At 42.9% G+C, this 113,600-nt stretch carries 127 protein-coding genes and 1 pseudogene (1 of these 128 cut by a window edge); 63 read left to right on the forward strand and 65 right to left on the reverse strand.

What is annotated here, in order from left to right:
* The 3 genes and pseudogenes from PHI47_RS01035 to PHI47_RS01045 form a co-directional block, all read left to right on the forward strand.
* Window positions 1-1,604 (forward strand): annotated as a pseudogene (locus tag PHI47_RS01035) (hypothetical protein); the annotation flags it as partial.
* A 19-nt stretch (window positions 1,605-1,623) separates the two neighbouring features.
* On the forward strand, window positions 1,624-2,268 hold the full coding sequence (locus PHI47_RS01040) for a transglutaminase-like cysteine peptidase (RefSeq protein ID WP_299932654.1): 645 nt from the start codon (window positions 1,624-1,626) through the stop codon (window positions 2,266-2,268).
* Between the two features lie 2 nt (window positions 2,269-2,270).
* Window positions 2,271-4,232, forward strand: coding sequence for a LapD/MoxY N-terminal periplasmic domain-containing protein (locus PHI47_RS01045; protein WP_299932657.1), 1,962 nt, complete (start codon window positions 2,271-2,273; stop codon window positions 4,230-4,232).
* Window positions 4,233-4,306: 74 nt separating this feature from the next.
* Here the strand turns inward: PHI47_RS01045 and PHI47_RS01050 are convergent, their stop codons facing one another.
* Both PHI47_RS01050 and PHI47_RS01055 read right to left on the reverse strand, forming a co-directional pair.
* Entirely contained in the window at window positions 4,307-5,140 is an 834-nt protein-coding gene (locus PHI47_RS01050; protein ID WP_299932662.1) for an iron-binding protein, read from the reverse strand.
* Window positions 5,137-5,568 carry an iron-sulfur cluster assembly scaffold protein gene (locus PHI47_RS01055; RefSeq protein WP_299932665.1) on the reverse strand — a complete coding sequence of 144 codons (432 nt, stop codon included), beginning with the start codon at window positions 5,566-5,568 and terminating at the stop codon, window positions 5,137-5,139. Before PHI47_RS01055 ends, PHI47_RS01050 begins: the two co-directional genes overlap by 4 nt.
* A gap of 133 nt (window positions 5,569-5,701) precedes the next feature.
* Here PHI47_RS01055 and PHI47_RS01060 point away from each other — a divergent pair, with 133 nt between their 5' ends.
* The 7 genes from PHI47_RS01060 to PHI47_RS01090 all read left to right on the forward strand — a co-directional run bounded on the left by PHI47_RS01060 (window position 5,702) and on the right by PHI47_RS01090 (window position 11,905).
* A complete protein-coding gene (locus PHI47_RS01060) occupies window positions 5,702-7,441 on the forward strand; it encodes a YgiQ family radical SAM protein (protein WP_299932668.1) in 1,740 nt (579 codons plus the stop codon).
* A gap of 102 nt (window positions 7,442-7,543) precedes the next feature.
* A complete protein-coding gene (locus PHI47_RS01065; RefSeq protein ID WP_295042070.1) occupies window positions 7,544-7,792 on the forward strand; it encodes an RNA-binding S4 domain-containing protein in 249 nt (82 codons plus the stop codon).
* A complete protein-coding gene (trpD, locus tag PHI47_RS01070; protein WP_299932674.1) occupies window positions 7,789-8,769 on the forward strand; it encodes an anthranilate phosphoribosyltransferase in 981 nt (326 codons plus the stop codon). Before PHI47_RS01065 ends, trpD begins: the two co-directional genes overlap by 4 nt.
* Window positions 8,766-9,176: a tRNA (adenosine(37)-N6)-threonylcarbamoyltransferase complex ATPase subunit type 1 TsaE gene (gene tsaE / locus PHI47_RS01075; protein WP_299932677.1), complete on the forward strand. Its 411-nt coding sequence runs from the start codon at window positions 8,766-8,768 to the stop codon at window positions 9,174-9,176. Before trpD ends, tsaE begins: the two co-directional genes overlap by 4 nt.
* On the forward strand, window positions 9,169-9,891 hold the full coding sequence (gene lptB, locus PHI47_RS01080) for an LPS export ABC transporter ATP-binding protein (protein ID WP_299932680.1): 723 nt from the start codon (window positions 9,169-9,171) through the stop codon (window positions 9,889-9,891). The genes tsaE and lptB overlap by 8 nt, the downstream gene beginning before the upstream one ends.
* A gap of 5 nt (window positions 9,892-9,896) precedes the next feature.
* A complete protein-coding gene (locus PHI47_RS01085; protein ID WP_299932683.1) occupies window positions 9,897-11,162 on the forward strand; it encodes an RNA polymerase factor sigma-54 in 1,266 nt (421 codons plus the stop codon).
* Window positions 11,162-11,905, forward strand: coding sequence for a TIGR02757 family protein (locus PHI47_RS01090; RefSeq protein WP_299932685.1), 744 nt, complete (start codon window positions 11,162-11,164; stop codon window positions 11,903-11,905). The genes PHI47_RS01085 and PHI47_RS01090 overlap by 1 nt, the downstream gene beginning before the upstream one ends.
* Here PHI47_RS01090 and PHI47_RS01095 read toward each other — a convergent pair.
* The gene (locus tag PHI47_RS01095; protein WP_299932688.1) at window positions 11,902-13,851 is read right to left on the reverse strand and encodes a bifunctional diguanylate cyclase/phosphodiesterase; all 1,950 of its coding nucleotides are present in this window, start codon (window positions 13,849-13,851) and stop codon (window positions 11,902-11,904) included. The two genes, PHI47_RS01090 and PHI47_RS01095, sit on opposite strands and share 4 nt — an antisense overlap.
* Window positions 13,852-13,997: 146 nt before the next feature.
* Here PHI47_RS01095 and PHI47_RS01100 point away from each other — a divergent pair, with 146 nt between their 5' ends.
* The 9 genes from PHI47_RS01100 (at window position 13,998) to mog (ending at window position 24,255) form a co-directional block, all read left to right on the forward strand.
* Window positions 13,998-15,404, forward strand: coding sequence for a TrkA C-terminal domain-containing protein (locus tag PHI47_RS01100; RefSeq protein ID WP_299932692.1), 1,407 nt, complete (start codon window positions 13,998-14,000; stop codon window positions 15,402-15,404).
* A gap of 75 nt (window positions 15,405-15,479) precedes the next feature.
* The gene (aroB, locus tag PHI47_RS01105) at window positions 15,480-16,541 is read left to right on the forward strand and encodes a 3-dehydroquinate synthase (RefSeq protein ID WP_299932695.1); all 1,062 of its coding nucleotides are present in this window, start codon (window positions 15,480-15,482) and stop codon (window positions 16,539-16,541) included.
* A complete protein-coding gene (locus tag PHI47_RS01110; RefSeq protein WP_299932698.1) occupies window positions 16,538-18,178 on the forward strand; it encodes a mechanosensitive ion channel domain-containing protein in 1,641 nt (546 codons plus the stop codon). Before aroB ends, PHI47_RS01110 begins: the two co-directional genes overlap by 4 nt.
* Window positions 18,178-19,425 carry a tRNA (N(6)-L-threonylcarbamoyladenosine(37)-C(2))-methylthiotransferase MtaB gene (mtaB, locus tag PHI47_RS01115; protein WP_299932701.1) on the forward strand — a complete coding sequence of 416 codons (1,248 nt, stop codon included), beginning with the start codon at window positions 18,178-18,180 and terminating at the stop codon, window positions 19,423-19,425. The genes PHI47_RS01110 and mtaB overlap by 1 nt, the downstream gene beginning before the upstream one ends.
* Window positions 19,400-21,061 (forward strand): AAA family ATPase, encoded by a 1,662-nt coding sequence (locus PHI47_RS01120; RefSeq protein ID WP_299932704.1) that lies wholly within the window; start codon window positions 19,400-19,402, stop codon window positions 21,059-21,061. Before mtaB ends, PHI47_RS01120 begins: the two co-directional genes overlap by 26 nt.
* The gene (gene bioV, locus PHI47_RS01125; RefSeq protein WP_299932707.1) at window positions 21,048-21,563 is read left to right on the forward strand and encodes a pimelyl-ACP methyl ester esterase BioV; all 516 of its coding nucleotides are present in this window, start codon (window positions 21,048-21,050) and stop codon (window positions 21,561-21,563) included. The genes PHI47_RS01120 and bioV overlap by 14 nt, the downstream gene beginning before the upstream one ends.
* A gap of 1 nt (window position 21,564) precedes the next feature.
* The gene (locus PHI47_RS01130; protein ID WP_299932710.1) at window positions 21,565-22,881 is read left to right on the forward strand and encodes a hypothetical protein; all 1,317 of its coding nucleotides are present in this window, start codon (window positions 21,565-21,567) and stop codon (window positions 22,879-22,881) included.
* A 3-nt stretch (window positions 22,882-22,884) separates the two neighbouring features.
* Window positions 22,885-23,667: a transposase gene (locus PHI47_RS01135; protein ID WP_299932713.1), complete on the forward strand. Its 783-nt coding sequence runs from the start codon at window positions 22,885-22,887 to the stop codon at window positions 23,665-23,667.
* A gap of 63 nt (window positions 23,668-23,730) precedes the next feature.
* Entirely contained in the window at window positions 23,731-24,255 is a 525-nt protein-coding gene (gene mog, locus PHI47_RS01140) for a molybdopterin adenylyltransferase (RefSeq protein ID WP_299932716.1), read from the forward strand.
* Window positions 24,256-24,283: 28 nt separating this feature from the next.
* Here mog and PHI47_RS01145 read toward each other — a convergent pair whose 3' ends face one another.
* The 6 genes from PHI47_RS01145 to PHI47_RS01170 all read right to left on the reverse strand — a co-directional run bounded on the left by PHI47_RS01145 (window position 24,284) and on the right by PHI47_RS01170 (window position 30,857).
* A complete protein-coding gene (locus PHI47_RS01145; RefSeq protein ID WP_299932719.1) occupies window positions 24,284-24,592 on the reverse strand; it encodes a DUF167 family protein in 309 nt (102 codons plus the stop codon).
* On the reverse strand, window positions 24,589-25,761 hold the full coding sequence (locus PHI47_RS01150) for a hypothetical protein (protein WP_299932722.1): 1,173 nt from the start codon (window positions 25,759-25,761) through the stop codon (window positions 24,589-24,591). The genes PHI47_RS01145 and PHI47_RS01150 overlap by 4 nt, the downstream gene beginning before the upstream one ends.
* Window positions 25,762-25,898: 137 nt before the next feature.
* A complete protein-coding gene (locus PHI47_RS01155) occupies window positions 25,899-26,777 on the reverse strand; it encodes a CoB--CoM heterodisulfide reductase iron-sulfur subunit B family protein (protein ID WP_299932725.1) in 879 nt (292 codons plus the stop codon).
* Between the two features lie 9 nt (window positions 26,778-26,786).
* Window positions 26,787-27,764 carry a succinate dehydrogenase/fumarate reductase iron-sulfur subunit gene (gene sdhB, locus PHI47_RS01160; RefSeq protein ID WP_299932728.1) on the reverse strand — a complete coding sequence of 326 codons (978 nt, stop codon included), beginning with the start codon at window positions 27,762-27,764 and terminating at the stop codon, window positions 26,787-26,789.
* A gap of 11 nt (window positions 27,765-27,775) precedes the next feature.
* Window positions 27,776-29,488, reverse strand: a complete 1,713-nt coding sequence (gene sdhA / locus PHI47_RS01165; RefSeq protein WP_299932731.1) for a succinate dehydrogenase flavoprotein subunit — start codon at window positions 29,486-29,488, stop codon at window positions 27,776-27,778.
* Between the two features lie 199 nt (window positions 29,489-29,687).
* A complete protein-coding gene (locus PHI47_RS01170) occupies window positions 29,688-30,857 on the reverse strand; it encodes a diguanylate cyclase (RefSeq protein WP_299932734.1) in 1,170 nt (389 codons plus the stop codon).
* Between the two features lie 139 nt (window positions 30,858-30,996).
* Between PHI47_RS01170 and PHI47_RS01175 the strand changes: the two genes are divergently transcribed.
* Genes PHI47_RS01175 through PHI47_RS01185 form a run of 3 tightly spaced genes read left to right on the forward strand, consistent with a single transcriptional unit; the run spans window position 30,997 to window position 33,747 of the window.
* Complete coding sequence (locus PHI47_RS01175; protein WP_299932737.1) at window positions 30,997-31,821, forward strand: thiamine-phosphate kinase; 825 nt, start codon at window positions 30,997-30,999, stop codon at window positions 31,819-31,821.
* Between the two features lie 7 nt (window positions 31,822-31,828).
* Window positions 31,829-32,920 carry a tRNA pseudouridine(13) synthase TruD gene (truD, locus tag PHI47_RS01180; RefSeq protein ID WP_299932740.1) on the forward strand — a complete coding sequence of 364 codons (1,092 nt, stop codon included), beginning with the start codon at window positions 31,829-31,831 and terminating at the stop codon, window positions 32,918-32,920.
* A gap of 2 nt (window positions 32,921-32,922) precedes the next feature.
* Window positions 32,923-33,747 (forward strand): phosphatidylserine decarboxylase, encoded by an 825-nt coding sequence (locus PHI47_RS01185; RefSeq protein ID WP_299932743.1) that lies wholly within the window; start codon window positions 32,923-32,925, stop codon window positions 33,745-33,747.
* Here the strand turns inward: PHI47_RS01185 and PHI47_RS01190 are convergent.
* From PHI47_RS01190 to folD, 11 genes are all read right to left on the reverse strand, one after another.
* Window positions 33,731-34,333 (reverse strand): hypothetical protein, encoded by a 603-nt coding sequence (locus PHI47_RS01190; protein WP_299932746.1) that lies wholly within the window; start codon window positions 34,331-34,333, stop codon window positions 33,731-33,733. The genes PHI47_RS01185 and PHI47_RS01190 overlap by 17 nt on opposite strands.
* A 53-nt stretch (window positions 34,334-34,386) precedes the next feature.
* Window positions 34,387-35,487 carry a redox-regulated ATPase YchF gene (gene ychF / locus PHI47_RS01195; protein WP_299932750.1) on the reverse strand — a complete coding sequence of 367 codons (1,101 nt, stop codon included), beginning with the start codon at window positions 35,485-35,487 and terminating at the stop codon, window positions 34,387-34,389.
* Between the two features lie 169 nt (window positions 35,488-35,656).
* On the reverse strand, window positions 35,657-37,093 hold the full coding sequence (locus tag PHI47_RS01200) for a leucyl aminopeptidase (protein WP_299932753.1): 1,437 nt from the start codon (window positions 37,091-37,093) through the stop codon (window positions 35,657-35,659).
* Window positions 37,074-37,667 carry a DedA family protein gene (locus tag PHI47_RS01205; protein WP_299932756.1) on the reverse strand — a complete coding sequence of 198 codons (594 nt, stop codon included), beginning with the start codon at window positions 37,665-37,667 and terminating at the stop codon, window positions 37,074-37,076. Before PHI47_RS01205 ends, PHI47_RS01200 begins: the two co-directional genes overlap by 20 nt.
* An 8-nt stretch (window positions 37,668-37,675) precedes the next feature.
* On the reverse strand, window positions 37,676-38,875 hold the full coding sequence (gene trpB / locus PHI47_RS01210) for a tryptophan synthase subunit beta (protein WP_299932759.1): 1,200 nt from the start codon (window positions 38,873-38,875) through the stop codon (window positions 37,676-37,678).
* Complete coding sequence (locus tag PHI47_RS01215) at window positions 38,875-39,423, reverse strand: adenine phosphoribosyltransferase (protein ID WP_299932761.1); 549 nt, start codon at window positions 39,421-39,423, stop codon at window positions 38,875-38,877. Before PHI47_RS01215 ends, trpB begins: the two co-directional genes overlap by 1 nt.
* A gap of 20 nt (window positions 39,424-39,443) precedes the next feature.
* Window positions 39,444-39,776, reverse strand: coding sequence for a hypothetical protein (locus PHI47_RS01220; RefSeq protein ID WP_299932763.1), 333 nt, complete (start codon window positions 39,774-39,776; stop codon window positions 39,444-39,446).
* Between the two features lie 3 nt (window positions 39,777-39,779).
* Entirely contained in the window at window positions 39,780-40,217 is a 438-nt protein-coding gene (gene rpiB / locus PHI47_RS01225; protein WP_299932766.1) for a ribose 5-phosphate isomerase B, read from the reverse strand.
* Between the two features lie 8 nt (window positions 40,218-40,225).
* On the reverse strand, window positions 40,226-40,903 hold the full coding sequence (locus tag PHI47_RS01230; protein WP_299932768.1) for a site-2 protease family protein: 678 nt from the start codon (window positions 40,901-40,903) through the stop codon (window positions 40,226-40,228).
* Window positions 40,890-41,726 (reverse strand): signal peptidase I, encoded by an 837-nt coding sequence (gene lepB, locus PHI47_RS01235; RefSeq protein ID WP_299932771.1) that lies wholly within the window; start codon window positions 41,724-41,726, stop codon window positions 40,890-40,892. The genes PHI47_RS01230 and lepB overlap by 14 nt, the downstream gene beginning before the upstream one ends.
* Window positions 41,727-41,734: 8 nt before the next feature.
* Window positions 41,735-42,595, reverse strand: coding sequence for a bifunctional methylenetetrahydrofolate dehydrogenase/methenyltetrahydrofolate cyclohydrolase FolD (gene folD, locus PHI47_RS01240; RefSeq protein WP_299932774.1), 861 nt, complete (start codon window positions 42,593-42,595; stop codon window positions 41,735-41,737).
* Between the two features lie 68 nt (window positions 42,596-42,663).
* On the opposite strand from folD, the gene PHI47_RS01245 reads away from it, so the two are divergent.
* The gene (locus tag PHI47_RS01245) at window positions 42,664-43,026 is read left to right on the forward strand and encodes a cytochrome c (protein WP_299932777.1); all 363 of its coding nucleotides are present in this window, start codon (window positions 42,664-42,666) and stop codon (window positions 43,024-43,026) included.
* Entirely contained in the window at window positions 42,995-43,927 is a 933-nt protein-coding gene (locus PHI47_RS01250) for a CoA ester lyase (RefSeq protein ID WP_299932780.1), read from the forward strand. Before PHI47_RS01245 ends, PHI47_RS01250 begins: the two co-directional genes overlap by 32 nt.
* 1 nt (window position 43,928) lies before the next feature.
* Here the strand turns inward: PHI47_RS01250 and PHI47_RS01255 are convergent, their stop codons facing one another.
* From PHI47_RS01255 to PHI47_RS01290, 8 genes are all read right to left on the reverse strand, one after another.
* Window positions 43,929-44,618: a hypothetical protein gene (locus tag PHI47_RS01255; RefSeq protein WP_299932783.1), complete on the reverse strand. Its 690-nt coding sequence runs from the start codon at window positions 44,616-44,618 to the stop codon at window positions 43,929-43,931.
* An 8-nt stretch (window positions 44,619-44,626) separates the two neighbouring features.
* Complete coding sequence (locus tag PHI47_RS01260) at window positions 44,627-45,481, reverse strand: hypothetical protein (protein ID WP_299932786.1); 855 nt, start codon at window positions 45,479-45,481, stop codon at window positions 44,627-44,629.
* Window positions 45,482-45,636: 155 nt separating this feature from the next.
* Entirely contained in the window at window positions 45,637-46,761 is a 1,125-nt protein-coding gene (locus tag PHI47_RS01265) for a hypothetical protein (RefSeq protein ID WP_299932789.1), read from the reverse strand.
* Window positions 46,762-46,828: 67 nt separating this feature from the next.
* Window positions 46,829-47,056, reverse strand: coding sequence for a hypothetical protein (locus tag PHI47_RS01270; RefSeq protein ID WP_299932792.1), 228 nt, complete (start codon window positions 47,054-47,056; stop codon window positions 46,829-46,831).
* A complete protein-coding gene (locus tag PHI47_RS01275) occupies window positions 47,053-47,541 on the reverse strand; it encodes a hypothetical protein (RefSeq protein WP_299932795.1) in 489 nt (162 codons plus the stop codon). The genes PHI47_RS01270 and PHI47_RS01275 overlap by 4 nt, the downstream gene beginning before the upstream one ends.
* Before the next feature lie 17 nt (window positions 47,542-47,558).
* Complete coding sequence (locus tag PHI47_RS01280) at window positions 47,559-48,158, reverse strand: hypothetical protein (protein ID WP_299932798.1); 600 nt, start codon at window positions 48,156-48,158, stop codon at window positions 47,559-47,561.
* Window positions 48,155-48,382 carry a hypothetical protein gene (locus tag PHI47_RS01285; protein ID WP_299932801.1) on the reverse strand — a complete coding sequence of 76 codons (228 nt, stop codon included), beginning with the start codon at window positions 48,380-48,382 and terminating at the stop codon, window positions 48,155-48,157. Before PHI47_RS01285 ends, PHI47_RS01280 begins: the two co-directional genes overlap by 4 nt.
* A complete protein-coding gene (locus tag PHI47_RS01290) occupies window positions 48,375-48,770 on the reverse strand; it encodes a NifB/NifX family molybdenum-iron cluster-binding protein (protein WP_299932804.1) in 396 nt (131 codons plus the stop codon). Before PHI47_RS01290 ends, PHI47_RS01285 begins: the two co-directional genes overlap by 8 nt.
* 97 nt (window positions 48,771-48,867) lie before the next feature.
* On the opposite strand from PHI47_RS01290, the gene PHI47_RS01295 reads away from it, so the two are divergent.
* The 6 genes from PHI47_RS01295 to PHI47_RS01320 are packed head-to-tail and all read left to right on the forward strand — an operon-like array spanning window position 48,868 to window position 51,736.
* Entirely contained in the window at window positions 48,868-49,758 is an 891-nt protein-coding gene (locus tag PHI47_RS01295; protein WP_299932807.1) for a NifU family protein, read from the forward strand.
* A gap of 10 nt (window positions 49,759-49,768) precedes the next feature.
* Window positions 49,769-50,215, forward strand: coding sequence for a TOBE domain-containing protein (locus PHI47_RS01300; protein WP_299932810.1), 447 nt, complete (start codon window positions 49,769-49,771; stop codon window positions 50,213-50,215).
* Window positions 50,216-50,225: 10 nt separating this feature from the next.
* A complete protein-coding gene (locus tag PHI47_RS01305; protein ID WP_299932813.1) occupies window positions 50,226-50,600 on the forward strand; it encodes a 4Fe-4S dicluster domain-containing protein in 375 nt (124 codons plus the stop codon).
* Between the two features lie 10 nt (window positions 50,601-50,610).
* Window positions 50,611-50,994: a NifB/NifX family molybdenum-iron cluster-binding protein gene (locus PHI47_RS01310; protein WP_299932815.1), complete on the forward strand. Its 384-nt coding sequence runs from the start codon at window positions 50,611-50,613 to the stop codon at window positions 50,992-50,994.
* Window positions 50,994-51,389, forward strand: a complete 396-nt coding sequence (locus tag PHI47_RS01315) for a 4Fe-4S dicluster domain-containing protein (RefSeq protein WP_299932819.1) — start codon at window positions 50,994-50,996, stop codon at window positions 51,387-51,389. The genes PHI47_RS01310 and PHI47_RS01315 overlap by 1 nt, the downstream gene beginning before the upstream one ends.
* A gap of 2 nt (window positions 51,390-51,391) precedes the next feature.
* A complete protein-coding gene (locus PHI47_RS01320) occupies window positions 51,392-51,736 on the forward strand; it encodes a hypothetical protein (protein WP_299932823.1) in 345 nt (114 codons plus the stop codon).
* Window positions 51,737-51,753: 17 nt separating this feature from the next.
* On the opposite strand, the gene PHI47_RS01325 is transcribed toward PHI47_RS01320, so the two are convergent.
* The 7 genes from PHI47_RS01325 to PHI47_RS01355 are packed head-to-tail and all read right to left on the reverse strand — an operon-like array spanning window position 51,754 to window position 58,066.
* The gene (locus PHI47_RS01325) at window positions 51,754-52,599 is read right to left on the reverse strand and encodes a peptidylprolyl isomerase (protein WP_299932826.1); all 846 of its coding nucleotides are present in this window, start codon (window positions 52,597-52,599) and stop codon (window positions 51,754-51,756) included.
* A gap of 17 nt (window positions 52,600-52,616) precedes the next feature.
* On the reverse strand, window positions 52,617-52,913 hold the full coding sequence (locus tag PHI47_RS01330) for a hypothetical protein (protein WP_299932830.1): 297 nt from the start codon (window positions 52,911-52,913) through the stop codon (window positions 52,617-52,619).
* Between the two features lie 54 nt (window positions 52,914-52,967).
* A complete protein-coding gene (locus PHI47_RS01335) occupies window positions 52,968-53,873 on the reverse strand; it encodes a biotin/lipoyl-binding protein (protein WP_299932833.1) in 906 nt (301 codons plus the stop codon).
* Between the two features lie 9 nt (window positions 53,874-53,882).
* Window positions 53,883-54,083: a DUF1656 domain-containing protein gene (locus tag PHI47_RS01340; protein WP_299932835.1), complete on the reverse strand. Its 201-nt coding sequence runs from the start codon at window positions 54,081-54,083 to the stop codon at window positions 53,883-53,885.
* Complete coding sequence (locus PHI47_RS01345) at window positions 54,074-56,215, reverse strand: FUSC family protein (protein ID WP_299932838.1); 2,142 nt, start codon at window positions 56,213-56,215, stop codon at window positions 54,074-54,076. The genes PHI47_RS01340 and PHI47_RS01345 overlap by 10 nt, the downstream gene beginning before the upstream one ends.
* Window positions 56,202-57,632, reverse strand: a complete 1,431-nt coding sequence (locus tag PHI47_RS01350) for an efflux transporter outer membrane subunit (RefSeq protein ID WP_299932841.1) — start codon at window positions 57,630-57,632, stop codon at window positions 56,202-56,204. The genes PHI47_RS01345 and PHI47_RS01350 overlap by 14 nt, the downstream gene beginning before the upstream one ends.
* Window positions 57,632-58,066, reverse strand: a complete 435-nt coding sequence (locus tag PHI47_RS01355) for a MarR family transcriptional regulator (RefSeq protein WP_299932844.1) — start codon at window positions 58,064-58,066, stop codon at window positions 57,632-57,634. Before PHI47_RS01355 ends, PHI47_RS01350 begins: the two co-directional genes overlap by 1 nt.
* A 162-nt stretch (window positions 58,067-58,228) precedes the next feature.
* On the opposite strand from PHI47_RS01355, the gene PHI47_RS01360 reads away from it, so the two are divergent.
* A complete protein-coding gene (locus PHI47_RS01360; RefSeq protein ID WP_299932847.1) occupies window positions 58,229-58,537 on the forward strand; it encodes a hypothetical protein in 309 nt (102 codons plus the stop codon).
* 6 nt (window positions 58,538-58,543) lie between these two features.
* Here the strand turns inward: PHI47_RS01360 and PHI47_RS01365 are convergent, their stop codons facing one another.
* Window positions 58,544-59,425 carry a DMT family transporter gene (locus PHI47_RS01365; protein ID WP_299932850.1) on the reverse strand — a complete coding sequence of 294 codons (882 nt, stop codon included), beginning with the start codon at window positions 59,423-59,425 and terminating at the stop codon, window positions 58,544-58,546.
* 79 nt (window positions 59,426-59,504) lie between these two features.
* Here PHI47_RS01365 and PHI47_RS01370 point away from each other — a divergent pair, with 79 nt between their 5' ends.
* Entirely contained in the window at window positions 59,505-61,700 is a 2,196-nt protein-coding gene (locus PHI47_RS01370) for a SulP family inorganic anion transporter (RefSeq protein WP_299932853.1), read from the forward strand.
* A 78-nt stretch (window positions 61,701-61,778) separates the two neighbouring features.
* Here PHI47_RS01370 and PHI47_RS01375 read toward each other — a convergent pair whose 3' ends face one another.
* On the reverse strand, window positions 61,779-62,321 hold the full coding sequence (locus tag PHI47_RS01375) for a YbhB/YbcL family Raf kinase inhibitor-like protein (protein WP_299932856.1): 543 nt from the start codon (window positions 62,319-62,321) through the stop codon (window positions 61,779-61,781).
* 123 nt (window positions 62,322-62,444) lie between these two features.
* On the opposite strand from PHI47_RS01375, the gene PHI47_RS01380 reads away from it, so the two are divergent.
* Window positions 62,445-63,002: a hypothetical protein gene (locus PHI47_RS01380; protein ID WP_299932860.1), complete on the forward strand. Its 558-nt coding sequence runs from the start codon at window positions 62,445-62,447 to the stop codon at window positions 63,000-63,002.
* Here PHI47_RS01380 and PHI47_RS01385 read toward each other — a convergent pair whose 3' ends face one another.
* Together PHI47_RS01385 and PHI47_RS01390 are read right to left on the reverse strand one after the other, a co-directional pair.
* Window positions 63,003-63,521 carry a GNAT family N-acetyltransferase gene (locus PHI47_RS01385; protein WP_299932863.1) on the reverse strand — a complete coding sequence of 173 codons (519 nt, stop codon included), beginning with the start codon at window positions 63,519-63,521 and terminating at the stop codon, window positions 63,003-63,005.
* 22 nt (window positions 63,522-63,543) lie between these two features.
* Window positions 63,544-64,074 (reverse strand): hypothetical protein, encoded by a 531-nt coding sequence (locus PHI47_RS01390; protein ID WP_299932866.1) that lies wholly within the window; start codon window positions 64,072-64,074, stop codon window positions 63,544-63,546.
* A 94-nt stretch (window positions 64,075-64,168) separates the two neighbouring features.
* Here PHI47_RS01390 and PHI47_RS01395 point away from each other — a divergent pair, with 94 nt between their 5' ends.
* From PHI47_RS01395 to PHI47_RS01405, 3 genes are read left to right on the forward strand one after another with little or no spacing between them, the layout of a single operon-like run.
* Window positions 64,169-64,744, forward strand: coding sequence for a TetR/AcrR family transcriptional regulator (locus tag PHI47_RS01395; protein WP_299932869.1), 576 nt, complete (start codon window positions 64,169-64,171; stop codon window positions 64,742-64,744).
* Complete coding sequence (locus tag PHI47_RS01400; RefSeq protein WP_299932872.1) at window positions 64,737-65,630, forward strand: DMT family transporter; 894 nt, start codon at window positions 64,737-64,739, stop codon at window positions 65,628-65,630. Before PHI47_RS01395 ends, PHI47_RS01400 begins: the two co-directional genes overlap by 8 nt.
* Entirely contained in the window at window positions 65,627-66,040 is a 414-nt protein-coding gene (locus tag PHI47_RS01405) for a hypothetical protein (protein ID WP_299932878.1), read from the forward strand. The genes PHI47_RS01400 and PHI47_RS01405 overlap by 4 nt, the downstream gene beginning before the upstream one ends.
* A gap of 112 nt (window positions 66,041-66,152) precedes the next feature.
* Here the strand turns inward: PHI47_RS01405 and PHI47_RS01410 are convergent, their stop codons facing one another.
* The gene (locus tag PHI47_RS01410) at window positions 66,153-66,599 is read right to left on the reverse strand and encodes a hypothetical protein (RefSeq protein WP_299932881.1); all 447 of its coding nucleotides are present in this window, start codon (window positions 66,597-66,599) and stop codon (window positions 66,153-66,155) included.
* A gap of 137 nt (window positions 66,600-66,736) precedes the next feature.
* Between PHI47_RS01410 and PHI47_RS01415 the strand changes: the two genes are divergently transcribed.
* From PHI47_RS01415 to PHI47_RS01430, 4 genes are all read left to right on the forward strand, one after another.
* The gene (locus tag PHI47_RS01415) at window positions 66,737-67,495 is read left to right on the forward strand and encodes an arylamine N-acetyltransferase (RefSeq protein ID WP_299932883.1); all 759 of its coding nucleotides are present in this window, start codon (window positions 66,737-66,739) and stop codon (window positions 67,493-67,495) included.
* 60 nt (window positions 67,496-67,555) lie between these two features.
* Entirely contained in the window at window positions 67,556-67,945 is a 390-nt protein-coding gene (locus tag PHI47_RS01420; protein WP_299932886.1) for a VOC family protein, read from the forward strand.
* A gap of 17 nt (window positions 67,946-67,962) precedes the next feature.
* The gene (locus tag PHI47_RS01425) at window positions 67,963-68,580 is read left to right on the forward strand and encodes a hypothetical protein (protein WP_299932889.1); all 618 of its coding nucleotides are present in this window, start codon (window positions 67,963-67,965) and stop codon (window positions 68,578-68,580) included.
* 169 nt (window positions 68,581-68,749) lie between these two features.
* On the forward strand, window positions 68,750-70,420 hold the full coding sequence (locus PHI47_RS01430) for a sensor domain-containing diguanylate cyclase (RefSeq protein WP_299932892.1): 1,671 nt from the start codon (window positions 68,750-68,752) through the stop codon (window positions 70,418-70,420).
* A 91-nt stretch (window positions 70,421-70,511) separates the two neighbouring features.
* Here PHI47_RS01430 and PHI47_RS01435 read toward each other — a convergent pair whose 3' ends face one another.
* Window positions 70,512-71,198, reverse strand: coding sequence for a MerR family transcriptional regulator (locus PHI47_RS01435; RefSeq protein ID WP_299932895.1), 687 nt, complete (start codon window positions 71,196-71,198; stop codon window positions 70,512-70,514).
* 120 nt (window positions 71,199-71,318) lie between these two features.
* On the opposite strand from PHI47_RS01435, the gene PHI47_RS01440 reads away from it, so the two are divergent.
* Window positions 71,319-72,125, forward strand: a complete 807-nt coding sequence (locus PHI47_RS01440; RefSeq protein WP_299932898.1) for a peptide deformylase — start codon at window positions 71,319-71,321, stop codon at window positions 72,123-72,125.
* 35 nt (window positions 72,126-72,160) lie between these two features.
* Entirely contained in the window at window positions 72,161-72,691 is a 531-nt protein-coding gene (locus PHI47_RS01445; protein WP_299932901.1) for a carboxymuconolactone decarboxylase family protein, read from the forward strand.
* Between the two features lie 2 nt (window positions 72,692-72,693).
* On the opposite strand, the gene PHI47_RS01450 is transcribed toward PHI47_RS01445, so the two are convergent.
* On the reverse strand, window positions 72,694-73,122 hold the full coding sequence (locus tag PHI47_RS01450; RefSeq protein ID WP_299932904.1) for a methylated-DNA--[protein]-cysteine S-methyltransferase: 429 nt from the start codon (window positions 73,120-73,122) through the stop codon (window positions 72,694-72,696).
* A gap of 29 nt (window positions 73,123-73,151) precedes the next feature.
* Window positions 73,152-74,111 carry a 5'-nucleotidase gene (locus PHI47_RS01455; protein WP_299932907.1) on the reverse strand — a complete coding sequence of 320 codons (960 nt, stop codon included), beginning with the start codon at window positions 74,109-74,111 and terminating at the stop codon, window positions 73,152-73,154.
* 116 nt (window positions 74,112-74,227) lie between these two features.
* Between PHI47_RS01455 and PHI47_RS01460 the strand changes: the two genes are divergently transcribed.
* From PHI47_RS01460 to PHI47_RS01470, 3 genes are read left to right on the forward strand one after another with little or no spacing between them, the layout of a single operon-like run.
* On the forward strand, window positions 74,228-74,797 hold the full coding sequence (locus PHI47_RS01460; RefSeq protein WP_299932910.1) for a DNA-3-methyladenine glycosylase I: 570 nt from the start codon (window positions 74,228-74,230) through the stop codon (window positions 74,795-74,797).
* Between the two features lie 6 nt (window positions 74,798-74,803).
* On the forward strand, window positions 74,804-75,601 hold the full coding sequence (locus PHI47_RS01465; protein WP_299932913.1) for an ATP-binding cassette domain-containing protein: 798 nt from the start codon (window positions 74,804-74,806) through the stop codon (window positions 75,599-75,601).
* An 11-nt stretch (window positions 75,602-75,612) separates the two neighbouring features.
* Complete coding sequence (locus tag PHI47_RS01470; protein ID WP_299932916.1) at window positions 75,613-75,915, forward strand: helix-hairpin-helix domain-containing protein; 303 nt, start codon at window positions 75,613-75,615, stop codon at window positions 75,913-75,915.
* Window positions 75,916-75,942: 27 nt separating this feature from the next.
* Here PHI47_RS01470 and PHI47_RS01475 read toward each other — a convergent pair whose 3' ends face one another.
* From PHI47_RS01475 to PHI47_RS01485, 3 genes are read right to left on the reverse strand one after another with little or no spacing between them, the layout of a single operon-like run.
* Window positions 75,943-77,088, reverse strand: coding sequence for an iron-containing alcohol dehydrogenase (locus PHI47_RS01475; protein ID WP_299932919.1), 1,146 nt, complete (start codon window positions 77,086-77,088; stop codon window positions 75,943-75,945).
* Window positions 77,089-77,099: 11 nt separating this feature from the next.
* Window positions 77,100-77,705 carry an NAD(P)H-dependent oxidoreductase gene (locus PHI47_RS01480; RefSeq protein WP_299932922.1) on the reverse strand — a complete coding sequence of 202 codons (606 nt, stop codon included), beginning with the start codon at window positions 77,703-77,705 and terminating at the stop codon, window positions 77,100-77,102.
* Between the two features lie 9 nt (window positions 77,706-77,714).
* Complete coding sequence (locus tag PHI47_RS01485; protein WP_299932925.1) at window positions 77,715-78,305, reverse strand: NAD(P)H-dependent oxidoreductase; 591 nt, start codon at window positions 78,303-78,305, stop codon at window positions 77,715-77,717.
* 99 nt (window positions 78,306-78,404) lie between these two features.
* On the opposite strand from PHI47_RS01485, the gene PHI47_RS01490 reads away from it, so the two are divergent.
* The 3 genes from PHI47_RS01490 (at window position 78,405) to PHI47_RS01500 (ending at window position 80,175) form a co-directional block, all read left to right on the forward strand.
* Window positions 78,405-78,758: a helix-turn-helix domain-containing protein gene (locus PHI47_RS01490; RefSeq protein ID WP_299932928.1), complete on the forward strand. Its 354-nt coding sequence runs from the start codon at window positions 78,405-78,407 to the stop codon at window positions 78,756-78,758.
* A 10-nt stretch (window positions 78,759-78,768) separates the two neighbouring features.
* Window positions 78,769-78,996, forward strand: coding sequence for a DUF2798 domain-containing protein (locus PHI47_RS01495; protein ID WP_299932931.1), 228 nt, complete (start codon window positions 78,769-78,771; stop codon window positions 78,994-78,996).
* A gap of 102 nt (window positions 78,997-79,098) precedes the next feature.
* Window positions 79,099-80,175, forward strand: coding sequence for an alkene reductase (locus PHI47_RS01500; RefSeq protein ID WP_299932934.1), 1,077 nt, complete (start codon window positions 79,099-79,101; stop codon window positions 80,173-80,175).
* 9 nt (window positions 80,176-80,184) lie between these two features.
* Here PHI47_RS01500 and PHI47_RS01505 read toward each other — a convergent pair whose 3' ends face one another.
* The 6 genes from PHI47_RS01505 to PHI47_RS01530 all read right to left on the reverse strand — a co-directional run bounded on the left by PHI47_RS01505 (window position 80,185) and on the right by PHI47_RS01530 (window position 86,857).
* Window positions 80,185-81,099: a class I SAM-dependent methyltransferase gene (locus PHI47_RS01505; RefSeq protein WP_299932937.1), complete on the reverse strand. Its 915-nt coding sequence runs from the start codon at window positions 81,097-81,099 to the stop codon at window positions 80,185-80,187.
* 9 nt (window positions 81,100-81,108) lie between these two features.
* Window positions 81,109-81,462, reverse strand: a complete 354-nt coding sequence (locus PHI47_RS01510) for a DNA-binding protein (protein ID WP_299932940.1) — start codon at window positions 81,460-81,462, stop codon at window positions 81,109-81,111.
* A gap of 1 nt (window position 81,463) precedes the next feature.
* Window positions 81,464-81,757, reverse strand: coding sequence for a type II toxin-antitoxin system HigB family toxin (locus PHI47_RS01515; RefSeq protein ID WP_299932943.1), 294 nt, complete (start codon window positions 81,755-81,757; stop codon window positions 81,464-81,466).
* A gap of 95 nt (window positions 81,758-81,852) precedes the next feature.
* On the reverse strand, window positions 81,853-84,882 hold the full coding sequence (locus PHI47_RS01520) for an efflux RND transporter permease subunit (protein ID WP_299932945.1): 3,030 nt from the start codon (window positions 84,880-84,882) through the stop codon (window positions 81,853-81,855).
* Between the two features lie 8 nt (window positions 84,883-84,890).
* Window positions 84,891-85,625: an efflux RND transporter periplasmic adaptor subunit gene (locus tag PHI47_RS01525; protein ID WP_299932948.1), complete on the reverse strand. Its 735-nt coding sequence runs from the start codon at window positions 85,623-85,625 to the stop codon at window positions 84,891-84,893.
* Window positions 85,622-86,857, reverse strand: coding sequence for a TolC family protein (locus tag PHI47_RS01530; RefSeq protein ID WP_299932951.1), 1,236 nt, complete (start codon window positions 86,855-86,857; stop codon window positions 85,622-85,624). The genes PHI47_RS01525 and PHI47_RS01530 overlap by 4 nt, the downstream gene beginning before the upstream one ends.
* Before the next feature lie 102 nt (window positions 86,858-86,959).
* Here PHI47_RS01530 and PHI47_RS01535 point away from each other — a divergent pair, with 102 nt between their 5' ends.
* Together PHI47_RS01535 and PHI47_RS01540 are read left to right on the forward strand one after the other, a co-directional pair.
* On the forward strand, window positions 86,960-87,568 hold the full coding sequence (locus tag PHI47_RS01535) for a WHG domain-containing protein (RefSeq protein ID WP_299932954.1): 609 nt from the start codon (window positions 86,960-86,962) through the stop codon (window positions 87,566-87,568).
* Window positions 87,569-87,570: 2 nt separating this feature from the next.
* Window positions 87,571-88,794 (forward strand): coproporphyrinogen III oxidase family protein, encoded by a 1,224-nt coding sequence (locus PHI47_RS01540; protein ID WP_299932956.1) that lies wholly within the window; start codon window positions 87,571-87,573, stop codon window positions 88,792-88,794.
* Here the strand turns inward: PHI47_RS01540 and PHI47_RS01545 are convergent.
* The 6 genes from PHI47_RS01545 to PHI47_RS01570 all read right to left on the reverse strand — a co-directional run bounded on the left by PHI47_RS01545 (window position 88,784) and on the right by PHI47_RS01570 (window position 93,013).
* Window positions 88,784-89,101 (reverse strand): hypothetical protein, encoded by a 318-nt coding sequence (locus PHI47_RS01545; RefSeq protein WP_299932959.1) that lies wholly within the window; start codon window positions 89,099-89,101, stop codon window positions 88,784-88,786. The genes PHI47_RS01540 and PHI47_RS01545 overlap by 11 nt on opposite strands.
* A gap of 52 nt (window positions 89,102-89,153) precedes the next feature.
* A complete protein-coding gene (locus PHI47_RS01550; RefSeq protein ID WP_299932962.1) occupies window positions 89,154-90,035 on the reverse strand; it encodes a diguanylate cyclase in 882 nt (293 codons plus the stop codon).
* 78 nt (window positions 90,036-90,113) lie between these two features.
* On the reverse strand, window positions 90,114-91,304 hold the full coding sequence (locus PHI47_RS01555) for a NifS family cysteine desulfurase (protein WP_299932965.1): 1,191 nt from the start codon (window positions 91,302-91,304) through the stop codon (window positions 90,114-90,116).
* A 68-nt stretch (window positions 91,305-91,372) separates the two neighbouring features.
* Window positions 91,373-92,344 (reverse strand): hypothetical protein, encoded by a 972-nt coding sequence (locus PHI47_RS01560; protein ID WP_299932969.1) that lies wholly within the window; start codon window positions 92,342-92,344, stop codon window positions 91,373-91,375.
* Window positions 92,345-92,358: 14 nt separating this feature from the next.
* Entirely contained in the window at window positions 92,359-92,730 is a 372-nt protein-coding gene (locus PHI47_RS01565) for a DUF86 domain-containing protein (RefSeq protein WP_299932972.1), read from the reverse strand.
* Complete coding sequence (locus PHI47_RS01570) at window positions 92,723-93,013, reverse strand: nucleotidyltransferase domain-containing protein (protein ID WP_299932975.1); 291 nt, start codon at window positions 93,011-93,013, stop codon at window positions 92,723-92,725. The genes PHI47_RS01565 and PHI47_RS01570 overlap by 8 nt, the downstream gene beginning before the upstream one ends.
* Before the next feature lie 178 nt (window positions 93,014-93,191).
* On the opposite strand from PHI47_RS01570, the gene PHI47_RS01575 reads away from it, so the two are divergent.
* Window positions 93,192-95,453 carry a glutamine--tRNA ligase/YqeY domain fusion protein gene (locus PHI47_RS01575; protein WP_299932978.1) on the forward strand — a complete coding sequence of 754 codons (2,262 nt, stop codon included), beginning with the start codon at window positions 93,192-93,194 and terminating at the stop codon, window positions 95,451-95,453.
* A gap of 13 nt (window positions 95,454-95,466) precedes the next feature.
* On the opposite strand, the gene clpX is transcribed toward PHI47_RS01575, so the two are convergent.
* The 5 genes from clpX to PHI47_RS01600 all read right to left on the reverse strand — a co-directional run bounded on the left by clpX (window position 95,467) and on the right by PHI47_RS01600 (window position 99,272).
* Entirely contained in the window at window positions 95,467-96,690 is a 1,224-nt protein-coding gene (gene clpX, locus PHI47_RS01580) for an ATP-dependent Clp protease ATP-binding subunit ClpX (protein WP_299932981.1), read from the reverse strand.
* Window positions 96,690-97,286 (reverse strand): ATP-dependent Clp protease proteolytic subunit, encoded by a 597-nt coding sequence (locus PHI47_RS01585; RefSeq protein ID WP_015653760.1) that lies wholly within the window; start codon window positions 97,284-97,286, stop codon window positions 96,690-96,692. Before PHI47_RS01585 ends, clpX begins: the two co-directional genes overlap by 1 nt.
* 10 nt (window positions 97,287-97,296) lie before the next feature.
* A complete protein-coding gene (locus PHI47_RS01590; RefSeq protein ID WP_299932984.1) occupies window positions 97,297-98,127 on the reverse strand; it encodes an SIR2 family protein in 831 nt (276 codons plus the stop codon).
* Between the two features lie 129 nt (window positions 98,128-98,256).
* Window positions 98,257-98,763, reverse strand: coding sequence for a hypothetical protein (locus tag PHI47_RS01595; RefSeq protein WP_299932987.1), 507 nt, complete (start codon window positions 98,761-98,763; stop codon window positions 98,257-98,259).
* Window positions 98,764-98,828: 65 nt separating this feature from the next.
* Window positions 98,829-99,272, reverse strand: a complete 444-nt coding sequence (locus PHI47_RS01600) for a hypothetical protein (RefSeq protein ID WP_299932989.1) — start codon at window positions 99,270-99,272, stop codon at window positions 98,829-98,831.
* A gap of 138 nt (window positions 99,273-99,410) precedes the next feature.
* Here PHI47_RS01600 and PHI47_RS01605 point away from each other — a divergent pair, with 138 nt between their 5' ends.
* The 8 genes from PHI47_RS01605 (at window position 99,411) to PHI47_RS01640 (ending at window position 106,976) form a co-directional block, all read left to right on the forward strand.
* On the forward strand, window positions 99,411-102,200 hold the full coding sequence (locus tag PHI47_RS01605) for an EAL domain-containing protein (RefSeq protein WP_299932991.1): 2,790 nt from the start codon (window positions 99,411-99,413) through the stop codon (window positions 102,198-102,200).
* Window positions 102,201-102,358: 158 nt separating this feature from the next.
* Window positions 102,359-103,774 carry a nitrogenase cofactor biosynthesis protein NifB gene (gene nifB / locus PHI47_RS01610; RefSeq protein ID WP_299932993.1) on the forward strand — a complete coding sequence of 472 codons (1,416 nt, stop codon included), beginning with the start codon at window positions 102,359-102,361 and terminating at the stop codon, window positions 103,772-103,774.
* Window positions 103,775-103,784: 10 nt separating this feature from the next.
* Window positions 103,785-104,900: a homocitrate synthase gene (gene nifV, locus PHI47_RS01615; RefSeq protein WP_299932996.1), complete on the forward strand. Its 1,116-nt coding sequence runs from the start codon at window positions 103,785-103,787 to the stop codon at window positions 104,898-104,900.
* Entirely contained in the window at window positions 104,891-105,718 is an 828-nt protein-coding gene (locus tag PHI47_RS01620) for a GNAT family N-acetyltransferase (RefSeq protein WP_299932998.1), read from the forward strand. Before nifV ends, PHI47_RS01620 begins: the two co-directional genes overlap by 10 nt.
* A 10-nt stretch (window positions 105,719-105,728) precedes the next feature.
* On the forward strand, window positions 105,729-105,953 hold the full coding sequence (locus PHI47_RS01625; RefSeq protein ID WP_299933000.1) for a FeoA family protein: 225 nt from the start codon (window positions 105,729-105,731) through the stop codon (window positions 105,951-105,953).
* A gap of 94 nt (window positions 105,954-106,047) precedes the next feature.
* On the forward strand, window positions 106,048-106,245 hold the full coding sequence (locus PHI47_RS01630; protein ID WP_299933002.1) for a CCE_0567 family metalloprotein: 198 nt from the start codon (window positions 106,048-106,050) through the stop codon (window positions 106,243-106,245).
* Window positions 106,246-106,255: 10 nt separating this feature from the next.
* Window positions 106,256-106,534 carry a hypothetical protein gene (locus PHI47_RS01635; RefSeq protein WP_299933005.1) on the forward strand — a complete coding sequence of 93 codons (279 nt, stop codon included), beginning with the start codon at window positions 106,256-106,258 and terminating at the stop codon, window positions 106,532-106,534.
* Window positions 106,524-106,976, forward strand: a complete 453-nt coding sequence (locus tag PHI47_RS01640; RefSeq protein WP_299933008.1) for a GNAT family N-acetyltransferase — start codon at window positions 106,524-106,526, stop codon at window positions 106,974-106,976. The genes PHI47_RS01635 and PHI47_RS01640 overlap by 11 nt, the downstream gene beginning before the upstream one ends.
* A gap of 8 nt (window positions 106,977-106,984) precedes the next feature.
* On the opposite strand, the gene PHI47_RS01645 is transcribed toward PHI47_RS01640, so the two are convergent.
* Window positions 106,985-108,550: a diguanylate cyclase gene (locus PHI47_RS01645; protein WP_299933011.1), complete on the reverse strand. Its 1,566-nt coding sequence runs from the start codon at window positions 108,548-108,550 to the stop codon at window positions 106,985-106,987.
* A 119-nt stretch (window positions 108,551-108,669) separates the two neighbouring features.
* Window positions 108,670-109,233, reverse strand: a complete 564-nt coding sequence (locus tag PHI47_RS01650) for a hypothetical protein (RefSeq protein WP_299933014.1) — start codon at window positions 109,231-109,233, stop codon at window positions 108,670-108,672.
* A gap of 232 nt (window positions 109,234-109,465) precedes the next feature.
* Here PHI47_RS01650 and nifH point away from each other — a divergent pair, with 232 nt between their 5' ends.
* The 4 genes from nifH to nifK all read left to right on the forward strand — a co-directional run.
* Window positions 109,466-110,383: a nitrogenase iron protein gene (gene nifH, locus PHI47_RS01655; RefSeq protein WP_041192420.1), complete on the forward strand. Its 918-nt coding sequence runs from the start codon at window positions 109,466-109,468 to the stop codon at window positions 110,381-110,383.
* 110 nt (window positions 110,384-110,493) lie between these two features.
* Window positions 110,494-110,853, forward strand: coding sequence for a hypothetical protein (locus tag PHI47_RS01660; RefSeq protein ID WP_299933026.1), 360 nt, complete (start codon window positions 110,494-110,496; stop codon window positions 110,851-110,853).
* A 14-nt stretch (window positions 110,854-110,867) separates the two neighbouring features.
* Window positions 110,868-112,334, forward strand: coding sequence for a nitrogenase molybdenum-iron protein alpha chain (nifD, locus tag PHI47_RS01665; RefSeq protein WP_299933028.1), 1,467 nt, complete (start codon window positions 110,868-110,870; stop codon window positions 112,332-112,334).
* A 4-nt stretch (window positions 112,335-112,338) separates the two neighbouring features.
* Window positions 112,339-113,600: the 5' portion of a nitrogenase molybdenum-iron protein subunit beta gene (gene nifK, locus PHI47_RS01670; protein ID WP_299933030.1), read on the forward strand. Its footprint extends 283 nt past the window's final position; 1,262 of the gene's 1,545 nt are visible here — the first part of the coding sequence; it begins with the start codon at window positions 112,339-112,341; its stop codon lies off the right edge, out of view.

A 113,600-nucleotide genomic window follows, 5' to 3' on the forward strand; every position in this document is an offset into this window, starting at 1 on the left:
CGGTGAGCTTGACCCAAGCGGGAGCCGACCTGATCAACGGCGGCGGTAACTTGCCAAGCGTCAACGTGACGGTCACCGATCCTTCCAATGCGACCGGAACCGACAGTGAAGCCGTACCGGCAACCACAGCTGTTGCTGATATTCCTACTCTAAGCCCTATAGCTGGCATTAATGCACTAAATGAAGGTGCTACGGTTATTTCGACTGGGAATAGCGATATTGTTGTGACACAATACGATATGGGTGGTGGGGTAACTCAAGCTAATCTAGAATCTGAATTAGGTTTGGCAGCGGGTTCTTTGGATAATCGTTTTGATCCAACGGGTGCAAATGTAAATGACCCGGGATATGTTAATATTATTGACGGAAAAACAACGGAAGCTAGCTACGATATGAATTCGGGCATGACGGTAAGTTGGGATTACACATTCAAAAACGGAGAAAACCTGCAATCGGAAGTAGCAAACGGTTATAATGACCAGGTAATTCTTGTTGTAACAGATCCGAATGGGGTAAAATCCTATGTAATGGTTGATTCATCAGAAAATAAATTCCCTAATTTAACGATTAGTGATACCTATAGTTATACTGCAACAATGGATGGAAAATATACGTTTGATTGGTTAGTTCTCAATAGTGGTGATACCTATAAAGACTCTTCTTTATCCCTTTCGAATGCTAATTTTACTGTTGGTGGAATTGCGTATAGTGCACCAATTGCATTAACGGCGTTGGCTTTAGCTGCTTCTCTTAATGATACAGACGGATCAGAAACATTAAGTGTTACGATTTCCGGAATACCAAGCGGTGCAATTCTAACGAATGGAACACATAACGTTGATGGTAGTTGGACATTGACACCGGATCAGTTATCTAATTTATACATTTTGCCGCCGGATAATTATACAGGTACGATGAATCTTACTCTGACTGCTACTGCAACAGAAATAAGTAACGGCGATACGGCAAGTACAAGTGAAAATTTCAATATTACGGTGAGTGAAACAACATCAACTGTGACAACTGGTTCGGAAGCATCTCAAACGTTGAATGGAACGACTCAAAATGATTTAATTCGCGGATATGCCGGAGATGATACGATCAATGGCGGTAACGGTAATGACATGATCTTCGGTGGAGCTGGAAATGATACACTTGACGGTCAAGCGGGTAGTGATTCATTGTATGGAGGGGTCGGTAATGACACTATCGTGTACGATGCATTGGATATCGTCATCGATGGTGGTGCAGGTAGAGATACGTTGATTTTATTGAGTGGTACGAGTATCGACTTTAGTGCATTGGACAGTAGTAAGATTAGTAATATGGAAGTGATCAATCTAAGTCAAAATGGAAATCACACTCTAACAAATCTCTCTTATTCTGATGTTATTGATATGACAGACAGTAGCCATACACTAACAATTCTTGGTGACAGTGCAAACGATAAAGTGCAGTTAACACAGGCTGATGGTTGGTCTAATAGCGGGACAGTAACCGAATCCGGTCACACCTTTGATGTGTATACATCCAATGGCGTCAATGCCACGGATCCGACCGTAACGGTAAAAGTAGAAACTGTCATAACTGATACAGTTATTTAAAATTACGTTATTATAAGGGATGCAAAATATATTCACCCTTTTCTTCATTATGGCGGCAATTGCCGCCATTCTCCTCAGTTCACCAGAATTTTCTATTGCCAAAGTATTTTTAGATAAGATTGAAAAAGAGTATGGTGTATTCGCTAAGCGGCGGGCTTACGCATTGGTTTCCATGATGAACGACGTTAAGGATGCGGATGAAATGGAAAAAATGGAAAAAGTGAACGATTTTTTCAATCAAACCCCCTATGCATCGGATAAAGAGACATGGGGTGTAAGCGATTACTGGGCGACCCGATTGGAGTTTATCGGCAAGGATAAAGCCGATTGTGAAGACTTTGTTATTGCCAAATATTTTACCCTTAAAGAATTAGGGGTTCCCACTTCAAAACTCTATATGACTTATGCCAAATCGATCCGATATAAAAGTGCGCACATGGTACTTACCTACTATGCAACGCCAAAATCGGTACCTTTGGTACTGGATAATTACAACTACAAAATTCTTCCAGCATCGCAACGTGACGATTTGATTCCGATTTATAGTTTTAGAGGAGATGAACTTTTTAATGCTAAGCAAGCCCAAATCGGGAAGTTGGTTCCTGCCGCAACCCATCAAAAACGTCCGTGGGACGAACTTATTATCTCTCAACATAAGGAATAACGATGAGCTTATTTAAACAACTGGTGCTGATGCTCGGACTCTTTTTAGGAGTTATTTTGGTCTCGGTAATGATGCTAAATTTTAAAACAGCAACTGAATTTGTCCAAAATCAGCTCTATACCGATGCGAAAAATACAGCACATTCATTGGGGCTTTCGCTTTCGAAAGTTGCTGATCCTTCCGATACATCTACTATGGAAACGATGATCAACGCGATTTATGATAGCGGATATTATCAGCGTATTCGTTTGGTTGACATTGATGGTAAAGAGGTTTACAACCGCGAGAGTGATATGCGTGTTAGTAATGTACCTCAATGGTTTATCAAGATGGTTCCGATACATAATGCTATTGCAAAAAGTGATATTATGATAGGGTGGAACCGTTTCGGTACCCTTGAAGTGAGCGGTCATACAGGAAATGCGTATCGACAGCTTTACGATACAATGATCGATTTGGTAAAAACATTTTTAATGATAGGGACTGTTGTTTTTGTATTTCTCTATGTACTTCTTTCTCTTAGTCTCAAATCTCTTAAACGGATACGTGAGCAGGCCAAAGCGATTATTGACAATGAATTTATTATCGAGAAAAAGATCCCTTTTACCACCGAATTCCGTTCTGTTACAATCGCGATGAATGCAATGGTTGAAAAAGTAAAAGATATTTTTGATCGGGAAAATGAGACCTTACGCCGTTATCATGAACTTCTTTATAAAGATACGGAAACAGGTCTTTATAATCGCCGTTATCTCACTGCCAAACTTCCCGAGTATCTTCAATCAGATGTTTCATTATCTTCGGGAGTTTATCTCCTTGTGAGCATAGATGAGATTGACCGTTTCAAACGTGAGTGTGGATATGAACACTATAACCATCTTATCAATACATTAGCTGATGGACTAAATACAGGGTTGAGTCCCTTTCCATCGTCATTGATTGTACGCCTCAATGAGAGTGATTTTTTTGCAACTATTCCAGCTTCAGGAATTATATCTGTTCAGCTTTGTATTGAAAGTCTAATGGCACGGATGCGGACGCTCATAGAATCGATAGATAATCATCTTGTAGAATATTTAACAATTGGCTGTGGAGTAGGTATTTACAGTGAAAATGATACCCTTAAATCACTTTTATCGCGTGCGGATCATGCGGTAACACAAGCGAAACTGCAAGGGAATTTCACAGTCGATTTCAATCTAGAGGGAGATGAAACTTTAGTATTGGGTCGTGAAGAATGGCGTTCTGAATTGCTGAAAAGTTTGGATGAATCACGTATGCTTTTGGCATTTCAAAGTGTAGTAGAACAGCGTAGTGACCACTTGAACGTAATGCATGAAGAGATATTTTTACGTTTATTGGATCGTGACGGAGTTATCCATTCGGCGGGATATTTTATCCCTGTTGCTACGAGTTTGGGGCTTATCGATGTATTGGATCGCTATATGGTTGAAAAAGTGTTTAAACACATCAAAGAGCAAAATCCTGTTACTCCGTTGGCCTTGAATCTCAGCGGTGATTTTGTGAAAAAATACGTCAATATTCAGTGGTTACGAACTCAATTAGAGATATTTCATCGTCAAAGCAGTCTGATACTTTGGTTTGAAGTGAGTAATACGACGGCTTTGCATGAGCTCGAAGCGGTATCTGCGGTCAGTACCATGATAAAACAGTTCGGCTACCGTTTTGGAATTGACCATTTCACGATCCCCGAAGCAGGGGCATATTATCTTCAGGCAATTCGTCCTGATTATGTAAAAGCTAACGGTGCTTATTTGCAAGATATGATGTTTGATAAAGATACCGGTAAAAGCAGAGAGAGTTTTAATAATATTACCCGAAGCCTCGGTATTTCGATTATTGCGATTAACATCGAAGAAGCTCAGGATGTTGAACGCTTAAAAGCTCTCGGTATCGATTGCTTCCAAGGAACTTATATTGCTCCTGTCTCTTTATTACAATAACTCACCCCTTTTTACGGGTGAGAACAAACGCAAAAACAGCTATAACAGCCAATAAAATATAAATATTTCCCTGTTCAATCATACTTTTCTCCTAATAGTTTTTTCATAATTTCTATGTGGTAACTCTCTTGGTAATTGATAAACTCAAAAAATGCAGAGAGTTTTTCGTCTGTGATTGACGATGAGAGTTTACGACATTCTTCTTTGGCACTCTCCTCTTCGAGTATCCCGGAACGGAGAAATTTCCCCATATCGGTGATTTCATAGGTTCGTGGATGGAGTGTTCGAGGAAGTGCCAAAATGCCCATTTTTGCCATCATCTCTCCAAATGAGCGTAAATGAAAGTGTGATTCATCAATGAGATCTTGAAAATGGCTTACTTGGAGTGGAGTTGTGGCACGGATTTGTCGGTAAAAATAGACCATGATAAGTTCGTACTCTTTATACAGCTCTTCAAACAAAAAGAGGGTTAACGAATCGATTTCAGAAGCACTCAGCAGTGCATCCGGCCAATGACGGGAACGGTTAAATGCACTAAGCGGTTCATCCAATGAGAATTTGTTTAGATAAGCAGTTAGCGTAATAAGGATATACTCTTCATCATGGCGCATCCGCTCAGATAAGGGTGTTCCACTGTACAACAGATGAAGCGTTTTAATTTCATTGATCGTCGTCCGAAGAAGAGTAAAAAATGATTCACCCTCAATACTAAATTTTGAATCACGCTCATAGTCATATGCGGAATTGTTTTCATACAGTGACTGAGCAAGCCATTTGAGATGGCGAAATTCGATTTGGGAAAATTCGTAAAGACGATTTTTAACCCACGGATCCTTTACCGAAAAGGAGATAAAGGCCATACGCAGCCAAAGTTGGTGTTTGCGTCGAAAGAGTGTCGCATCAATCATTCTTCTACCTCACATTCCATATCGATTTCAATGGCATAAAGTTCTTCTGTTGAACCTTCGATGCAGTTGCGTTCATGAATTAAAGCCGCTTCAAACGCCGTAAGGACCATATCCGCACACGCTTGTTGTTTTGCGGGTCCAAATGATACTTTATCACGAAGTTTTATTGCCGCCTTTTGGGCATACTCAAGCGATTCTCCCTTAATCATTTCGGTAAACATTGATCCTAATACAACGGTATCCTGACAACCGTTGGTAGCATAACCGACTTCTTGAAGTATTTCGCCCTCTGTTTTGATATAAAACATGACAAATTCACCGCTTCGTTCACTGTGTCCAACCCCTATACCTGTGGGAGCTTTCAGCGGGCCATAGTTGCGCGGATGCATGAGATGCTCGATGATCTCTTGATTTAGATTATTTTCCATTTGATTATTATAACGCAGGTTTTCGTCATTCCCGCGAAAGCGGGAATCCAGCTAAAAAAAAGTTCATCTTAAGCACAAAAGATGGATCCCCGGATCAAGTCCGAGGATGACGACGTTGTGGTACAATCGCGTTATGAAAACAATTACCCCTGAACATCTTCGCTATTTACCCACTACCCGTGCCGAAATGGATGCACGCGGCTGGGATGAATGCGACATTATCCTCATCTCCGGTGATGCCTACATCGATTCTCCGTTTATCGGCGTAGCCGTTGTGGGACGGATATTGGAGCGAGAAGGGTACCGCGTCGGAATTATCGGACAGCCCGATATCACTATGGATGATGTGATGCGCTTGGGGGAGCCGAAACTTTTTTGGGGGGTGAGTGGCGGGAGCGTTGATTCGATGGTCTCCAACTATACTGCAACCAAAAAATTTCGCAACAGCGACGACTACACTCCGGGTGGTGTCAATAACGCACGACCTGACCGCGCGACGCTCGTATACACCAATCTTATCCGCAAACATTTCAAAAACACCGTCCCTATCGTACTGGGGGGAATTGAAGCGAGTTTGCGTCGCGTGAGCCATTATGACTACTGGACGAACAAACTCCGTAAGCCTATTTTATTCGATTCTAAAGCCGATTATCTCATTTATGGGATGGGGGAGGGGGCGATTGTCGCTCTTCCTAAAGCGTTAGCTTCCGGTGAATCCCCTCATAACATTCGAGGGGTGTGTTATATCGCCAAAGAGCCTCGTGAGGGGTATCTGACGTTGCCATCCCATGCAGAGTGTTTGGAAAACAAAGAGCGTTATATTGATCTCTTTGATATGTTTTACAACCATAACGATCCTATCTCTGCAAAGGGATTATGTCAGGAAGTGGATGGGCGTTACAGTATCCAAAATCCTCCCGCTGATTATCTGGATGAGAACGAGATGGACGCGGTTAGTGCGTTGCCTTTTACCCGTGAACTTCACCCTTATCATCGACCGAAGGGGACAGTAAAGTGTTTGGAAACAATCAAATTCTCTATCATGACCCATCAGGGGTGCTGGGGGGAGTGTAATTTTTGTGCGATCGGTGTTCATCAGGGGCGTACTATCCGCACCCGTAGTGAAGAGTCGATTGTAAAAGAGGCAACCCAGTTTACCGAGTACAAAGATTTCAAAGGGATCATCAGTGATGTAGGTGGTCCTACCGCCAACATGTATGGTTATGAGTGCAACAAAAAGCTCAAACACGGTACGTGCGATCATCAGAGGTGTGTCGATGATACCCATCTGTGCAAATCGATGAAAGTGGATCACACCCGTGTTATTAACCTCCTGCGCCGACTTCGGGAAGTGCGGGGGATTAAAAAAGCGTTTGTCGCTTCGGGGGTTCGCTACGATCTGATAAATGAGGATAAACGCCAAGGGTATGAGTATCTCAAAGAGATGGTGAAGCATCACATCTCAGGACAGATGAAAGTTGCCCCTGAGCATACCTCGGATCATGTTTTGCATCTGATGAACAAACCCGGCAAACAAACCCTCGTCGATTTTAAAAAGCTCTATGATAAATTGAATAAAGAAGAAGGTAAAAAGCAGTTCTTGACCTACTATCTTATCGCCGCCCATCCGGGATGCACCGAGAAAGATATGCACGATTTGAAGCGCTTTACGACCGATGAACTCAAGATGAATCCCGAACAGGCACAGGTCTTTACTCCGACTCCTGGAACCTATTCGGCGGTGATGTACTACACCGAGATGGATCCGCAAACGCGTAAAAAAATCTTTGTTGAAAAAGATACCGCGCGCAAAGAGAAACAAAAACAGATCGTTGTTGCCAAAGACTCTTTTAAAAGCGGTTTCGCGAGTTAAATAGTGAGCGTAAAAATAGTGGAACAATTTTTGCGCTCTTACCTCTCTTTTAGCTTTCATTACCTACAATAACCACTTCAAACTCAATACTACGGAACCTCTTTGCGAATCGATAAATTTTTAAATGCGGTCAATCTGACCAAACGCCGTGCCGTAGCTCAGGATATGATTGGCGAGGGTGTCGTCTACATCAACGATAAAGCGGTAAAACCCGCTAAAAACGTTGCGGTAGGGGACATTATCACTCTCGTGTATCTCGAAAAACAGATGCGTTATGAAGTGCTGGCGATCCCAACGATCAAATCGACCCCGAAATCACAGCAACATCTCTATGTCAAGGAACTCTCATGATCGCTACGAAATCCGATTTTGAAGCACTCTTTGAACATAGAATGGATGATAATGAGATGCGGGAGTTTTTACTCTCTCTTAGTCTCAATGAAGAGACCTCTTCGGAGATGATTGCAACGGCGGCAGAGGTGATGCGTACCCACTCGATCATCCTCGAAGTCCCTGCTGAACTCAAACCAAAACTCATCGATGTGGTCGGAACAGGGGGAGACAAGAGTGGGAGTTTTAATGTAAGCTCTACCGTCGCCCTCGTCCTCGCCGCATCGGGCGCATATGTCGCAAAACACGGTAATCGTTCTATTACTTCCAAATCGGGGAGTGCGGATGTGCTCGAATATTTGGGGGTGAAACTGGATCTGAGTTTAGAGCAGAGTTCGGCACTTCTCCAAGAGTGCGGATTTACCTTTTTATTCGCTCAATACCACCATCCGGCGATGAAGTTTATTATGCCGATACGCCGCTCGATCCCTGAAAAAACGATCTTTAATATCCTTGGACCGCTCACCAACCCTGTCGGACTCTCTAAAATCCTCTTGGGAGTATTTGATGAGGTATTCGTTCCTAAAATGGCGGAAGCGGCGCGAACGTTGGGGATGCACTCGGCGATTGTGGTGAGTTCGCGCGAAAAGATGGATGAAATCAGCATTAGCGACATCACCTATGCGGGACATTTGAAAAACGGTGTAATCGATTATTTCGAGATCGATCCGCAAATGGTTGGGATCAAAAAAGCTCCTTTTGAAGCGATTCTCGGAGGAGAAGCGGAACAAAATGCTCAGATTCTCACCAATATCTTGAATAACCGCGCTACCGATCCTCAACGGGATATGGTTTTGATTAATGCGGCTTACGCCCTTGTAGCAGAGGGGATGGCACGTGATGTTCAAGAGGGGCTTGAAATAGCCAAAGAGACCCTTCTAAGCGGGAAAGCGGCTAAAAAATTGGATCAAATCGTGTCGGTATCATCTAAACTATGAATAAGCTTACTTTAGAAGAGTTGCCGCAACTTTGTTCTGACATTACCGAATTACTTCCCAATGGGGGTGTTATTATTCTCCAAGGAGATTTGGCCAGTGGTAAAACGACCTTAACGCAGGCTTTTGCCCACTATCTTGGGATGAAAGATTCAGTCACTTCTCCGACTTTTTCTCTGCAACAGCGTTACGGCGAGAAGCTCTATCATTATGATCTCTATAACTACGGATTCGAGAAATTTTTAAGTCTGGGGATGATGGAAGAGTTGGAGAGGGATGGTTATCACTTGGTCGAGTGGGGCGATGGTGCTCTTATTGATTTAATTAAACGATGCGGAATCGATTGTCTTATTTTAAAAATTACCAAATGCGATGAGCAATCGCGATATTATGAGGTGCAGCGTGCATGAGTTAAAAGTCGATCATTTGGTCAAAACAATTAAAAATCATGAAATCGTTCGCGGTATCAGTATGGAACTGCGTACCGGAGAAGTAGTAGGGTTGCTCGGACCCAACGGCGCGGGTAAAACAACGACGTTTTATATGATTTGTGGATTGATCGAAGCGACAGGCGGTAAAGTTTATATCGACGGTGAAGATGTTTCCAACCTACCGCTTCATCAGCGTTCACGAATGGGGATTGGTTATCTCCCGCAAGAGGCTTCAATCTTTAAAGACCTTACGGTCGAGGAAAATCTTATTATTGCGGCTCAAGCAGGAAAACTGAGCAAAGAGATGGCGGATAAACGGATTGAAGAGCTATTAGAGATGTTTAACATTGAGCCGATCCGTAACCGTCGTGGGATCAATCTTAGCGGTGGAGAGCGTCGTCGAGCCGAAATTGCTCGTGCACTGGTAAATAAACCTCGTTTTTTACTTTTGGATGAACCGTTTGCCGGAGTAGACCCGATCGCAGTGATGGATATTCAAGGTGTAATTTCGCAGTTGGTGGAGTATGGAATCGGTGTGTTGATTACCGATCATAACGTTCGTGAGACGTTAGCGGTATGTGATCGGGCGTATGTTATTAAAAGCGGTGAGCTGCTGGCTTCGGGGACGAGTGATGAGATCGCCAATAATGCCGATGTTCGTCAACATTACCTCGGTGAATCGTTCAAGTTTTAGCGTCCATGTTACGGGTTAAAACAAGCGTCGAGCTAAAAAATAAGCTTTCCAATACCCTCCGTAACTGGTTGCCGATTTTGCAATCCAGCCTCAGCGACTTGGGTGAAGCGATGGCTCCGTTTGTTGAGGGAAATCCTCTCATCGATGTCAAATCGGGATACGAAGAGTCTTTTGAGTTAAGAATCCCGAAAAAAATCCAATACGGCTATGTCCAAAATTCGCACAGCGAGGCGATTGAAGCCCTAACCATTCAGCACAAAAGTTTGTATGAAGTACTTGAAGAACAGATGGATACTTCATTGTTTCCGACGCCGATATCGCGTGTAGTGGCGACTCATATTATCGAGAATCTGGATGAGGGGGGCTATTATGAGGGAGACTGTGATCTCTTTTGTGCCGAAAAAGGGATTACTCTCGATCAATTTGAAAAAATTCGTCTTCGATTCATCCATATGGAACCCGTTGGTATCGGTGCACGAAATGTCAGCGAGTCATTTTTATTTCAACTTGAATCCGCAGTAATCAGTGATGAAGGATATACCCTTGCACGAGAAATTATTACCCATTTAGAAGAACTCGGGCGTTACCGTAAAGAGTCTGCATTTGAGGAAGCGATGAGGATTATCGGAAGTTTCAAGAACCCTCCTGCAATCGACTATCTGGAAGATTCAATGCAGGTAATACCCGACCTAATGATTCATAACGATCCTGAAGAGGGGATTGAGGTACGGTTGAATGATCGTTACTATCCTGATATAACTATCGACGCGGCCTATGGGGTCGATCATCCGTTTGTCCGTGATAAGCTCAAAGAGGCAAAAAGCCTTATTGATGCATTGGAGATGCGTAAAGCGACATTGTATAAAGTAGGATTGATGATTGTCGAATATCAGTATGACTTTTTTACCGGAGGTGCCATCAAACCGCTGACGCTTAAAACATTAGCTGATGAATTCGGTCATAACCCTTCCACTATTTCCCGTGCAATTGCGAACAAATACATCGCGTGCGATCGCGGTATCTATCCGATGAAAGATTTCTTTACCACGGCTATCGATGAGGATGTTTCTAATGCTGCGATCAAAGAATATGTCGGAGAATTGGTCAAAAATGAATCCCATAAAAAACCGCTGAGCGATATGAAGCTTTTGGAAATGATCCAGGATAAATTTAAAATCACTATGGTTCGACGTACCATTGCCAAGTATCGCAAACAACTCAATATCGCCGGTTCAAGCGAGCGTAAGCAACTCTATCTTTTAGGTCGATAGTGAAAGAGATACAAGCGTATTTGGATGCTGAGGTAGAAGCTCGTAACTGTGTGGACGAATTGTGCGAAGAACGACCAGACCCTCTGATGATTGCGCGTAGAACAATGGATCAGCATCACGCCCTCACATGTGCTTTATTCGCCTATGGCAGTGCCAAGGCTATCGTTGCTCTTTTAGCTTCTTTTAACGATGATTTATATGATTTGGAAGAAACTTTTTTACGCAAAAGGCTGGAAGGCAAATATTATCGTTTCCAAAATACCGAAGATATTATTCAATGGTTTTGTACGTTACAAAAACTCAAAGCGGTTGGGGGGGCTGAAAAGGTCTTTATGCGAGGATACGGTGAAAATTCTCTATTAGAAGGGATAAATACCTTGATAGTAGCTCTTTATGAACTAAATCCGTACCGTTCCAGGGGATATGAATTTTTGATTGGCAAACCGATCGTAAGCATTGCCAAAGCTTCAGCGATGAAACGTTGGATGATGTATTTACGCTGGATGGTACGCCATGACAGTTTAGATATGGGATTATGGAGCGGCGTGAAAAAAAGTGATTTGATTATGCCTTTGGATACCCATACGTTTAATGTGTCTCATCGATTGGGGCTTTTAAATCGTAAACAGTGCGATATGAGAGCCGCACTCGAACTCACAGAGACGCTCAAGCGATTCGATCCCTCTGATCCCCTCAAATACGATTTTGCTCTTTATCGTATCGGGCAGGAAAAATTAGGTTAAAGGCTTAAAGCAGCAGGCTTACCGGTATAGTATCCTTGAGAATAGGTAATACCGATGGTTTTGACATGTTGAAATAACTCTTCGGAACTGACAAATTCAGCAATCGTTTTAATCCCGAGTTTAGAAGCAAAATCAGCGATTGATTCAAGGACTATTGCGTGTTTTGGATTGTTATTGATATTTTGTATCAGTGAACCGTCAATTTTAATGTAATCAATATCAAGGCGGAGAATATTTTCAAGACTGGAATAGCCTGTACCGTAATCATCAATAGCAATTTTGGCTCCCAATCTTTTCATACGATGGATAAAATGGATCACCGCATCAAAATTATCAATCCCCTCAGATTCTAATATTTCAAAGACAATACGATGTGCGGTATCAGTCTTTACTATCATCTCTTCGATAAAACGGACGGTATTGTGGTCCTCTATATCACGGATTGAGAGATTAACCGAGAATTCTTCATTTCTATCTTTAAACGTATTACAGGCATGCTCTATGACCGTGCGAGTAATTTGGGGATAAAGACGGGTTTTTTGTGCGGTTTTAAGAAAATCAAGTGGAGGAATAATATTGGCAGCTTCATCAATCATCCGGACCAGGGTCTCATACTTTTCGATTCGTCCGGTTTGGGTCGAGACAATAGGCTGGTAAAAACAGGTAATTCGTCCCGAATTGAGTGCTTTGTGAATGGTTGCCGTGAGCGCGATATTAGCTTGATATTGCTCTTCAACATGATTTTCACTGCTGTAGAATGCGATATGGTTACTCTTCTCTTTGGCTTGATGCAATGCGATATCGGCATGAGCGAGAGAAATTTCCGGTTCGGCATCAATTCCTATAGTGATACTAAGGGAGACGGTCTCTTCACCGACACTAAATGGGTGATCAATTAGACGGTTGAGCAGACGATGAGATAGTTCTATAAGTGCTTCTTGGGTCAATTCTTCGTCGATAAGGATGGCAAATTCATCCCCGCTCAGGCGGTACGGATTAAGATCAACTGTTTTAAGCCAATGCCCCATTTGCCGAAGGAGATCATCCCCGATCGAAAAGCCGAAAAAGTCGTTGATTTCTCGAAAATTATGGAGGTTGATAATAATTAAGGCATTGTAGGTATAGCGATCCATATCGTATTGGAGACGATGACGGTTCGGGAGTTCAGTGAGAGGATCTTCGAAACTTTGAGAGATCAGTTGTTTGGTCTTTTCTTCTACTTTGGTCTCGAGTATTTCATTTACTTCACGGAGTTCATCGGTGGCGGAACGGACTTTAGCTCGTAAAAATGTTGCAGTACCTTCCAATGTGTTGCGATAGATGAGCAAAAACGGTAATGCTCCTAAAAAAATAATGAGTGAAGTCGCGATTGCTTTAAAGGCCGCCGCGTTAGATAGTTTTTGAATAGAGCCTACTTCGATATCAGCACCGATGATGTAGCGATAGCCTGAAGGGGTGGTGTAAGGGATAAATAGACTGCGAAACTTCCCCCATTGATCCGATTTTTCTTTCATATCCCAGACAATCTGATTGGTTTTAAGGGCTTTGATCATATCGGAATTGGCCGGATAGATATCAAAAAATCGGGTTAAATTTTGACCGCTGACGAGTTCGTGATTTCGGGCACTGCTGGAGGTAAATCGAAGTTTTCCGGTATTATCTAAAACCAATGAATAAATATACTCAACCCCCTGGGCATGGGCTAAAGCGGTGAGAGCTTTGATGGTATCCGCATCTTCAACGGCAGAGGGAGATGTTGTTAGTACTCTATCGTGGTAATGATCCCCGATGACAACATTCGCTGATATAACAGCTTTTTCAAGAGTAGAATTTATATTTTGGTTAATCAGTTTTTGCTCATGATCAAAATGATAATAACCTAATGCGATCAAGGTTGCAATAAAAAAGAAAAATGCGAAAAAAAACTTTTTAGCATCAAGTTGCATTTAAACTCCTACTTCATAACAAAGAAGTGTATCATATTTAAATCAAAAAAAATAATAGGGCACATATTAAATTTTTTTTTTACGCAGTATGTAAATGTGGTACAATCTCATCCTAAAATTAAGCAATATAAGAAGTTTGCACGGTAATGAAAAAAATATTAATCATCAGTGACGGAGCTATCGGTCACCATTATATTGAACGCGTTATCGGTACTTATACCAGTGAAAATCTTTATTACATTGTCCAAACACAAGAGAATGATTTTCAAGGATTTAATCCTGCACGATTCAAGTTTTTTCAATTTGATACGACCAGTTTCTATAAAATTTCTAATCTTTTAAAAATGGATTTCTGGCAAGTTGTTTTGGTGATGGAAAACATAAACGATTTGGAACATACGATTAAAAATATCCGAACGTATAAACCCTCTATTCGAATTATTGCATTGGATCTGTGGAATGCAACCAGTCCCGATGATGATATTGAGTGGGTTAATATGCAAGAACTCATTGCCGCAAACTTGATCGATTATCTCCCAAATATCCCCGTTTTGGCCAAAAATATCGGTTTAGGCTCCGGGGAAATTATGGAAGTCCTGGTTCCCTTCGGGAGTTCGTTTGTCTATCGTCATATCGGTTCGATTGAACAAAAAAATTGGAAAATCGCCGCTATTTATCGTAATAGACAGTTAATCATTCCCAGTGACAATAAAATGATTCAGCCGAACGATACGTTGGTATTAGTTGGAGATCCTACGGTGCTACGATCGATTTATCGAGCGATTAAGCGTGAGCTTGGGCAGTTTCCGGCTCCTTTTGGATCTAAACTTTATCTTTATATTGATATGAGTATTGAAAAAGCATCTTCGATTATGGCGTTGGTTCGACGCAGTGTCTACATCCAAAAAAAGCTCCGTCAGCCTCTTATTATTAAGGTAATCAATCCGGGCGATATTGATGTTTTACGGATGATTAAAGCCTCCGTTCAGGGTAATGTAACGATTGAAATATGTTATGACGGAAAGCCGGATGAGGGGATGATTCTTAGCGATATTAAAAAATACCATATTGGTCTGTTTTTGGTTTCTCATAGAGCTTTCGGATCACTTTCCATCCGTAAAAAACTCTTTGCCGGAAATGTGCCGGTACTGAAACTCGCTGAACGTTCTTTCTCATCGTTGAGTGAAAGTGTCGTTATTTTGAGTGATGAAGGACATATTGAAAACATTTCAACAACCATTTTTGACGTTTCTTCGCAGTTTGGATTTAATTTGGAATTGATAGATTATACGAATGAAGAAGGCGCCCATAAGAGTGAAGTAATAGAGCATTTTAATAACCTTTCGGCAATTTTTTCAAAATCAATTCACGTATCGAAACAAGAGACAAATCCTATTCGGGAATTGCGTGATCGAGAAAATTTTCTCCATGTTTTGCCGTTCACCTCCAAAATGTTTATGAACCCTGTCAGTGCCTTTTTTTCGACTGATCCCGAGGTCCTTTATCGAAAATTAGGCCGCTACCATCAGCTTTTTATTCCTACACAAATTTAAAGCTTACAGAGGCTTTTAAGTCACATTTTTGTATCATTTAGCCATTACGTATAACTTTATTCAGCAGGTTTTTTCATGATGCTCTCTATCAATCTCAAACGTGTAATTGACGATTCATATTCTATATATATTGGCTCTTTGCCAACTATATCCCATGAGGGGAAGGTCGCTATCCTCACCAATCCTAAAGTTGCAGGTCTGCATCTGCAAACACTCCTTTCACGGTTACAGGCAAAAGAGATTTATATTATTACGATTCCCGATGGTGAACAGTACAAAACGCTTGAGACAATTGAGTTTATTTTAGACCGTATGTTCGATCACCGACTCAACCGTAAATCGCTTCTGATTGCATTCGGCGGCGGTGTTATCGGAGATATGGGCGGTTTTGCATCGAGTTTGTACAATCGCGGAATCGATTTTATCCAAGTCCCTACGACACTTCTTTCTCAAGTGGATGCGAGTGTCGGAGGGAAAACCGGAGTAAATAATCGATTTGGTAAAAACCTGATCGGTGCGTTCCATCAACCGCGTGCCGTCTATATTGATCCGAGTTTCTTAACTACTCTTCCTGCACGTGAATTCGGAGCGGGTGTTGCGGAGATCGTCAAAATGGCGGTAACCTTCAATGCATCGTTTTTCGAGTGGCTGGAGAAGAACGATTTGCGTGAAGGGGATAATCTTCAATATGCTATTACCAAAGCAGTCGAGACCAAAGCTGGTGTTGTTGAAGAGGATGAAAAAGAACAAGGCCTTCGTGCCGCACTCAATTACGGGCATACCTTTGGTCATGTGATTGAAAACGAAACAAAATACGAAACGTATTTACACGGTGAGAGCGTTGCAATCGGTATGGTAATGGCCAATGATCTAGCCTGTGAAGCAGGACTGATGAGTCAAAATGAAGCGACACGAGTAAAAGAGCTTCTTATGAAATACGGCTTGCCGCTTTCGTATGACATTGCAGATGTCGAAAAATTTTATCAAGCCTTTTTCTTGGACAAAAAAAGTGCGGACACTGTTATCACGTTCATCCTCCCGTGTGGAATCGGCGATGTTGAGATTACGGATGCTGTTAAACCTGAAATAGTAAAAAAAGTTCTTTCAACTTATCATCGTGTGAACCAGAACGCATGAAATTAGCATTATCCTTCCTGCTCATATTTTTTACCTTTACGACAGCGTTACATGCTGTGACAAAACAAGAACAATTGAAACAAAAAGAGGAAAAAGCACTCCAGGCTGAGCTCGACGCTTCGGCAAAAAAGGCTGAGTTACAAAATACGCAGGACGAACTTAAAAAAATCCAGAAAGAACTTGCACGTGACAGCAGTATCTGGATAAAAAGCTACAACTCGTATATGGCGTATCAAGAGACACGTAAAAGTCTTCGCGACGTTAAATTTCGCATTGAACAGCTTCAAGACCGTGCCCCGAGTGTCGAGCGCAAATTAGAGACGGAAGCGCTTCAGGCTAAACAAAAGATTTTAACCGATCAGGTGGAACTTCTCAAAGCACAGGGAACATCACCTTTCGTCTCCTTGCTTAAACCTGATGAAGCAGGTACACTCCCCTCGATTACAAACCCTTTTCAAATTGTTACCGGCCTTTCGTATATCAAACGGCTGAACAGTCAGTACCATGATTATGTCTTACGCGAAGAGGAACTGCAAGAGCTTATTTCCCTTTTAGAACGCCAAGTTGCTTTGTACAAAGATATGATCCGTCTGAACACAGCCGGGGATTACGAAGTGGAGTTGGAAGCAACGCTGCTTCAGGTAGAGAAATTCAAACTTGCTCTTGATACGTTGATTTCCACCGCCGATGTGTACGAAAAACGGATTGAATCAACCGAAGCAAAAATCAACAAAGAGATCAAAGACCAAATCTACAAACTGCTCAATATCGGATTGATCATCCTTATCTTGTTTGTACTATCGTTTTTACTCAAACGGGTTATCAAACGCTATATCGTTGATAATGAACGGTTTTATACGGCGAATAAGATACTGACCTTTGTCAATGTTACTCTCATCGTCTTAATTTTGATGTTCAGTTACATTGAAAACGTTGGTTATTTGGCTACAGTACTCGGATTTGCTTCTGCAGGTCTTGCTATCGCGATGCGCGACTGGTTTATGTCCATTTTAGGATGGCTGGTTATTGTCGTCGGCGGAACGATACATGTCGGTGATCGTGTCCGTTTCGAGAAAGACGGAATGATTTATTTGGGGGATGTATTAGACGTCTCATTGCAGCGTATTACTCTCATGGAAGATGTTACGTTCACGACGCTTGAAACGAATCGCCGTGCAGGTAGGATTATTTTTGTTCCGAACAACTACATTTTTACCTCGATGATTGCCAACTATACCCACGGTTCGCTCAAGACGGTGTGGGACGGGATCGACATCATCATTACCTTTGATTCCAACCACAAAAAAGCGGCACATCTTGTCAAAGAGATCTGCCGAAAATACTCCAAAGGCTACACCGATATTACCCGTAAGCAGATCAATAAACTTCGCGATCGCTACAGTCTTAAGAACAGCAATGTTGAACCTCGGGTATTCACCTTTATCGAGCCAAACGGAATGAAAGTGAGTGCATGGTATCTAACCAATGCCTATGCGACATTAACGCTTCGAAGTACTATTTCGGGGGAAATTATTGATGCCTTTAATGCCGAGTCGGATATTACCATCGCTTATCCGACACAAATGATTTATACCTCGCAAGCTTCCCCTAAATCTCCTATGCCGATTGAAGAATAATGAAACAAAAAGTCTATTTTAAAACCTTTGGTTGTCGAACCAATCTGTTTGATTCGCAAGTAATGATGAGTGCTTTGAGTGATTATGAAGTGACAGAAGATGAAACTCAGGCCGATATCGTTGTCGTTAACTCCTGTACCGTGACCAATGGAGCCGATGTCAGTGTACGCGGCTACATTAACCAAATCGAGAAGCAGGGTAAAAAACTCTTTTTGACCGGGTGCGGCGCTCATACCAAAGGGGAGAGTCTTTTTAATACCGGAAAAGTGCAGGGGGTTTTCGGACCATCCGAAAAGATGAAAATCAATACACTCCTTTCACAAGAGAGCCGGTTTTATGAGATAGGGGATTTGAACTACATCGATGATGCGATTGTTGATGAATTTGTCGGAAAATCACGGGCGTTTATCAAAATCCAAGAGGGGTGTAACTTCCGATGCAGTTACTGCATTATTCCCTTTGTGCGTGGTGATGCCCGAAGCATGGATGAAGCTAAAATACTTGAGCAAGTATCACGACTTGCCTCCAACGGATTCGGTGAGTTCGTCCTGACCGGAACCAATGTCGGCAGTTACGGACAGGGTGAGGGACGTAATATTGCAGAACTCATGAAAAAAATGTCATTGATCCGAGGGGTTCGACGAATACGGGTCGGATCATTGGAACCGATACAAATCAATGAGTCGTTTCGGGAGATTCTGGATGAGCCGTGGTTGGAACGTCATTTACACATTGCAATTCAACACAGCTCGGATGCAATGCTTCGCATTATGAACCGTCGTAACCGATTTGCCAACGATGTAGAATTATTCGGTATACTCAATGCTAAAGGCTTTGCCCTCGGAACTGATTTTATTGTCGGTCATCCCGGAGAGAGTGATACGATTTGGGAAGAAGCGATGAAAAATGTTAGAGAACTTCATCTTACCCATATTCACCCATTCACCTATTCCAAGCGTGATGGAACCCCGAGTGCAACCATGAAACCTGAAGTAAACGGAACGGTTTCGGCCAAAAGAATGAGCGAGCTAACGGGCATTATCGAAACGAATAATCGTGCTTTTCGTGATAAGATGAGTTCTGTACCTTTGGAAGTATTGGTTGAGTCGAGTGAAGCGGGCAGAAATGTCGGATATGATCAATTTTACAACAAAGTCATAATTAAAAGCAGTGAAGATCTCAGCGGTGACTGGATCACACTGGATACATATGAGGTAGACGATGAATGTAACATGGCCAAATTTTAATCGTAATCAACTTATTCTCGCGGCATCCGGCGGGATTGTTATCGTCCTGCTTCTTTTTGCATTATTGCGTGATAGCGCAGATGTAGTCACCCTTGATCAAGCTAGCAAACTAATTGAAAATAACCAAATCGAAAAAGCGTTTAGTGAGGGAGAATATACCTATTTTGCAACAAAAGATAATGGGGTCGTAAAAATTGCTTCATCGCAGTTGCCCCGTGAGCTGACATCTCATCTCATCATTGAACCCAAAGGGGGGAGCGGATGGGGTTGGTTTTTCGCCTTTTTCGTTCTAATCGGTGGAGCAGGGTATTGGGCTTGGAAAAGCAAACTCGGATTTGAGGATGATGTACCGACAGAGACGACCGTTGTAAAAGCGGTATCTGAGCCTGAAGCGACATCTTCCAATGTCACTCCGGTTAAATCAACCGTACGATTCAGCGATATCGGAGGTATAGGCGATGTTAAAGAGGAACTCGAAGAAATTATCGACTTTTTACGCAATCCGAAACGCTATTACAGTTTCGGTGCACGTATGCCGCGTGGAGTTTTACTTGTAGGACCTCCTGGCGTGGGTAAAACGATGATCGCCAAAGCGGTTGCTGCCGAAGCGGATGTGCCGTTTTTCTATCAAAGCGGTGCCTCATTTGTACAGATTTATGTTGGTATGGGAGCTAAACGGGTGAGTGAGCTTTTTAACGCCGCCAAGAAAAATGCTCCATCCATCATTTTTATCGATGAAATCGATGCTGTCGGTAAAAAGCGGGGCGGTGATCGTAACGACGAACGCGAAGGGACACTCAATCAACTCCTTACCGAGATGGACGGGTTTGAAGATACGAGCGGGATTGTCGTAATCGCAGCAACCAATAACATCGATGTTATGGATGCCGCGTTGCTCCGCGCCGGACGGTTTGATCGCCGTATTTTTGTAGAACTTCCCACCGCATCAGAGCGTGAAGCGATTTTGAACAAATATCTCCGTACGATCCCTCATGAACTCTCTATTAGTGATGTTGCGAAAATGACCGTCGGATTTAACGGGGCTTCACTTGCGGCATTGGTGAATGAAGCGGCATTGTTGTGTATGCGACAAAACGAGATTCAGGTGAAGCAGGAACACTTTTTAGCGGTGAAAGACAAAGTGATGTTCGGGAAAAAGAAAATCGCAATGCTGAGTGATGAACAACGACGCTATCAAGTCCGTTATCAGGCCGGAAAAGTTTTTGCCGCGACATGGTTTGATCTTCCATACGAGAAAATTACGCTCACTAATGATGCGATCACCCCTCCTACCGCTGAGCCGCAGTTGCGTCATGAGATCGAGGCACATGTACGAGTACATCTTGCAGGGATTGCAGCATCGCATTTACGCTTTGGGGAACATGCGAGTAATGCTTCTCACGACCTTGGTGTGGCAAAAGAATTGATACATGCGATGGTATATGACTACGGGATGGGAAGTACTATCCAACCTACTCATGAGGATGAAGCAAATCTTACTGAGCGTCTTTATAATGAGATGAGTGCTTTGTTAGAGCGGCATGAAAAAGTAGTTTCAAAATTTGAAACAATTTTAGATGAGTATGAGCATATATCCAAAGCTCTTGCGAAAGCAACGATGAATGAGATTTTATAGCGGATTTGCCCTCACAAATGATCAGAGTTTTTTCGAAAACTATCTGAAACACAGTGAGTATACGGTAGCCGGATTCAGCTATGGAGCAATTAAGGCCGCGCAGTATGCAGCAGAAGCTTACGAGCGGATCGATACGCTACAACTTTTTTCTCCCGCTTTTTTCCAAACCAAAAAAGAGTCGTTCAAACGGCTTCAGATGGGGGGATACCTCAAAGATCCCGAACACTATCTGGAAAATTTTGTAACCAGATGTTTTGCACCGTATCCTATAGCGCCGATGAACTTGGGTGATAATGATGCCGAATCGTTGAGAGAGCTGCTCTATTTTGAGTGGACTCACGATCTGATGGATAGGATATGTGCCAAAGGGACAGCAATAGAAGTTTATTTGGGAGTTAATGATGAGGTGATCGATGTTTCAGGGGCACGGGACTTTTTCCTTCCGTATGCCACGGTTACCTCGATTAAAAGAGCCAACCATTTTTTACAGGAGGGGCTGTGAAATGGATGAAAATCTGAAAAATGAAGTCATTGAAATAATTCAAAAACAATCTAATTGTTCAAAATTGAATTTTGATATAAATATATTTGATCAAGTACCGCTAAATGCTCATCAGTTTCCAACTATAGATTCTACTTTCAAAAAAATTGATATTATTTGTTCAAATACTAATTTTGATTCTTTTATTTCTATCAATGATGAAATTAAAAATATATATTCTGAAATAGAGAAAATAAACAGTACATATTTCGTAAGCTTTATCTTTGACAAATGTCATATAAAGTTTTGGAATGAAAATGTTAACTTAGATTGGCATATACTCTTTAATGAGTGTAAGCTAAACGTTTATATAGAAAATTCAAAGATCTATCATATTCATTTGTTAGCTAGAAATTTTCAAAATTGTGAATTTGAACAAATTAGTTTGTTAAATGATATTACAATTATCCATATTGATTTAAATTTAACTTCCATAAAGATGTTACAGTTGGTAAAAACAGAAATTTTGGATAACGAAATTAATAAAATTGAGCTAAATAATTGTGAAATTAATGAAATGACGATTATAGACTCTACCTTTAAAAGAGACTTTACAATTTATAAGACTAAAATAAATATCATAGCAATCAAAAATGTTGATTTTGAAGTATTGTCAGAATTTAATGAGGTTACTTTTCAAGAAGAGTTTGATTTAAGTGAAATAACCTATAAAGGCTTTGCATTATTTGACAAGTGTATTTTTAATACAAAAGCTAAATTTGAATACATTATATTTGAAAAGTTTGTCTCATTTAGAGGCTCAATATTTAATAAAGGATTGAATTTAGATTATACGAGCGGCGATAAAGAGATTAATTTTTTTGGAATAAATGGGCTTGAAAGTAAAGAATCCAGAAAAAATACATCACGGGAAACATATCGTATTATCAAATATAATTTCGAAAAGATTGGTAATAAAATAGAAGCAAATTATTATCATACATTAGAACTAGCAAGATATAGAAATGATATTTGGAAACACTCGTTACTTGACGGTATTGTGTCATTTTTTCATTGGCTCAGTTCTAATTATTCAACTAATTGGTTTTTATCATTATTTTGGATCTTCATAATTAGTATTTGTACGAATTTATCTCTTGGAAATGATTTAATAATTCTCAATAAAATTCAATTTGAGTGCATTTTTAAATACATTAATATTTTATCAAGTATCAATGATTTTAATAATTCATACATAATTATGGTATTAAATAAGGTGTCTTTAGGATATTTATATTATCAATTTTTGACAGCAGTTAGAAAAGATACGAGAAAATAGGCAATGATGAAAAACGGAAGTGAGGCTTTAGCCTCGCAAAAAGAGATGCAAGAGGAAGCTTATGCGGGACTAAAGTTCCACCTCCGAAGTGACAACAATATAGGCGGGACTGAAGTCTCACATACAATTGGAACTGACACTTCAATGTCGGAAAGTCATGTAGTAGGCGGGGTTAAAACCCCACTTCCGAGAAAATTTACTCATTTGCCACATATTGATTTGAAAGGGTATTATCAGTTTGTGACATTTAGAACATTTGAGAGTGTTGATGAATTTGTGCGGAAGTGGGACTTTAGTCCCGCTATGAGCAATAAAGAAAAACAACAAAAGATCGATGAATATTTGGATATATCTATCAAAGGAGCTTACCTTAAAGATGATGTTTTGAAATATTTATTTGACTTTCTAATCAGTAATGATAAAAGGCTGTATGAGCTTGTTGCATTTTGTATTATGAATAATCATGTGCATATTCTTTTTAAACCATTGGAAAATTTGAGTAAGGTTATGCAGAAGATTAAAGGTACAAGTGCTAAAAAAATTAATGAGATTTTAGGTAAAAATGGTAGATTCTGGGCTGATGATTATTACGATAAGGCAATCAGAGATGAAAAACATTTTTCAGTGGTGTATGAATATATTAAAAATAATCCGTTGAAAATAGATGAGATAAACAATAGCGAGGCTAAAGCCTCACTTCCGAATGGGACTAACACTTTAGTATCGGAAAATAGTATAGGCGAGATTAAATATTCATTTCCAAGATTTTATGGAGTTTTTGAATGACTATTACTGCCTAAACCAAAATTTCCACACTAACTTAGATGAAATAAAAACAGGAGAAAAACAATGATCAAAATAGGTGTTATTACCGCTTCAGACCGTGCCAGTGCAGGAATTTATGAAGATATCTCTGGTGTTGCCATTCAAGACACTATGAAAGACTATCTAAAATCGGAACATGAGATTGTGTATCGCTGTATCCCCGATGATCAATACACGATAGAAGAGACGATGATGGAGTTGTGCGATGTTGAGGGGTGCTGTCTTGTGGTCACTACCGGTGGGACAGGTCCTGCAAAGCGTGATGTTACCCCTGAAGCAACCGAAAATGTGTGTGAGAAGATGATGCCGGGATTCGGTGAATTAATGCGTCAGGTTAGCCTTAAATACGTCCCTACCGCGATTCTATCTCGTCAAACTGCCGGTATTCGTGGTAAAAGTCTTATTATTAATCTTCCCGGTAAACCTAAATCGATCCGTGAGTGTCTGGATGCGGTGTTTCCGGCTGTACCGTATTGCATTGATCTGATTGAGGGACCGTATTTAGAGTGTAATGAAGAGATTATCAAGGCATTTCGACCAAAACAGTAACTTGGTATTAATGTGTAAATAAACAGAGTTAAGATAAAAACTCTATCGATGACGGAAGTTGTTTAGGGGCTTTAATCCGAAGCTGTTTGTTGATATTCATCCGTCCGTATACCACTTCAAAATCCGAGGGGGATACGCCGAACTCTTTTGCTAAAAAGCGGACCATATGATCGGTTGCTTTTCCCGCTACGGGTGCTGCGGTCACGCTTACTTTGAGCTGATTCCCTTTAACTTTTCCTATAGCATCTCGTTTGGCACTTGGAGTTCCCAAAATATTGAGCACTAAAATATCTCCTTCCCATTGATAAAAAATATTGGCAAGTGTTTTGGCTTTCACAAACAGACCTTCTGTAAGTTTTTTTGAAATAAAGAGGCAATCCATTCTTTGACAGCACCCCTTATCCTCCGTCTAAAACGTTTTAGATAGGGCATTTCTGGTTTGTTTAGAACATAAATCAAAGCTTTTTTTAGTTCATTATCAGTTTGATTTTTTTCGAGCTCATCCAGATTTTCTTGTATAAAAGCACGTGTACCCACATCATGCGCAACTATTTTTACAATTTGTTTAATATCTAACGCTTCAGTAAATGTAGTACATCGACTTAGTGCATTATTTATTTTAAGATTGATCATTGTCCGGATACATTTTTCGCATCGCCCGCAGTTAAAGCTGCTTTCAGGATTGCTCCAGCATACCCGTAGGCTGTTCATAGCAATGTCATATTTTGCAATAAGTGCAACTTTCTTCACTCGTGTCGCTTCACAACCATCGTGGATAAATTCAAGACTATCCGAACTCCATAACGGGTCTAAAATAGGATGTGATCCCCAAGGAAATAAATTTTTATAGGTGAAGCTTGAGGGTATATAAATTCGGTGTAACGTTGGAGATAGAAGATGCCCTATTGCTGCAAGGGCAGGTCCATGTCCGAGCTTTCCCCAATCTACATAGAAATTAAGGAGTTCACGGATATTCGTTTCAATTTCAATAACATTTTTACCAAATTCATTAGCGACTTTACGGATCATCTCTGATGTTTTATTTCTTAGTACGGTATCCTCGAGCTGAATATCCAAGCCATGTACAAAGATCAAGTCGGTTATCTCCTCTTGATGCTTTAAAAAAGTATAAAAAGAATCGACGCCTCCGGTGAAAAAGGCACCAACTCTCTTTTGTGTGAAAGAAACAGTTGTTTGATATGTTGAACCTACGACTTCAATGTTCTTAAAAGAAGGCTCCCAAACGCAGTAAATATCTTGAATCGTGGATAATCCTGAGATAAATTTGGTAGTGATTTTGCCATTGGTAGATATTTTCCCTCCACCCATTTTCATGCTGGGTAAAAGTGCGCAAGCTATAAAAGCTTCTGTATTACCGGAAAGAAGATTGCTCTCATCATTTTTAAAATAAATGTTAAATGTCTTATCTTTTATTTGAAAGTCCACTGTGACTAAAGAGGTTGGTTGTATGGTGTTGCAAGAAATACTACATACTGAGTCGATCATATATCTGCCTTTGATCCGCTTATCAGGTGATAAAATTTTAGCTAAGATACAGTGAAAAACGTATTAAAACGAGTACAGAGGAAGCGGAAATATAAAGAAAAGAAGGAAAGTGGTCCTTTCCCCAAGGGGAAAGAATATTAAACGAAATTGACTTTGGTAACGTGGTGGTTAAGTCCTAGCTCTACAGGAGTGCATCCGAGTGCAAGACCGACCATTTGAGGCATGTGCAATACAGGAAGGTGTACTTCACGACCGAGTGCTTTAGAAGCACCGTGATTTTGAACGTCGAGTTTGAGATGACACAACGGACACGGTGTAACCATCCAGTCCGCATTGGCATCCATAGCCCCTGCAATTGCATTACCGGTTAAGATCGCTGCGGTACGCGGTGACTGAAGTTCGGCATGGAAGCCGCAGCATTTGTTTTTCTCTTCGTAATTAACATTGACACCGCCGCACGCAATGATAAGATCATCGAGTGAAGTCGGATTGTAAGGGTTTTCTCCGCCGTTACTGAGATTTTGAAGCTCTGAAGGGCGAATGTTGTGGCATCCGTAGAACGGAGCGATATTGAATTGGCTGAGTGGTACTTTCACGTTAGCCGCCAATTTTTCCAAACCGTAATCTTGGATAAGGGCATATAGGAAGTGGGTCACTTCGGATGTCCCTTTATACTCCAAGCCAACTTCTGCGAGTTTAGCGTTTACTTTCACTTTTAACTCCGGATTGGTATCGAGACGGTGTTTGGTCATTGCTGTGTTGAGCTGGCAGGTATTACAGATGGTAACCATTGTAAGACCCAGTTTTTCCGCATAGCAGATGTTACGTGCATTGAGTACGAGGGATAAAAAATCATCGTAATCTTGGAGGTGAGATGCACCGCAGCAGCTTGCTTCGTCTAATAATACCAACTCGATTCCGAGCTTGTCGGCAATTGCCATTGTCGATTTTAGAAGCTCCGGCGTACTTTCACGCGCCGTACATCCGGTGTAGAGGGCGTATTTTAGTTTTTCCATAATCAGCTCCTAAAATTTCACAGTGGATGAAGATTTAATCAATTTTTTGATTTCATCCAGATTTTTTGATTTCGGCATATTCCACGGCATAACGATTTTGCCGTTTTTAAACATGGCGATCGCTTCAGGGATATGTTTCATTACGCCGAAATTGCCTTCAGAGTAACGTACCAGTTCACCCTCATCGAGCAAACCGTGTTTTTCGATCGAGTGGGCAAAACCGACGGCATGGCGGGTAGCGACATTGTTTTTAGCAATGTTGGCTTCAAATACCATATTATGAAGTTTGGTAATTTTTTCGATCGGGTTGACTTCTTTCGGACATACTTGCGCACACTCCATACATTTGACACAATCCCAAACCCCTTGAGTTTCTTCATTGACAATGTGCAAGCGCTCTAACGAAGCCTCATCACGAACATCGGCGCTGAAACGGTATGCCGCTGCAAAAGCAGCCGGTCCGATAAACTCTTCATTGATCGCCAATGCCGGACATGAGTAGTGACATGCACCGCATTGGATGCAGTAGTCGGCTTCGAGAAGTTTTTCAGCATCATGTGGACTGACGAGATGCTCCGACGCAGGGTGTTCTTCGATATCGCTGACGAGATATGGTTTAATCGATGCGTGTTTATCCCAGAAGTCTTTTTTATCAATAATGAGGTCTTTAACAACCCTTTTCGTACTAAGCGGTTCAATAACCAGTTCACTGCCGAAAACGTTAATCAAATCAAAAAGACGTGATTTACAGGCCAAAATACCTTTACCGTTTACTTTGATCGAGCACACACCGCAGATACCGTGACGGCAGCTGCGACGATAGGAAAGGCTTCCGTCGTGATCCCATTTGATGCGGTTTAGGATGTCTAGAACCACCTCTTCGTGGGTTACATCCAAAACGTAGGTGTTATAGTAAGGAAGGTAATCGGTCTCTTCGTTGAAACGGAAAACTTTAAATGTTACTTGTTGCGATTTTATCGTATCCATGTGAGTCTCCCTTAATATGATCGTGCTTTGAGTTCATGGCGACCGAGGGTTACATCCATGTAATCAAGCGTGACATTACCGGTTTCATCCATGTATGCCATCGTGTGTTTCAAGAACTGCTCATCATCACGTGTCGGGAAATCCTCACGGAAATGAGCTCCACGGCTCTCTTTACGATCCAATGCACTTGCAACGATAAATAGTGAGTAATCAAGCATATGACCGAATTCGATCGCTTCTTGAAGCTCGGTATTGAAGATTTTTGATTTATCGGCAATACGGATATGTTGGTAGCGGTTACGTAAATCTTTTAGAATTTCCATTTGAGCAATCAATGTTTCAGCGCTGCGGAAAACACCCGCATTGTCAGTCATTGACTGCTGAAGCTCGTTACGAAGTACAGAGACTGATTCTTGGCCATTGTTGGTCAGAACCCAATTCATTTCATTGATCATACGTTCGGCGTCCGCTTCAGTAGCAGGATGCAATGCAATGCCATCCACTTCATCTACCATTGTTTTACCGACAAATCGTCCGAATAACAATGCTTCAAGTACTGAGTTTGCACCGAGGCGGTTTGCACCGTGAACGGATGAACATGAACACTCGCCGGCTGCGTAGAACCCTTCGACGAATTCAGAGTTGTTTTTACGAACGTGACCGTGTTTATCCATCGGAATACCGCCCATCGAGTAGTGAGCGGTTGCCGAGATCAAAATCGGCTCTTTAATCATGTCAAGACCGAGGAAGGTGATCGCAAGATCGCGAAGTTCCGGCAGACGTTCCATGATTTTCTCTTTGCCCAAATGGACAAGATCGATGAATACGGCGTCTTTACGTGGACCGACACCGCGTCCTTCACGAATCTCTTGGATGATTGCACGGGCAACAACGTCGCGAGATGCGAGTTCCATTGCGTTGGGTGCGTATTTTTCCATAAAACGCTCACCCAGTGAGTTAAGGAGTTTACCACCCTCACCGCGAGCCGCTTCAGAGATCAAAACACCGTTTCCGGAAAGTCCTGACGGATGAAATTGTACGAATTCCATATCTTCGAGAGGAAGACCGTGACGCGCTACGAGTGAAAGACCGTCACCGGTGTTTGCGTGAGCATTGGAATTGATTTTAAAGGCACGAGCATATCCGCCGGTTGCGAACATAACCGCTTTCGCATTGAAAATCGCTTTTTCGCTGTTACGGATGTTATAGGCACTGACACCGTACACTTTTCCGTCGTTATATAACAAATCGGCAACATACCACTCATCCCAAAACTCAACGCCCTCACGGAATGCTTGTTCATAGATGGTTTGAAGGAGGGTAAGCCCTGTACGGTCTTTTGCAAAACAAGCACGTGGTGAAGATTGTCCGCCGAATGGGCGTTGGGCAATGGTTCCGTCTTCGTTACGGCTGAATGCCGCACCCATACGCTCAACCCAACGGATCGTTTCCGGTGCTTTTTCACACATAAACTGTACTACGTCTTGGTCGGCAAGGTAGTCTGAACCTTTTACGGTATCGAACTCATGAAGCTCAACGCTGTCTGCGTCACTGAACGCAGCATTAATTCCACCTTGAGCAGCACCTGAGTGACTGCGCAATGGGTGTAGTTTTGTGACGACGGCAACTCTCTTACCGGCTTTTTGCAACTCGCGAGCTGCGGCACATCCGGCTAAACCAGCTCCGACAATAACCGCATCATAAGTATAAATGGGAATACTCATACGCCTTCCTTGTTCATAAAATCTGTGGATGATTATAGCGTGCCGCTCCTTGTCCAAGATTAAAAAGGATTATAGAACAGGATAGGGGATGAAAGTGTGGTTTGTTGTCCAAAATAGTAACAATATGGAGATTTATTCCACACATAATGAGTGGAAAAGTTACACTTTAAGGTAGGACATAGCGAATAGAATTAGAACATCATCGTATTTGAGCGACGCGATTACCACCATTTTCTTTGGCTTTTTCAATCAATTTAGCAGCATCTTCCACTGTTTCATCGATAGATTTTGAAGGAGGTTTGAGTAAAAAACCGGCACTTAGCGTGATTTTAATCGGTCCCAGTTCCGCATTAAAACTGGATTCTTGGACAGATTGAACGATTGTTTCACACTCTTGCAAAGCAAGTTGTTTGCTGTTTCGGGAGAGGAGGAAAGCGATTCGGTCATCTTCCATGTGCGCAATAACGTCAAGTGGTTGTTCATAAAGAGAAATCATATCTCCGAGCTTTTTAAATAGGTTTTCTATATCCTCTTTAGCAAAGGTACTGATAATTAATTCGTACTGGTCAATTTCAAAAAGGGCTAGAAAAACCATATTCCCTCCCTTTCCTGCTTTTTTTGCGTTAAAAAGGGCGGTAAGTCCTTTTGCATTGTTAAGCCCGCTCAATGGATGAATCAGTGTTGGGTTAAGTGAATTTTGGAAAGATCGTCGTAATAGCCGTTTAAGGATAAAGTCAACTTCTTGCGTTGCAGCCTCTTTTTTTGAACCGTCTGTATCGATTGAGCATGCTTGATCAATATCTCGATAAATCTGATTGAGACGATAGCGGTAAAGAAAGAATATGACTAAAGTGGAAAAAAATAATATGATAGCGGTCATTTTTGCAGTGGCTATAGATTCATTAATAACATGAATCTGGTAATCCATCATGCGGTCGATATCAGCTAAAAATGCTCCTCGTGCATTCATCATGCGAGTGTTTTCAGAGGCTCGTGAAGTGCTAAGAGATTCACCCCATATTAAGGCAGTGTCACGAAATGCTGCTGAGGATATTTCTAGTGAACGAAGTAGAGAAGCTTGTTCTTCGTTTGATCTAACGAACACATCCAGAAGGGCTTCCTGTCCGGAGAGTTTCACTGAGAGGTTGATCTCTGATACCGCACCGTTGATCAAAATAGCGGCCATTTTTTGATCACTTAAATCCGTGTTGATAATTTTATCGATTAATAGATGCTGATTTTTTAACGCGCCCAAGCGTTCGCTGTATTGTGAAATATGGAAGAGTTGTACACCCAGTACCGCAACACCAATACCTAGGATCATCAAGACAACTTTGAGATTAAAAAAAACTTTTCGAATTGAAATCATGATAATCTCCCCTCCCTTTTATATAAATCAATTAAATACATTTTACCATATCGGTGTCAATATAATAGTGTTTAACGGTTTCATAATCTGATTTCGTTTATAATAAGAACATTTTATTTAAACAGGTGGATCCGCCGGCGTGAATGTTGAAAACTATTTTATTTCTACCTTTCGTTCTTCTCGCAAGCACATAGGAGATGATGGGGCATGCATCGGTGAGTGGGTTTACAGTAAAGATGTTTTTTTTGAAAATGTTCATTTTAAACGTCGATGGTTGACACCGTATCAGATCGGATATAAGGCAATGATCGTGAATATTTCCGATGCTATTGCGATGAATGCGACTCCTAAATATGCTTTACTCGGAGTAGCGATGCCGCGTTCGATGAGCCTACATCAGATGGATGAGCTTTCATGTGGGTTGCAAGCTGCTGCTTCAGAATACGGTATTGAAATCATCGGAGGGGATACGATCGGTAACAGCAAGCTGGATTTGTCGATTACGGTTATTTCCCAAACAAGCAATCCGCTTTTGCGCCGTGGGTTAAAGAAAGGTGACATAATTGCCCATACCGGGACGATAGGGAAATCGGCAAAAGAGCTGAAGTATTTGCTTTCGGGGGGCAAAACACATACCAAAAGCCGTTTTGCAGCTCCTGTGCTACGTCAAACTTTTGTTTCACAATCACGTCGCTATTTACGATGCGGAATGGATATTTCAGACGGTCTGTTCAGCGATATCGGGAAACTTTGCAGTGCCAATCGGATGGGAATTCGATTTACAAAAAAAGTTCCTAAAAAAATAGGATGCAGCGGGGAAGAATATGAGATGCTGATCGCTTTTTCTCCTCGCAGACTGCAAACGTTACGCCGTGTTGCGGCGCGTACTCGAACGGCTATTACCCCAGTGGCTTGCGCTGTACGCGGAAGTTATATCAATCGCTGTAAAGCACATCATTTTTAGGAGTTTCATGGAACGTCAATACTATCTGCCTCACAGCGTCATCGAATTTCATTTTCGTCAATCACCGCGTGATTTCGTCGTAGATGAGATACCTCTTTATCCTTTTAGCGGAGAGGGGGAACATTTGGTTCTCCACGTCCGTAAAAAAAATCTTTCTACCTGGCAAATGATCGATATTTTCAGTAACCATTTGGGAATCAAAGGGCGTGATATCGGATACGCAGGTTTAAAAGATAAAAATGCTCAAACGAAGCAGTATATTTCACTTCCGCGCAAATTTGAGGGGGTGTTGGAAAGTTTTGAGCACGAAGGGATCAAAATCCTCGAAAAAACCTACCATAACAACAAAATTCGGATCGGTCATCTCAAAGGGAACCGCTTTTTTATCCGTCTTAAAAAAGTTAATCCGACAGCGGCAATGAAAATTCAAGAAGCCCTTAAAATGATTAAAAAGCAGGGGATGCCTAACTATTTCGGGTTTCAGCGTTTCGGATTGGACGGGGAGAATTATAAAAAAGGAGAGGCGATTTTGGCAGGTACGCTTAAAGAACGCAATAAAAAATTGTCTCAATTTTACATTAATGCGTATCAGAGCTATCTATTTAACGACTGGTTGAGCCGCCGTATCGAGATATCCAAACTCGTTGAGGGATTTGGAATTGATGAGTTGACTAGAATTTTGCCTTTTCCCAAAGAAGAACTTGAAGCTATGAAAGCTCAAAAACATCCGTTTAAGTTGTTACACGGTGATGTAATGATGCATTATCCTTACGGAAAACTGTTTCATTATGAGAGCAGCGAGGAAGTAGAACGATTTGCTAAACGTGATATCTCGGTCAGCGGACTTCTCAGCGGTAAACGTGCAACACGTGCCGTCGGTTTAGCAGAGAGCGTCGAAAAAGAGTACGACACGATTACCAGCGGTATCGATGGAGCACGCCGTTACGGATGGATTTTTCCTGAAGAGATCGAGGGGGAGTACAAAGAGAACGAAGCCTGGTTCGAACTCCATTTTACCCTTCCAAAAGGGTGCTATGCCACCGTATTGATCGAAGAGATCGCCAAACGCCCAATCCAAACCGATGAAACTCAGGAGTAATCATGAAGCAACATTTTACCTCGGCATTGTCCCAAACGTTTGGACGTTTCGCGTCCAAAGAGCATAGGAAAAGGTTCCAGACAGCTATCAACCATGCTTATGTCAAAGCGATGGGACTGGATATGTCTGATTTTGAGTTACCCGAAACCTATCCTAGCCTTAATGCCCTTTTTACCCGAAAATTTCGGCATAAACGTTCTTTCTCACATGATCCGCTTGATATGATCAGTCCTTGCGATTCGCTTATCACCGAATGCGGAACTATCGAAGATGATTTGGCATTGCAAATCAAAGGGATGCGATACAGTATTGATGGCGTGTTAGGTGATTGGATTTCGCCCGAGTCAAAAAAAAGTGTTTACAACGGAACTTTTGTCAATTTCTATCTCTCTCCGCGTGATTATCACCGTTATCATGCTCCGATCGATATGCAGGTTCTTCGTACGGTTCATATCCCCGGAAAACTTTATCCGGTTAATATCCCATCGCTTAAAAAACAGGTCAATCTTTTTATCGAAAATGAGAGGGTGGTGTTAGAGTGTTTAAGCAGTGATGGAAAACGATTTTTCCTGATTCTCGTAGGAGCGCTCAATGTGGGCGAGATGGAAGTGAGTTTTGAACCCCGTATACGAACTAACGGTGTCCTCACTCCGAGCCAATACAGTTATAAAGACCTTTATTTGAGCAAAGGCGATGATTTTGGATGTTTCCGTATGGGATCGACTATTGTAATGTTGTGTGAAAAAGAGATGCTGGAACTTGGAATCTCGACTGGGCATAATGTCCGCTTTGCACAGACAATTGCAAGGATTAATGCTTCGAAATAATATCCAAACGTACTTGCAAATGCCCCTCGTGCTCACGTATTTCAATAGTACTATCGACGGGTGGATGCAGTTTACTCAAAGCACCTTGTACAGAATGAAAAACGTGGAAAAATTTTGGAAACATTGGAGCTGTGACATAATCGATATGTCCTTGTTTGATTTCATTAGCTATGACATTGATTCCGGAGTAATAGACCGTTTTATTGATAGAACGGCTAATTTGATAATTGCGTAGCAATTCAATATTACGCACTAGAACATCACGCTCTTCTTCGCACAGAACTTTGTTCTCATGAGCCCTGCTTAATTCATCGGCAATCTCATTCTCAGTGATTAATCGTCGTTCTTCGATCTGAGAGAGGAGGGTAGAATCTTTACTCTTAATAAGATCGAATATCGTATCCGTTTTTAACGGATCGGCCATAGTAAGATAGGTATATCGCTCATCTGATTGATAGTTATGGTCAAGTGCTTGAATCAGTTCTGCAACGACACTGAGATAGGCAAATTTATCTTCTTTGTTGAGATCGAACGTAATACCGTGTGCAGAGATGAGAGGTTTTGGACCGGCGTATTGAAGAGGCATAAATTACTCCTTGGCGCATTATGCCTCAAAATATGAGGCATCAATTTTAATTATTATACATTAAATCTGAAGTGCATGATATCACCATCAGCCACAATATATTCTTTACCTTCCAAACGCATTTTTCCGGCTTCTTTGGATTTGGCTTCGCCGCCGCAGGCGACGAAGTCCTCATAACCGATAACTTCGGCGCGGATAAACCCTTTTTCGAAGTCGTTATGGATAACGGCTGCCGCTTTAGGTGCTGTAGTGTTTTTGTGAATCGTCCAAGCGCGAACTTCTTTGACTCCGGCGGTGAAATAGCTCATGAGCCCGAGTTTATCGAATCCTTTGCGGATTATTTGCTCTAGCCCTGATTCTTCGACACCCATATCACGTAGGAATTCATCACGCTCATCATCTTCCATACCGACAAGTTCTTCTTCGATTTTTGCACAAAGTTTGATCACTTCACAGCCGTGTTTTGCAGCATGTTCACGGAGACGTTGAACAAACTCGTTGTCTTCGGTCAGACTATCTTCGTCGACGTTCGCTCCGTACATGATCTCTTTGGCACTAAGAAGTCGAGTTTCGCTCATTAGTTTTTCATACATTTCGCTATTAGCTTTCGGAAAGTTACGAGCGAGGTTCCCCTCCGCCAAAAATTCTGCCAACTCTTCGGCAAATTCTGCCATAACAGCAGAATCTTTATCGTTTTTCGCCTGTTTTTTAAGTCGTTCGATACGGTTAGTCAACACTTCGATATCAGCAAAGATCAGTTCGTTTTCGATGATCTCGACGTCAAGTAACGGATCGATACGTCCCTCGGTGTGAACGATATTATCATCTTCAAAACAACGGACGATTTGCAAGATTACTTCGGTTTCACGGATATTCGAGAGGAATTTATTCCCCAACCCTTCACCTTTACTTGCTCCCTTGACGAGACCGGCGATGTCGACGAAATCGAGGGTTGAGTATTGGATACGCTCAGGATTAACGATTTTAGCGAGTTCATTCAAACGGATGTCAGGAACCGGAACGGTTGCTTTGTTCGGTTCGATCGTACAGAACGGATAGTTCGCCGCTTCGGCGTTTTGTGCTTTGGTGAGTGCATTAAAGGTGGTCGATTTGCCGACGTTTGGTAGTCCTACGAGTCCGATTGATAAGCCCATTGAGTGTTTCCTTAATAGTGTTTCGATGCGTAAAGTATTGGCACAATTATACAGTAGGGTTGTTGAGTGGGGACTGAGGGGAGAGGGAAGATGTTTTGTCTCCGTTCGCCCTGCGCGAGTCGAAGGGTGAAACGTTCATGGTTCGACTGGCTCACCACGAACGGGGGATTTATTTGCAATGCTCCATGAGCCAGTTAAGCGTCATTCGAACACCTGCACCTGTACCGCCGTAAGTGTGGACATCCCACGCGCTTTCGGTATAGGCTGAGCCTGCGATATCAAAATGGACCCATTTTTCTTTCATATCTTCATCGATGAAATTATCGAGGAAGAGGGCGGCTGTAATTGCACCCCCGTAAGGTTTGCTAGAGACATTACACACATCGGCGAGGTCGCTTTTAATCAGTTTTTTAAGATGGCGGTTGAACGGGAGCATACCGCAGTATTCTCCTGAAGCGGCTCCTGCTTCAATCCACTCCTGTTTGAGGGCTTCATTGTGTCCCATAACGCCTGTGGTATAGGGTCCAAGTGCAACCATACATGCACCGGTGAGGGTAGCATAGTCGAAAAGGAAGTCTGCTTTGACATTCTCTTGCGCATATCCGAGTACATCGGCGAGGACGAGACGTCCTTCGGCATCGGTGTTGCGCACTTCAATCGTTTTTCCGTTTTTAGCACGGAGAACATCATCAGGTTTGTAGGCATTGCCGCTGATCATGTTTTCGACTGCTCCGATAAATGCGTGCACTTCGATATCAAGTTTCAGCTCGCTGACCGCTTTGATAATTCCCATAACGGCACATCCACCGGCTTTATCCATTTTCATTGTTACCATCGATGTTGCTGCTTTGAGACTAAGCCCGCCGCTGTCATACGTGAGCCCTTTGCCTACGAGAGTGATTACCCGTTTCGGATTTTCGGGTTTGTAAGCGAGATGAATCAGGCGGGGAGGGTGGGCTGAACCGCGTCCGACGGAGAGCATAGCAAACATTTTTTCGTCTTCAAGACCGTTTACATCGAGGATAGTACATTCGAGGTTATTGCTTTGAGCCAGAATATCGGCGGTAATAGCCATTTGCTTCGGTGTCATATCATCGGGAGTTTGATTAACCAAACTGCGGACAAAATTGGTTGCTTTAGCAATGACGAGGGTTTGAGTTAAAATAGTTTCTAATGTATCGATCGCATTGGATGATCCATCATTGTTTTCATTTGAAAAGATTACTTCGGTCAGTTTAGAGGGTTTCGGTTCTGATTTGTAGCTTTCAAATTTATAGCTTCCCAAAACGACCCCTTCGATTAACGCACGGAAGCGTTCAGGGGTGTATTGCGAACATTTGAGAGAAGTGTACGCATAGCTCATTGCACTTTTGACCGCCGTTGCCATTGCGGATCGATAAAGCTCATCGCTCATCTCTTTGTCGATACCGCATACGAGCAAACGGTGCTCATGCAAAGCACAGAGTTGTTCTTGCTCCGCTTTGAATCCTGCTTGGGTTAAAAGGGCGTGGTGAGGGTGGGTTTCAAACGTTTTGGCATCGACAAATTCCAACGTAAGTTCGGCTCCGATTTTTTCAAGTGGTTGATTATATAGTTTGACGTTCACGGCGTTTCTCCAAAAGATTTTTTTCAAGTCGGTTCATATTGTAGATGATTCCCCAAACAAGGAGTCCGATCATTGGGATGGCAAAAAACCAGTGCCCTTTGACCCATCTGAGGATATTCAAAATTTCTGCACCGTAATAATAAGCGGGAATTATGGTAATACTGGCCCAAAAAATAGCACTGATAAAGTTGATAATGGCAAATTGGCGGCTTGAGTATTGTGTTAGACCGATCGCCATCGGGATAACGGTACGCATCCCGTACATATAGCGCTGGACAAAGATTACCGGCCAGCCGTATTTTTTGAGTAACAGATGGGCAATAGCAAATTTACGACGTTGGGAACGGAGTTTGTTATGGATATATCGTTTGTTGAATCGCCCGATGTAGAAATAGATTTGATCTCCGATAAATCCGCCAAATCCACCGACCGCTATTGAGATTGGCAAAGACATATCCCCCATATGAGAAAAGATTCCGGCCATAATAAGCCCCATTTCCCCTTCTAAGATACTCCAAAAAAAGAGGACGATGTAGCCGTATTCTCTAAGCCACCCAATTAACAGTTCTTCCACGGATAGCCTTATTTATCAAAATTTAAAATTTGTTTTGCCTGCATCATATCCTTGTCTCCTCGACCGGAGAGGTTGACGATGATGAGTTTATCTTTGATATCGGTCATTTTTTTCAAATAAGCGACGGCATGGGCAGTTTCAAAGGCAGGAATGATCCCCTCGGCGCGGCTAAGCCATACAAATGCATCGAGTGCTTCGGCATCGGTAATATTGTCATAACTGACATTATCGTTATCTTTATGGAATGAGTGTTCCGGTCCGATTCCCGGATAATCGAGTCCTGCTGAGATGGAGTGGGCTTCGAGTATCTGACCGTCGTCGTCTTGGAGGAGGTAGCTCATTTGGCCGTGAAGAACTCCCGGACGACCTTTTAGGAGTGAACAGCCGTGTTTGTCTGTATCGACTCCCAAGCCTCCCGCTTCGATTCCGATACAGCGAACCTCTTTGTCTTCCAAAAAGTGTTGGAACGTTCCGATGGCATTGGAACCGCCACCGATGCAGGCGATAACGTAATCGGGGAGGCGGTTTTCTTTTTCCAAAATCTGAGCGCGCGCTTCACACCCGATAATTGCCTGAAAATCGCGTACCATCATCGGATACGGATGAGGTCCTGCCACGGTGCCGATAATGTAGAACGTATCACGTGCATGGGTAACCCAATGACGGATTGCGTCATTCATAGCATCTTTTAGGGTTTTAGACCCACTCTCGACTGCATGAACTTTTGCTCCGAGAAGTTTCATGCGAAAGACATTGAGTTCTTGACGTGCTACGTCTTTGGCTCCCATGAAAATCTCACATTCCAAACCAAGCAGCGCAGCAATGGTAGCTGTCGCAACACCGTGCTGTCCTGCACCCGTTTCGGCGATGACCTTCTTTTTACCCAAACGTTTAGCCATCAATCCTTGCGCGATAACGTTGTTAACTTTGTGCGCACCGGTATGGTTCAAATCTTCCCGTTTGAGATAGATGGTAGCACCAAGTTCTTCAGAGAGGTTGGCGGCATAGTATAGGGGGCTTGGACGGCCAACGTAATCGGTAAGATATCCGTCAACTTCTTTCCAAAACGTTTCGTCAAAACGAATTTCGTTATAGGCTTCTTCGAGTTCCAGAAGGGCAGGCATTAACGTTTCAGGGACATAACGTCCTCCAAAAATACCGAAATGGCCGTCAACGGGATCAAATTTTGAGGGTTTTGGGATGTACATTAATCAACTCCAATTACAGTATAGACTTCAACAAGTTCGCGTAGTTTGGATTGTCCGCTTAAAAAATCAAGACCCATCACAAAACACGCTTCGACACACTCGGCTCCTACTTTGTTGATAAGATTGGCTGCCGCATACGCCGTTCCGCCGGTAGCGATTAAATCATCGATTAGTAAAACGCGAGGTTTTGAAACCTGTGAAAAGGCATCGATGTGGATTTCTACTTCATCAACGCCGTATTCAAGTGAATATTTTTCGGATACGGTAGTGTAGGGGAGTTTCCCTTTTTTACGGATCGGGACAAATCCTACACCTAACATTTGAGCAAGTGCTGCACCAAAAATAAATCCGCGTGCATCGATCCCGGCGACATGGGTGAGATCATACGAAGCGTAACGCTCTGTTAAATGTCGCATTAACAAACCATACGCTTCCTTATCGGAAAGGAGGGTCGTAATGTCTTTGAACACAATTCCCGGTTTTGGAAAATCAGGGATATCGCGGATTGCGTTGATCAAAACGGCTCTGTCACTCATGCTGAGATTCATAGTGGTTCCTTGAAAATTGGTTAAATTAGCGCGTCGATACGCCCTTCGAGCTCTTTAATTTTACTTTGGAGACGATCGGTTTCGGAACGATGTTTTGAATTGCGCTGTTTGAGTGATTTAAGCTCGTTGCGCAGATTGTTGAGCTCTTCGCTGAGAATATCCACATTCCCCAGTGCACGTTGAAGCTGAATTTGATATTTTCGGATTAATACTTCAGCCTCTTTGAGGGTCAATTTCATCATCTCGCTGGTGCGTTGTTCTTTAACGGTGATACTGCGAAAATAGAACATCTTGACCAAAAAGAAAAGGGCACCCAGTGTAACAACCGTGAGCAATGACCACTCTAAAAACATACCTTATCCTTTGATAGCCTCTAATTTATCGACTCGGCCGCAATGGCGCCCGCCTTCGAATTTTCCGGCAATCCATGCATCAAGTATCGATTCGGCAACCCCTTGTCCGACAATACGTTCACCGTAACACAAGACATTTGCATCATTATGTCCTCGGGCAACCGTTGCCGTATAGGCATCATGGCATAACGCCGCGCGAATACCATGATGTCGATTTGCCGCTATGGACATTCCGATTCCTGAACCACAGATTAAAATCCCATGTGACGTAGAATCGGCAAGAACGCTCTCACATACTTTTACCGCATAATCGGGATAATCAACTCTTTCTTTGGAAAAAGGCCCTAAATCGATGACCTCATGACCTTTGGTACGAAGAAGTTCAACTGTAAAATCTTTTAAATCGATTCCGGCATGATCGGTTGCAATATAAAATCTCATAGATTTCCTTAGTTTAATAATAAATGTAATACAGCTTCAATCGGCCATATTACCAACGGTATCTTCAGTGGAGTAACCAATATGATGATGATAACAATCATTCCATAAGGTTCGGCTTTGGCGAAAAATTCAGCAACGGCACGAACTTTATATTTTAATGCCAGATAACTTATAAAATGAGACCCGTCAAAACCGGGAATAGGGAGAAGATTGAAGACGGCTAAAACGACGTTGATCAGCATCAGTTTCATAACAAACAAATAGAAGAAAAGATATCCGATTCCATCCGCTTCTGTTGGTTGCGCAAGAGAGAGCAGCATGATTGAAGAGAAGGTTGCTAAAAACAGATTGTAAACGATTCCTGCCAGGCTTACCTGCATTGCCGCATTGTATCCTCCGTTACGGATAACAGTATGGATATTGACGGGAACCGGTTTGGCCCATCCGAATAAAAAACCGCTGGAAGCACCCAGAAGTAAAGGGACAAAATAGGTCATTAAAGGGACGAGGATTGATCCGAACGGATCAATATGGATGAGAGGATTGATGCTGAGTCTTCCGCTGTTTTTTGCGGTATTGTCACCGTATTTATGAGCTACCCATCCGTGCATGATCTCATGGCCGATAATGGCGATGAGCAGTGCGATAATCGCAGCAGGGACTTCGAGCAGATTAATAGAGTTCATGGTCGTTGGCATCTTCGCGTATTCGCTCCGCTACAGCACGGCTTAATGGTACTTTTTGTTCCAAATCGGCAGGTGTTTTTCCGATACGGTCCCAACGTACTTTATAATCGGCATCCAAACTAAAATAGACGAACCATGGGGTTCCCTCGATTAGACCATAGGGAACAGCACCCCAGAATCGGCTGTCATTTGAGTGGTCACGATTGTCTCCCATCATAAAATATTGTCCATCCGGGACAAGAGTAGGGGGGAAGTCAAAAATGAAATCACCGTTTTGAATGAACGCGATGTTTGGGTCGTCTTTGGTGATACGATCATCGTGGTGAATCCCCGGATGTTCTTTGGTATATGGGTCTTTTACCCACAATTTCCCGTCTTGTTCAATAAGCTCGTAGTTTGAAAAGGCTTTTTTGGCGTATTCATCCCCTTCACGCGGGTGAAGATAGAGGACTTTATCTTTTAAAAAGAGTTCATCTCCCGAAAGGGCAACACATCGTTTGACGTAATGGAGCTGTTGGTTGTTCGGGTAGCGGAAGATAATGATATCTCCTCGTTTAGGCTCATCCCCATCGAGGATATGTCCGTCTGTGCCAGGGATAAGGGGGATTTCGAGAAAGGGAATATGGGGTGTTGATATACCGTAGGCAAATTTTTTCGCGAACAGATGATCCCCTATCAGAAGGGAGTCTTTCATCGATCCGCTGGGGATACGAAACGCTTGCGCGACAAAGAAAATAACGAACAAAACGATGATAATCGTCCCAGTCCATGTGTTGGAAAAGCGGTAGGCGCGATGAGCGGCAGTGAATATTTTTTTCTTCATAAGGTGGGTTATTTACTCTCTTCTTTGGCATGAATTTGGGCAGCTTTGAGGGTATTGCTGAGCAACATGGCGATGGTCATCGGTCCGACACCGCCCGGTACAGGGGTAATATACGAAGTTTTAGGGGCAACGGCGTCGTAATCGACGTCTCCGACGAGACGACCGTCAGGGGCACGGTTGATTCCGATATCAATGACGATGGCCTCTTGTTTTACCATATCTTCTTTGATCAGATTAATAACTCCGGCACCGACGAGGACGATGTCGGCTGCAAGGGTGTGTTTTTTCAAGTCGTCGGTGAAGATATGACAGATTTCGATCGTAGCATTGGCGTTCAGTAAGAGTGCTGCCATGGGTTTACCGACAATATTAGAGGCTCCGACGATGCAGCAGTTCTTCCCTTTTGGGTCGATGTTGTACTCTGCCAACAGCTCCATAACACCCAGCGGCGTACAAGGGACGAAGCCGTCCAATCCTGTTGCAAGGCGTCCGACATTATACGGATGGAACCCGTCAACATCTTTTGTCGGGGCAACCACTTCGAGGATTTTCGTTGTATCAATGTGGGAAGGGAGGGGAAGTTGAATCAAAATACCGTCAATATTGGGATTTGTATTCATCATTTCGATGGTTTTGACGATTGCATCTTGGGAGATGTCATCGGGCATTTCATGGGTGACGGAGTAAAATCCGGCACGGTCACACGCCTTTTTTTTCATCCCGACATAGGCTTGACTCGCGGGGTCGTGGCCGACCAAAATCACTGCCAAACCGGGGACTCTTCCGGTCAGAGATTTGAGTTCTTTGGCTCCTGTGGAGACTTTTATTTCGATTTTTTGTGCGAGCGCTTTACCGTCAAGTATTTGCATTTAATCACCGTCAAATTGTTTTTGGGTATGATACCGAGTAAAGACTAATAAACGGTTAAAGGGATCAAGTGCGCGGGTTTTTTGTTCTATTTTTAGCCTTGAGTATATCGCATGCAGAGTCGTTTATTACGAAAGAAGAGTATGCGAGCGGGTTGTATCATAATCCCCGTGGAGTAGGGTGTCAGTTGTGTCACGGTGAGAAAGGCGAAGGGAAACTGATTGCCCGTTATCGGGATGAGGGGGTAATGAAAACCTTTGCCGGGAAGCCGATTAACAAGCTGTCGTTTAAAGAGTTTGATGAAAAGGTTAACAGTCGTATTGTAGGGATGCCTCGCTACTATCTGACTGACAGCGAAATTCAAATTCTCTATTATTATCTCCATCGTGAGGAGTTCCAACGTGCCGCTCAAAAACATCGAAAAGCTCACTGATCTCATCACTTCAGGCAATCTCGAAGCACTTCGAGATTTAGCTATTCCTCAATTTAGACATCAAAATCACACGCAATCATTTCGTTCTGCCATGATGCTCTCACCCCATAACCTCAAACATCTGACCAAAATCCCTACCCTTAGTGCCGAGTGCTTGATGCTTAATCTCGAAGACGGAGTCAGTGCTGAACAAAAACCGTACGCGCTTGCTTTATGCGCGATCGTTTTGTCCTCCAATCCGGTATGTGATAAAAAACTGGTTGTTCGTGTCAATCCGCTCGACGAGGGTGGGGCAGAAGAGATATTGTATCTCAACCCCTTTATGCCTGATGCTATCCGTGTTCCGAAAATACGTTCGGTGCAAGAGGTACATAGAATCCTGACGTTGGTGGATGAGGGGATTGAAATCCATCTCTCCATTGAGACCAAAGAGGCATGGCAGGCGCTTTCACAGCTCGCATTCGACCCAAGGATTAAGGCGTATTATCTGGGAGTTCTCGACCTTTTTGCCGATCTGGGGCTTTCCCAAGCGCTGTTAACCCCTGAGAATCCGACAGCGCAGTATATCCTTGCGCATTTTTTGATTATCTCACGTGCTTGCGGTGTCAAACCGGTCTCTTTTGTCTATCAGGATTACAAAAACAGTGAGGGATTACGAAACTGGCTGGATATGGAAAAACTGATGGGATTTGATGCCAAAGGGTGTATTGCCCCTGCCCAAGTGGAATTGATCCATGAAATTTTCGGCTACAGTGAAGGGGAGATAGAGCGTGCACGTGAGATTGTCTCTCTTTTTGAAGAACATCTATCCAGAGGGATTAGCGGATTTGTGGATGAACGGTACGGCTTTATCGATGAGCCGATTTATAAAGGGGCGTTGGCAGTTTTAAATCCGCGTTAGTTTATTTTACGAGAATCCATACCCGTATCCGAATCAAAGTCGTCTGTTTCGGTCGCGGATATTGCGAATGCGCCAGTTCGATCGTCTCTACTGTCAACTCATCCAATAATGATCCTTCTCTCTCGTTGTACAAAGAAAGCCCCGATATCGAACCGTCAGGGTGGAGATAAAACTCAACGATATTGTTCTCTTTTGTATCTATTTCTTCATCGTATTTACTTTGGAGTAGTCTATTTCCGACGATATCGTTGATTTTTCGAATTTTTTGGAGATTATTGAGCAGGTAGTGTTGCTCAGTAGCCGATAACTCAAAAAACTCGTCTCCGTAGTGATGGAGGATTGATCTGGGCAGCAGGTTTACATCCTCGCGGGTTAATTTTTTTGTATCTTCATCCGTTGGCAGAGATATGGAGCTATTTGTTTCGGTAGGGGTGGAAGATGAGATCAAAACATTTGAAGGTTTTGATGCCACAGGGAGGGTATGGTTTTTTGGGTGGATCAATGCGGTTATAATCGGCTGTGAGAGCAATGGGTTAGAAAATGAAATGGCGATTCGCTTTTCATGGATGGGATGGATAGGCGGAACCGGCGGTGTATGCCGCAGTGAAAAGAAAATAATAGCAAGAAGAAGGATATGAATAGCAATGGCAAGAAGCAATGAAGGGAATAAAAAAGGCTTGGAAGATTGCATAATAGGATTTAGTATCCTGTGAGGTTATACCAAACACGATACCGGATCAGCGTTTTTTGTGAAGGTCGCGGGTACTTGTGATAGGCAGAATTAATGGTCATAATCGTGGTGTCATCCAGTATCGATACTTGTGAATTTTTTAAAAGACGCAAATCAGAGATACTTCCATTGGGATAGAGATAAAATTCAACCATATTGATATCGTTAATACGGAGGTTATCAGGGATTTTGGAACGTCCGAAGTTATCCAAAACCTCTTGTGTAATACGGCGCATGATCTCTTGGTTATCAAGAATGTATTTTTGCTCTCCCTCGGAGAGTTCATTGAATTTATCACCATAGAGCTGTTGAATACTGTCATTGATTTTGGCAGTACTTTTGATATTGGCTGCCGAACCGTCAGGTCTGGAAAGAGTGTCATGAAGACTGAACTCTTTTTTTGAAACCGTTTGATGTTCGATTGTGGCAACACTCTGAGCAACATGACGCTCGAACGCTTTTTTAGGTTCAATAACTGGGATACTGACCGGTGGGGCAGGGGTTATGACCGGTTGTGTTGGTTTTGCCTTCGGTGTCACAGGTTTAGGTGAAAATTGAGCCTGTTTAACTAACTGCTCGCCGTGTGGGATTGGACGTTTGGTAGGGGGTTTTGGGACTTCACTTTTGATAATAGCCTCTTTTTCGATTCCCGGGCGTTCTTTGATCGAGATTTTAAAGCGCTCTTCTTCGGGGTTGGAAGGTTTCATCTCAGGAGGGGGAACGGGTTTAAATTGATCCAATAAAATAAGCAGTAAAATGACAATAAGATGAACCAATAAAGCAATTATTAGTGCGTAAAGAGAAAAAGACTGGGTTCGCTTCATGGTCTCAAAAAGTATTTAGATAAGGCACCTTAGTGCGCAATGATGGGAATTGTATCTAGAATTTCCTAATGGAAGAAGTGTTTCGCATAATATGAAGTTAAGGGCTCCTCATCCTTCGTCAATTATGCGGATGAGGATGGCTGTAAAAGTGATTTTCAGATGGTTATATTTTGATCAGGCTCACTGAGCTGTTGTTCTTCTTCCGGCAATACGTCGGTTGCAGATTTATCCGGGAAAAGTTCTTTCCAATTACGAAATATTTCCATGTAATCAATACTTCCGGAGCTTTTTGGATCGAGTGAAAATTGCGGAGTATTGAAGTTATTCAATAAGGTTATATTTTCAATTCCGAGTGCAAATTTTTCTTCTTTATCCGATGCGTTGACAAGGGCTTGGATGAGTGCAAGTTGACCGTCGGAATTGATACCAAAATCGAAATCTAATTGAATATTCACATTTTCCAGAAGAGGTGCCAGTTGTTTTGGATCACTTAGGAGCATATAGGAACCGTACATCTCTTTGGTAAGCATCGATTCGGAATACATTTTTTGAATTAAGGTATCGGTGATGGTTAATATTAAGGTAATCGATTGATTCCGATCAAGAGAAAGATGTACTTTTTGGAGACTTCCCGAGAGTTTCTCATTAGGTGTCAGAGGTGCATACTGGAAATATGATCCGTTAATATCGCTGAATGCTTTAATCATCCCCTGTTGCGTAGCACTGTTAAGACTACGCACTTTTGTTTCATCAAACTGTTTCATAGACTCTTCGCCCAATAGGGTACTAATAAGCGAGTCGTTGAGATCAAAGCGTATCAGTTTTCCTTCATCTTCTTCTTTCATAGGAAATATTGTGTTTAGAAACGTTTTGCCCATATAGAGAGTTTTCGTTGAATAATCAAATAAAAATGGAAGTTTGATAGATGCTTCTACATTGTCACGGTTGTAATGAAAATCATACGTCGCTTCCGATTTAATGGTATCTGAATAGTCAACAGCACCGTTCATTCGAAGGGAACCGCCACGGATCACATCGATCCCTTTTTGGAGGTAAAGCGAATTTAGAGAGATGTTTTCATCATTGAGGGTATCGTCATCTTTTTTGGGAAAGACTATTTTAGTAATACGTGTTGATGATGTGTAGTTATATCCGGTAGCATCAAATGTTTTATTGAGCGCATTTTTTAGAGATTCATGAGGTGTTTTTGCTGTACAACCTCCGAGTATGAATACGAGTAACACAATTTTGATCATGTTAAGTGCAAGATTAGACAACATAAAAACACTCCTTATAATACGATTAAGTTTGAATTATATCATTAATCATAAGGATAAGATTGTATATTTAAAGATGATCGGAGTAGTCACACGATCCATCAATCTCCATTGTCTCTTGTATAGCACGTTTCAAATCTTCCGCATAAGCGAACAATAATACAGCATCACAACCACATGCGGCGGCGATTTCATCAAGCTCATCTGCATGGATAGAGGGATCACGCAGACGTTTGAACTGATCTGCCGTGATATCGATATGAACGGTACCGCTAAGAGATCGGAGGGTGAGGATCATCCTTCCATGCTCCGCAACGCTTCGTCAATCTGCTCTACTGCCAGCGATTTGGCATTTTCGATCTCTTTGTTATCCCACCAGTATTCAATGATGGCATGTTCAATCTGTTCGATTTGCTCCATTCGGAGATTGGCGAATACTTCATACGAACTAACCTCTTCTTTGCTAATCCCTTTGGATGCGGCAAGCTTATTGAGCGTCTCGATGATACTTTCTTCGAGCGGTTTAGGATTGATTTCCAATCGTGCGTGATCAATCCATGCGCGGATCTCCTCTTCGAGATAATCATGTCCCCACACTTGATAACACAACACACGATTGGTGCTGTAAACGATTTTCTCATCTTCACCCAAAACATCCGATGTTTTTACGGCATCATCGTAAACATATACTTCGATACGCTCATTATCATGTAAGGTGCAGGCACGTTCAAATGCATTGCGTGCATGTTTCAAGATTTCACTTTTTAGGTTTTCATTTATCATTATCAACTCCTTTAATATTAATTCATATAAGGTATATCAAGATTCGAATCACGATCATTTGCTTCGTAATCATAGGTTATTGCTTCACGTATAGAGGCAATTTTTTTCTCCAGTACGATTCTTTGCAAAGGATGGAGAGCCGCTTGATTGATCAGCGATTTGATTGTTGCGCGATAATGCATGGTGATGATCGGATGCCATGTGTGCTGATTTGTATTGATACGTTCGATCAATTCCTGCAATGCATCACGATCATTCACCTCTAAACGCGGCAGCTTACGCATCACGTTCCGTACAAACTGCCTTGTAAAGTAGGGTTCCCCCATCTCTAAAAGTTCAGATGCCGCATCGATATCAGCACTGTTTTCACTGTAGCTGTAGGCGTAACGAAAATGTTCACATACCGCTTCAATGTATTTGGGATAGTGGCGTAATACCATTACCAGATGGGTCAAATCCTGATCGATTAAAACCTGAAAAAGGGTAATCGTATTTTTCCCCATACTCGCCCAGTGAGGTTCACCGCTCTTAACACTGTCTTTATCCAAAATTCGGCGATATTGGTCGATTTCGCTGATATCGGTCAAAAGACGTGCAGAGGATGAAAAACTGCTCATGAGGCTCGTGACGTACCGTTATGATAATCCCACAACCGTTTATAATGGCTGTCCAGCTCTGATAGCGTTGAATCGACCGTGATAAGCTCATTTGTACGTTCGAAGCGTTTGCTGTGGGCTTCATACCATTGTGCCATTTCCGTTTTAAGTGCATTGCGTTTAGCAACAGTTGCGACGATTAAACGGCGTATCTCTTCCATCTCTGAGGTGATGATTTCATTCATGAGTGCACCCACATTCACACGCACCTGCACTGGTCCCGGGATCGAGATAGGTCGAAGCATTGTCTGGAGTGACGCGTATTAAACTTTCGGACAAAGCAACATCGATCGCGCATTTTAAGCTCATCGTCTCTTTTCCTAGCCAATAAACTTCGATTCCTTCACGTACCATTACATGAAACGGACCGTCGCCTAAAAAACCGTACAGTGCCGATTTGGCACCAGATTCAGCGAGGAACGAAGCGGTTTTGATTCCGTTGCCGCACCCTTCATTGGTGATGATAGTGCTTTTTTTCGTGAGCGGATCGACTAATGCAAAAAATTTGGCATTACCGAATAGTTTTGTACTCATCGTATCCGGCGCATCAGTTTCGACGGGAATAGCAATCATATTTGCTCCTTCTGTCTAAATTTTAATAGCAATATGCATTTTCTATTCTTCTATTTAGAATGGCAATTGCAATGTAACTTTCTAAAAAGAGCTGCACATGGAAGAACTTCGAACTCATTATCACTACTTTAGTAATGAAGAGGGCGACGGTTATGAAGTATACAGCTGTGATGTTCCAGAGCTCAAAGGGTATGGCGATACCTATGATGAAGCGATGAACGATTTACGTAGAAATTTAAAACGACATAAGGAGAAGAGTATGGAAGCACAATCATTGATGGAGACAGCTATAGCGGCCTATGATAAAAAAGAATATATGACAGCCAAATCGATTTGGGAAGGTTTGAGTGCTACCAATACGGATGCAATGGTCAATTTGGGAACCATGTATGTTAAAGGATTCGGCGTTCCAAAAAGCATCTCTATCGCATTTACATTATTCGAACGTGCAGCTGCGTATGGACATGAGACCGCTTCGTTTTATATGGGGGGGATGTATGAAAACGGCATCGGTGTCACTGAGGATAAAGCTGAAGCTATCCGTTATTACACCACCGCAGCTGAAGCCAACATGCCGACCGCTCAACTCAAACTCGCCTTATTGTTTCGTGATGAGGATGTTCTAACTTCGATGAAATGGATGATTCGTGCTGCTCATGCAGGGGAAGCTCAAGCGCATTCGTTACTCACTTATGTCAGTAATATGTCACAAGCGACCGACATAAATGTCGCATTTCGAATGATGGATGAATCGTCCCAACGTGCGAAAGTCGAGATGGTTATCGCTGAGAACCTCGCTCCGACACTCGCGAGTGACGGCGGTGGAGTCGAGCTTGTGAACTATATCGGTGGTGATACACCTGAAATTTGGCTCCGTTATTTGGGCGCGTGCTCAGGATGCCATCTCGGACCTACCTCGACAGCGGGGATGATTTTAGAGCAGTTTGAAAACGTTATTGATAAAAAGATTGTTATTTATCTTTGGTAAGGAGTCTATTATGAACTCATTTTCTGCGACGGTTGAAGAGATTAAAAGTGATGAGTTTTTCAGCTGTATCACCGTACGTGCTAATGATATGGAATTAAAACTTCTTAAAACCGAAGTACCTAAATGGCTCCATATCGGTGATGAGGTGGAATGCCGTGTCCAAGAAGCGGCCATCGCTATCTGCAAGGGAGCTAAAGAGGGGAGTGTCTCTATCGAAAACCATCTTTCCGGTGAACTGCAACATTTTCGTAAGGGTTTGGTTCTTAGTGAAGTGAGCGTAAATACTCCTTGCGGAAAACTCAATTCGCTTATTACAACCGATGCCTTCGAGCGGATGGAACTTTGTGAGGGGTGCAATGTTACATTGCTACTTAAAGCAGTGGATATTAAGCTTATGCCGCTTTTAGATTCAACCTCGTACGAAAATTGCAAAGATAAATTATATCAAGCCAACTAAGGAGTAAATTATGGCTGTATTAATAACTGACTTATGTATCAACTGTGACGCCTGTATCGACGAGTGTCCTGTTGCAGCGATTGCAAGTGAGGGTGATTCACCACGTGAAGATTGGGAATATACGTATGTAAAACCTGAAAAATGTATTGAGTGTGTCGGTCATGCTGAAACACCTGCGTGTGCAGCTGCTTGTCCTACAGAAGGATGTATTGTATGGGATATGCCATATACTGCTGATTACAATGACTATTATGTTAACAGCTCTGAGTATGTTATCGGTTCTAGTAAAAAACGCGGATTGTTATCTCCTGAAGTTTCTCCGCAAACATTCCGTGATGATATCTCTATTGCAGCTCGCGAAGCGCGTGAAGCAGTAGCGGTTTAAAGGATAGGTTATGCTAATCGCGTTTGCTTCATCTGATGGTGTAACGGTCAATCAGCATTTTGGATGGTCGAAGAGTTTTGAGCTTTATCGAATCACTGAACAAAGTGCCGAATATGTCAAAACACTGGACAGTTCACATGATGCGATCGAAGATGAACACGAAAAGCTTGCCTACAAAATCAGTACGGTTAAAGAAGCAGACATTATGTACTGTTCTCAAATCGGTCCTACCGCCTCAAAAATGGTATTGGCATCCAAAATATATCCGATGCGCTCAGGAGAGAACGATCGAATCGATGAGACGATTGTGAAACTCCAAGAGCTGTTATTGGGCAATCCGCCGCCGTGGTTGCAGCGCATTGTTCACACCACTAAAGATAAGGAACTACTCTAATGTCTGTAATTATTGATGATACCTGCATCACCTGTGATGCGTGTTTACAACAATGTCCGGTCAATGCGATCGTAGATGATATGAACAATCCGACGGGGAATAAACGTTATTACGTGGCTCCTGAGAAGTGTATCGAGTGTGTCGGTGTGTATGATGATCCGCAATGCGCGGCGATTTGTCCGAGTATCGGATGTATCACGTGGGATATGCCGTATACCAAAGAATTCGATGCCCATTTCCTCAATGGTGAGATGTATAAACTTGGCGAGAAAAACGGTGTTCCTAAATCTCCGGCATTTAGAGAGAAAAAATATCGCAAAGACATTCCGAATGAGATGCGCGGTGTCGGTCATTTCGTTCAAGAAGAGCCTGAGAATCTCGAAGAAGTAGGGTGAGAGTGAAACCGATCGAGAAAGTGGCTAACGATCTCGATACGTTCGCACGTGATTGTGCGGTTACGGTTGCTCTAAAAATTACCGATGATTCGTGTAAGATGGATGATGAACAGCGGGCTATTTTTATGGCTTTGTATGATGCATTGCCGCCTTATACCAGTGAAATGTTTGATGAGGAAGTGTATGTTTTGATTCGCCAAGCGCGTGATCTTCCGAGTGCTTCTTTATTCGCACGTATTAAAAAAGAGCGCGAAATGGCCATGGCCATAATCACGCAAGAGAAAATGAAATCCTTCAAATCCTCTGTTCGGGCTTCTTTATTGATTGCTGAGCTTACGAGCAAATAATTTAAAAATATAAAAGTTTATTTTGAATAAGTTATTTTGGCTTTTTCATGCAATGAAGCCATTTTTTTATCCATAATTGCTTTGAATTTATCCATTTTTAATCGTTCTTCAATGAAATTTTTGACGGTATCAAATCCCAATTTTTTTGCGGCTTTTCTATCTTCGATGTAGATGACATGGTAGCCGAACTGACTTTGTACAGGATACGATGAAAGTGTTCCCGTTTTCATTGCGAAAGCGGCATCATTAAATGACGGAACCATCTGTCCTCTCGGAAAATATCCTAAATCTCCGCCTCTAGCCGCACTCGGTCCGACTGATTTTGATTTGGCCTGAGCAATAAATTCATTTTTTAGTTTTTCACCGCTAAGTGTTTTCAGACTCTTAATAACTGCTTCGGCTTCAAGTTTTGTTTTCAATAAAATGTGACGTGCATGAATTTTTTCTTTATCGATAAATTCGTCAGGATTAGTATCAAAATAGCTCTTAACCTCTTTCGGGTCTATTTTTATCGTTTCAAATTGCTCTTGTTCCCACAGTTTTGCTGCGAGTTGTACCTTTAATTTATTGATGAGGGTTTCGAGCTCTTGCTTATACTCTTTGGATTCAAGCACCCCTGTTTTTTGTGCATCATCATAAACCAACTCTTGGGTAATCATCCCCTCGATAATCCGATGGCGTAATTCGTTTTGTTTATCAGTACTCAGAGAATCAAAACGCCCCTGAGTCCCTTCCATCATTACTTTATTCACTTCCTCAGATGTGATGTCATCACCATTAACCGTTACCAATACAGCCGCCGATAAACTATATCCCATAAGCAACAAGATGCCCATGCTCAACGCGGCATAATATCGTTTCATTTTTCTTTCCCTTCCCCTCAAGGAGTATCGTAAGAGAGTGCCATATTGCTGCACCCGCGTGTTTCTTTAGCACGACACGCTTGCGCGTATAGGGTTGAGGCTTTGTATTTATTCTGAGCTACTCCCACTCCATTTTCATACATATTTCCTAGGTTCAGACATCCCGTGCCGTTACCGTTTTCACATGATTGGGTAAATGCACTGATTGCATCGGTATAACGCTTTTGATCTAATGCCGCTTTGCCCTCAGATAACGCATCAGCGAAACACGCCGTTGCAACTCCTACTATCATTAATCCCACACTCTTTTTCATAATTCAATTTCCTTATTTTCGATTTTTTTAGACTAACTATGACCCGTATGACCATTATTGTTTATGGGCACTCCTTTGATCGGATTTATTCGGGAGAATAGTCACAGAGCAGGTCATTCCTGCGGTGAGATTCATCCCTTTTGGAATATCATCGATATGGATACGTACGGGGATACGCTGAGCCAAACGCACCCAGGTAAAGATCGGATTGACGTTTGCCACTAGCCGTCCGTCGGTTGTGTTATCACGGTCAGCAATCCCACGGGCAATGCTTTCCACATGTCCTTTTAGTACGTATTTAGTCCCCAACATCTTCATTTGTGCTTTGTCTCCGATATGAATGAGAGGGAGTTTGTGCTCCTCAAAATAGCCGTACACCCAAAACGATCCGCCGGTAATGAGGGCAATGCGCTTCTCACCCGCTTGAACATAGTCCCCTTTGCGAAGCAGTAGATTCGATACCCACCCATCAGTTGAAGCGCGAACAGCGGAACGTTCGATATTAAGTTTTTCGGTCTCGACCTGTGCCATCGCCTCTTCGTATTTGGCGCGGGCGATTTGGGTATCGTAGAGAGCGTCATCGCGATTTTCGGCGGATACGACTTCATCATCCGCGGCACTCCGGCGCGAGGATTGATGTTTTTTCATCTCATATTCGGCTTTACGCGTTTGTGCGATCGCTTCTGCCGCAGTGAGCGCATGGTGGAAACGAACCTCGTCAATTTGATACAGCAGATCTCCTTTATGGACGAACTGATTATCCACGACGGCGACACGGCTCACTAATCCCCCGACATCCGGTGCGATCATCACGACATCGGCACGGACACGACCGTCTCGGGTCCATGCGCTGTTCATGTAGTTGTCCCACAACATCACCCCTAAAAATACGGCGAGTGAAACGACTGCAAAAGTGATAGCAAAGCGAAAAAGTTTGGCTAATTTGGTGTTCTTGTTCATAGTGTTCCTTTAACGATAAATGAGTAAGCACGGGATGGTAAAAATGCAGACAAATACGGCTGTGCGAAACAGCCCTGGATGCCAAACATACGTATAAAAGCCGGTATCAGACATAACTCGATCAACCAAAATCTGCACTACGGCACTAAATGCGAAAATAGGGAGCAGTGTCGGCATCTGGATACCGAACAAGGTAATATCTAATGGCATGTGTCCTCCTTGATAAGAGGGAATGTAGTCGAATTTAATACTATCGTGCGTATAAGTGCGAATTCAACGATAAGTATTTCATAACGTTTTAGTTGTCCTCTCTCAGTTGGATAAGAGCCGCTTCGAAGAGAGTTGATCGTTTCATTTAATTCCTCTAGTAATCCTGCCCGACCTGAATCAGAAGGTTCTTCAAAAAAGTCTTTTATTGACTCTAATGCCATAGCCAGAGAGTGAGAATGAAACTGCGGCGATATCCGCTTGAGACTTCGCCGAATAGTTAAAATAGAACGCCCGATCTCTAGTGTCGCAAGAAGCCATTCGAAAACCAAACGGCTGGAACGCATGTTTAGCCTCCCTTGTGTCGAAAACTGTTGAACCAAATCGCGTCCGGTGCTTTCCAGTGCGCTTCTCTCTATCGTTAATTCCCCCTCACACACCCGCACAATCTGACGACGAAGTATTTTTGCTACCCGCTTTTGAGTGAGAGAGCAAGACCAAAAATTGACGAGCAAATAGGCCATCCCGCCAAAGATTACACCGATCAATGCTGCCAAAGAGCTCTCTAAATATTTGGTAGGGTCAATTTTATACATAGGATCAAGTGCGCATTGGCTCATAAACATAAAGACAAACCCGAATGAAAAAATCGCAAGTTTCGGCCGTGTTGTCATCCATCCGACAAAGGCTAAGACCGGAGCAATTAGAATCCCCAAAGTGAGAATATCCGACGTATACGCCGGAATGATAAAAAAGTCATACACTCCGGCGAAGCCGAGGGCTAATACAGAGCCTTTAAAAAAATCTTTGACCCCATCGATGGGACTGGGAAGTGTCCCGAGCAATAATCCGATAACCACCGCCATAGTGATCGTCAGGGTGGCATAAGGCCATGCCGTCCATATCCAAAACATCATGCTCAAAAGCAATACCCCGCTCCCGCGCAATGCCGCCAAAGCAACCAAAACATTATCCGTATGGGTGGAGAAGCGGACAAATCGGCTCAACTCTTTGCTTGCGGCACCGGATTGACGATGTTTCAGTAGTGAAAGATACGTTACACAGTGGTTGTTAAGTTCGTTTAAAAGACGGATAATCAGATAAGCTGCCGATGTATAAGTATCATCATCGCCATATCGCTTTTGCTCTGCCTCATAACGCTCCTGAACGCAGGTTTTAGCTTCTATAAGTTCCCCGATGACACGATTCAAATCCTCAGGATCAACAACGGTATTCGGACGTGTTTGCAAGGCTGACGCGATCGGCGCATACAGATGTTCCAAAGCCTGCAATAACGGTTGTTCTTCCTCTTTGATCGCCGCAATAATACTTTTGAGAGAATGAAATGTCGTAGAGAGATTCATGTACTCATGATTGAGATGGCTGTAATGCTGACGCTCTTTTTGATCGCTTCCGCTCTCATACGCGCTGTTGATTCGCACAGCGTTCAGCCCGACGACACCGCTCGAAAAACGTGATACCGAAGGGTTGGTTTCATCAAATGCCGAAAACACCGCTTCCGGTTCAGCGAGGGTGGAGAGGATATTACCGAAACGTTCCCGCTCAGCCGTGAGAAGCGACTCGGAGAGATGGCGCGGAAAAATGATGTCGCTGATAATCGTAGCACACATGATCCCCACCACCACTTCCGAAAAACGTGAGACTGCGATGTCAAATACCTCCAACGGAGTCTCGATCACGGGGAGAGCTACAATACAGAGGGTATATCCCGCCAAGACAAATCCATACGATTGGAAATTGCGATATTTAAATCCTGCCGCCGTACAAAGACCAATCCAGAGGGCAAAAAAACCGATAAACCAGATAGGGTCCTGCGCAAAAAATCCCATCATTAACAAGGACATCCCCACCCCGACGATGGTTCCGACAACACGATAATAGCTTTTCGAAAACACCAACCCGCTTTGCGGCTGCATCACGATAAAAACGGTAAAAATCGCGGTTCTAGGATCGGGAAGATTGAGTTTCATCGAGATCCATAATGCGATCAATCCCGCAATCGTCGCTTTGACCATGTAGATCAAAATCGGAGCATCGATACTCAGCCATTCGTTGAGTGCTCGTCGCCACGGGAGGGCAAACACTACGTTCATAGAGAGGTTAACGGCTCGCATTGGTATCCTCACGGTATCCGCCCCCCATCGCTTTGATCAGATTGATCTGAAGTTCTGTTTTGGCTTCATTGAGAGAGAGGGTTTCGATTTGTGCTTCCTCTATGATTTTTTTGGCGCCTAGATAGGGGAGCTTATTACTCAACCCAAGCAGTCGCTTTTTATACGCGATTTCCGAATTTGCTTTTTTAGCCGCCATTTCTTCTTCATGGAATTGTCGTTGTAACTCTAAGTATTTGGATTGTTTGAGGAGCAAAACAACCTCATTCGCCGCTTTGATAACAACCCCGTTATAGTCATACACTGAAGCATTGTAATCACTAACGCTGTTTTGTAAATTTGCTTTTCGCATCCCCCAATCGAGCAGGGGGAGGGAGAATGCAACCCCGGCTGATGGAGTATACGACGAGTGATCGAATAATTTCGCCCAGCTAAATGAGGTAAATCCGATAAGCCCGGAGAGGCTTATGTTTGGATAAAACTGTGCTTTGGTCTCTTCTATGGTGTGGCTTTTGCTTAGAGCCGTGTATTTTGCGATGGCAACGTCAGGACGGTGAGCTACGAAGTTCAGCATAACCTCTTTAGGAATGGGAAGATTAAATCCATCATGGATATGGGGAACCTGTAAGGTTTCGGCACGTGAGGGGAGAAATCCGCCCAACACGCACAATGCCTCTTTTTTCCCTTCGATGGAGCGCTGCAGTTTTTCTCGATCCTGTTTGATTCTCGAAAGGGCACTTTTTTTATCATTGATAGCTATGCCATCAATCAGCCCCAGTTTATGTTGTTTTTCCAGTATCTTTATCTCTTCTTTGGTCGTTTGGTCTATGCTGTTTAACACAATCAACTTTTGCTCATCATAGTTCCAAGAGAGATAGGTTTCACACATGGCACTACTAAGAGCGATTTTAGTCGCTTCGATGGCGGCTCGCTGTGCTAGTGCCGTGTTTTGGGCAGCAAGGATACGGGAACTGCGTGCATTCCAAAAGTCAAAATCGTAATCGAGAGATAATTGCGGCTGGTATTGATTATTGGTACTTCCCCCCAGCGGTGCGGGGAAAATATGATTTTCACTGAAACGTTCCCGGATGACGCTCGCATCAGCGGATAGATGGGGGAGATTACGAGATTGGACGGATTCGATAACCGTGTTGGCCTGAGTATATCGCGCTTCGAGGCTTTGTAGACTCGGTGCAGACGATAACGCTTCCTCTATCAGAGAATCGAGTTGCTTATCACCGAAATTTTTCCACCATTCACGTACGAGGAGGCTATCGTTATGATTGAAAAGATCGAGACTTTTTTCCAGATCATTTGTAATAACCGTATCTTGCAACGGGGACGCTTTTTGGATTGCGGGGACGCATCCCAGTAAAAGGAAAGCCGGTAGAAACGTAAGCAGAAGGCTTCGGTAGTCCATTATTTTGTACTTTTGAGATTCTCGTATATCAATTGGAGCATGTGAGAGAGCTCATCTTTTTGTTCGGTGGATAAACCCTGTAACGCTTTATCCATTACCTCTTCACCCATTTTAACGAGCAAATCGCGAAGCTTTTTTCCCTCAGGGGTAATCGTGATGATGTAAGCCCTTCGATCATTCTCTTTGGCGGAACGTTTGACCAGCCCTTTTAACTCCAGTTTATCGAGCATGAGAGTGAGATTGGATTGTTCGAAATAGGTGTCTTGTGCCAGCTCTTTTTGAGTCAGTCCCTCTTTTTCGGACAATCGGATCAGAATAACCCGATGAGCATACGACAGAGCGTACGGTTTGAGCTCTTTATCGAATTCATTTTTGAGTACATTGCGCGCTTTGGCGATAAGAAAGCCTATCGATTTATCGGATTCAAAACTCATAGATGATCCTTTTTGAATAATTTTCGGGATTGTAGAGCAGCGGAGCTTAAATAGTTATTATAATAACTATTATCTAGGTAATTATATTCTCTTTCTAAGAGAGAGGTTGAATTATTCTGTTTCAAACTATTTTTTTTAGTATATTTAACAATATTGGGTAATATGTCTTCTATAATTAACGACTTGGAAGGTAGAGGAAGGGATTGGATGCAGAGATTTGTCTATTTAATTATTTTAGCGGTTGTATTACTGTTGTTCAAAGCATTTTTTTTAGATGAGTATTTAGAAAATAGGGCAAAAGAAAATAATACTTCCGTTGAAGCAGTCCCGGATGAGCCGGCTTCGATGGCGAAATCGGAGAATAATATTAGTGTTAAGCATTCAACAAAAAGTTTCGAAGAAAAAATGAATGATACTCCTTTAGATCGATTGGGAGATTCAATAGCTAAAAAGCTTGAAAATAAATTATAAAATAGTTTATTTTTGACGTGAAAGAATCACTCCGCTCATGACGATTAAAACTCCTCCCATAATCACCATCGGTGTCGGGAGGATATCCCCTAACATTATTCCAAACAGCGTTGCAAACAGGATAACAGAGTAGCTCACCGTGCTGATTATTCCTGCTTTGGCGTAAAAATAGGCACGGGTCATATAAACCTGTCCATATGCGGCAGTAATCCCTATCAGTGCAATCCATACCCAATCCATCCGCTGCGGCATTGTGAAGGGCGAGAGGGCAAAGGCAAACAGTTCCGAGGTTACGTATTCAGCCGCAATCATTAGCATAATCGGAATGAGGACACCGGAAATCATAAATGAGAGGACAACGGTTCGCTCATCATAAAACGCTTTGAGACTTCGGACACTGGTATAAGCCAACGCCGAGAGCAATCCGGTCAATATTCCCATGACGTGAAGATAACCAAACTGCAACCCGCTGAGTATTGCAACCCCTACAAATCCGATCAAAACGGCTAAAACAGCTCGTGATGATAGCTTCTCACCCAGTAGAAAAAAAGCAAGCAAAGCGGTAAAAATAGGCTCTGTTTTGGCAAAAACAATCGCATTTGAAAGGGTAGTCGCACTGATGGTGTAAAAGAAGGTCAAAAGTGCAATGGTTCCGATAATTCCGCGAAAAATGAGAGTTAAGGGTTTTCCGCCTACATTACGAATAGGCTTAAGCATAACCAGTGCCGCGATCACAATCAATCCGATACCGTTACGCCAAAAGGTCACTTCGACTGAGCCCATAGAGCCGGAGAGGAGTTTGGCAAATACCATGGTGAGGGCAAACAAAAAGGAAGCGATAAGCATATACCCTATGCCTCTGCGGGTGTCAGTCAGGTGTGATTTCATGGACGGGATTGTACCATGATATCGGTTTTTGGATACAATAGATTTCTTTTATAATTTTAGAAACTATGGAATTATTGTAATGTTTAAAACAGCTAATTTTTCAGGTGATTTTTGGGGCGGAACAGCAGCTATGTTGGTGGCTATGCCCGCCGCAATTGCTTTTGGTGTGACGATTTACGGAACGATTGGCGGACACTACGCTGCTTATGGTGCGATAGCAGGTATTTTAGGGGTTGCATTAATCGGAATTACGGCTTCTTTGGCAGGCGGTACCCACCGTTTGATTTCTGCTCCAAGTGCTCCGGCAGCGGCAGTATTATCTGCTTTTGCTCTCGAATATATTAATCTCGATTACGGACCTGATTTGGTCTTTGTGATGCTTATGATCGTCGCACTTCTTTCAGGGGTATTTCAAGTGCTTTTTGGGGTGGTCGGGCTGGGTCGGTTGATCAAATACATGCCTTTTCCCGTTGTAAGCGGCTATCTCAGCGGGGTAGGGCTGTATATTATCGCTTCTCAGACGCCAAAATTTCTAGGGTTTCCCCAAGGGGCAGATTTTTGGGGGTCCCTGCAACTTTCAGCCGCATGGCAATGGGAAAGTATAGTGGTTGGATCGGTAACCATCGCTATTATGCTTTATGCGACTAGGTTTTTACGCGTTATTCCGGCAGTTATCGTGGCATTGATAGCGGGAATCCTGACGTATGGCGCATTGGGGACGATGGACCCTATTTTATTTCAAGCGAATAATCCTCTGGTGATTGGAGAACTGGGCGGATCCGGTGGGATCGATATGGTTCAAATGTTGGTAAAACGGTTTGAAGTGTTGGGAAATATTTCATTGGATGAGATGAAGATTCTCTTTTTTCCTGCTTTGACCCTTGCGGCATTGTTATCGATTGATACCCTTAAAACCTGTATTATTTTGGATTCAATGACCCATTCTTTCCATAATTCTAACCGCGAGCTCATTGCTCAGGGGAGTGGAAACATCCTCTCTTCTTTGGTCGGAGGAATGCCCGGATCTGGGATGATGGGCGCAACAATGGTAAACATCTCCAGCGGTGCGACAACACGTCTATCGGGTTTTATTGAGGGGATCATGGCGGTTATCGCTTTTCTCTTGTTGGGGAGTTTTATCGCATGGATTCCGGTTGCTGCTTTGGCAGGGATTTTGATCGTCATCGGTTTTCGGATGATTGATCGACACAGCATCAAACTTCTCAGATCACGCCAAACGGCACTTGATTTTTTTATTATCGTTTCTGTTGCCATCAGTGCTCTCTCGATCAGCCTGATCGCCGCTGCGGGAGTCGGTTTATTCCTGGCAATTGTTTTGTATATCGTTCAGCAGATAGGATCATCGGTTGTCTACCGTCATCAAGACGGTACGGAGGCGCGGAGTAAAATTGTCCGTAGTAAAGCTGAAGATGCTGTCTTACGTCAAAAAGGGGCTGAATTTTCGGTGTATGAACTGCACGGCAGCCTCTTTTTCGGAACGGCGAATCAACTTTATACGATGCTTCGTGAAGATTTGCAGACAAAAAAATACATTATTATCGATATGAAGCGGGTACAGACGGTCGATTTGACCGCTGCACATATTCTCCTGCAGATTAAAGATATTCTTCACGATAAAGGCGGATATCTCATTTTATGCCGATTACCTCATAAGTTACCGACGGGGGAAGATGTGGAAAATTATTTCAATCATGTCGGACTTCTCAAACACTTGAGTCCGATTATGGTTTTTGATGATTTGGATGATGCGGTCGAATGGGCAGAAAATAGAATAATCAAAGAGAGTGTTATCGGATCGGATTCAGAGAAAATACTGGAGTTGGAGGATTTTGATCTTTTCAAAGGGAGAAAAGCTGAAACGCTCGATGAGATACGGAGTTTGGTGGAGAGCAGGTCGTATAAAAAAGGGGAAGTGATCTATTCAGAGGGGGAAGGAAATGGTGAAATATACTTGATCCGACGCGGATTGGTTCGCCTTATGCTCCCTTATCCCGATCGCAAAAATGTTCACCTTAGTACCCTCGGGAAGAACAATTTTTTCGGAGAATTTTCCTTTTTGGAAGGGGCGCCGCATTACACTGATACTATTGCAGGTGCCGATACCGATTTATACTGCATTTCGCGTGAAGCGTTCGATATGTTTTCCGTACATCATAAAAAAGCGGCCTTTCATTTTATGCAAAGCCTTGCCAGTGTATTAGCTGAGCGGCTTCGAATGACACGTGCCGAATTGGGTGCGGAGTACGACGTCTAAAAACGCTTATCAATCAAAGCAGATTAACCCGAAATGCTCACGAGCGCTAGAGGTGTAATCGACTTCCCTTAGTATCGCTTATCTCCCGTAGTACGATATCATTGTCGCTTTACCTATGGAATGGGCATTAATCATATACCCAGCCAATGCCGGTGAAGCTTTAGAATCCAAATCGAGGTGATCGACATTGAGTGCATGGACGGTGAACATATAACGATGAGGTTTGTCCCCTTTGGGTGGACACGCTCCGCCAAATCCGGCTGATCCGAAATCGGTAACACCTTGAATCGATTTGATAGCGGTATGTTTGGTGATATTTCCAAAATCAGCCGGTAACGACGTAACCGTTGAGGGGAGGTTAAAAACAACCCAATGCCACCAGCCGCTTCCCGTAGGAGCATCGGGGTCATAGACCGTTACCGCGAAACTTTTTGTCCCTTTAGGGGCATCGCTCCAATGCAGTTCCGGAGAGATATTCTTCCCCTCACACCCGAATCCTGAAAACTCTTGAGTTTTGGTGAGTTGACCGGAGAGATCGTTGCTATGAAGGGTAAACTCTCCCGCTAAAAGCGAGGTTGTAGTCGCCAAAAAGATACTTGTTATCAAAGATATAAGATGCATACGTGACTCCTTTGAGTATTATGACTATATTGTAGCATTATGAAATGTATGGTTAGTTTAATTTATCACATTAGAGAACGATTTTTGCTTGTCAAAGTTTGTACTTTATATCAGGAGTTCGTGATGAATATAACCGCTGCATTAAATTCGGTAAATACCATTTCCTCTGTCATCTTGAAAGATACAAGCGTTTCCCAAGACTATATTGATGTAATTAACAAACTTCATCCGGTTGTCCCCTATCAGACACGCGATGAGATCAATAGCAATGATGCGGCATTGGAACAATTTAAAAAAGATATATCTACAAAAGGGGCGGCTCAGTTTTTAAGTGATCTGAATGAAGAAAAAATCAAAACACTTGTCGAAGAATATCGCCAAAAATTGTTGAAAGAGAAAGAGGCAAATCCTGAAAATCCGATGGATATTAACAAGATGGTCAGCGACTATCGAAAACTTTTGCTTAAAGAGATGATGGAAGCGCAAAAGGCAGAACACGAGAAGCAAAAAGCTGAGCAGAATACCAATCCATTAGAATCGCAAACTCTTTCAACAGCGGATATTTTTGACAGTATTAAAGAGAGTGAGGTTAAATCGTCTAATGAAAAGACGGTTGATCTTTTGGAATTGATGATTAATACTGTGTGTATTGAAACGGATAAAAAAGAGAATGAGGCTTAACTAAATTACAGCTAATTTTTTATGAAAAACAGCCAATTCCAGAGAATCGATTTTTTGATCCCATAAATCAGACTCAGGAAATGCGATCATCTCACCTGTACGAATATAGCCTCTTCTCTCATAATACTCGATCAATTCCGCGCGGTGAGTGATTACCTCCATGATCGCTGTACTAACTCCCCATTGTTGCATGGCTTCGGATTCGGCGTAGGCTAACAGCTCTTTACCGATTCCCCCACCTTGAAGTGAAGGCTCAACCGCAAATAATCCGAAATGGACGGTATCGGTTTCGCGATGGGCATGAATGGTGGCAAGGATCGTTTCGTCAGATCGGGCAATAAGAATCAGTGAATCAGGATTATTCAGCAGTTGGATCAACCCCGCCTCATCGATCCGTTTCCCATTTAACAGATCAGCCTCGGTCGTCCATCCCGCGCGGGAGCTATCACCGCGATAGGAGCGGTTTATGAGGGAGGTTAGGGCAGGGATGTCGTTGTGGGTGGCATGGGTGAAAATCATAATAAGATTGTAGCATAGTAGATTATGCAAGCTCAATTTTGAACGTATTAAAAATAATATCAGTTGCCAACATCCGTGTCGCATGACTCACTGCATCGAGAATATCGCTATCACTCCATCCCATTTCTCGCAAGGTATCCAAATCATCTGGGTTAACCGAGTGTGCAATGCGGACTGCTTTGATCGCCAGTAAGAGCATGGCTATTTCGCGTTGGGGAAGGTTTGCTGACTTTGGATCTTTACGCATTTCTGCCACCTGATCGAATGTCCATCCCGCTAGATTTATTAACATCCCCGTATTATAATCGATACAAAATTGGCATTCTTCCCCACTGGAAACCATGATTCGGATTGCGGCGAGCAGGGGCATCGAGAGAGTTGGGTGCTTCATATAGAATTTTATAAAATCCATCTGCTGGCGTAGCAACTCGGGGCTGATGCTAAGTAGCTGTGCATTGTTGCCGACGGTTCTTCCCATCGCTTCGATAACTTTATAGAGTTTGGCAACCTCACCGGTTGCTTCTTCGGGTGCTATGGTTTGAATGAGTGGCATGTGAGATCCTTTTTGGATGGTGTTGACTGTTTGGTCAAGTGTCATTGTAATACGATTTGACCAAATAGTCAAGAGGGTATGCTATAATTTTGTCATGAAAGAAAATACACGACAGAGATTAATCGACGCTACCTATGAAGAGGTTTATTCGCACGGCTATCAAGGTGCGGCATTAGCCGATATACTCGCTAATGCGGGGGTACATAAAGGCTCTATGTACCACTTTTTCCCCAACAAAAAAGAGATGGCACTCTCCGCGATAAAAGAGAAAATAGCACAGCGATTTGCAACCCGTTATCAAGCAATCAAAGAGAGTGACGGAGATTATCTAAAGCAGTTGTTTGTGATGCTTCGAGACGGCAATATCCGAGACTTTAAACGGGGTTGTCCTCTCGCCAATCTCGTCCAAGAGATGTCCAATATCGATGAGGATTTTGATCGTACCCTCAAAGTGATCTATGCCCAATTTCGCAAAGTGTTCAAATCGATTTATGATGAGGCGGTGAGAGCAGGGGAGATGCGTGAGTGCGATACACGTCAACTCGCCCTTTTTTCGGTAGCATTACTGGAGGGGGCGATTCTCTCGGCAAAGGCTTCGGGAGATTCGCGGGATTATTTTGATTCGGTGGAGATGTTGATCAGTTACATTGAGAGTTACAAACATGGATAATACAAAGAATACGAACAAGTACATTATTTTAATGATTATCGCGATGCTCTTTTGGGGGTTTGCGTGGACGGCGGGGAAAGTCGCGGCGGAGCACTCCAATGCCCAAGTTGCCGCTTTTTGGCGTTATGCGATCTCATTTATCAGTATTATCCCCGTGATTTGGTACATGAAAATACCTCTCATTACCGATAGAGCTGGGTTAATCTATATGGTGATTGCGGGGGTGTTGACCTCGCTGTTTAACTATCTCTTTTTCGCGGGACTCTCACACGGCGATGCGGGTTATGGCGGGACGATGGTCACGTCGCTCGCTCCCATCATTACCTATGTCCTCTCGATATCGTTTTTGGGAACCAAAGTCTCATCCCGTCAAATCGGTGCCCTCTCCATCGGTATATTCGGAGCGCTGATACTGCTTCGTGTCCCGTTCGAGGGATTTGCGTTCTTGAATGTCGATAGTGCCTATTTCCTCGGTTGTGCTGTTGTGTGGGCATTAGTGACGGTAGTCTCCCAAAAAGCGGCGGTACGTGCAGATTTGATGTTTTACACACTCGTCGTTTTCGGTATCACGACGTTTATCAATATGCTCTTTGCCCTGCCGCACCGACCGTTCGATTTTGTGGCGTATGACGCGGTATTTTGGTGGACGATCCTCTTTATCGGGGTGATTCCGGGGACGTTTAGCACGGCGCTTTATTTCGTCTCGGCGGGAAAGGTGGGGGCGCACCGTACGGGAGTATTTATGTTTATCGTCCCTGTGGGGGCTATCGTGTCGAGCTGGGTTGTGTACGGCGAGACGTTGGCGGTTTCTACTCTTATCGGGTGTTTGATGGCATTTGCGGCGGTGATGCTGTTTAATATGAGAAAAGCGAAAGGAGCTATGTGAGTATTTATGCTTTGCAATCTCCGGCAGGCGGGTTTTTGGATGAAGATCTGAATCATTTTAATAAAGTTTTTGATGATTGGTGCGTACAGTTTGATAATTTTGAGGATGCTGCCACCATTGCGAGTACATTGGATAAGAAAAGATATTCTGATGTCGTCGAAATCACTCCTTTGAGCTATCCTAAGTATTTTTTTCATAATTTACAAGGGATCATACATGCAACACGCGAAGTAGAGGGGAATATTGTCTGTATTGTGGAACCTTTTATGGGATCGAATTTTCGTATCGCGGTTTGTAATTTGGAAACAAAAGCGGTGAGATTAACGGCAACAAAGTATAAAAATACGATGAGCGTCGAAGGTGCATTTGCGAACTTTACGATCAAAGATGACAAAGATTCTGAAATCTAGGTCAAGATCGGGTCAACAACCTGATCTCTATTTTTAAATTTAGTTATAGGTATCACCTGACCCTTATTTTTCTATTTTTGCTAAGTTGGAACGAGAGAGTACTCATAATAGATTAGTCAATTTTTGAATCGTAATCCACAAAGTAAATCTTCAATGTGTTCTTATGCACCAATATAAAGCAGGGTCGATCGTGATCAAACTCTACGACTACCAAATGATACTTACCCAATTCACTGACATACGAAAACCTTTGCGAATCGCCATCGTCTTTGCCTTTGTAAACGTAACTTTTTAAGCTTAAGTCAGGCTTTCCAGCAGCTTTAAAAATAAGTTTATCTGAGGACTTCTTAACGCCGTTTGGCAATATTGTCGTTTTGCTTTTCTTTAAGAATACATCACCAGCATTTTTGATTTTTAACAAAGCTGAAGCGTTGGACTCTGATATACGAGTAACGTAACTTTGATCGAAGATATAGCCATTTCGTCCATCAAAATCATGCGGGTACGCACGGCTAGAGATAATGAATAAAACAAGCACGATAGCAACAGTATATTTCATGAAATTTCTCTTAGTTATATCGATATATTTCAAATATTTTACATCGTTTTTCTTAAAAGAATTTCCGCAAACGCTTTAACGGCAGGCAAAGCGAAAAAAGAGCAAAATTCCCAAATCATAAGATAATTGGAACCCCGATGACAGCCGAAAATTTTAATCTCACAGACTACCTCTCCCGTATCGGCTTTGATGGGGAAGTGCATCCCGATGTCGCAACACTCACTCAGTTAGTACAAAAGCAACTGCGAAGCATTCCGTTTGAAAATACCGAAGTGCAGGCGGGACGAATCCCCTCGATGGTTCCCGAAGAGATCGTCGATAAGGTGCTAGTGCATCAACGTGGCGGGTACTGCTACGAGATCAACGGCGTGTTTGCCATGGCACTCACCGCAATCGGATTCGAGTGGTATTTCGCGGGGGCGCGACCGATGTTTTATCCGATGAGACGACCCAAAACCCATATGGTGGTGATCGTACGTGTCGAGGGGAGAGATTATCTTTGCGATACGGGATTTGGCGGATATGCTTTACGCGCTCCGATGATGATAGAAGAGGGGGAAGCGGTGCAGGACGGTGATCGTTTCCGTATGGAGCTGATCGATGGTGAATACGTTGTGAGTTCTCTCGTGCAAGATGAATGGCAACGTCAATACGGCTTTGCATTACAACCGCAAGAGTGGATCGAGTTTAGCCTCGCGAACTACTTTAATGCCACTCATCCTGATACCATTTTCACGCAGAAAAAACTCGCGATTATGCAGACACCCAACGGACGTAAGATCCTTGTGGATAATGAGCTAAAACTGATCGAAGAGGGGAAACTCGAAAAACTCGAAGTGGAGTACACGAGTGCACTCAAAGAGTATTTTGGACTGGATCTTTTCAAAACGACATAATAGTTGAAACGTTTATAAAATGATGCTACGATAATCGAAAATATCCAGGAGGACTATAAAATGAATCCATTTACAACGCACGGTGCATTTAGTTGGTTTGAACTGTTAACAGGTGATGTTGAAGGGGCAAAAAAGTTTTACGGCGACGTCTTTGGTTGGGAGTTTAAAAAAGCCGATAACGTCGATTTTGACTATCAGTTAGTAACATTAAACGGTCAAGAGATGGCAGGTATTATGGATCTAAAACATTGTGATGATGAAAAAGTACCGCCGCATTGGGGCAATTACATAACCGTCACAGACATAAAAGCCACGTTAGAGAAGGCAAAAGAATTAGGGGCAAATGTTATTGTCGAGATTACGCCGATACCGAAAGTCGGTGATTTCGCTATCATCCAAGATCCGCAAGGAGCGGTTATATCCATGATAGAGTATAAGATGGAGTGTTAAATACGCAAGGATCATCAATGAATCTAAAAAAACTAAAAGAAGCTGAGGAAAATTTCTTCGCATTTTATCCCAAAGGATTCGAAGACGAAGCACTCCAACTGATCATCAAACGGCACAATACGGCAAAAATAGGTCAAAGTGTACGGGAAATGTTTGCACCTGATCGTTTCGCCCGCACCGAAGAAATCTGTGAGAATTTTGCAAAAGTCGTCTCCAAATCCTCACTGGTATCGCTCTTCGAAAAACCCAAAGTCAGAGATATGGTTAAGCAGATGAGTATGGAGCAGCAGGATATGCTTGCCATCGGACTGTTTGAGCTTTTACACGCTAATCCAGAGAAAGGTTTTGAAATCTTGGTTGATGTCTTGTCGACCTATAAGCTTGCGAAATGGTCGATCGTGACGCTGATTTCCTATTATTATGCAAGGGACAAAGAATTTTTTATCAAACCGACTACGACGAAAGATATTATCAAATTTTTTGATCTTCAGGGATTGGTATACAAACCCCGTCCGACGTACGAGTTTTACTCGAAGTATACAAAGATACTCGAAGAGATGAAGTCGCACGTGAGTCCATTAATCGGCGAAGATAATGCCGGATTTACCGGATTTTTGATGATGGCGATGAAATAAAAAGATTTATACTTAAATTGTAACTTGAAGTTACAAAAAAAACATACAATAGACATATTTATACATAGAATTTATTTTTTTTGATAAAATATTTTTACATCAATATTTTTATTTTATATTATTACGTGTTATCTCTAAAGTAATACGAAAGTATTCAAGGATTAGGAGAATGGCTAAAGATAAACATATTCTTCAAAATGATCTTCACGAAATCCACTCTGTCAGTAATACGACCAATATTAATTTGCTCCAAACTATTTTAGAAAGTTCACCAAACATTATGATCTTTGCTTTAGACAGAGAATATAAGTATATAGCATTCAACCATGGGCACAAAGAGGTCATGCAGACCATTTGGGGCAAAGAGATTGAACTGGGTTTAAATATGCTGGAGATTATAGTTCGTGAAGATGATATCCGAAAGGCTAAAGCTCTTTTTGACAGAGCACTTAGAGGTGAATCATTTGTCGATGAGACGGAATACGGTGATGAAGTATTGTCTCGAAAATTTTGGCAAACTTTTTATTCACCGATCTACGATGATGCCCATAAAAAAGTGATCGCTCTAACCTGCTTTAATCTTGATATATCGGAACGGCGGAATATTGAAAATCAGCTTCAGCTAGCGGATTTAGCGTTAAATATGATCACCGATGCTGTTTATTTGTTCAATGAAAAAAGTGAAATCATCTATGTTAATCAAGCCGCTTGCGATTCACTGGGATATACTAAAGAGGAAATGATCGGTAAAACACCTTTTGATATTGATCCGGTTATTACTATAAATGAGTTAAAAAACATTAGAAAGACGATTCGTCTTAAAAAAGTAATCCATTTTGAAACTAAACATAAGCGACACGACGGCTTTGTATTTGATGTAGAAGTCACCACCTATCCATACAATGATGGTCAATACGGCTTACATATTGTCAAAAATATCACCGATCGGAAAAAAACCGAAGAGAAATTAAAACTTCTTGCAAGCGTCTTTACGAGTGCAAAAGAGGGGATTGTTATTACCGATACAAAAGGAACCATTGTCGAAGCTAATGAGGCGTATAGTCTTATCACAGGATATTCAAACGATGAGGTTGTAGGGCAAAATGCGGGATTTCTAAAATCCGATAAACACGATAATGCATTTTACAAAAATATGTGGAATGAACTCATCCGCAATAAGTATTGGATTGGTGAAATTTGGAATCGGAGAAAAAGCGGAGAAATTTTTGTAGAGAGACTGACCATTTCTGCCATTAGCGATTCAGAAGGGAAAACGTCAAGTTATGTTGGATTGTTGACGGATATAACGACAGGAAAAGATTATGAATCGACGTTGGAGAGGATGGCATTTTACGACTCTTTGACAGGATTGCCGAATCGCTTGTTATTTGCTGAGAGAATCAATCAAGCCATGATGATTTCAAAACGTCTTAACAGCATGATGGCAGTCTGTTTTCTGGATTTGGATGAATTTAAACCTGTTAACGACGATTTCGGGCACAGTGTCGGCGATACATTGTTGGTAGAAATGGCGAGTCGGATGCAAAAGTGTGTCAGAGAAAGTGACACGGTTGCCAGAATGGGGGGAGATGAGTTCGCTATATTGCTTTTAAATCTAAATACAGTAGAAGAATGCGAGACGACCATCACCAAAATTTTGGATAGCATTATTGAACCATTTATTGTCCCAAATAAAGAAGCTGTCAATGTATCCGCAAGTATCGGTGTAACGTTGTATCCGCATGATAATGCCGCTTCCGATACATTGCTTCGACATGCGGATCAGGCTATGTATGTGGCAAAAGAAAGCGGTAAAAATCAATATGTTTTTCACAATTAATCTATACGTAGGATTATGTGTCGCTTGACATATGTCAGCCTCACATGATGATTATCTGTTTACTTCTTTTCAAGCAATATTTTGAGGAGTATCAGTCCTTTTTTTCTCTGATTTCTTCTTGCAGAACTTCCATTAGCTCTTTGTGGGTATAGCGGCTGAAAAGATACGATTTGGCATTAAAAAGAGTTTCAAACATAATTTTCCAAAGGGTCGAAAAATTCTCATCGGTGCGTCTTTTGCACAGCTGTTTTTGTAATTGGCACTCTAAATCAGCCATTGCTTTTGCTTGGTTGACATATGTTTTGAGCAGCGTGTAATCAAGGCCTATTTCGATGTAGTCTTCAATGAGACGTATGATCGATGCCTCTTTATCGGTAAAGTCATCTGTATTGGTCGGAACCAGGATATTGTCTTCCAGAAGTTGTTCCAATAAGACAGCCTCAACATCGAAATAATCGATAAACTCTTGTTTAGTGTAATGTTTTGCCGTGGCCGGAATACCGCTTAGCGTCTCCATGAGAGGTGCAAGCATCGAAAAAGAACTCGCCATCGATTGATTTTTATGCTGCAAAATTCCTTTGATCTGTTCGATGGAACTTCCCATCTCTTGCTGCATGTATTTGATGTATTTAATGAGTTCAACGTGCTCTTCACTATAGCGGTGGACATTGGATTTGAGCTTTTGGGCTTCTGGAAGCAACCCTTCTTTGATGTAGTATAAAATAGTCGATTTCGGAACATGGGTGAGTTCTACGAGTTCTGATATTTTATAATCCATGATTTCCCTTGATTAATACGTATATAAGAATTATACCCTATAATTCAAAACGTCAAGTGTTACTCAACGCTTTTTGTTTATTTGCTTTAATATTTATCTGTAACTATCGAGGTTTTTCTAATGGTTCAACCGCTGCTCAAATATCCGGATTCAAGAATTCGTCTTATCTCGGCTAACGTCCGCTTTTTTAATGATGAATTGCTTCAATGGATCACCGATATGGTCGATACGATGAAGGAAAACGATTTGGATGCGCTGAGTGCGATTATGATCGGTATCCAGTACAACGTTATTGTTATTAAAAATGCTGATACATATCTTCCGTATGTTAACGCACGTGTGATCAAATGTATCGGAAACGTGATACAAACGGAGCGAAGTACCTATTATGAGGGTTTTAGTGTAGACGTTGAGCGCTTTGAAAATGTAACCGTCATTTATGAAGATGAAAAAGGGGAACCGCATCATCAGGATCTTTCCGGTGATTCGGCACGTATTTTCCAACATCAGCTTGATTATTGTTTTGGAAGTACCTTTGTTGATCGGGTTGATCGGGAGATGAAACAACGAATTAATAATCATCTTGAATTCGGACTTGTAGCAAACGGCAGTTCCTGTCCGATGGTATTCGTCCGCGATTATTTCAAACGGGGAGCAAAATATGTGATGGCCCTTATTGCTCTGAGCTTCATCATCCCATTTTTCACTTCTGCCGGAGTGCGTGAGCTGATTTATCGGATCGATACCTATCTTCTCCTCGCCGTACCGGTATTGATGATCGCATACTTTTTCTATGCTTTGTATGAGTCCCGACTTTATAAACAATGTACGAGCTGCCAGATAGGCAATATTATCGGCACGACCGCGATTATGGCAACACAGCTTCTGCTCGTCGGTCTCGGTGTATTTTTCTGGGTTGCGCCGTAACTCTGAAGTATTTAAATCGCATAAAAAGGAAAACAATGGCACATATAGCATTACCCGAATTTGAAGAGATGAGCCCTGCTGTCCAGGAGAAAGCCCGCCCGATTTTAGAAAAAACGGGAAAACTGGGGGAGATATTCAAACTGTTGGCATTGGATGAAAAGATCTATTTTGCAACGGATGGGATGATTCAACGCTTTTTACTTGATGAGACGACACTCTCTTATGATATTAAAGAGTCTATTGCCCTTTTGATCTCAAAAGAGAACGGCTGTAAGATGTGTGTCGATGTCCATAAATCGATTGCAAAGATGTTGGGACTCTCGGAACAGCGGATCGAAGAGGTGTTAGAGGGTGTAGATGCTATCTCGACTAGTGATGCCGAAAAAGCACTGCTTAATTTCTGTATCAAAGCGTCTAAAAAAGAGAACTATAAAATTCTCAAAGAAGAGATCGATGCTCTAAAAGTGTTAGGATACACGGATGTTCAGATCGTAGAAGCGGTCGCGATCACCGGCTATTTTAACTATATTAATACCCTGTCCAACGTCTTCGCTCTGGGGCAATAGTCCTAGTGCGAGCTTTTTTCGCTCTCCAGCCGTAATAAAAACTCTTTTTTCTCTATCCCTCCGCTGTATCCTCCCAGTCCGCCGCCTGTAGCAATGACACGATGGCAGGGGATGAGGATTGCTATGGGGTTACGACCGTTGGCATTAGCGACGGCACGGGTTGCTTTGGGATTTCCGAACCGTTTTGCCTCCTCAGCGTAGGTGATCGTTTGGCCGTAAGCGATTGTGATCAGTGTATTCCAAACGCTCTTTTGAAACGGTGTTCCTGTCGGATTTAAGGGGAGGCTAAAAGAGGCTCTTTTGCCAACGAAATATTCTCCCAGTTCCTTTTCCAGTTGTAGCAACAGCGGATGATCGCTATGATCGTTCATAGATACCTCATCGGTAAAATCAAGCGAGATAATTGCTTCGCCGTCGGTTACTGCGATCATAGTGCCAAGCGGGGTATTGATGTAGCGTATCACGAGTTAGATGTGTGGAGTGGCGAATCGCTGTGATAGGGGACTTTTCCGGAAGGGACGGCATGCGCGGCAGTATCGAGATGGACATCCTGATCGTCGAAAAAGATGTGGGGTTTGAAGGCCTTTAGAACGCGGCTCTTTTCAACCCCTCCCAGAAAAAATGCTTCATCCACATAAACTCCCCACTCTCGAAGTGTTTTAATGACTCTCATTTCAGCCGGTGAACTGCGTGCGGTGACGATGGCGATGCGAATAGGGGAGTATTCGACGCGAATCGGCAGACGGTCTTGGAGTCGGGAGAGTTTTTTTAGCAGAGTCGCGTAAGGCCCTTCACCCAAAGGGGTGTCCTGAGCGGCATCTTCGGCGGCATGGAACGCTTTTAGCCCGTGTTGTTTGTAGAGGAGCTCACTGCTGTCATCAAAAAGTACTGCATCACCGTCGAAGGCGATCCGAACCTGTCCTTCAGGAGTTGAACCTATCTCCTTCGGAGGTGCTTTGACGACGGCGGCGGCACAGATACGGCTGTCTATTACCTGCTGTGCATCGGGAATATCGGTTGTGAGGAAGAGATCGACGTCAAAAGCATCCAGATAATCGACGACCGTCTCTCCGGCGGTAAAGGCTGAACGTGAAATCGGCAGTCCCATTTTACGGATTGTATTAAGGACACGCAGACCCGTTTCTGGACTATTTCGCGACATGATGACCACTTCGACGAGAGGAGTCTCTCCCTCTTTTTGATATCGGTTTAGTTCGAGAAGTGCTTTGACGAGTGGAAAACCGGTTCCTTGGTCGAGGATATCGTTTTCCCGTTCGGACATATATTGACGGTACACTTCGATCGCACTATCGGGATCGTTTTGATACTGTTCTTTAAAGACGCGGTCGGATTCGGATAGGTCAAACAGCGCCGTAGCGGTGATACCGACGACGAGCGTATCGGAGAGATCGAGTGCCATCGTATTCCTTTGGAAAAATTGGCTCATTATAGAACAAAATATGGCATGAAGCAATTAAATTTCTCTGTTGAATGACTTATGCTATTATATTTATGATATAAAAAGCGGAGGGTATTATGCCGGTTTCACGCTGCGGATGGGTCAAACTGAGTGATCCTGTCTATGTCGCTTATCATGATGAAGAGTGGGGGAAGCCTTTACACGATGATCGAACCCTTTTTGAACTCTTTAGTTTAGAGACCCAATCGGCAGGTTTGAGCTGGCTGACGATCCTCAAAAAACGTGAAGGGTATCGCGAAGCATTTGAGGAATTTGATCTGAATAAGGTGGCACACTATGGGGAGGCAGACATAGATTGCATACTCAACAGCGGACTTGTGGTAAAAAGCCGTCCCAAAATTGAAGCGATTATCACGAATGCACGAGGGTTTTTAGAGATTCAAAAAGAGTACGGTTCCTTGGATACGTATTTTTGGGGAAAAGTGGGCGGAAGAGCAATTATTAATGATGTTTCTGATTACAAAGAAGCGGCGTGTACCTCAGATATTTCCGATACTATTACAAAAGAGCTCAAAACACGGGGATTTAAATTTATCGGAACGACTACCATGTACGCGTTTATGCAAGCATGTGGGATGATCGACGATCATGAAAATAGCTGTATGTGCAAACAAATAAGGAAATGATTTTAAATGAATTCGATAGTATTATTCGACAATGTCCAACTCACGTACACCCAATCTCCGGTCCTAAAAAATATTTCGCTTCAAATCGATCAAGGGGAGCACTGTGTTATCCTTGGGGCAAACGGTTCTGGGAAATCGAGCCTTATCAAACTGATTAATTGCGAACTGTATCCGTCTTATATCGATGAGCCGTTTAGAAGAGAGATATTGGGTAATGAACGATGGGTTATCACTGAATTACGTAAGCATTTAGGGGTTGTTACGAACGATCTGCATACCCGTTTCGCATTTGAGAGCGGCTATCTCAGCGGGTTTGAGACGGTACTGAGCGGTTTTAACGGAACGATAGGGTTGTTTGATCATTTAGAGGTGACTAGTGAGCAGATCGAAGCGGCTGAACGCGCCATGATGCGGTTGGGAATCGAACACCTGAGAGAAAAACATTTGAGTGAGATGTCGACGGGAGAGCTTCGAAAATGTATCGTAGCTCGTGCGCTTGTTCATCCGGTAAAAGCGATTTTGCTTGACGAACCGACGGTAGGACTGGATATTAAATCGCAGCTTGATTTTATAGAGATGATGCGCTCTTTGGCTAATAGCGGTACGACGGTTATTTTGGTGACACATCATATCGAAGAGGTATTTGAAGAGATCACTAAAGCGGTATTGTTAAAAGAGGGAGTAATCTATGCAGCAGGAAAGAAAGAAGAGGTGTTAAACAGTGACAACCTATCAACTATATTCAACACGTCGCTAGAAGTAGATAAAAGATATGGACGTTATTCGATACATCCTAAAACGTAAAGGTTATACTCATGAACCCTGCGAAAGTCATTCGTGAAAAAGTCGAAAAACTGACTGATCTTCCCAATGTCGGTAAAACGGTTGCCGCTGATTTTACCCGAATCGGTATTACTCACCCAAATCAGCTTCGCGGAGAGGACCCGTATGATTTGTATGTTCGATTTTGCAAAGCGTTTGGGGAGAAACAAGACCCGTGCATGCTCGATGTGCTGATGTCGATCACCGATTTTATGAACGGAGGAGAGGCTCGTGTATGGTGGGCTTATACCACCGAGCGTAAAAAGCGCTACGGAGAGAAGATTATTGTCTGTTAAATAATACGTTACACGTCTTGTGTGAATTTAAGCATTTTGAAGGATAGTGGCGATTGTCTGGGAAGAATATTCTTCTCCCATACCCCACAATAGTGCTAACCCATGAGCATTTTCTGCAATTTCACCAATACGCTCTTGCGGAATATTTGCAGCTGAGAGGGTAACCGGTGCACCGATAGAGTTAAACCAATTTTCCAATGCACTGATTCCTTCATCTGCTGTTTCGAGTCCGAAAACCTCTTTGGCAAAGCGTTCAAACTGAGCCGGATTTTGCCCTTTGTACCATTTCATCCATGCCGGTATTACAATGGCTAAACCTGCACCGTGAGCGATATTAAAGAGGGCAGAGAGGGCGTGTTCGATCATGTGATTTGGAAAACTTCCACCGCCAGTTCCTGAGTTTGTCAAACCGTTGAGTGCTTGTGTAGAAGCCCACGCAAACTCGGAACGCGCATTGTAATTTTGCGGATCTTTGAGAAGGATTTCAGTTGTTTCAATAACTGTTTTGACAATTGATTCGACGAGTCTGGACTGAAAGTGGGGATGATCGTCGGCGGTAAAATAGACTTCAATGGTATGTGCAATAATATCGGTTGCCGAATAAGCCAGATATTCCGGTGTAACGCTCATCATCAGTTCGGGATTGATAATCGAAATTTTAGGGTTAACGAATACGGACGCAATGGAGTATTTTTGTTTGGTCGTATCGTTCATTACGACTGAGTTGCCGTTCATTTCACTGGCAGTTGCTGCAAGGGTCATGACTGCATAGACAGGAAGAGCAGCCGTGATAGATGCTTTTTGGATGAAAAAATCCCATACGTCTCCATCGTATACTGCTCCTGCAGCGATCGCTTTAGCCGAATCGACGACTGAGCCTCCGCCGACTCCGAGAACGGCTTGTAGATTATGTGATTTTACTATTTCGATTCCATCATGAACGCGGGAGAGCAGGGGATTGCTTACGACTCCATCAAGTTCTTCAAATGTGATTCCTGCTGTTGTGAGACTCTGAACAATTCTGTCGTATAAGCCGTTTTTTTTGATCGAACCCGTTCCGTAGACGAGGAGGAGACGTTTGATCCCCTGCTCGGCGATCATTTCTCCGATGTTGTTTTCTTTTCCGCGTCCGAATTCGATTCGGGTAGGGTTGTAGTAGGTAAATGCGTTCATTAGTTTCCTTGTTAAATATACGTTACGAGTTCACTTAATTCAGATCTGTGTATAGGGGGCTGTTCATTGACACGGTATCCAAATGGAATGAGTAAGGGAACTCCATAAACCTCCGTATCAATCCCCATGATTTTCTCTACCGCATCACGATCAAATCCCTCCATCGGACACGAATCGATCCCGATCGATGCAGCGGCTGTCATCATGTTTGCCGCCGCGATATACACTTGGCGCGACGACCAGCACTCCAACACTTCATCACTGCGAGGATCGACGAATCCTGCGTACATTCCGAGCAGTCCATCAGGATAGTGGAATTTTGCAAATTCGTCTTGGATATAGGCATCGGTACTACGGACATTCTTTTTATAGGCAATCGCGATCAGTTCAGAGGCTGTCGTGATTTGAGGCTGATTCCATGATGCAGCTTGAATTTCTTCACGCATCGCGCTGTCGCGGATAACGAAAAACTGCCATTGCTCCATCCCGAACGAGCTGGGGCTGAGGCGTCCCGCTTCGAGGATAAAGGTTAGATCCTCACTACTCATTGTTTTAGTGTTATCAAACAGTTTGCACGCATGACGGAAGTGCATCGCATTTTCAAAATCGTTTCTCATGGAAAATCCTTATTGTATTGTTTGGTTTAAATGGTGATTTAATCCGTGTAGGACACTGTTTATATCAAATTCTGATTTATAGACATCATGCACGGAGAAACTTGCATACGGTTTAACGCCGCAAAATTGGAAAGTTTTATGAAGCCCTACATTAGCTTCATCCAAACTCAATCCATTAAAAAAACCTTGCGGATTATCAAATTCACTTTTCGGGCAGTTATAGGTAAAACTGAGCATGTATCGTTTTTCACTCATTAAACCGCCGCTTCCATAGGTTTTGGATGGATCACTTTGGCTTCGACCGTCATTGATATAGGTGACCGTATTTACCCCAGCTGAGAAAATCTCATCAATGTACTTTTTACCCAGCCACGGTAATCCCATCCAATAGACAGGGGATTGTACAAAAAAGAGATCAGCCCATTTGAATTTTTCCACCTCTTCAGTTACATTATATCCACTATCAATATTAGTTTCCTTGACTTCATAACCGTTTTCTAGAAAGAAAGTTTTTGCCTCATTTAGAAGATCTTTTGTTAAATTGCCATTGGCAATTCCTTCATATTTTTGATGCAGATTTAATAACAATACGCGTTTCATAGCTAACCCTTCAAAGTTATATCAGGTGAGATTTTATATAATACAGTATTTTAAGTCAAGAACGTACTAAAAAGTACTGTACATACTAAAAGGTAACTAGTGAAGAAAGACGAAATACGTTTTAATTGCCCATTTGAACTTACTATCGAGCTTATCGGCGGGAAATGGAAGGGGCTGATCCTATGGCACTTACTTGAACAAAAGGTACTTCGTAACGGCGAAATGCTCCGTCTAATGCCACGTATAACCCAAAAGATGCTCACTCAGCAGCTTCGTGAGATGGAAGACAATGGACTAGTTAGTCGTGTGATCTATGAACAGATACCGCCGAAAGTTGAGTACAGTCTTACCCCGCACGGTGAAGCACTACGTCCGATTCTCGACATGATGATCGAGTGGGGTGTTATTTATGCGCATGATAACAATATTACAATCGCGTGCAGCAGTAAATAAAGGGAAAAATATGGTTTCAGTTAAATATCTTCATCAAGTACAAGCGGCATTGCTCTCTGGTTTTATGAGTTTTATCATGTCGGGGGCGATCACATTCATCAATCTAGGATTTGTTCACGGGTTTGTCGGAATATGGATTCATGCTTGGCTAGTTGCCTATGCTATCGCGTTTCCGACGATTCTACTCGTATTTCCATTTGCCCGTAAATTGGCGATGAAGATTGCGGCGAAGCCTTAAAAGAGTATTATTTCATTTCATAGTAAAATTACTAAATATTATTCATTATTGTTTAAATCCTATTGTGAAATAATGACCTTCATATCTTATGAGGAGTTGGTTATGAATTTACTTGCACCTATAAAAATCGGTAATTACCATTTGCGAAATCGAATATTTATGGCACCGATGACACGGTGCCGAAGTGTTTATAACAATGTTCCAAACGATATGATGGCTCGCTATTATGCCCAAAGAGCATCAGCCGGACTCATCATCACCGAAGCGACTCAGATTTCGACAAAGGGTATCGGATATCCTTATACGCCCGGTATTCATACCTCTGAGCAAATAGAAGGATGGAAACAAGTAACCAAGGCGGTACATGAGAAAGGGGGGATAATATTCTTGCAGCTTTGGCATGTCGGGCGAATCTCTCATCCTGCATTTCATAACGGTGAACTCCCCGTTGCTCCATCTGCCATTAAACCTGCCGGCAGTATCTATACCTATGATGGGATGAAAGAGTTTGTTACACCGCATGCTCTTAGCATTGATGAGATTAAAAGTGTTGTACAAGACTATGTAACAGGTGCGAAAAATGCGATAGAAGCAGGATTCGACGGTGTGGAAATCCATGGGGCTAACGGTTATCTGATCGATCAGTTTTTGCGTGACGGAACCAATGATAGAGAAGATGCCTATGGGGGTTGTGTCGAAAACAGAGCTCGGTTCCTTTTTGAAATTGTAGAAGGGATTTGTGCCGCTATCGGTTCAGACAAAACAGGTGTGCGACTCTCTCCCAGCGGCACATTTAACGATATGAAAGATTCCGATCCTCAGAGTCATTTTTCTTACATCTGTGAAAAACTCAATTCGTTTAATTTAGCGTATCTGCATATTATTGATGCACTCGAAGGTGACATCCGACACGGTGCAAATGTTGTTGAACTGAGTGTTCTTAGAGAGGCATATAACGGTATTTTGATTGCGAATGGCGGTTACACTCTGGAGAGGGGTAATATGTCAATTCAAAACGGCCTAGCCGATGCAGTTGCTTTTGCCGTACTCTTTTTAGCTAATCCGGATCTTCCGGAACGGTTTAAAAGCAATTCTGAATTAAATACCCCTGACCCGGCCAGTTTTTATACGCAGGATGAAAAAGGGTATTTGGATTATCCTGCTTTGCAATGCGATTGAAGATCAATCTTAGAGACTTTTTCTAAAAATTAGATTTTTCAGACTTCGTTCTTCCTCTATTTCGGGAAAGCTCTCCCTATTTTGTAATCGTTCGATGTATTGAAAATCAGGGGCATTTTCACGGAAAAGAGCCTTGATAAACTCACTCTCTAACTCGGGAGCGTTGAGCGCTGACAAAACGATACACTCCTGCGCGGCGAACTCATGGAGTCTGCGGATAATCTTCTCATAATCACTTGTGGCGGCGAATGAGCCTTTTTGGAAGCTAGGGGGATCGATGATGATCAGATCATACGGTCCCGCTTTTCGGATTCGGCTCCATGATTTGAGGATATTGTAGGGCATGAATGCTGCTTTTTTCGTATCGAGTCCATTAAGGCGGTGGTTTTCCCGACCAATAGTGAGAACATTTTTGTTCATATCGACGTTAACAACCGAGTGCGCTCCCGCTTCGATTGCGACAACCGAGAACGAGCAGGTGTAGGAGAAGAGGTTTAAAACTTTTTTCTCTTTTGCATGTATTCGAATGAAGTCCCGTCCGATTTTCATATCAGGGAAAAATCCGATGTTTTGGGCACTTTGAAAATTGACGTGATATTTGAGTCCGTTTTCGATGGCATAAGTCTCTAAGGGTAATTCACCCTCTATAACGGTTGTTGGAGATGAGGGAAGATAACGCTGTTGTACAGCGAGAGCTTTCCATTTGCCCTCAGAGGCATAGAAATCACGTAGCATTGACATCATTGCTTCTTCCTCATCGTTTGTGTCAAACAAGACGGCAAAGAGAACTTTATCTACGCTGTCCACGGTGAGAAAACGGTATCCACTATAGGTATTTCCCCGTCCGTGAAACAGACGGGTGTATTCTTCGGTTACAGTACTAGCATTGGTACGTAAGAGGCGGTGTAAATCGTCTAAGGTCATGTAAATTTGTTACGCGCCGATCAAAGATTCATAAGGGAGATTCAACCGAGCGTGTAAATTACGAATCATCGAGATAGAGAGTTGACGTTTATGGTTTAGTACTTCAGAAACTTTGGAACGTGAACCGATAATCGGGGTCAAATCTTTAGCCTCTAATCCCATCTGCTCCATTCGAAAGCGAATTGCCTCTATAGGGTCACATTGGGGAATTGGGAAATGTTTGGCTTCGTAATTCTCGACAAGTGTTGTCAAAATATCGAGTTCATCCCCTTCGGGTGTGTTGAACTCAGCATCCATCAGCATTTCGATACGCGACAGTGCTTTTTCATAATCGGCTTCAGTTCGGATTGGAAAAATATTCATCTTAAATCTCCTCTGCTTTAATTTTGTCATATTCGGCATGCGTACCGATAAAACGGATATAGACGGTTCCATAGGGATAGTTAATCTTTACGATCAAACGATATTTATTTCCGCCGATGTTAAAAACGACACGGTTATCCCCTAAAAAACTCGCCGTTTTATACTGGGCTTTTATATCCTGCGGTATTGACCACTGTGCTTTTACCGCTTCGGCGTACCATGCGCTGAGTGGACTCAGTGCGTCAGGGTGTTTTTCCCAGAAATCGAGTAATGTCCGTTTTGTGATGACTCTCATGGGAAGAAGTATAACGTATATTTCCCAAAATGGGAATAATTTTGAAAATAATGTATAGAAGCTGGATTCCCGCCTTCGCGGGAATGACGAGAGAACTATTTTTTAATCGTATAAAGCTTACGAATTTTCGCATCCAACGGTGCAAGGGCTTTGTAGAGTGCCGGTACAACGAGGAGACTGGTCAGTGTTGATAGCAATAGTCCACAGATGACGGCAACCCCCATCGGCCCTTTGACTCCTGAGCCTTCACCGACGGAGAGGGCTAGGGGGAGCATCCCGAAACACATGGCCGTCGTCGTCATCAAAATAGGGCGTAGACGTGAGAGTCCTGCTTCCACGATCGCTTCATCGAGAGGTTTCCCTGACTCCAAGAGGCGGTTTGCGGCATCGACGACGAGGGTGGAGTTTTTCCCTACCAGTCCGAGCAGGAGCATCAATCCCATCATACTAAAGAGCGACATATTCATCCCTGCCGCCCACAGACCGATAAATGCCCCTGTAAAGCTCAGTGGCAATGCACTCATGATGATGAGCGGCTGAAGAGGTGATTCGTACAATGCGGCGAGGATGAGATAGATCATCACGAGGGCTGCACCGATAGCCACGCCGAACGCTTCGTTACTCTCTTGCATATGTTTGGCATCGCCGTCGAGTTCATAGGCTACTCCTTTGCCTAACCACTCGTTTTGACGCTCATTGACGATTTTGACGAGTTTATCGAGCGGGAGGGCTTTGGTAATATCGGAACCGACGATCACTTTTTTGAGACGGTCGAACCGTTTGATCGTGGTTGGTGCGTAACTCTGGGTGATTGATACCACTGCCGAGAGCGGCACGGTAATCCCTGAAGAGGTACGGACATTCAAAGTGTTAAGTGCTTCGATATTTTCGCGTTTGGTATCATCTAGACGCATTACCACATCGTACTCTTTACCCCGTTCACGGATAAAGGTGATGGTTCCATCCCCAGAATAGGCGCTGGCAACGATACGGGCGATATCATCGACGTTGACTCCCAGACGTGTGGCGTTTTGGGTGAGGACGGTGATGCTTAGCTGTGGTGCTTTAGGCTGAATGTTGCTTTGAACATCCGTTGTCCCCTCAATACTTTTGAGCAGTTTCATCAGTTTTTGAGCTGATGCTTCCGCATCGTCCATATTTTGGGCTTTGAGGATCACTTGATACGGAGTGTTGATCTCATAGCCTCCGATGTCGTTTACTTCAGTAACACTGGTCATCGTGAATCCTTTTAAACTATTCAACATCGAGCGGATCTCTTTCATCACGTCGCTTTGGCTCCGTTCACGCTGATGAAGTGGTTTGAGACGGACGTAAAGTGCCGATTCGTTCGCTTTTTGATCATTTCCCCGTCCGACGTAGAGGGTACAGTATTCCACTTCGGCAATTTTTGCGATACGGTGCTGAACGTCGAGAGAGAGCTGTTTCATACCGCCGATGCTGGTTCCGACAGGAGCTTTTAGGGTGATGTCGAACTGGCTTTTGTCCTCTTTAGGCATGAATACCATCCCTAGTGTTCCTGATAGGATGATGGAGACGATGAAAATACCTAATGCACTAAAGAGAGTGGTCTTTTTGTGTTTCAAAACGCTCAGGATGAGAGAACGGTAGATCTCTTCCATGCGGACAAAGAAAAACTCTGTTCTGTGATAAAAGCGGCTGTGTTCTCCTTTGGCGATTTGGGAAGCGATCATCGGGATGAGAGTCACGGCGATGACGAATGATACTCCAATAGCGGCGATGATTGTTACCCCGAAACTGGTAAAGAAACGTCCTACTATCCCACTCATTTTAGCGACGGGTACGAAAACAGCGAGGAGCATGGAGGAGATCGCGACGATGGAGAATATGATCTCATTTACCCCTTCGATGGCGGCATTAATACGATCGCGTCCCGCTTCGAGCCGTTTGAAGATGTTTTCGATCACGACGATAGCATCATCAATGATGATTCCGATGGCGAGGGTGAGGGCGGTGAGGGTGAGGAGGTTGAAGGTTTGACCGCTCCATCCCATGATTGCGAATACCCCGAAAATGGATACTGGAAGCGAAACAGCGGCAATTAGAGTGAGGGTGAAGTTGCGTAAGAACAAAAAGATGACGAGTGAGGCGAGAATGGAACCTAATATAAGGTCGAACTGAACACCATCGAGGGTATCACGGATATATCCTGTCGTATCTTGCAAGGGAGTAAGTGTCATCGTCGGCTCTAACGCTGAGAGGGCAGGGAGCCCAGAACGTACGGCATCGGCGATGGCGATATCATTGGCACCGGTCATCTTTTTGACCATCAGTAAAACGCCCGATTTTCCATCCAATGACGCAAAACTACGCTCTTCGGCTAGCGTATCACTGACCGTAGCCACATCGCCTAAATTCAATCCTTCGCGTATCCGAAGTCCAGATAAAGCTTCTACTGTTTTGCTGTCGTTATCGATTAGAATTTGGAACTCGTGCTTGGGATCAACCGTTTTTCCTCCATCCATACGGATGTTTTGTGTACGGATAAGGTTGGTTAGATCGCTCATTGTGAGAGAATATTTGGCAAGAAGTGCCGGATCAGGTGTGATTCGGATCTGCTTTTTGCGTAAACCGGCGACCGTTACACCTCCTACGCCTTCGATGCGCTGTAAGCGGGGTTTGAGAATCTCATCAGCGTGTTTCATCACCTTCTGGGTGTCGCTACCTGCTAAAAATAGGGTAATAACAGGAGAAGAGGTGATCGAATATTTATCGACGGAGGGTTTATCGACTTCATTGGGCAGTTGAATACTGGAGACTTTATCGCGGACGTCATTGACCGCTTCATCGAGGTCTTTGGAAAGTTTAAACTGGGCGACGACGACACTGATACCTTTAGAACTGTCGGAGCTGAGGGTATCGAGTCCTGATATACCGCTCACTGCTTCTTCGATCTTGTCACTTACCTTACTCTCTACGATATCGGCATTTGCCCCTTTGTAGGTAGTGGTGACGATGACAATCGGAAAATCGACGTTGGGGTAGAGCGCGGATGGCATATCACCACGTTCGACCAGCCCGAAAAAGATCAGGGTGAGGGCGAACATGATGGTTGTGATAGGGCGGGTAATGGCGATTTTATGCATAATGATCCCTATTTCGCCATGATTATGCCGTCGCCGAACGTACCGGGACGGAGACCCAACGCATCAGCTTCAGCAGTCATTTGACGGTTTTTAGTATTAATTGTGGGATAAATTTTTACGATTTTTGAACATTTACCCGTTGATTTACCATCGATAGAACTGCAAAAATGATCCCCTACCTTCACTTGTGAGCCGAATTTGGAATCGTACTGGATAAGGAGTTTGGTTTGATCGCTGATGAGTTTAAACAGCGGCGTTCCTCCCATGGAAGAGACCATATCCCCTATCTCTATATTTTTTTCAGAAATACTTCCTGCAAACGGAGCGGTAAGGCGCATTTTGGAGAGTTTTTGTTCGGCATAAGCGACCGATAATCGGGTTCGTTCTTTTTGTGAAAGTTTTGCGTCCAATTCGGATTTGAGTTTATCGAGGGTATTTTTATCGAATACTTGTGCACTTTTTTCATATCGTACGTATTGATCACTCAAAAATTTACACTCTTTGGTGAGTGATTCTAAATCAGCTTTAGCCATTTTCAGCGAGAGCTGTTCTTCGGTGCTGTCAAGTTCAAGAAGGAATGAGCCTTTTTTGACGTGATCACCTGTTTGAACGGAGAGATTTTTAACAATCCCCGACGCGTTCATCCCCAGTGACGCTTCACGATAGGCTTGGGCCTCAAATGTGGCGTAAACATCGCCCCATAGAGAGAGTGCGGTTAGTGTTGATATCAAAATAATTTTCATTTTTTCTCCTTGATTAGTGTTATAAGGTCAATTCCATAGGCATACGCGGCACTGGCTTTTGCTACTTGGAGGGTATTGAGTGCATTATGCACTTTTGCACGCGAATAGGTAAGGTTGGTGAGTTCACTGAGATAGGTCGTTGTATTGACCAATCCCGCTTCAAAACGTTTCTTGATAAAACCGAATGCTTCACTGCGCGCTTCTTCTTCGGCAATGGCCGCTTCATAGGCATGTTGAGAAGTTTGAATCGACATGAGGGCGATATCGGCATCATTGTTCAGACTTTGGGTTTTGTAATCGAGTAGATTTTTGGCTTTTAGGGTATCGATACGGGCTTGTTCACGCTCTTTTGCGATTCGTCCCATATCGAACAGGGTCATGGTAAGGGAGGCGGTTATTTCGTTTTGGTTGAGGGGTTGGAGATTGGTCCCCCCCATAGTATCGTAGCCGCTGTATTCCATGTATTTGTGTTTTGCTTCAAGAGTGATTGAGGGAAGATAGGTATAACGATCTTCGGTATTACGTAAAATATCGATATTTGCTTGATCACTTTGCAGATCATGGCGCTCTAACGTCGTCAATGTTGGCATGGCAAGCTCTTGGTACTGAAGCGGCTCATGGATCGGTGTTGCACTGAGGAGTTCGAGATGTTTACGATGTTTTTCAAGCAGCATTTTGAGATTTTGTTCGTCATAATCGGCTTCCAGTTTCGATGCGATCAGCGATTTGAGAATATCGGTCGTGGCAAGATCATTTTGTACGAGTATCTTGTACCGTTGCACTTCGGAGAGAAGTTCCTTTTTTTTATCTTGATTAACGCTCAAGCGGTCTTGGGTATCGAGATAGTCATAATAGGCCGCAATGGTTTCCATAAGGACATTTTGCTCTTCTTGTGCCATCGAATGGGTTGCTGAAGCCATTGATGCATGAAGTGCATCGAGAAGCGCCTCACGGCGAAATCCATCAAAGATGCTGATTTGAGCGCCTAGTTCTGCACCTTGGATTTTATTGGGTTCGAAGGCGGGTGCTTTATCTTTTTTCTTATAGAGTGCCGTTGCAGTAACCGTTGGGAAATAGGCTGTTTTAGCCTCATCAAGCTGTTCTTGAGATTTCTTGATCTCCAGACGTGCGGATTCAACGCGTAAATTTGTTTTGGCACTCGGGAGCAAAGATGTGAGGTCAGAGGCTATCAATGGCAAAAGGGTGAAGGAAAGGAGAACAAAATGTCTCATGATTATCCTTGGTAAAATATATGTTGACAATGTTAACATTAAATGTGGACAATGTCAACATAAAATGTGCACTATTTGTATTATGCATGTTACAATGTCGTTATGAAAGAGAAAAAGACCTCCCCCTACCATCATGGAAACCTCAAAGAAGAGCTCTTACAGACGGCTTTGGAGATGATTGACAAGGAGGGGCTTGATACGATTACACTCCGAGAATTGACTCAGCGATTGGGCACCTCTCGAACAGCAGTGTATCGTCATTTTGCAAGCAAAGAAGCGTTAATACTCGGAGTAATCGAAAAAGGGTATGAGCACCTTAATTTGCTCTTTACCCCTATATTTCAAGATCGTACACATAGTGTTGCAGTGCGGTTTGAAGCGATGGGGAGAGCCTATCTCGATTTTGCAATAGAACATCCGAATCTTTATCGATTATTGTTCGGAGAAAATTTTCGTCAAGAACGCGAAGAGATATGCGATTATAAAGATGAGAATCAGGCAACAGGGTTGTATGCTCTGATCGGTTTGCTTACTGAAGCCCAGGAAGAGGGAATCATCGCTCAGGTCAATCCTATGGTTCAGGCGGCTATGGTGTGGGCATCGATTCACGGCCTCGCATCGCTGTTGATCGACGGACATTTGATTATGAGTGATAATATGGAAGCGATTTATGAGTACAGCATAGGAGTACTTCTAAAAGGGCTGCAATAATCATGGGTATTATTGAAAAAACCGCTTCTACTCTCATGAAACGAGCGGTGAAAAAGTATCTTCATCTAAAACCTACCCAAAAATCATTGCCTACTGCACCCAACGAAAGAGCATTGCTACTTTATATTCATATCCCTTTTTGTCTAACATTGTGTCCGTATTGTTCCTTTCATAAATTTCGCTTTGACGAATCGAGTGCCAAGCGCTACTTTGAATTGCTGCATCAAGAGATGCGTATGGTTCATGCTTTGGGATATCGGTTTGATTCGATCTATTTCGGCGGGGGAACGACAACGATACTCCCCCATCAGCTGGGAGAGACGATCGATTTGGCAAAATCGCTTTTTGCAATTCGTGAGGTTTCGTGCGAGAGCGATCCCGCGCATCTGAACGATTTGGAAAATGCCGATTTGCACGGAAAGATTGACCGTCTGTCGATAGGGATACAAAGTTTTAATGACCGCCACCTTCAAAAGATCGGACGCTACAAAAAATTCGGTTCCGGTGATGAACAGTATGAGAAGGTATCGGCCGTAATGGGAGATTTCCCGATCGTCAATATCGATATGATCTACAATTATCCCGACCAGAGCGAAGAAGAGCTACATCGTGAAATCGATACGATATTGAAACTTCGTCCGCCGCAAGTGACTTTCTATCCTTTAATGTATGCTCCGGGGATACGGGATAATCTTAGCAAACGTTGGGGAGCCCTCAGTGATGCTAAAGAAGTGAAACTCTACCGTATCATTATGGAGCGGATGAGAGAGGTATATACACAACGCTCTGCATGGGCATGGTCTTTGGAACGTGAGGGAATTATCGATGAGTATGTAATTGAACGGAGCGAATATGTCGGTATTGGGAGCGGGGCATTTAGCTTTATCGACGATACTCTTTATGCCAATACCTTTTCACTTCCAATCTATGCCAAACGGATATCTAAAGGGCAATTGCCTATCACCCATGCAACGACTTTTCCAGAGCGTGCAATACGCCAATATCGGATGATGGTAGAACTTTTCGGATTGCGTTCATCGAATGAGCATTTATGGATTGAAAGTACTTTACTGAGAATATGCGGGATGTACAATCAAGAACATTTGAATGAGAGGGGAATCCATCTCTTTTCCGTCATGATGCGCGAGTTTTACAACGGGATGGATTATGTCCGTGAAACGATGCGTACCAATCTTACTAAAGAAGATGGTCTGATCAGGGATTGATTAGATAAAGCTGTCCGTAACAATCACAAAACTTTTTACATCCACAAGAGTAATAGATATTTTTGCCCGTTTCGAGTGAATAGCTTCCGAAATTGGTTTTGATAACGTCACCTTGGATTCTCTCTATCGTGATTGCTTTAACAAGACATGAATCCATAGGATCGAGACGGTGATACTTTTCGCGCGTGGAGTGAACCCATAAAATAGGTGCTGGTACACAAAGGGAACGGACATGTTCACAATCCCATTCGCGGGTTGCACCTAATGCCTCTAGTTCTGAATCGCTGATATTGCGATAAGGACGCATAATGACTCCCAATAGCTTTTAGGAACTGATATGCATATTTAATTCATGAAATTTATAAAACGGTTATACACGAATCATTGCTTTGTTGAAGAGCTTTATGCGCACGTGAGATGATGCTGGATATATCATCATTTTCGCTTTGTACACTGGTACCAATACGCATACTGATATTTGTAAGAGTTTGAAAAGGTTCTTCACGCATTACCGTAAGTAATTTACGGCTGAATTTCATAGCATTATCGGAAGAATCAATGAGATAGGCTAATAAAAATACTTGTTTACCCCAACGTACAAGCATATCACTTTGACGTATATTGGATTTGATACTAAAACAAAAATCATGCAAATAGTGTACGGCTTCATTATCAGAGGACATGAGCTCGATCATGGTGATACCGATCAGTTTTTTATTAAAGATTGCCGCTTCAAAAAAACTTTTTGATGTGTGATTAAAATACTCTTTATCGTAGGCGCCGCTCTCTTTGTCGATACTGACGTCATTTTCGATCATAATCCGCTTTATTAGGTCTTGGGAAATATCGGTAAAGGTGACAATACTGTAGTTAGGTACAGGTGATTCAACGGATACGGAAAACGCATGAGGTTCGATACGATAGCTGAGCATACTGATGATTCGATCATGTTTAGGGAGTTGCATAAGGGCTGTTGTCCAATCCTCAGGATTATCGCTTTTACCGGCATGGAAATAACTGTCATGAGGGACAAAACGGTTCAGAAGTGAACCAAATTCTCGCAAAAACCCTTTTGCACATGAAACATTGGAAAAATCAAGAAAAGCTTTATTAAAAAGAATGGGAATACTATCACGCATTAAGACAATAAGATTTTTTTGGGTGTTAATGGCTGAGAGAAAAAGGTGACTGCAAACGTGATCTTCCTCTATCATATATACTTCATCTTGAGAAATTTCCATACATCTACCTTCGCCTTATTTGAGCTAATAATAACATATAGAAAGGGTAAATGGGGAATATTTGTGAGAAAAATGGTCTTAATTGACCACTTTCTCGTTTGTGTAAGAGTAGGTTGAGGAGATAGAGCGCAGACGTTCCGCTGCTTTCATAAATACGTCGATAGTATAGTCGATTTCATCTGCCGTTGTAAATCGGCTGAGGCTGAGACGGATTGCTGTATGAGCAAGTTCCGGATCTTCTCCGATAGCGTTCATAACGGGGTTGGCTTCGAGGGATTCAGAGGCGCACGCACTTCCGGTGGATGCTGCGATGCCGGCACGGTTGAGATCCCAGAGCATTGATTCACCTTCGATACCGCGAAGAGAGATGAGAATGGTATTCGGTGTACGGCGAGCGCGATCACCCACCACGATGGTATCGGGAAGCTGAGAAATGGCGTCTTCGAGACGGTCACGCAATGCGCGTACATCACTGTTCATTTTGTCCAAGTGACCGACTGATTGCTTCATTGCCAATCCCATACCGATGATGTAAGCGACATTCAGTGTTCCGGCACGTTTGCCACCCATTTGTTCCCCACCGTGGAGGAGATTAGGGAGCTCTGAGCCTTTTTTAACATACAACCCCCCGATCCCTTTAGGCCCGTGGAATTTATGGGCGGAAAAGGTGAGATAATCGATCGGCGTTTTGGTGAGATCGACTTTGACTTTTCCAATGGCCTGAACCGCATCGGTGTGGAATAAAATTCCACGCTCTTTTGCGATAGCAGCAACTTTTTCAACAGGGAAAATCATCCCGGTTTCGTTGTTCGCCCACATCATACTAATTAATATCGTTTTGTCCGTTATCGCCGCCGCAACACGCTCAGCGCTTACATAACCGTAGGCATCAACGTCTACAAATGTGATCTCAGCACCATTTTCTTCGAGGAAGTGGAGAGTTTCGAGGACGGAAGGATGTTCCACTGCTGAAGCGATAATATGATTTTTAGACGGATCACGGAGGATATGTTTGAAAAAGATCCCTTTAAGGACGGCATTATTGCTCTCAGTTGCGCAGGAAGTGATGAGGATGTCATCGGCATCGGGCGCGTTAAGCGCATCGTACATATAGCCCATCGCTTCGTTGAGATACGGACGAACTTCGATACCGTATTGGTGCAACGAGTTCGGATTCCCGTAGAGATCCTCGAAAAATGGCTGCATTTTTACTTTTACGATAGGATCGAGCTTGGTGGTGGCATTGTTATCTAAATAGACGCGTTTCATAGATAGTCCTCATAATGTCGGTTAATATGAGGAGAGATTGCAAGATTTGTTCGAGATGGAAACAAATGTTATATTTTACTTGCAGTTATTGGATGTGAAAGATCATAGGTGAATATTCTAATTTTATCGGAAATAGGATTTTGCCACTTTCTAAGTTTTAACTCTAATTCATGTAAAGTTTCTTTTGGTTCATTAAAGAGGTTACCTTTAAAACTAAAAATACCAAAAGCCCCATATTCAGCATTAAGATTTTCCATATAAGCAGGTAATTGTACTTTAAGTCCATGTTCTAAATCAGACGCATGTGCACGTTTAAATTCTATACACATTTTCACATTTTTGTGATTTTTTAACTGCCCTATAAATACGAAATCTACATTTCCAACACCAGTAGTGTATTCTGGAACAACTTCTATATTTGCTGTAATTGCCGCATCGTAAACAATATAATGTATTGCTGCATGTAAATCTGTCTCATCTTTTGGTTTTTTATCAATTATTTTTTTACCTTTTTTTATTACATTCCAAAAAATATCTTTGGAGGGATGTTGGCTGATTTTTGCTTGAATTTTTTGAAGGACTTCATAACATTGTTGTCTAAATAATTCAACGGTTTCATATTCTTGTCTTGGAATTAAGCTTTGTATATAGGCCTCTTTTATTGTATTGTATGGTGTTGTAAAATAATCAATATCTAATGATTCTTCTAGTAAATAAGCCTTAGGGCTTCCAGTTAGTTCTCTCAAAAATATTTGAAGTTTTGTTGGACTCCAACTACAAAAGACTACTAAATTATCTCCATAGGTGTCAAAATCAAATCTGTCAACATCAAATACACAAACATTGCTATTTCTACTCAAATAAATATGCATATTATTGATTTCTAGTGAGAGATTATAATTTTCATCTAACACAGAGAAAATGATTCCACCAGTATTTAATGCTTGACTATTCGTTTCAAATTTAATAGTAGCTTCTGATTTTAGTAGATCAGAGTTTGTCAAATATCCATTTATTGTATCTGTAATGGTTATGTTCAATAGAAAACCTTTAACTACTTATTGTCGTTAATCATCTGCTCGACAGTCTCTTTTAACGTATGAATATCGTTTTTGCATACATCATAGACCGCTTCGGCATTGAGATCGAAATAGTGATGGCTGATGATGTCGCGCATCCCTTTGACCGATTTCCAATCCACCGCAGGATAATTGGGTAGCAGTTTTTTGTCGGTGATTTTGTCGATATTTTTGAGACTTTCACCGATGGCGATCAACTGCATACAGATGGCATCGAGTTTTTCATGACCTGCTTCATTTTCTAAAAAATCATCGGGGGATTGGATCGGTTCAAAGCGTTTGATGATGCGCTCGGTCGCGCCGTGAATCTGAGTGAGGGTTTCGATCAGCAGAGCCTTTTCAGGCATAGATCGCTTCTTTTTGGATACGTTCTTTTAAAAACGTGTTCATGCTCTCACGGTAGCTGATGAGGTCGACATGGGTGTGCATCAGTTCTTCAAGATCAAGACGGATACGGGAGAGTTTAAAAAGGTTCGGTTGTTTGGTTTCGATGACAACATCGACATCGCTCTCATCGGTCGCTTCATCGCGTGCGACAGAGCCGAATACTCCGATTCGGAGTATTCCGAACTCATCAGCATGATGCTGTTTGTACGATTCTAATACTTTGAGTGCTTCTTGTCGTTTCATGCAATGATTATAACCTATCTGTAGGGCGTATTTCAATTAGCCTTTCTTTTGTATGGTTTTGATGAGATTTTAGCCATATTATCGGGAGAATTAATCCTTGAATATCGTTATAATTGAACTTATTCGATAAAATACGGGTTTTATTTAGTACAGCATTACGATTGAGAAGGTTTTTTATATGAACGAGAGCAAAGATTTTTTACGAACCATCGTCGAAGAGGATTTACACGCGGGCAAATACAGCGAAGTTGTAACCCGTTTCCCCCCTGAGCCAAACGGCTTTCCCCACATCGGACACGCCAAATCGATCGCGATCAATTTCGGAATCGCGCGGGACTATAAAGGGCATTGTAATCTTCGGATGGACGATACCAACCCGACGACGGAAGACACCCGCTACGTTGAAGCGCTCAAAGATGCCGTAGAGTGGCTCGGATTCCAGTGGGAAGGGAATGTCCGCTATACGTCGGATTATTTCCCTGAACTCTATCAATACGCTATTGAGCTTGTCAAAATGGGAAAAGCCTACGTCGACAGCCTCACTGAAGAGGAGATCCGAGAGTATCGCGGGACGGTGACCGAAGCGGGACGCCGCAGCAAGTACTCTGAGCGCAGTGTCGAAGAGAATCTCGATCTCTTGGAGCGGATGAAAAACGGTGAGTTCAAAGACGGTGAACACGTCCTCCGTGCCAAGATCGACATGAGCGCGGCGAATATGAAGATGCGCGATCCGCTGCTGTACCGTATCCGACACGCCCACCACTACCGCACAGGCGATGCGTGGAATATCTACCCGATGTACGATTACGGTCACTGCCTCTCGGATTATCTCGAAGGGGTTACCCACTCTATCTGTACGCTGGAGTTTGAAAACAACCGCGACATCTATGATTGGGTACTCGATACGCTGGGGCTGACATCACCGCGTCCGTATCAGCACGAGTTCGCACGTCTGGGGATCAACTACACCGTCATGAGCAAACGAAAGCTCCTTGAACTGGTCAACGAAGGGTATGTGAACGGTTGGGACGATCCGCGCATGTCGACCATCGCAGGACTTCGCAGACGCGGGTATACCCCTGAGTCAATCTTGAACTTCTGTCATCAGATCGGTATCGCAAAAGCCAACTCGATGGTCGATGTGGCACAGCTCGAGTTCTGTATCCGAGATGATCTCAATACCAAAGTACCCCGCGTGATGTGTGTCCTAGACCCGCTCAAAGTGACGATCGAAAATTACGAAGGGAGCGAAGAGCTTGATGCCTCGTATTACCCTGAGGATGTACCGAAAGAGGGGAATCGAAAACTGCCGTTCTCCCGCGAGATATACATCGAACGTGAGGATTTCAGTGAGAATCCCCCTTCGGGCTTTTATCGTCTCACACCTGAACAACCCGTGCGCCTCAAACACGCCTACATCATCACCTGCAAAGAGGTAATAAAAGACGCCTCAGGCAACATCACGGAGATCATCGCAACATATCATCCCGACTCCAAAAGCGGTTCCGATACGAGCGGTATCAAGGTCAAAAGTGCAATCCAATGGGTCGAAGCGAGTACGGCTAAAACGGTCGAGGTGCGACTCTATGATCGTCTCTACACCTGCGAAGCACCGGAGGGGGTCGAAGATCTCAATCCCGATTCGCTCAAAATCATCAAAAACGCTCTGGTCGAACCCGCTCTCATCACCGAAAAACCGGATGTCCGCTTCCAGTTCGAACGTCAGGGGTATTTTTATGCCGATCCGATCGACTATACCGACGAAGCACCGGTATTCAACAGAATCGTAGGGCTGAAAGACTCGTGGAACAAAAAGAACAAAGCGGACGAGAGCACAGCCAAGCTAGAGCGCAAAGCGCCTGAGAAAAAGGTACAGATCGACGGTGAAGTAGCACCGATGAGTGAAGCCGAGCAGGCGTGTTATGCGAAGTATACAAACGAGTTCAAGCTTAACAGTGAAGTGTCGAATATCCTTGCGCGTGATGAGAAACTCGCCGTATTCTTCGAAGCGGCTCTTTCAGTCCATAACAGCCCAATAACCATTGCCAACATTGTGGCTAATGAGGTCGCCAGAGAGCTAAAAGAGAAAGACGCAAGTGAGCTGAAATTCACCGCCGCGCAGATCGCCGAGCTGGTCAAAATGATTGATGATGAGATCATCTCGAACAAAATTGCCAAACAAGTCTTTGAAGAGATGGCGCAAAGCGGTGAGAATCCATCCAAAATCGTCGAAGCGCAGGGATTGGTACAGATCAGTGATCCGGCGGTGATTGTGCCGATCATCGATGACGTGATGGCGAAAAATCCCGATAATGTCGAAAAGTACAAAGCGGGCAATACGAAACTGTTCGGGTTCTTTGTCGGGCAGGTGCTTAAAGCGACGGGAGGAAAAGCAAATCCTCAGGTCGTCAATGATCTGGTGGCGCAGAAGTTACAATAAAGTAGGAAGAAGTTCACGCTTCCGCGTGATCTTCTTTTGTTTTATAGACGTAGATTGGTTCATTTGTTGGGTCTTCGATCACTGCTTCGGTAATCGTAAGACTTTGCAGATTCTTTTTTGACGGGCAGCTAAATTGCAATGGCAACATCGCTTCTTCGATGATACTGCGTAACCCGCGTGCACCGACACCGCGATCGATCGCTTTTTGAGCGACCGCATCGAGGGCTTTCGGCTCGAAATTCAGCTCGATACCGTCCATATCAAACAACGCTTGGAACTGTTTGATGAGGGCATTGTCCGGCTCTTGGAGGATTTGAACCATTTGTTCTTTAGTAAGTTCACGCAGTTGGGCGACTACGGGGATACGTCCGATAAACTCCGGGATAATTCCATAATGAACCAATGCTTTCGCATCTATTTTTTTCTCTTTGACTTCGCCTTTTTCAGCGGTTTTGCTGAATCCTACTTTGTTCGACTTTTTCGTATGGGAATCGGGAACGAGACCGACGAAAGCACCTCCGCAGACGAAGAGAACATGAGAGGTGTTAAAGAGGACGGTTTCGGTCGTAGAATTTTTGCGGCTACCTTTGACTGGGACATAGACTTCGGCACCTTCGAGGATTTTGAGCAAACCTTGTTGTACCCCTTCACCGGAAACGTCACGTCCCATCGTCGAACTCTCACCTTTACGGGCGATTTTATCGATCTCATCGATGTAGATGATTCCCCGTTGTGCCAACTCGATATCGTAGTTTGCCGCAGCGAGAAGGCGTGAGAGGATGCTCTCGACGTCTTCACCCACATATCCGGCTTCGGTCAATGCTGTCGCATCGGCGACGGCAAACGGCACCTGCATGATCTTGGAGAGTGATTTGGCGAGCAAGGTTTTACCGCTTCCCGTAGGACCCACGAGGAGGATATTGCTTTTTTCCAATTCTACGTTGTTATAGACCGGATTTTCGATCCGTTTGTAATGGTTGTAGAGGGCAACGGCAAGGACTTTTTTTGCGTCTAATTGTCCGATAATATACTTGTCCAAAAACTCAACAATCTTTTCCGGTGTCGGAAGCTGTTGCTGCATTGCGGAGCGCTGTTCAAAACGGACCTCTTTTTGCAAAATACTGGAGCAGGTAGTGATACACTCATTACAGATATGAGTTGTCTCCGAAGAGAACATTTTTTTCACTTCACTTTGTTTACGACCGCAAAATGAGCAGGTTTTTTCTGGTGTACTCATCACACATCCTTTGCACTGAATTTTGTGAGAATTTCATCCGCAAGACCGAATTCGATCGCTTCTTTGGCTTCCATATAGTTGTCACGGTCGGATTCTTTTTCGATCACTTTGGCACTTTTCCCTGTTGCTTCAGCGAGGATGACATACAAACGGCGTTTGAGGTTGAGGATATGTTTGGTATGAATCTCGATATCGCTCGCTTGCCCTGAATAACCTCCGAGAGGTTGATGAATCATCACTTCAGCATTTGGGAGCATGTATCGATGACCCTTGTCACCGCAGGTAAAGAGTACGGCTGCCATCGAAGCAACCATCCCCATGGCATAAGTATAAACCGGAGCGTTGATAAGATTCATAGTATCTAATATGGCTAATCCTGACATCACTGATCCGCCCGGTGAGCTGATGTACATGTGTATCGGCTCTTCGGAGTCCATCGCCTCCAGATAGAGCAACTGGGAGACGATAACTCCCATCATATGATCATCGATCGCTTCGGTGATAACGATCACCCGATCCCCTAAAAGTTTGGAAAACAGATCGAAATAACGCTCTCCGCGAGGCGAAATATCTTTAACCGTAGGTATCATAGGCATATTTAGCTCCTTAAATAAATGCTTTAATGAATTCAGGAAGTGACATAGGAATCACTTCGAGGTTATGTTTGTCGATGAACTTTTTCTCTTTTTTACCTAACTCTTTGTCGGTGATGACGTAACCGCCTTCCAAATCCAGAGTCAACTCATTGGCAACCATGCGATCGGTATCTCGGTCGAAGGATGTCCCTAAAAAGAGGTATTTTTTCGTTTTACGGTAGGTTTTTAATACTTTTGGAACCGCAAACCCTCCCATCGCTTCGGTGAGCCAATCGACGTAATCGGCATCGGAAATGACAAAGGTCGGATTTGGCAGCGGTGAACCCATCGGTTTAAAGAGGATTTTTTCAGCATTGTCGAGAACTTCATCGTCTACGAGAAAATATTTTTGGTTTTCGACATCGTATTCGTATACTTCATAGCGGTTTAAATCACCCATGATACGTGATTTTCCGATGATAAGACAATGCGGTGTGAATGCCAAAAGTTCTTGGAACTTGGTGTCGCGGTTTGTATCGACGATATAGCGAGGCAACATATCGACTGTCGCTTTGTGTAATGGTGTCGGCTCGTATGGTTTGGTATAGATGTGGTTGATAAGCTGAGTCATGTACTCAACACCGCGACGTTGTTCGAGGTGCATCGCAGCACGGGAATATTCGAACATCAGACGCGGTGTCATCGCTCGTCCATTGTTCATTGCCAAAATGAGTGAATCACTATCGAAGGGTACGATCTCTCCCTCTTTGGTAGTCATCCCCTCAAATACCCCTAAACCGAAGTAGGGGATGGTAGTCTGGTTCCGTAACTCTTTTTTAATCGTTTCAAATAGTGTATCCATCGTAATCCCTTTTGGAGCTTTTGATAAACGATTGCATTTAGTGTTCTTGTTCTAAATAGGAGTAAAATTATCTTATTTGTAGGTTTTTGGTTTGAGAAGAAAAAAGAGGGACAAAAATGTCACCTCAATTTACCCGTGACACCCTTTTCCCGTATAACAGCTGTTGGCCGCTACAATTTTTGCAAGAGTTTTATCGATATTAAATGGATTATTTAGATCATTTAGAATTTCGTGATAGAACACTGCACCGTCTTTTGAAATGATAAAGAGCGATTTTGCAAGTTCTTTGTTTGAAAGACGGACACCGTAATAATCTCCGTACGCTTCATCATAATCATAGCCGCTCAGCCACTCTTCAAGAGAGGGTATTTCATGTTTGTCATTTGCGAGAATAAGCGCTTTAGTGATTCCGCCCAATGCGTTGAGCGAGAGGAGGGTGTCAATATCTTGTAGTTGTGAAATGAGTGTATCATCGACAAAGGGGGCGCTAATGAGGAGCTGTGTCGCACCGTTTTGTCCGCCGATAGAAAAAATTTCTCCCGCACGGTTTTTCAGATCGACTTTTTCCGACGCGTAACCGACGTCGAGAGGCATATCTTCGAGAGTGAGGATGGAATTATTATGATTGATTTGCACGATGAACCCTTTTGAACACTATTATAATGATAAAAATGCATTTAGCGTTCTTATAGACTAAAAACTTAGGCTACAGGGTGAATATATTGAAGACTATTGGTGATTTCGGTACCGATGAGAAAGTGATTGATGGCTTCTTCGGCTGTTTTTACAAATGGGGGTAACTTGTGGATTTTGATCCCGACATTTTTCATAGCGAAGAGGGTATTGAGACAGTATTGATCTACCAGTAAATAATCACACTTTCCGATCACTTCAAGCAGAGCATAATGCTCACTGATATGGTGAGGATCTTGAGCGATATCACATTCGCACTCACACGCTTTCATCTTCGGGTCTCGTACCATCTGTCCTTCGTATTTTTCCCACGGATTGAGGCGTGTTGCATGATGGCGGTAACGTATGTCTTTGCGTTCACCCAAAACCTCATAAACGGCAAACATAGTTGCACTGCAGGGATTTTGGTGATAAACACGTTTCATCGCGTCCATCGGAATGGCTACCATCATTATAAAACTCCTTATATTAATTATTAAAATGCAAGTTCTGTTCTTAATGATTTGAATAAGGAATAAAAATTTATTCATGTATATTCAGTTAATATCTTATAAAATAGGGGCAATTATTTTGAGGATGCTGGAGTTTGAATGCAGTTGTTTAATCATCAATATGAAACTGTTGAGAAGCTCGAACTTTTTGTGGACACTATCCTCTTACACAAAGGTGCTATGTTTATTCAACTCTTTAGCGGAGTCATGGATAAAACGCGGATTCAACCGATTCTTGATAGTTTAACATCAAAACTTCCCTCTGCCGTATTGATCGGTGCAACAACCGCCGGAGAGATTATCAATGGGACTATGACGTCAGGGGAGATTATTGTCTCTGTTTCTCTTTTTGATTCTACCGTCATTAAAACTTATTATTTCCCGAAATCGGATTTCTCTCACGGAGTACGTGCCGCGCAAGAGATTTTGAGTGATCGTACCAAGGTATGTATTGTTTTAAGCGAAGGGCTTAAAAGTGATTCGGAATCATTTTTGAACGGGTTTACGTCGATACGTAATGACGTGGTAGTTGCAGGAGGAAATGCAGGGGATGATTTGACATTTACCCGCACGTATATTATAAAAGAAAACACTATTTATGACGAAGGTGTTGTTATTGCCGTGTTAGAGAGCGATGTATTAGAGGTGCATCCTACCTATTCGCTTAATTGGACGATGATCGGCAAAGAGATGACGATAACTCGTGCTGAAAATAATATCGTTTACGAGATTGACGGCAGAGGAGTTAGGGAACTGTATACCCACTATTTAGGAGAAGAGACCATTGAGCAGATTCCAGCCAGTGCGGTCGAATTTCCGCTGGTAAAAGTCGAGGATGGGGTAGAAATTGCTCGCTCCATGATTGCGCAAACTGGCGATGGAGGGTTTGTTTATGCCGGACATTTTCATAACGGGGAAAAAGTACGTTTTGCGATAGGAAATGTTGAAGAGATCATGGATAATGCTGTTGATATACGCGAAGCGGTTGCTACGTATTCTGTTGAAGCAACGTATATTTACTCCTGTTCGGTTCGAAAGCTATTTTTAAAAGAGCAGCTTAATTATGAGTTTGGATTGATTGAAGAAGTTGCTCCTACGGCAGGATTTTTTACGTACGGTGAATTTTTTCATTCCCCTTCCGGCAATCAGTTACTTAATATTACGACAACGACCCTCTCTCTGAGTGAATCACATGAGAGTAATATCCCTAAAACTAGTGTACTGAAGCATCATAACCGTCATACGATGCTTAAATCCCTCACCAACTTGGTCAATGAAACACAAAGTGAACTTGATGACAGCATCAAAATTCTCGATCAATACAAAATGGTGCTGGATGAGAGTTCAATCGTATCAAAAACAGACGTGGAAGGAGTTATCACCTACGTTAATGATGCTTTCTGTAAAATTTCGGGCTATACGCGTGACGAACTGATCGGACAAAAACATAATATTATCCGTCATCCGGATAATGATGCGGAACTTTTCAAAAACCTTTGGAAAACGATCAAAGAGGGTAGGATTTGGAAAGATACATTTAAAAATCTCTCTAAAAACGGAGAAGAATATTACGTAAAAACAGTCATTGCTCCTATATTTGACGATCGGGGTGACGTTGTCGAGTTTATTGCTGCCCGGGCTGATGTGACAGAGCTGATCGTCAAAGATCAAATTATCCGCCGACAATTGATCGATACGCTCAGCGGGTTAAAAAATCGTACGGCATTGCTTAGTGATTTGGAAAACGAAGACGATGATGTTGTATTGATCTTATTGAATATTGACAGGTTTTCAACGATTAACGACTATTTCGGCTACGAAATTGGAGATCAATTACTCAAAGCCTTTGCAGCTCGGCTCGAAACAACGATGGGACACGGATATTTTTACCGGATTAGCGGAGATGAATTTGCCATCATCTGTATAGACCATAAATTTGACGATACATTAAGGGATCAAGTTATCGAGTATATCAATAAGCTTGAAAATTTTAAATATCAGATATCAGGGCATGAACTTTCTATAAATGTTTCCGGCGGAATTGCACATGCCCCGTATTCGGATGTGTACAATCTCGCCCATATGGCACTTAAAGAGGCAAAAGAACAACGGGCAAAATTGATTTTTTTCAACGATAATACAGCGTTGACTGAAAAAACACGGAATAATATTTGGATGTTCGATAAAATTAAATCGGCGATCGAAGAGGATCGGATCGTCCCCTATTTTCAAGGGATTGTCGATAATAAAACCCGAAAAATTGTAAAATATGAGTCTTTAATCCGTCTAATCGAACCAAATGGGACAGTACTAAGTCCGTATTGGTTTTTGGAACATGCCAAAAAATCAAAACTCTACGATAAATTGACCCGAATTATGATTGCTAAAACATTTGCCGTTTTCGAAAATCTAGACTATGAGTTCTCTTTGAATTTAACAATGAACGATATCGTATCGGATGAAACACGTCCGTATATATATAAGATACTCGAACACTCGTCTGCAGCAAAGCGGGTGGTTTTTGAGATTGTTGAGTCTGAGGGGATTGTTAATTATCAGGAAGTGATTGATTTTATTAAAGCGGTCAAACAATTCGGTTGCAAAATCGCGATAGACGATTTCGGTACGGGATATTCGAATTTTAGCTATTTGAGCAAACTCGATGTTGATTACATCAAAATTGATGGATCGCTGATTAAAAATATTAACCTTGACAACGACCACCTCTACACTGTCGAGAGTATCCTCTTTTTTGCTAACAAGAAAGGGATTGAGACGATTGCTGAATTTGTCGAAGATGAATCTATCTTTAATAAAGTTTTAGAATTGGGGATTGACTACTCTCAAGGTTACCTCTTCTCCACTCCACAACCGACAATCGAAACATAATCTCTGTACGCTTCGGTTGTACCTCCTACAAAAACGTCACATTTTGTTGAACTCTCCTTTTTAAACCCATAGAACATTCATTGCATTAACTCTTTTTAGAAAATGGTTGCCGCCGGATGAGGTTGAGAATCATTGAATGACACTTAAAAGGAGTTATTATGAGTTGTTCCTCAAGCGGAAATGAATCTTTTATGCCCGAAGATATTCAAGCGAAGATACACAATCATCCATGTTATTCAGAGGGTGCACACCATCACTATGCACGTATTCACGTCGCGGTAGCACCGGCATGTAATATCCAGTGCAATTACTGTAACCGTAAATATGACTGTTCCAATGAATCTCGACCGGGGGTAACCTCTGAGCGTTTAAGTCCGGAAGAAGCAGCGAAAAAAGTACTTCTCGTCGGCGGTGAAGTCCAACGTATGAGTGTACTCGGGATCGCAGGTCCGGGAGATGCTCTCGCAAATCCGAAGAAAACATTTGAGACATTCGGAATGGTTCGCCAATTTGCACCGGATTTGAAACTTTGTCTCTCGACTAACGGTTTGGAATTGCCGAACTTTATCGATGAGATGGTGGAATACAACATCGATCACATCACCGTTACGATTAATAGTGTTGATGAAACCGGTGAGATCGGAAGTCAAATCTATCCGTGGATTTTCCATAACAACAAACGTATCTATGGAAAAGAAGCGGCACAAATCCTCCTCGAAAACCAACTCGAAGGGATGAAGAAATGTGTCGAAAAGGGGATTTTGATCAAAGCTAACTCGGTTCTTATCCCGGGTATCAATGACAAACATCTTCCGGAAGTTTCTAAAAAACTAAAAGAGATCGGCGTGTTCCTCCACAACATTATGCCGATCCTATCTGAGCCGGAATTCGGTACAGCGTTTGCCCTTGCAGGAGTACCGAGTGCTACCGATCAAGAACAAATGGCAGTCCAGGAAGCGTGCGGTATGGATATGAAACTCATGCAGCACTGTCGCCAATGCCGCGCGGATGCAGTAGGACTCATCGGTGAAGACCGTGGAGCGGAGTTCACCAAAGATACCTTTGCAGGACTCAGTTTCGATGAACTTCAAATCAAATATGATCTTGAAGCACGTCAAGCAGCCCAAGCGAAAATCGAAGAGTTTAGATTCTTCCTCGATCAGGCTAATGATCGTGTCCGTAAAGAGAAAGAAGAACTTAGTTCAATGGGTGTCACTATCCTTGTAGCCGTTACGACTGCGGGTGAGGGGATGATTAACCAACACTTCGGAAGCGTTAAAGAATTCTTAATTTACGAAGCAGGTGATAAAGGTATCCGATTTATCCATCACCGTAAAGTGGACGCAGAATATTGCGCAGGACCGGACGGTACTAACCCTCTCGCTCCGATTCTAGAAAAACTTAAAGATGTACAGCTGATCCTTACCGCAAAAATCGGCGGATGTCCGCAGGATGATCTAAAAGCGGCCGGTATCATCGCCGATCAAAGCTACGCGTATGAGCCGATCGAGATTTCGGTACTCAAAGCATCCCGTAAATACTTCGGTATGGATGAAAACGCGGAAGTGAATTAAGGAGCCTATCATGGCACTCATCAACGATACCACTTTACGCGACGGGGAGCAGGCTCCTTATGTCGCGTTCAATACCGAAGAAAAACTCCGTATTGCTACATTGTTAGATGCCTGCGGTGCGGATGAACTTGAAATCGGTATAGCGGCAATGGGTGTCAAAGAACGCGAAGATATTAAAGAACTTTTGGCTCTCGGGCTAAAAGCTCGAATGATGACGTGGAACCGGATGAAGATGGAAGATCTCGATGCTTCACTCTCGTGCGGTATTAAAGCGGTCGATCTCTCTATCCCTATTTCAGATATTCTTATCGATGTTAAATTCGGAGGCAGTAAAGCCAAAGTCTTATCGGAGCTTGAACGTGTCGTTACGGCAGCAACCAAAGAGGGTTTATTTGTCTGCATCGGCGGTGAAGACAGCTCACGTGGAAGTCATGAATTCATCCGCGACGTGATGGGGTTAGCCCGTGAGTGCGGAGCAGGACGTTTTCGCTATTGCGATACAATCGGTATTATGACACCGACACAAACATATCAAACGATTAAATCATTGTGTGATCTTAACCTCCTCCCGATTGAAATGCACACACACAATGATTTTGGTCTGGCGAATGCGAATGCCCTCAGCGGTATTGACGCGGGTGCTATCAGTATGAATACAACCGTCATCGGATTGGGTGAGCGAGCGGGTAATGCTTCGTTTGAACAGATTCTCATGACACTCAAACATCTCTACGGTGAGGCACGCTCCATCGACCCTCTCCTGATTCGAAATTTGGTTCATACCGTGGCAAGCGCGGCAAATATGTCGCTTGCCACCAATGCACCTGTCGTGGGTGAACGGATATTTGCCCACGAGAGCGGCATACATGCCGATGGGATGATGAAAGATTCCCATGCGTATGAACCATACGAAGCCGAAGAGGTAGGATTGCAGAGTTCTTTTCCGATCGGAAAACATTCAGGCAGTGCAACCATCCGTTATCATTTGGCGCGTATGGGAATTAGTGCTGAGAATAGTATTCTTCGGGATATGCTTCCCAAAATCCGTGAAATCGTCACCTCACGTAAACGGGTGCTTGATATCAGTGAACTTAAATCCCTCTATCAGGAAGCAGCATGTATATAGGGTGGCTTAAATTTGTCGATGTTCCCGAACTCATTAAAATAGCCGAAGAGACGGGCTGGTTGCTGGATGGGTATCACGTCAAACTTATAATGATGCATGCACCCCATTTATGTTACGGTGCTTATGAAGAGGGTGTTCTTGTCGGAGCAGTGATGGCAATAGAGTTCGAGACCTCGGCGATGATCAAATACTTTATGGTGAAACCGAGTCACCAAAAACAGGGGATCGGACGACGGCTGTTCAATACCCTATTCGGTGTCCTTAAAGATGAACACCCCTCTCTCTATCTGCATGCGAATCCTCAGCTCAAAAGCTTTTTTGAGCAAAGCGGCTTTAAGGCTGTTATGGAAGTAGGGCGCTTTCTCAATGTCGGAAAAGTACCGCCGTTTAGTTTTACCAATGCTCAGGCCAAAGAACTCGACGGCGGAAATTTCGATGCGACTATTCGTAAAATCGATTTTGAAACCTTCGGTGAAGATCGAATGGCGTTTATGCTTGACGAGATGGAGCGCAACAGTTCACTCAAATTTGCCTTACCAAACTCGTTTCAGCACTCCAGTGTCATCAATGCACGCGGAGTATATTTAGGGCCATGGCAATGCAGACCGGGATTTGAAGACGAAGCGGAAAAAATGATGCAGGGAGTCTTGTATTTCAGAGGGCTAAAAAAAGTCTTAGCCGATGTTCCTCTGGGGAATGCGAATGCGGTTGCATTGTTTGAGAAATACCATTTTCAGCAAAAAGGGACATTTGTCCATATGTGTTACGGTGAACCGCGTAATGTTAAGTTTGAAAACATTTACGCATTTTCATTGTGAGGAATAAACGATGAATCTTCTTGAAACCTGTGTGAATGAAAAATGCAGAGTCTTATCCATAGCACTGGATGAAACGTTAAAAGGTCATCTCTGCGCTATGGGGATTTGTCCGAATGCAACGTTGTGTGTGAAGCGGTACGGGCTTTTTAAAAGCAGTGTGCAGGTTCAGATCGGTGAACGCGTTGTTGCGCTGGGAAAAGAACAGGCACGTCATATCGAGATACGTGTTGCCTAACTTTAGGGGATTGCAAAGGACAAATTTGTCCTTGCCACTTAAACGGGCTTTGCTCGTTTTGGTGTGTAACATTAAATAAACAAAAGGATTCATTATGTCGGAAATGACTGAACAAGATCATAAAAAAGAGTTGGCGAAGCTCAAACGTTTGGCGGTTGAAGTAGCATCAGAGATTCACGATATCGTCGAAGATACGGTTTGGACGAATCATGTCAAAATGCCCGAATTGGCTGCAAAATTGTATGATGCAGTCGAAAAAGCTAACAGCTATAAGGTAGAACACTCCCTTTAAGGGGTGGGTTATGGCTACGAAAGAAGAAATCCTTGCTTTGGAGATTTGTGAATGCGGCTGTAAGAGTGTAGCCGATGCAATCAAGCTTTTTCAAGAGACCGATTTACCGTATAAAAAAGCGAAAAAACTCGTCACAGAGTGTGACAAGAGCTGCTGCCGTGCAGCCCTTCTCAGACTTTTTGATATGACGTATTTCGGTAAATTTGATTATGATGAGATTGAACGGCTGATTCAATTGCGCCACGATAAATTGGGAGAACTATTGGAACGGATGAAAAATGGACGATAATCTGATAATTCGTTTGGCCTATAGTGATGATGTTCCTGCTATGGCAAAGCTGTTAAGCGAACTTTTTGCCATTGAAGATGATTTTACGATTGATGGGGAGAAACAATCCCATGGTTTGGAATTACTCCTCCAATCTCCTCAAAGTGTTATTCTAGTAGCTGAAATGCAAAACGGTGTGGTTGGGATGCTTTCACTTCAGAGGATGATTTCCACAGCAATAGGTGAATATGTCGGCATCATCGAAGATGTCGTTGTAAGTGAATTTCATCGAGGGTACGGCATCGGAACTAAACTGTTAGAAACGGCAATCGATGAAGCGGAGCGTAGAGAATGGGGACGATTGGCACTCGGTGTCGATTTACGGAATACCAAAGCGATTGCTTTTTATCAAAAATATGGTTTTGAAACCAGTAACATGGGATTGATGTATCGGATAGCGTGAAGGATTGATTATCTTTTGCTCACGACAACCTTATTTTTTCCTTCCTCTTTTGCCTGATACATGGCATCATCTGCTTTTTTGACAAACGATTCGATGCTCTCAGCACCATTGTATTGAGCTACACCGATGCTAACGGTTATATGACCGACCTCTTTAAACGTAGAGTGCTCGATCTCTTTTTTGAGCCGTTCGGCAAGGGCTATAGTTCCCTCAAAAGGTGTATCTATTTGCAGAATGACAAACTCTTCACCGCCCCAGCGCGCGAACATCTCATTGCTCCTTACTATGGTACGGACGACTTCGGCAATTTGGATCAGGACATCATCCCCCGCATTGTGTCCGAAGGTATCATTTACTTTTTTAAAATCATCGATATCAAAAAGGATCAAGGAAACTGAAATAGTGGAGTCTTGGGCATGTTCAGTTGCTAATGTGAGCCATCGATTACACTGCAATCGGTTTGCCGCATTGGTCAGCGGATCGGTAGATGCAGCTTTTTCAAGCTCATGTTCAAAGATGACTCGTGATGTGATGTCTTTACCGGTTGAGATAAAATTGGTGAGTTCCTGACGCTTGTTTTTTAACGGGACGATGGTTTTGAATTCATGATAAAGGGTTGCATCTTTTCGTTTATTTGTCAGGACTCCGCGATAAGTTTCCCCTGAAAGGATCGTATCCCATAGATGCTGATAAAAGGAGGTTTGGTGTTCTCCGGATCGGAGGATATTGGGTGTATTGCCGATGACTTCATGCGCTAAATATCCCGATTGCTGCTCAAAAGTACGGTTGACATATTCTATTTTTCCCTCCAGATCGGTAATGACTACGGTATCTCCGCTCTCTTCGAGTGCTTTTGAGAGTCTGAGAAGATGAAAGTCGGTTTGGTGTTTAAAGACACGCAGTATCTGTGTGATCGCATAGCTTGCCACAATTGCGCACAAAGCGCGGAACAGCTCGATCGGTAAAGTGGTGAGTGCTTCAAAAGAGTCTTTGTTCACTACGGATGAGGGGAAAAACGATCCAGTGGGGACAATGAGTCCTGCAAAGATTCCATAGAGAAAAAAAGTGCTTGCAAGGAGATAAGCGCATCGTTTCATAGAATCATATACCGATCCTTGGACAAGGTAAAAGGGGTGAAAAAATATGTATGCGGTCATGAAAATTCCCGGAGCACCGAGGAAGTAGCGAATCAGAATATTGACATTTACAGAAGAAATATGATGAAAACCTATCAAAAATACAGCCGAACCTAAAATAATAAAGAGAAGAGTAATCATCGAAAATGTTTTATTCGAAACAACTCGTAAAGAAAAATAGAAAAGGATAGCATACGAGAGGCTCATCATTATCAAACTGGCTAGCTCAAAGACCTCTTTAGTCTCTTCAGCGCCCAATGATTTGAACATGACGAGCCATTCGGATATACCGTGGATAATTCCAAATGCACCCAAATATTTTAACTCACGGGTAAATTTGAAAATAGAATTTTCCATCGGGTAGTGGAGGATACTAAAGCCAAACATGAAAAATGCAAGGCCGTAGATAAAGTAGATATAGTCAATGAAATGGAGCATGAATTCTCATTTAGTGAAAGTATGATTAGGTATTCTTATGCAATTATAGCAGAGGAGAACTTTGAGGGTTATGGCTTATATGGTATGAAAGTGGACGGGGAGTGCTAAAGAGAGAATAATTAGCCTCTCCCTCGCGTTCCATAATAATACACTTCTTCTTCATTATTGACCGATTCAGGAATTTTGAGTTCTAAGGGCGCTGAAATTTCTACGTTTGTAAACCCGGCAATGACATCAAATTTATCTTCTCCTAAACTGAGGAGTTGACTCTCTAAAATACGAAGCTTGTGTTTGAGTTTATCCGATAAAGTGATGATCTCTTCATAATAGCGAACTGAGAGCTCGATTTCATGTTCGCTTGCTTTACTCTTGCTTCCTAATAGACCACCTAAAATATTTTTCTTCTTTTGTCCAAAATAGATAGGATATATCTTCATGTATTTATCATGCAATGTAAGTAGTAATTCTTCTATCTCTTCGATAACCATTCGAGAAGTCCCTAGACTAAAGAGCATCGCTTCATCATAAAACCATTTTCCAAAGAGTGAATCGGTAGAACTGAGTTGAATCGAATCAGAGGGAACATCTATACCGGACACGAGCAGTTTTATCGTGTTGACCCAGCGAATATGAGCTGTACGGGCTTGATGGAGATTGTGGATGGATTTTTCTTTATTGGACATAGCCGCCCCTTTTTAGTAGAAGTGTAACGGCTTGAAATAATTTTTACTCAGAATGATCGCTTATTTTTTAATCAAAAGAGCCAAAAAGGTGTTTGTCATACCCCTGCAAAACCTATTCCTACAAATTTGTACACAAAGTGCTGTTTTGTCGTAACGTTTTAGAAAATGTCGTAAAAAACCATAGAACGACGCATGCATCAACCTAAGTGAAGTTCAAAAATAAGGGGATAACATGGCTGGAGCAGCTAGCTTGCGACAAATCGCGTTCTACGGAAAAGGTGGGATCGGTAAATCTACTACATCTCAAAATACATTGGCAGCAATGTCACACTATTTCGATAAAAATATTATGATCGTTGGATGTGATCCAAAAGCGGATTCAACTCGTTTGATTCTTCACGAGAAAGCACAAGATACTATTCTTTCTCTTGCAGCAGAATACGGCACCATCGAAGACGTTGAGATGGAACAAGCTCGTCTTTGGGGTAAAGGTTTATTTGATAAAGAAACTCCGGGCGGTTGGATCAACTGTACAGAGTCAGGCGGACCAGAGCCAGGAGTAGGTTGTGCAGGTCGTGGTGTTATTACTGCGATTAACTTCCTCGAAGAAGAAGGCGCTTACGATGAAGAAGGTCTTGACTTCGTTTCTTACGACGTTCTTGGTGACGTTGTTTGCGGCGGATTTGCAATGCCTATTCGTGAAGGTAAAGCACAAGAAATTTACATCGTTATGTCTGGTGAAATGATGGCGATGTACGCAGCTAACAACATCTCTAAAGGGATTTTGAAATATGCAAACACTGGTGGAGTTCGTCTTGCCGGTCTAGTATGTAACGCTCGTATGACAGACAAAGAGTACGATTTGGCACTTGAGCTTGCTCAACGCCTTGGAACTCAATTGATCCACTTCGTACCACGTAACAACATCGTTCAACATGCTGAACTACGCCGTATGACGGTTGTTGAATACAGCCCATATTCTGACCAAGCTCGCGAATACAAAGAGCTTGCTCGTAAAATCGTTTATAACGATATGAAAATCATTCCTACTCCAATCAGTATGGATGAGCTTGAAGACTTGCTCCTTGCATTCGGTCTCGAAGACGAAGTTGATGAGTCTCAAGTTGGTAAAGCTGCGCACGAAGCGTAAGGTACCGAACGATTCCTCTTTTGAGGAATCTTCAATGGCTGTCATAGAAGTTCTATGACGTTTAACATCTTGTTAATAATGAAAAGAAAACAACAGAAAAAGGAGATTAGATGTTTGTATTAGGTTTTCACTTCCCAGCTTCAATGGGGAATCAAATTCCAGACGAATTAGTTGCAGAAAAAATTGCCGATGTTGATATCAGTGACGTTAAAGAGATCAAACTTTTGATGGGTACTAAAGATAAAGATAAAGAGTGGATCAGCTACACAAACAAAGATACTTTCTTGTTCCGTGCAATGGTTCATTACTTCAAAGAAGAGAACCCTGATAAAGCACAAAAATACATGATCTACATGAACCGTTACCAAATGTCTGCAATCTCTAAAAGAGTTGATGCAGCGGATGATGAAACAATGAAATTGTGTCATAACTTAGATTCGATGGAACAATTCCGTATCGAAGTCGCGTAAGGAAGGGGTGTATTATGGGTCCAGAAACACTAGAAGCTAAACAAAAAGCGGCCATTGAAGAGATCTTAAAAGCGTATCCTGAGAAAGCGGCGAAAAACCGTGAAAAACATCTCGGTGTCGGATCTCCAAATGATGAAAATCAAAAAACGTGCGGAGATGTCCGCTCAAACAAAAAAACCGTTCCGGGTGTCATGAGTCAACGTGGTTGTGCTTATGCAGGGTCTAAAGGGGTTGTATGGGGTCCGGTCAAAGACATGATCCATATTTCTCACGGTCCTATCGGATGCGGTCAATACAGCCGTGCTGGTCGTCGTAACTATTATATCGGTGTAACCGGTGTTGATACGTTCGTTACTATGAACTTTAGCTCGGATTTCCAAGAAAACAACATCGTTTTCGGTGGAGACAAAAAATTGGGTAAATGTATCGATGAAATCGAAGAACTTTTCCCATTGAATAACGGTATCACTGTTCAATCAGAGTGTCCGATCGGTTTGATCGGTGATGATATCGGTGCTGTTGCAAAAACAAAAGCAAAAGAACTCGACAAAACTATCGTACCGGTTAACTGTGAAGGTTTCCGTGGGGTTTCGCAAAGCTTGGGTCACCACATTGCAAACGACACCGTTCGTGACTATATTTTTGATGCAAAAGTAAACGTAAACACAAGCGATGTTGAAGTAACAGAATATGACGTTGCAATCATCGGTGACTATAACATCGGTGGTGACGCTTGGTCAAGCCGTATCCTTTTGGAAGAGATGGGCCTTCGTGTTGTTGCACAATGGTCAGGAGATGCTACTATTAAAGAGATGGCGTTGACACCAAAAGTAAAATTGAACTTGCTTCACTGCTACCGTTCAATGAACTATATCAGCCGTCACATGGAAAAAGAGTACGGGATTCCTTGGATCGAGTACAACTTCTTCGGACCGTCACAAACCATCAAATCTCTCCGCAAAATCGCGGCGTTCTTTGACGAAAGTGTACAAGCTAAATGTGAAGAAGTTATCGCTAAATATCAACCGATGATCGATGCGGTTATCGCGAAATATAAACCTCGTCTCGAAGGTAAAACGGTTATGTTGTTCGTCGGTGGTCTCCGCCCTCGTCACGTTATCGGTGCTTACGAAGATTTGGGTATGGAAGTAATCGGAACCGGTTATGAGTTCGCTCATGATGATGACTACAAACGTACTAAAGAAGAGATTTTCCGCTCAACCGTTATCTACGATGACGTCAACGAGTATGAGCTTGAAGCATTTGTTAAAAAACTTCAACCTGACCTTGTAGCTTCAGGGATCAAAGAGAAGTATGTATTCCAAAAAATGGGTCTTCCATATCGCCAAATGCACTCATGGGATTATAGCGGACCTTACCACGGGTACGACGGATTCGCGATCTTCGCACAAGATATGGATTTAGCAATTAATTCACCGGTATGGGCGCACTCAAAAGCACCATGGGAAATGGAAGGATAATACGATGCAAGAAGTAGAAAAAATCGTAAACGGGAAAGACCTGTTTAAACGCCCTGAGTACCAAGAGGTACTCGCTAACAAAAAACAATTCGAATCCTCTATGCTCGCAATTAACCCTGCGAAAGTAGAAGAAATCGCTGAGTGGACTAAAACATGGGATTACCGTGAGAAAAATCTTGCTCGTGAAGCGATTACTGTTAACCCGGCAAAAGCATGTCAACCTCTCGGGGCTGTTATGGTTGCACTCGGGTTTGAAGGTACTATGCCTTACGTTCACGGTTCTCATGGATGTGTTGCGTATTTCCGTTCATACTTTACCCGTCACTTCAAAGAGCCGACTCCTTGTGTTTCTGACTCTATGACTGAAGATGCTGCGGTATTTGGTGGATTGGTGAACATGAAAGAGGGTCTTAAAAACTGTGCGGCAGTTTATAAACCTAAAATGATCGCTGTTTCTACTACTTGTATGGCAGAAGTTATCGGTGATGACTTGATGGCGTTTATCCTTGCGGCAAAAGAAGAAGACGGCGGAGAATATCTCCCTGCTGAATATCCGATCCCTTTTGCACATACACCTTCATTCGTAGGTAGCCATATCACTGGTTATGACAACATGATGCACGGTATCATGTCTCAGCTTACTGAAGGAAACAAAGGCGAAACGAAACAACGTATCAACATCATCCCTGGTTTTGAAACGTATATCGGAAGCCTTCGTTCAGTAAAAAGCATCGTAGAAGCATTCGGCACAGACTATATCATGTTGGGCGACCACTCTGATCAATGGGATATGCCTGCCGGTAACTACGAAATGTTCCAAGGCGGAACAAAAATTGAAGACGCAAAAGATTGTATCAATTCATCTGCTACTATCTCTCTTCAAAAATATGCAACGTCTAAAACCATGAAAATGGTCGATAAACGTTGGAAACACGCTGGTGGATTCTCTAACCCGATCGGTCTCAAAGGGACTGATGAGTTCGTAATGAAACTTGCAGAATTAACAGGAACAGAAGTTCCACAAAAACTCAAAGTAGAGCGCGGCCGTTTGGTTGATGCTATGCAAGATAGCTATCCGTACATGCACGGTAAAAAATTCGCTATCTGGGGTGATCCTGACTTCCTAATCGGTGCAGTATCATTCCTTCTTGAGATGGGTGCAGAACCTACTCACGTTCTTTGTCACAATGCACCAAACGGTTGGGAAGCAGAGATGAGAGCAATGCTCGATACTTCTCCGGCTAAAGACAGTTTGAATGTATGGGC

Origin of the sequence: Sulfuricurvum sp., from assembly GCF_028713855.1 — a bacterium.
Classification (GTDB): Bacteria; Campylobacterota; Campylobacteria; order Campylobacterales; family Sulfurimonadaceae; genus Sulfuricurvum.

Coding starts and splice junctions, on each gene's coding strand:
- PHI47_RS01050 (WP_299932662.1), bottom strand. CDS start 5,140: ATGATTGATGCGACACTCTTTCGACGCAAACACCAACTTTGGCTGCGT.
- PHI47_RS01625 (WP_299933000.1), top strand. CDS start 105,729: ATGAATCTTCTTGAAACCTGTGTGAATGAAAAATGCAGAGTCTTATCC.
- PHI47_RS01340 (WP_299932835.1), bottom strand. CDS start 54,083: ATGCCATTAGATATTACCTTGTTCGGTATCCAGATGCCGACACTGCTC.
- PHI47_RS01600 (WP_299932989.1), bottom strand. CDS start 99,272: ATGATGGTAGCCATTCCGATGGACGCGATGAAACGTGTTTATCACCAA.
- PHI47_RS01285 (WP_299932801.1), bottom strand. CDS start 48,382: ATGAATGAAATCATCACCTCAGAGATGGAAGAGATACGCCGTTTAATC.
- PHI47_RS01110 (WP_299932698.1), top strand. CDS start 16,538: ATGAAATTAGCATTATCCTTCCTGCTCATATTTTTTACCTTTACGACA.
- PHI47_RS01425 (WP_299932889.1), top strand. CDS start 67,963: ATGAATCTAAAAAAACTAAAAGAAGCTGAGGAAAATTTCTTCGCATTT.
- PHI47_RS01060 (WP_299932668.1), top strand. CDS start 5,702: ATGAAAACAATTACCCCTGAACATCTTCGCTATTTACCCACTACCCGT.
- PHI47_RS01085 (WP_299932683.1), top strand. CDS start 9,897: ATGTTACGGGTTAAAACAAGCGTCGAGCTAAAAAATAAGCTTTCCAAT.
- PHI47_RS01645 (WP_299933011.1), bottom strand. CDS start 108,550: ATGCTCCATTTCATTGACTATATCTACTTTATCTACGGCCTTGCATTT.
- truD (WP_299932740.1), top strand. CDS start 31,829: ATGGAACGTCAATACTATCTGCCTCACAGCGTCATCGAATTTCATTTT.
- PHI47_RS01620 (WP_299932998.1), top strand. CDS start 104,891: ATGTATATAGGGTGGCTTAAATTTGTCGATGTTCCCGAACTCATTAAA.
- PHI47_RS01430 (WP_299932892.1), top strand. CDS start 68,750: ATGGCTAAAGATAAACATATTCTTCAAAATGATCTTCACGAAATCCAC.
- folD (WP_299932774.1), bottom strand. CDS start 42,595: ATGCAAATACTTGACGGTAAAGCGCTCGCACAAAAAATCGAAATAAAA.
- mog (WP_299932716.1), top strand. CDS start 23,731: ATGATCAAAATAGGTGTTATTACCGCTTCAGACCGTGCCAGTGCAGGA.
- PHI47_RS01555 (WP_299932965.1), bottom strand. CDS start 91,304: ATGAAACGCGTCTATTTAGATAACAATGCCACCACCAAGCTCGATCCT.
- PHI47_RS01190 (WP_299932746.1), bottom strand. CDS start 34,333: ATGCCTCTTCAATACGCCGGTCCAAAACCTCTCATCTCTGCACACGGT.
- PHI47_RS01635 (WP_299933005.1), top strand. CDS start 106,256: ATGGCTACGAAAGAAGAAATCCTTGCTTTGGAGATTTGTGAATGCGGC.
- PHI47_RS01545 (WP_299932959.1), bottom strand. CDS start 89,101: ATGCGTCCTTATCGCAATATCAGCGATTCAGAACTAGAGGCATTAGGT.
- PHI47_RS01220 (WP_299932763.1), bottom strand. CDS start 39,776: ATGTTTTTAGAGTGGTCATTGCTCACGGTTGTTACACTGGGTGCCCTT.
- PHI47_RS01155 (WP_299932725.1), bottom strand. CDS start 26,777: ATGGAAAAACTAAAATACGCCCTCTACACCGGATGTACGGCGCGTGAA.
- clpX (WP_299932981.1), bottom strand. CDS start 96,690: ATGAGTACACCAGAAAAAACCTGCTCATTTTGCGGTCGTAAACAAAGT.
- PHI47_RS01525 (WP_299932948.1), bottom strand. CDS start 85,625: ATGAAAATTATTTTGATATCAACACTAACCGCACTCTCTCTATGGGGC.
- PHI47_RS01550 (WP_299932962.1), bottom strand. CDS start 90,035: ATGGAAATTTCTCAAGATGAAGTATATATGATAGAGGAAGATCACGTT.
- PHI47_RS01330 (WP_299932830.1), bottom strand. CDS start 52,913: ATGAAAAAGAGTGTGGGATTAATGATAGTAGGAGTTGCAACGGCGTGT.
- PHI47_RS01515 (WP_299932943.1), bottom strand. CDS start 81,757: ATGAGAGTCATCACAAAACGGACATTACTCGATTTCTGGGAAAAACAC.
- ychF (WP_299932750.1), bottom strand. CDS start 35,487: ATGGGCTTATCAATCGGACTCGTAGGACTACCAAACGTCGGCAAATCG.
- PHI47_RS01305 (WP_299932813.1), top strand. CDS start 50,226: ATGGCTGTATTAATAACTGACTTATGTATCAACTGTGACGCCTGTATC.
- PHI47_RS01095 (WP_299932688.1), bottom strand. CDS start 13,851: ATGCAACTTGATGCTAAAAAGTTTTTTTTCGCATTTTTCTTTTTTATT.
- PHI47_RS01300 (WP_299932810.1), top strand. CDS start 49,769: ATGAACTCATTTTCTGCGACGGTTGAAGAGATTAAAAGTGATGAGTTT.
- PHI47_RS01370 (WP_299932853.1), top strand. CDS start 59,505: ATGTTTAAAACAGCTAATTTTTCAGGTGATTTTTGGGGCGGAACAGCA.
- PHI47_RS01470 (WP_299932916.1), top strand. CDS start 75,613: ATGAACCCTGCGAAAGTCATTCGTGAAAAAGTCGAAAAACTGACTGAT.
- PHI47_RS01375 (WP_299932856.1), bottom strand. CDS start 62,321: ATGCATCTTATATCTTTGATAACAAGTATCTTTTTGGCGACTACAACC.
- PHI47_RS01345 (WP_299932838.1), bottom strand. CDS start 56,215: ATGCGAGCCGTTAACCTCTCTATGAACGTAGTGTTTGCCCTCCCGTGG.
- PHI47_RS01440 (WP_299932898.1), top strand. CDS start 71,319: ATGGTTCAACCGCTGCTCAAATATCCGGATTCAAGAATTCGTCTTATC.
- PHI47_RS01390 (WP_299932866.1), bottom strand. CDS start 64,074: ATGCCACTCATTCAAACCATAGCACCCGAAGAAGCAACCGGTGAGGTT.
- lepB (WP_299932771.1), bottom strand. CDS start 41,726: ATGAAGAAAAAAATATTCACTGCCGCTCATCGCGCCTACCGCTTTTCC.
- PHI47_RS01055 (WP_299932665.1), bottom strand. CDS start 5,568: ATGGAAAATAATCTAAATCAAGAGATCATCGAGCATCTCATGCATCCG.
- PHI47_RS01505 (WP_299932937.1), bottom strand. CDS start 81,099: ATGACCTTAGACGATTTACACCGCCTCTTACGTACCAATGCTAGTACT.
- PHI47_RS01460 (WP_299932910.1), top strand. CDS start 74,228: ATGCCGGTTTCACGCTGCGGATGGGTCAAACTGAGTGATCCTGTCTAT.
- PHI47_RS01540 (WP_299932956.1), top strand. CDS start 87,571: ATGGGTATTATTGAAAAAACCGCTTCTACTCTCATGAAACGAGCGGTG.
- nifB (WP_299932993.1), top strand. CDS start 102,359: ATGAGTTGTTCCTCAAGCGGAAATGAATCTTTTATGCCCGAAGATATT.
- trpB (WP_299932759.1), bottom strand. CDS start 38,875: ATGTACATCCCAAAACCCTCAAAATTTGATCCCGTTGACGGCCATTTC.
- PHI47_RS01260 (WP_299932786.1), bottom strand. CDS start 45,481: ATGAAGCGAACCCAGTCTTTTTCTCTTTACGCACTAATAATTGCTTTA.
- PHI47_RS01295 (WP_299932807.1), top strand. CDS start 48,868: ATGGAAGAACTTCGAACTCATTATCACTACTTTAGTAATGAAGAGGGC.
- PHI47_RS01640 (WP_299933008.1), top strand. CDS start 106,524: ATGGACGATAATCTGATAATTCGTTTGGCCTATAGTGATGATGTTCCT.
- PHI47_RS01135 (WP_299932713.1), top strand. CDS start 22,885: ATGATGAAAAACGGAAGTGAGGCTTTAGCCTCGCAAAAAGAGATGCAA.
- PHI47_RS01590 (WP_299932984.1), bottom strand. CDS start 98,127: ATGGATACACTATTTGAAACGATTAAAAAAGAGTTACGGAACCAGACT.
- trpD (WP_299932674.1), top strand. CDS start 7,789: ATGATCGCTACGAAATCCGATTTTGAAGCACTCTTTGAACATAGAATG.
- PHI47_RS01465 (WP_299932913.1), top strand. CDS start 74,804: ATGAATTCGATAGTATTATTCGACAATGTCCAACTCACGTACACCCAA.
- PHI47_RS01585 (WP_015653760.1), bottom strand. CDS start 97,286: ATGCCTATGATACCTACGGTTAAAGATATTTCGCCTCGCGGAGAGCGT.
- PHI47_RS01255 (WP_299932783.1), bottom strand. CDS start 44,618: ATGCAATCTTCCAAGCCTTTTTTATTCCCTTCATTGCTTCTTGCCATT.
- PHI47_RS01565 (WP_299932972.1), bottom strand. CDS start 92,730: ATGCCTGAAAAGGCTCTGCTGATCGAAACCCTCACTCAGATTCACGGC.
- PHI47_RS01040 (WP_299932654.1), top strand. CDS start 1,624: ATGCAAAATATATTCACCCTTTTCTTCATTATGGCGGCAATTGCCGCC.
- PHI47_RS01520 (WP_299932945.1), bottom strand. CDS start 84,882: ATGCATAAAATCGCCATTACCCGCCCTATCACAACCATCATGTTCGCC.
- aroB (WP_299932695.1), top strand. CDS start 15,480: ATGATGCTCTCTATCAATCTCAAACGTGTAATTGACGATTCATATTCT.
- PHI47_RS01485 (WP_299932925.1), bottom strand. CDS start 78,305: ATGAAACGCGTATTGTTATTAAATCTGCATCAAAAATATGAAGGAATT.
- PHI47_RS01500 (WP_299932934.1), top strand. CDS start 79,099: ATGAATTTACTTGCACCTATAAAAATCGGTAATTACCATTTGCGAAAT.
- PHI47_RS01570 (WP_299932975.1), bottom strand. CDS start 93,013: ATGAAACGACAAGAAGCACTCAAAGTATTAGAATCGTACAAACAGCAT.
- mtaB (WP_299932701.1), top strand. CDS start 18,178: ATGAAACAAAAAGTCTATTTTAAAACCTTTGGTTGTCGAACCAATCTG.
- PHI47_RS01265 (WP_299932789.1), bottom strand. CDS start 46,761: ATGTTGTCTAATCTTGCACTTAACATGATCAAAATTGTGTTACTCGTA.
- PHI47_RS01360 (WP_299932847.1), top strand. CDS start 58,229: ATGTCTTCTATAATTAACGACTTGGAAGGTAGAGGAAGGGATTGGATG.
- PHI47_RS01400 (WP_299932872.1), top strand. CDS start 64,737: ATGGATAATACAAAGAATACGAACAAGTACATTATTTTAATGATTATC.
- PHI47_RS01510 (WP_299932940.1), bottom strand. CDS start 81,462: ATGAATATTTTTCCAATCCGAACTGAAGCCGATTATGAAAAAGCACTG.
- PHI47_RS01435 (WP_299932895.1), bottom strand. CDS start 71,198: ATGGATTATAAAATATCAGAACTCGTAGAACTCACCCATGTTCCGAAA.
- nifV (WP_299932996.1), top strand. CDS start 103,785: ATGGCACTCATCAACGATACCACTTTACGCGACGGGGAGCAGGCTCCT.
- PHI47_RS01445 (WP_299932901.1), top strand. CDS start 72,161: ATGGCACATATAGCATTACCCGAATTTGAAGAGATGAGCCCTGCTGTC.
- PHI47_RS01270 (WP_299932792.1), bottom strand. CDS start 47,056: ATGATCCTCACCCTCCGATCTCTTAGCGGTACCGTTCATATCGATATC.
- PHI47_RS01215 (WP_299932761.1), bottom strand. CDS start 39,423: ATGAATCTCAGCATGAGTGACAGAGCCGTTTTGATCAACGCAATCCGC.
- PHI47_RS01280 (WP_299932798.1), bottom strand. CDS start 48,158: ATGAGCAGTTTTTCATCCTCTGCACGTCTTTTGACCGATATCAGCGAA.
- PHI47_RS01480 (WP_299932922.1), bottom strand. CDS start 77,705: ATGAGAAACGATTTTGAAAATGCGATGCACTTCCGTCATGCGTGCAAA.
- PHI47_RS01315 (WP_299932819.1), top strand. CDS start 50,994: ATGTCTGTAATTATTGATGATACCTGCATCACCTGTGATGCGTGTTTA.
- PHI47_RS01170 (WP_299932734.1), bottom strand. CDS start 30,857: ATGATTTCAATTCGAAAAGTTTTTTTTAATCTCAAAGTTGTCTTGATG.
- PHI47_RS01310 (WP_299932815.1), top strand. CDS start 50,611: ATGCTAATCGCGTTTGCTTCATCTGATGGTGTAACGGTCAATCAGCAT.
- PHI47_RS01575 (WP_299932978.1), top strand. CDS start 93,192: ATGAACGAGAGCAAAGATTTTTTACGAACCATCGTCGAAGAGGATTTA.
- bioV (WP_299932707.1), top strand. CDS start 21,048: ATGAGATTTTATAGCGGATTTGCCCTCACAAATGATCAGAGTTTTTTC.
- PHI47_RS01350 (WP_299932841.1), bottom strand. CDS start 57,632: ATGGACTACCGAAGCCTTCTGCTTACGTTTCTACCGGCTTTCCTTTTA.
- sdhA (WP_299932731.1), bottom strand. CDS start 29,488: ATGAGTATTCCCATTTATACTTATGATGCGGTTATTGTCGGAGCTGGT.
- PHI47_RS01380 (WP_299932860.1), top strand. CDS start 62,445: ATGAATATAACCGCTGCATTAAATTCGGTAAATACCATTTCCTCTGTC.
- PHI47_RS01365 (WP_299932850.1), bottom strand. CDS start 59,425: ATGAAATCACACCTGACTGACACCCGCAGAGGCATAGGGTATATGCTT.
- PHI47_RS01415 (WP_299932883.1), top strand. CDS start 66,737: ATGACAGCCGAAAATTTTAATCTCACAGACTACCTCTCCCGTATCGGC.
- PHI47_RS01230 (WP_299932768.1), bottom strand. CDS start 40,903: ATGAACTCTATTAATCTGCTCGAAGTCCCTGCTGCGATTATCGCACTG.
- PHI47_RS01495 (WP_299932931.1), top strand. CDS start 78,769: ATGGTTTCAGTTAAATATCTTCATCAAGTACAAGCGGCATTGCTCTCT.
- PHI47_RS01130 (WP_299932710.1), top strand. CDS start 21,565: ATGGATGAAAATCTGAAAAATGAAGTCATTGAAATAATTCAAAAACAA.
- PHI47_RS01290 (WP_299932804.1), bottom strand. CDS start 48,770: ATGATTGCTATTCCCGTCGAAACTGATGCGCCGGATACGATGAGTACA.
- PHI47_RS01605 (WP_299932991.1), top strand. CDS start 99,411: ATGCAGTTGTTTAATCATCAATATGAAACTGTTGAGAAGCTCGAACTT.
- PHI47_RS01395 (WP_299932869.1), top strand. CDS start 64,169: ATGAAAGAAAATACACGACAGAGATTAATCGACGCTACCTATGAAGAG.
- PHI47_RS01100 (WP_299932692.1), top strand. CDS start 13,998: ATGAAAAAAATATTAATCATCAGTGACGGAGCTATCGGTCACCATTAT.
- PHI47_RS01275 (WP_299932795.1), bottom strand. CDS start 47,541: ATGATAAATGAAAACCTAAAAAGTGAAATCTTGAAACATGCACGCAAT.
- PHI47_RS01475 (WP_299932919.1), bottom strand. CDS start 77,088: ATGAACGCATTTACCTACTACAACCCTACCCGAATCGAATTCGGACGC.
- PHI47_RS01455 (WP_299932907.1), bottom strand. CDS start 74,111: ATGGCACTCGATCTCTCCGATACGCTCGTCGTCGGTATCACCGCTACG.
- PHI47_RS01660 (WP_299933026.1), top strand. CDS start 110,494: ATGTTTGTATTAGGTTTTCACTTCCCAGCTTCAATGGGGAATCAAATT.
- PHI47_RS01355 (WP_299932844.1), bottom strand. CDS start 58,066: ATGAGTTTTGAATCCGATAAATCGATAGGCTTTCTTATCGCCAAAGCG.
- rpiB (WP_299932766.1), bottom strand. CDS start 40,217: ATGAGATTTTATATTGCAACCGATCATGCCGGAATCGATTTAAAAGAT.
- PHI47_RS01420 (WP_299932886.1), top strand. CDS start 67,556: ATGAATCCATTTACAACGCACGGTGCATTTAGTTGGTTTGAACTGTTA.
- nifD (WP_299933028.1), top strand. CDS start 110,868: ATGGGTCCAGAAACACTAGAAGCTAAACAAAAAGCGGCCATTGAAGAG.
- PHI47_RS01450 (WP_299932904.1), bottom strand. CDS start 73,122: ATGATCGCAGTAACCGACGGCGAAGCAATTATCTCGCTTGATTTTACC.
- PHI47_RS01185 (WP_299932743.1), top strand. CDS start 32,923: ATGAAGCAACATTTTACCTCGGCATTGTCCCAAACGTTTGGACGTTTC.
- PHI47_RS01630 (WP_299933002.1), top strand. CDS start 106,048: ATGTCGGAAATGACTGAACAAGATCATAAAAAAGAGTTGGCGAAGCTC.
- nifH (WP_041192420.1), top strand. CDS start 109,466: ATGGCTGGAGCAGCTAGCTTGCGACAAATCGCGTTCTACGGAAAAGGT.
- PHI47_RS01045 (WP_299932657.1), top strand. CDS start 2,271: ATGAGCTTATTTAAACAACTGGTGCTGATGCTCGGACTCTTTTTAGGA.
- PHI47_RS01335 (WP_299932833.1), bottom strand. CDS start 53,873: ATGAACAAGAACACCAAATTAGCCAAACTTTTTCGCTTTGCTATCACT.
- PHI47_RS01325 (WP_299932826.1), bottom strand. CDS start 52,599: ATGAAACGATATTATGCCGCGTTGAGCATGGGCATCTTGTTGCTTATG.
- tsaE (WP_299932677.1), top strand. CDS start 8,766: ATGAATAAGCTTACTTTAGAAGAGTTGCCGCAACTTTGTTCTGACATT.
- PHI47_RS01150 (WP_299932722.1), bottom strand. CDS start 25,761: ATGATCGACTCAGTATGTAGTATTTCTTGCAACACCATACAACCAACC.
- PHI47_RS01530 (WP_299932951.1), bottom strand. CDS start 86,857: ATGAGACATTTTGTTCTCCTTTCCTTCACCCTTTTGCCATTGATAGCC.
- PHI47_RS01385 (WP_299932863.1), bottom strand. CDS start 63,521: ATGATTTTCACCCATGCCACCCACAACGACATCCCTGCCCTAACCTCC.
- PHI47_RS01410 (WP_299932881.1), bottom strand. CDS start 66,599: ATGAAATATACTGTTGCTATCGTGCTTGTTTTATTCATTATCTCTAGC.
- PHI47_RS01650 (WP_299933014.1), bottom strand. CDS start 109,233: ATGTCCAATAAAGAAAAATCCATCCACAATCTCCATCAAGCCCGTACA.
- PHI47_RS01535 (WP_299932954.1), top strand. CDS start 86,960: ATGAAAGAGAAAAAGACCTCCCCCTACCATCATGGAAACCTCAAAGAA.
- PHI47_RS01120 (WP_299932704.1), top strand. CDS start 19,400: ATGAATGTAACATGGCCAAATTTTAATCGTAATCAACTTATTCTCGCG.
- sdhB (WP_299932728.1), bottom strand. CDS start 27,764: ATGGATACGATAAAATCGCAACAAGTAACATTTAAAGTTTTCCGTTTC.